This is a genomic window from Chryseobacterium sp. CBSDS_008, from assembly GCF_049959325.1.
Classification (GTDB): Bacteria; Bacteroidota; Bacteroidia; order Flavobacteriales; family Weeksellaceae; genus Chryseobacterium.
This window is the reverse complement of sequence record NZ_CP188202.1, coordinates 3,517,712-3,633,054: the sequence shown is the minus strand read 5'-3', so window position 1 is coordinate 3,633,054 and position 115,343 is coordinate 3,517,712. Positions and strand designations below refer to the sequence as shown.

The following is a 115,343-nucleotide window of genomic DNA, read 5'->3' as shown; positions in this document are numbered from 1 at the left end:
TACTAAAGGGTTTCCATAAGCAAAACCTAATCCAAGAGCGTTACCATATCCTGTAGGAGAAGTATATAAGTCTCTTACAATCTGGCTAGCTGTTAATAAAGGGTTTGAACCCGGAGTAGCTGCAAGAATATTCTGGTTACCGTTTGTTCCATAAGAAGCTCTCAGCTTAAGACTATTGAATGTAGATCCTTCCATGAAGCTCTCTTTGTCAATATTCCATCTACCTGCTACAGACCAATATGTTGCCCATCTATTTTCTCCAACAAATCGGTAAGATGCATCTCTTCTTAATGTACCACTGAAACCAAATCTTCCAGCATAGTCATAGTTAACAGTTCCGAAAACAGCTACTGTTCCTGCTGTAACTCTTGAAGCACTTACAGAAGGGATATAAGGAGATGTTGCAGTGTTATCAAATGGTACGTATCCTGTACCCGAACCTGGCACATAAGTTCTTGGATCCAATCCGTTTTGTCTTCTTGTTGTAGATCTATAATTTACTTTATTATATTCCATGTTCACGGAAGCATCCACAGAGTGTTCACCCAATTTCCCACTATACAATGCAGATATTACATTGTTAATAGTTAAGTCTCTTGTTGTTGTTTGATCCTCATTACCCGTATATTTAGCTGTTCCTTGTGTTGCTAAAGCCAGGTATGCCCAAGGAGCTCTACCAGAGATTCTATCACCTTGCCTGTAATCAATACCTAGTTTATTACTAATAGTAAAGTTCTTAGTAATATTATAAGAAGCACCCAAGTTTGCACCGATTGATATCTGATCTACCATGTTTGGAAGGTTTCCTCTTGTTAGTAGATTTTGCAGTACATAGATGTTGTTACCATTATTGAAATTAGTACCAATACTATTAAACAACTCTTGCCCGTTAGCATATTTAGTTGGAGATAAATATGGCAACCCTTGAAGAACCCCTAAAAGTGGGTTTTGTACAGAGTTATTTCTGATACCAGTATTTGTTTCTTCTAATAATTCGTTTCTTCTTGAGAAAGCAAGAGCAATTTGTGAGTTAACGTTTAACTTATTATCTTTTGATTTAGCCTGAATGTTTGACCTAACAGTAAACCTCTTGAAATCAGTAGTCGGCACCGCTCCTCCTTGCTCCATATAACCAAATGAGTTATAAGAAGATACGTTTGCCCCCCCTGTAGAAAGTGCAACATCATGGGACTGGAACATCTCTGGCTTAAAGAAATAGTCTTTCCAATTTGTATTAATTCCTTTAGCTAAAGCATCCTTAGCCTTTAGGTATTCCGAGTTAGTATCCGATAATCCGTATAATTTCATAATCCCCATATACTGTTCAGTATTGGCAAGATTATATTTATCAAGTGGTCTTAGTGACATACCTGTCATTCCTGTATAGGAAAGCTTAAAACCACTGTTATATTTACCTCTTTTTGTTCTGATAACCACAACCCCGTTAGCACCACGGTTACCGTATACGGCAGTTGCTGCAGCATCCTTCAAAATAGTAGTTGACTCGATGTCATTAGGATTCAAGTTTCTATATTCTGAAGCATTTGATGGAATATCATCAATAACGATTAAGGCATCTGTATTACCATTAATAGAACTCGTACCACGAATCAATAAGCTAAACTTAGCAGAACCCGGGCTACCAGAACCACCGTTCATGATCACCCCTGGTGCTGATCCTTGTAAAGAAGTTAGCATGTTGACATTTGGCCTGTTCTCGAAGAATACCTCCCCAACAGTATTAGAAGCTACAGTTGATTTAGGCTTTGTGATACTTTTTGAGTAACCTAGCAAAACTACTTCATCAATTGATGTTTCTTTTTTTACCGTGTCCTTTTTCTTAGTTGTTGTCTGCTGCTGCGCAATTACCATTCCTCCAAAGAAAAATAGCGCCCCAGCACTCAATACACGTAATTTAACATTCATATTAACAAATTTTAATATATTTAATGGGCAAATATGTTAATAAATATTAACATCTACAAATTAAACCAATGTTTAAACTACGCTTTTTTTTGATATTTAATTTAAATTTTGCATAAATTAAATAAGATTCCTTAATGACAGATAGTTTTTATTATGTAAATAATATTTTTTTTACACTTTCAATTCGCTTTAACAAATTATTAATAATTAAAAAAATATTATTTAGAATTATTATAAATTGCACAAGTGTAGAAAATAAAAAAACCACTTTATAAAAAAGTGGTTTTCACATATTTAGGATATATTTATTTCAATTTCTTCTTCACAGCAACTTCTTCATAAACTTCAAGAATATCTCCGGTTTCGATATCGTTATAACCTTTCAGGTTCAGACCACATTCGTAGCCTTTTGTGACTTCTTTAACATCATCCTTGAAACGCTTCAAGCTTTCAAGTTCTCCGTCAAACTTCACAATACCGTCTCTTAACAAACGTACTTTAGACTGTCTTGTTACTTTTCCGGTAAGAACCATACAACCTGCAATTGTTCCGACTTTAGAAATCTTGAATACCTCACGGATTTCAACATTACCAATCACCTGCTCCTGAATTTCCGGAGAAAGCATGCCTTCCATTGCTTCTTTTACCTCATCAATTGCTTTATAGATGACAGAATATGTTCTGATTTCAATTTCCTCACGGTCTGCAAGTTCTTTTGCATTAGCACCTGCTCTCACATTGAATCCAATGATAATTGCATCTGATGCTGCGGCTAAGTTGATATCAGATTCAGTGATCTGTCCAACACCTGAGTGAAGAATTTTAACACTGATTTCTTCTGTTGATAATCGTTGTAACTGATCAGAAAGAGCTTCTACAGAACCATCCACGTCCCCTTTCAGGATAATGTTTAATTCTTTAAATTCCCCTAAAGCAATACGTCTACCCAGTTCTTCAAGCGTCGTATGTTTCTTAGTTCTGATTGACAATTCTCTCTGTAATTGTTCTCTTTTGTTTGCAATAGCCTTACCTTCACTTTCATCGGCATAAACACGGAATTTATCTCCTGCGGTAGGAGCTCCGTCTAATCCTAAGATCGTTGCAGGAATTGATGGACCTGCTTCGTTAAGATTTTTACCTCTTTCATCAAGCAAAGCTTTTACTTTACCATGATTTTTACCTGCTACCACATAATCTCCGACTTTTAAAGTTCCGGATTGTACCAGCATTGTTGCCACATACCCTCTACCTTTATCTAAAGATGCTTCAATAACAACTCCGTTTGCCGAACGTTCAGGGTTTGCTTTTAATTCAAGCATTTCTGCCTGTAATAAAACCTTCTCCAATAATACATCTACATTATTACCGAATTTAGCTGAAATCTCCTGTGCCTGAACATTTCCACCCCATTCTTCTACTAAAACCGGGGGGTTCAAGCCTGAAAGCTGTTGACGGATGTTATCAGGATTTGCATTAGGCTTATCAACCTTATTGATTGCAATAATCATTGGAACCTGAGCAGCCTGAGCGTGAGCAATAGCTTCTTTCGTCTGCGGCATCACATCATCATCGGCAGCAATTACAATAATTGCAATATCCGTGATCTGTGCACCTCTTGCTCTCATCGCTGTAAAGGCTTCGTGACCAGGTGTATCTAAGAATGTAATTCTCTGACCATTTTCCAGTTTCACGTTATAAGCACCGATGTGCTGGGTAATTCCTCCTGATTCACCAGCAATTACGTTCGTTTTTCTGATGTAATCCAATAATGAAGTCTTACCGTGGTCAACGTGTCCCATTACCGTAACTACAGGCGCTCTTTGCAATAAGCTCTCCTCAGTATCAACTTCTTCTTCAGAATCTGTATCTTCAAGATCTGCATCCGAGAATTCAATTTTATAACCAAATTCATCTGCTACTAATAATAAAGTATCCGCTTCAAGTCTTTGGTTCATGGTAACCATTACCCCAAGTGAGAAACAAGCTGAGATTACTTCAGTTGGAGAAACATTCATCAAACTTGCCAATTCACCTACTGTGATGAATTCTGTTACTTTAAGAGTTCTGTCTTGTGCTTCAAGCTCCTGCTGGCGCTCATCCTGCTCTCTACGGAAAGTTCGTTTGTCTTTTCTGTGTTTTGCAGATTTAGATTTACCTCCTTTATTAGTAAGTTTTTCTAATGTTTCTTTAATTTGGTTTTTAACTTGTTCGTCAGTTAATTCAACCGGCATAACTCTTTGCCCGGGTCTGTTATTCTGACCGCCTTTTTTGAAGCCACCACCCTGACCGCCTGGACGGTTTTGGTTGTTGTTTCCAAAACGGTTTCCACCTTGACCACCCTGGCCCGGAGGTCTGTTTCCCTGACCACCTTGCCCCTGGCGGTTACCACCTTGTCCACCGTTATTATTCTGACGGTTTCCTTGGCCCTGGCCTCCCTGGTTATTGTTATTATTTCCTGAGTTTTGATTATTCCCCTGACCTTGTTGGTTATTCTGGCCACCAGGTTTTTCAATTCTCTTTCTTTTCTTTTTTGCTCCGGCACCTGGTTTTGGTGCAAACTGAGTCAAGTCAATCTTTTCACCAACGATCTTGGGACCGTCAAGCTTCTGATAAACAGTCTCAATTTTCTGTGGTTCCTGAGATTCAGGCTCAGCCTCTACTTTTGGAGTTTCCACTTTTTTCTCTTCTGCAACAACTGGTTTTGGAGTTTCTTTTACCGGTTCCACAGGTTTAACTTCTTCTTTTTTCTCCTCCATTTTTGGCTTGTCTTTTTTCACAGGTCTGTTTCTAGATTCTATTTGAGACAAATCAATTTTATCCAAAACTTTAAATTCCTGCTTTTCAGGCGCTGCTTTAACTTCCGGTTGTTGTTCTTCTTTCACGATTTCTTCTTTCTTTTCTTCAACCGGTGTCGCAACAGGAGCCACAGGAGCTGCAGGAGCTTCTTCAACTTCAGGCTTCTTAGGTTCTAAGTCTATTTTACCTAAAATTCTCGTTTCTGGTTTATTTGCTTTAGCTCTTATCACTTCAGGGGTTTTCTTTTCTTCAATTTCCAGCTTTTCTTCCGGAACTTTAGTGATCACCACCTCATGGGAAGCTTTTCTTTGTTCGCCGTCTTTAGCAAACTCAGCCTCCAATGCAGAATATGCCGCTTCTTCCAATTGAGCGTTAGGATTGCTTTCAACCTCGAAACCCCTTGATTGTAAAAATTCTACTAATCTGGACATCGAAATGTTGAATTCCTTAACCGCTTTATTTAATCTAATTTTTGGCATTTATATTATTTACTGTTTTTTAATTTTTAAAATTAAAGTATTTCCTTTTTACTGTTTATTAAAATTTATTTAAATCTTAATCTTCAAATTCTTCTCTCAGAATACGTTTAACCTCTTCGATTGTTTCTTCTTCAAGGTCTACCATATTTAAAAGACTTTCAGTTTCTTTATCCAATACTGATTTTGCAGTTGTAAGTCCTACTTTCTTAAACTCATCCAAAATCCACTGCTCGATATCATCGTTAAATTCTCTCAATTCAACATCATCATCCTCGCTGGACTCTCTGTATACATCAATTTCATATCCTGACAACCAAGAAGCCAGTCTGATATTCTGTCCTTGTTTTCCAATTACTTTAGAAATCTCTTCAACAGGAGTATATACTAATGCATAGTTTTGATCCTCATTGATGTCAATTTTATTGACAGTAACATTTCCTAAAGCTCTCTTCACCAAAATTTCAGGGTTTTTAGACCACTGAATAACATCGATGTTCTCATTTCTCAACTCTCTTACAACGCCATGAATTCTTGATCCCTTAACACCTACACAGGCACCTACCGGATCAATTCTGTCATCATAAGCATCTACTGCAATCTTCGCCTTTTCACCAGGAATTCTCACTACTTTTTTCAGCATAATTGTTCCGTCCTGGATCTCAGGAATTTCCAGCTCTAATAATTTCTCAAGGAATTTAGGTGCAGTTCTGGAAATAATAATCTGCGGTTTAGAACCTTTAAAGTCTACTGTTTCAACAATAGCTCTGATATTCTCACCCTTTTTAAAGAAATCGGATGGGATCTGGTTTTCTTTTGGTAAAATAAATTCATTTCCTTCATCATCCAACAAAATCACGTGCTTATGACGGATGTGGTGGATTTCCCCTACAACTATTTCTCCAATTTTATCTCTAAACTGCTCGTACAGCATTGCATTATTGTGTTCCTGAAGTTTTGTAGCCAGAATCTGCTTAAGGGTAAGAATATTTCGTCTTCCCAATTGTGCAACAGGAATTTCCATTGTAAAGTCCTCACCTACTTCGAAGGTAGGGTCAATCTTCTTTGCTTCAGAAATTTCAATTTCCAAATCATCATCTTCAGACATTTCGTCCTCTACAATTGTTTTATTTAAAAATATCTGAAAATCTCCTTTATCCGGGTTTACAATCACATCAAAATGATCATCTGAGTCAAATCTTTTTCTCAAAAGAGTTTTCAGTGAATCTTCAATAATTGCCATAAGATCAATCTTACTGATCCCCTTTTCGTCTTTAAAATCACCAAAGGATTCAATCAACGCTATATTATCCATCTATTCTTTTTTCTTTTTAAAATTTAATTACTACTAATGCTTTTTTGATCTCAGAGTAAGAAATCTCTTTCTCCTCCTCTACATCTACTTTTCCTTTCCCGATATCTTTCGGTTTGCGGTAACGCAAAGTAAGTGTGATCTTCTCTTCATCTACTTTCGATAATTCTCCTTCAATTTTAGAAGAATCCTCCAGCATTACCTCAATTTCTCTTCCAATATTTTTACCGAACTGTCGTGGTGTGGATAATGGCTCGCTTAGTCCGGCAGACATCACCTGAAGGCTGAAGTCATGCTCTTCACGATCCATATTAAATTCAATGGCACGGCTTGCATCAAGACAATCCTGCAAAGAAACTCCGTTATCACCATCTAAAATCACTGTAATATCATCCCCTGCAGAAATTTTAAGATCAATAAGAAACAGATCTTTTCTGGTCTCAAGGAATTCATTTAATAATTCTTCAATTCTTTTTCTAAACTCCATAAATATTTATCTTGATTTACAGTACGAAAAAAGGCTTTCTTCCGAAGCCTTCCCATTTTTTCCGTAAATCCATTGCAAATATAAGCTTTTTTTCTAAAAATACAAAATTATCTTAAGTATCAAGCAAATAGCGCCAGATTCATTTACAATAAATTAAAAGAGTATGTCACAGGATTTTTATTACTTTTGTCTTAGAATTTTAAAACAAACATTTTGAATATAACGATTGTAGGAACAGGTTATGTAGGATTAGTTACAGGAACTACCCTTGCAGAGCTTGGCAATTCAGTATACTGTGTTGATATTGATGAAAAAAAAGTAGAAGGTATGAAAAACGGCATTGTTCCCATCTATGAGCCGAACCTTGAAGAAATGTTTTTGAGAAACATCCAATCTGAAAGATTATTTTTCACTACCAACCTTAAAGAAGCTTTAGACAAAAGCGAAGTGATATATCTGGCACTGCCTACGCCACCTGGTGAAGATGGTTCTGCTGATTTATCTTATGTACTTCAGGTAGCTCATAATATTGGCGAGCTGATGACTGAGTACAAAGTTATTGTGAATAAAAGCACCGTTCCTGTAGGCACTGCGGACAGGGTAAGAGAAACAATCTCTGCCCAAACAGCTATTGCTTTTGATGTGGTTTCAAATCCGGAATTTTTAAGAGAAGGGTTTGCGGTTGAAGACTCTATGAATCCCTCAAGAGTAGTCGTAGGGGCCAGCTCTGAAAGGGCAAAAGACATCATGTCTAAAATCTACCAGCCTTTTACCAATATTGGGATCCCTATCATTTTTATGGATGAGAAGTCTTCAGAACTTACCAAATATGCAGCAAATTCATTTTTAGCGGTAAAAATCACTTTTATGAATGAAATTGCCAACTATTGTGAAAAAGTGGGCGCAGATGTAGATAAGGTAAGACTTGGAATGGGTAGTGATGACAGAATAGGACACAGATTCCTATTTCCGGGAATCGGATATGGCGGAAGCTGTTTTCCTAAAGATGTAAAAGCACTTATAAACTCCGGGAAACAGGAAGATTTTAATTTCCAGATCCTTGAAGCTACCGAAAAGGTAAATACAACTCAAAAAGTAATTTTAGTATCTGAAATTGAAAAATATTTCGGAGGAAGCATTGCAGGGAAGAAAATTGCCATGTGGGGACTTGCCTTTAAAGCCAATACAGATGACATCAGAGAAGCTTCATCCTTGGACAACATCGCTCTTCTGCTGGAAAAAGGCGCAGAAATTGTAGCATATGATGCTGTCGCAGAAAAAAATGTGCAAAAACTTCTGGGCAATAGAATACAATATGCCAAAGGAATGTATGACGCACTGGAAGATGCAGACGCATTATTCATTGCCACAGAATGGCCGGAATTCAAAAATCCGAATTTTGAACTTATGGCTAAAAAAATGAAAAATAAAGTCATTTTTGACGGTAGAAATATGTACCCGTTGGAAATCCCTGAGCAAAACGGATTTTATTATAAAAGCATAGGAAGAAAGACCATCTCAAAATAAATAAATGAAAAACATCATCATTACAGGAGGCGCCGGATTTATTGGCTCCCACGTTGTAAGAGAATTTGTAAAAAACAATCCGGATACTACCATCATCAATCTTGATGCCCTTACGTACGCCGGAAATCTGGAAAACCTAAAGGACATTGAAAATGAACCTAATTATGTTTTCGAAAAAGCAGACATCACAAAACCTGAAGAACTTAGAAAGGTTTTTGAAAAATACAATCCGGATGCCGTTGTACATTTAGCCGCAGAAAGCCATGTAGACAGAAGTATTACCGATCCTATGGCATTTATTAACACCAATGTAAACGGAACAGCTAATCTTCTGAATCTTTGTAAAGAGTTCTGGACATTAAATCCTGATCATACCCACGGCAGATTCCCTGATGAAAAAAGAACAAACCTCTTTTATCACATTTCAACGGATGAAGTATATGGAAGTTTAGGAGAAACAGGATTCTTTTTAGAAACAACGCCATACGACCCCCAATCTCCTTATTCTGCTTCAAAAGCAGCTTCTGACCATTTGGTTAGAGCCTATGGAAATACATATGGAATGCCTTTCATCGTATCCAACTGTTCCAATAACTACGGACCGAATCATTTCCCTGAAAAATTGATTCCTCTTTGTATTTCAAATATTATCAATGAAAGACCTCTTCCTATTTATGGTGATGGGAAATATACCAGAGACTGGTTATTTGTCATTGATCACGCCAAAGCAATTCATCAGATCTTTAAGGAAGCAAAAACCGGTGAGACTTATAATATCGGAGGATTCAATGAATGGCAGAATATTGACCTTGTAAAAGAACTGATCAAACAAATGGATGCTAAACTGGAAAGACCGGAAGGCTATTCTGAAAAACTGATCACTTTTGTAAAAGACAGGCCAGGCCATGATAAACGTTACGCTATTGACGCAACGAAGCTAAATAAAGATTTAGGCTGGAAACCATCAGTAACCTTTGAAGAAGGGCTGGGGAAAACCATCGACTGGTATCTTGAAAATAAGGAATGGCTGGAAAATGTAACTTCAGGAAACTATCAGGATTACTACAGCAAACAATACAGCTAAAGGTCCTGCTATGGAAGGAATATACAACAGACTAAATAAATATATTTTTCTCTAGTATAACAATCCGGAAATAGCGAAATAAAATCAACTTATAACACAAAAGAAATCCGCGTAATACGCACAACAAATGAAAGGAATAATATTAGCCGGAGGATCCGGAACAAGACTTTACCCTCTAACGATCGCAGTAAGCAAGCAGCTGATGCCTGTTTATGATAAACCGATGATCTACTACCCGCTTTCTACACTACTATTGGCAGGAATCAAGGATATTCTGATCATAACAACTCCACACGACCAGGAAGGTTTCATCAAACTTTTAGGTGACGGTTCCCAGATCGGCTGTAATATAGAATATGTTGTACAGCCAAGCCCTGATGGTTTAGCACAAGCTTTCATCCTGGGCGACCAGTTTATTGGTAACGATCCCGCAGCACTGGTACTGGGAGATAATATTTTCTACGGTTCCGAAATGGGAACTTTACTGAAAAATAAAACCAATCCGGACGGAGGCGTTGTTTTTGCCTATCACGTTGCCGACCCTGAGAGATATGGTGTTGTGGAATTTGACAAAAACCTGAAAGCTGTTTCTATTGAAGAAAAACCGCTGGACCCCAAGTCAAACTATGCTGTACCCGGTCTTTATTTTTATGATAATAATGTGGTGGAGATTGCTAAAAATATCAAGCCTTCTGCAAGGGGAGAACTCGAAATCACTGATATCAATAATGTTTACTTAAACAATGGAAAGCTCGAAGTAGCTGTTCTCAACAGAGGTACCGCATGGCTGGATACAGGAACTTTTGATTCCCTTCACGACGCTTCAGAATTTGTGAGCGTTATTGAAAAAAGACAGGGATTTAAAATAGGCTGTATCGAAGAAATTGCATTCAGAAATAAATTCATTAATGAGGAGAAACTTCTTGAAACAGCTGCCAAATACGGTAAAAGCGGATACGGTCAATATCTTAAACAACTTATCGGAAAATAATAAATACGATTTATAAAAATCACAGACTATTGGTTTTATAGCCAATAGTTTTTGTTCATACCGACAAATATCAATATATTAGTTGTTGATTTTTAGTTTTATTGCTAATGAAAATTCATAAACTAAGAGATATGGTAAGAATTAATTATTATAAATTTGCAAAAACTTACACAGATGAATGAACCACAACAGAAGTGGACTGAAATAATTGAAGCTGATCATTCCCTATTTGACATACAGCTTAAGGAAGTATGGCGATATAAAGATCTGATTTATATGTTTGTAAAGAGAGATTTTATCTCAAGTTTTAAACAAACTATACTAGGTCCCATTTGGTTTTTTATCAATCCTATTTTAACAACAATAGTCTATATGGTTGTTTTTGGCGCTATTGCCAGACTGCCTACCGATGGTGCGCCGCCGATTCTGTTTTATCTGGCCGGTGTTACCCTTTGGAACTATTTTTCAGCATCTCTGCTGGCTACTTCAAGTACATTTTTAGGAAACTCGGCTATCTTCGGAAAAGTGTATTTCCCCAGACTGGTCACCCCTATTTCTATAGTAATATCCAATCTGATGCGCTTTTCCGTACAGTTTGTATTATTCATCCTGGTATGGGCATATTATTTGAGTCAGGGTAAAGTACAGCCTAATATTTGGGTTCTGGCAACTCCTTTTCTGATTGTATTGATGGCATTTTTTGCTTTGGGAGTAGGAATGATATTTTCAGCACTTACCACCAAATATAAAGACCTCAGTATGCTTCTGGGATTCGGAATCAGTTTATATATGTATGCTACACCTGTAATCTACCCGGTATCTTCACTTCCGGCAGGTTTCAAAAATCTGGCCTACTATAATCCCCTGACAGGAATTTTCGAATGTTTTAAATACGCATGGCTGGGTGTAGGTGATTTTTCACCATTGATGCTTGGAATCAGTACAATTCTTATTCTTATTCTTTTGATGATAGGAATACTGATATTCAATAAAGTTGAAAAAACTTTCATGGATACCGTATAATTATAGGTAATTATCGTTTATTAACTTAAAATCAAATCTAAACATGCTGGCTTTAAAAGCAGAAAATATATCAAAACAATACCGTCTCGGACAAGTGGGAACGGGAACTTTATCACATGACCTGAACAGGTTCTGGCATAAAGTGCGAGGCAAGGAAGATCCTTATCTTAAAATCGGGGAAGCCAACGACAGAACAACGAAAGGCGATTCTGAATATGTATGGTCTTTACGGGACATCAATTTTGAAATTGAGCAGGGAGATGCTGTAGGAATTATAGGAAGAAATGGTGCCGGTAAATCAACGCTGCTAAAACTTTTAAGTAAAGTAACCAAGCCTACTACCGGGAAAATTTACACTCAGGGAAGAATTGCTTCTTTACTGGAAGTGGGAACAGGATTCCATCCGGAAATGACCGGACGTGAAAATGTTTACCTTAACGGAGCTATTCTCGGCATGACCAGAAGAGAAATTACCCGGAAATTTGATGAGATCGTAGATTTTTCAGGAGTAGAAAGATATATCGACACTCCTGTAAAAAGATATTCTTCCGGTATGTACGTACGTCTGGCATTTGCAGTAGCTGCACACCTTGAATCTGAAATTCTGATTGTAGATGAAGTGCTTGCTGTAGGGGATGCAGAATTCCAGAAAAAATGTCTCGGAAAAATGGGCGATGTTACAAAAGGGGAAGGAAGAACCATTCTTTTTGTAAGCCATAATATGACTGCAATTAAAGAACTTTGCAATACTGGAATATTACTTAACCAGGGACAGCTGGTATATAATGGAAACATTCTTGATACTATTGTAGAATACCAAAAAAACTCTGAAACCCAAAATAAATATATCCACGAAGGTCCTGTAGAGACCGCATTAGGGAATGAAAACATAAGAATTCTTGAATTTTCAGCACAGCCGTTACAAGGCGAATTGATAGACATAGAATCCGGAATTCTGATCAAATTAAGATTTTTTAATTTTAAAGCTGGTATAAATTTGGATGCTACATTTGAGTTAAGAACCTACGAAGAAGTTCCGGTTTTTCATACTGCAGCTTTAATCTCCACTGATAATAACTCAGAAAGAAGAGAATACAATGTTGAATTTATATTACCAAAAAATCTTCTTAATGCAGGCAATTACTATTTTAAACTAATTTTTGGAGAAGATCAGAGAATTCCTCTATTTATAGCTCATAATACTATTGGCTTTGAAGTTGAAAATGTGAAATTTGGTAAAAACATGAGTCTTCTCCCGGGAGTTATAAGACCTGAACTAGATTTTAAAATTAATAACCAATGATTAATCCTGACTATTTTAATTTAGATAAAATTGGCAATTCATCTCTCGGTTTTATTACAGTTGCTGAGAGCCTAAAAAATGTACCATTCGAAATCAAGCGCGTATACTGGACTTATTATACTCCTCAGGATGTAATGCGAGGAGGTCATGCTCATAAAAAACTCCAGCAGATTATATTTGCTGTTTCCGGAACAATAGAATTTACTACGATCGATCTGCAAGGAAATAAAAAAACCTTTATACTAGATTCACCTTCACAAGGATTATTTTTACCCAAATTGATCTGGAGAGATATTAAATTCAGCCATAATGCTGTTTTGTTATGCCTGGCCTCAGAACATTATGAAGAGGATGATTATTTCAGGGATTTTGAAGAATTTAAAAATTTTCAGCAATGATACATCCACTCGCTGACGTACAGTCTTCAAATATAGGGACAGGCACTTTAATATGGCAGTTCTGTGTTATTTTAAAAGGCGCAAAAATTGGAGAAAACTGCAATATCAATTGCCAGGTATTCATAGAAAATGATGTTTACATAGGCAACAATGTTACTATTAAACCAGGTGTTCAAATTTGGGATGGTGTTACTCTTGAAGATGATGTTTTCGTTGGCCCAAACGTAACCTTCACTAATGATATTTTCCCTAAATCTAAAAATAAAGATTTCACTCTCAGAAAGACACTTATAAAAAAAGGGGCTTCTATTGGGGCAAATGCCACTATTCTCGCAGGAATTACTATCGGTAAAAATGCTCTTGTAGGAGCAGGAAGTGTGGTAACAAAAAATATATCTGAAAATGAAATATGGGTGGGTAACCCCGCAAAATTTTTAAAGAAAAAACAATAATGATAAAATTCCTTGATTTACAAAAAATCAATTTACAGCATCAAGATGAAATAGAAGCTCAGCTTCTAGAAGTTTTTCGTTCAGGATGGTATTTACTGGGGGAAAAGACTCAGACTTTTGAAAACAATCTTGCTTCTTATATAGGAGTTTCACACGCTATAGGCGTTGCTAATGGTCTGGATGCGTTACGCCTGATATTACGAGCCTATATAGAACTGGGAGTAATGAATGCTGGAGATGAAATTATTGTCCCGTCTAATACTTATATTGCTTCCATCCTTGCTATTTCAGATAATGGGCTTGTTCCCATTTTGGTTGAGCCGGAAATAAACACCTATAATATTGACATTTCAAAAATTGAGGAAAAGATTACGGTAAAAACAAAAGCAGTCCTTGTTGTTCACCTTCAGGGAAGAATTGTTTTTTCTGACGAATTAAAGCAGATTGCAGAGAAAAACCATTTAAAAATAATTGAAGACAATGCGCAGGCAATAGGAGCAGAATGGAATGGCATAAAATCAGGAAGTCTCGGTGATGCGGCAGGATTCAGCTTTTATCCCGGTAAAAATTTAGGAGCTTTAGGGGATGCAGGTGCAGTTACTACCAATGATGAAACTTTGGCAAAAACCATCAGAGCCTTGGCCAATTATGGTTCCAATCAAAAATATATCAATATTTATAAAGGTTTAAACTCCAGGCTTGATGAGATTCAGGCATCCGTGCTGGATATTAAGCTTAAATATATTGATAATGAAAATAAGATAAGGAGAGAAATTGCAAAACGGTTTATTAATGAAATAAAGAATCCTACAATCATTCTTCCTGAATATCCTGAAAATGAAGATGAGCACGTATGGCATGTCTTTGTGATTCGGTCTGAAAGAAGAGATAAACTTCAGGCTTATCTTACAGAAAACGGCATTCAGACCCTCATCCACTATCCTATTCCACCGCATCAGCAAAAAGCTTACAAAGAGTGGAGCCTTTTATCTTTTCCTATCAGCGAAAAAATCCATAAAGAGGTTTTGAGCCTTCCTATAAGTCCTGTAATGAATGAAGAAGAGATAAACATGATTATTAATTGTTTAAATCAGTTTTAAGATCAATATATCTAAGTTCCAACACTACTTTAATGCAGACAGATACACTTTCTAACAGAGAAAAATTACTATATTCAAATAGACAGTATTTTGAATCATGTATTCAGATTGCACAAAAATTATTTGAAGAAAAGCTATATGAAGACTGCATAAATTATATTGAAAAGATAGCTTCTTTTGGCTGGTTTAATTTTTCGGGATACTATAAAAGCAAACCCCTGGAAATACTTTTATACAATATCCAACAAAAGATTTTATCACCTTCTTTACAACACAGGCAGCAAAGCAAATCCAATAAAATTCTGCATATCTGCTCTGAGGTTTATACTTCAGGAGGTCACTCAAAACTGCTTTACAATTGGATAAAGAATGATCCTGCTAAAAAGCATACCATCCTAAGCACCCGGCTTTCTCTAGAAGAGCTACTGGAGGTTAGTAATTTTTATCTGCAAAACAAAAATGATGTAAAGCATATCAGCGTACTATCGTCATCAAAAATAGAATCGGTAAAACTCTTAAATCAGCAGGCTTTAAATGAATATGATGCTATATTACTTCATATCCATCCCGATGAAGCCGTCGCCCATATTGTTTTATCCCAAAAAGACATTACAACGCCTGTTTGTTTGATCAATCATGCTGACCACGTTTTTTGGCTGGGAACATCAATTGCTGATATGGTTCTTCAAATCAGGGAATCCAGTATATCTTTTGATGTGGAAAGAAGAGGAATTCCGCTGGAAAGACAGTTTTTCCTGCCTATTCCTGTAGAAAACTCATGTGACGTACATGAAAAAAAGGATACAGAAACAAAAAACATTAAACTTTTAAGTACAGGAACTTCCTATAAATACAATCCAAATGAACAGTATAATTTCCTTAGGGAGGCCTATCGGATTGTAGAGGAAAATCCGGAGGTAATTTTTAATATCGTTGGGATAAGCCCGGATTCAGTCTATGCAAAGGAGTACCAGCATGACAGAATTGTTTTGCATGGTATTGTTTCTACATCTGAGCTGAGTGATATTGAAAGCATCACCGATATTTATGTAGAAGGCTTTCCATTGCCATCATTTACAGCCCTTTTGCAGCCCGCTTTATGTAAAATTCCTTTTGTACTTCACTATAATCCGTTACCTTTATTTAAACTTTTTAGCGAAAATAAAGATCACGGAACTCTCTATCCAAAAAATGCAGAAGAATGGCACAACAATATCAAGCGCATGATCCGTGATAAAAAATACAGGGAAGAAACAGCGCAAAAACAATATGAATATGTCTTAAGTAACTTCAGCATTGAGGTCTGGAAATCCAGTATAGAAAAACTTTATAACATAATCAGCCAAAAGAATCATTCATTCTGGAAGTCTTCCCCTGATAAGTTTTATGATAGCGAAAATGAAAAAATTCTTGTAACTATCGATAAGAAAAGATTCATGCATTACAGCTTCACAGAAAAACTATCTTTACGCGGAAAGTATATGGTATATCAGATGTCAAAAATCAGAAATGCTAATATAATATACATCAGGAAAAGAGAATTAATAAAGTATTTTACCCAGAGACAATGAATTCCACCACAAATATTAACCGCAGTAATAATTTTGATTTTCTTCGTCTGCTTTTCGCCAGTTTGGTAATAGTATCACATTCTTATCCCCTTACAGGTAAGCCCGAAATAATTGGCATATTAACAAAGGAACAGCTTAGTCTGGGTTCATTATCTGTAGACTGTTTTTTTATCTTGAGCGGTTATCTTATCATGACAAGTCTTGAGCGGAGTAAAAGTCCACAGGAGTATATGTGGAAACGTATGTTAAGACTTTATCCTGCTTATATCCTGCTTTTATTACTTACAATGCTTTTCTTGCCTATTCTATACCAGGGTGACAATATTTTTCAGGAAAAAACATATTGGAGCTATTTCCCTAATGCACTCTCTTTATATAAAATTCAATATGAAGTAAAAGGTGTTTTTGAAAATAATCCATATCCAAAAGCAATTAACGGAAGTCTCTGGTCTTTATCCTATGAGTTTACCATGTATATTGCTTTATTATTTTTATTCCCGGTTCGTAAACATAAGTACCTCATCATTATAGTTGGTGCTATTTTTCTCATATCATATTATTTAACCATTACTGAAAGTCATTTTTTAGAAAATACAATGCAAAAACTATTTTTGCAGCCTAATGAGTTTTATAAGCTTTGCACATATTTCATGGCAGGAAGTTTATTAAAGCTCATTAATTTTGAAAAAATCAATTTATTTTGGGTACGATGTTTGCTTTTTTTAACATTGATAGCATCTTTATATTTTGTATTTTACAAGTATGTAAGCCCTGTTATTTTACCGTTATTAATCTTATTTATCGGCGTTAACAAAAACCGATATATCAGCAGTATAGGCTCAAAAATAGGAGACATTTCCTATGGAGTTTACATTTATGCATTTTTAATACAGCAGATACTAATGTATTATTGGGGACTGGGAACTATCAAGCTTATGATAGCAAGCATTATTATCTCCTATATTTTTGCATATGCTTCGTGGCATCTTATCGAAAAGAAAATGTTAACGTATAAAAATTGGGTAAAATGACATCCCAGAATTATAAAAATAAGCTTGCTATAGTTATTCCTTATTATAAGATCGATTTTTTTGAGGAAACTATAAGATCTGTTGCATCACAAAGCAACAAGAACTTCACTTTATATATAGGAAATGATGCGAGTCCTACCGATCCTTTACCCATCATTCAGAAATATTTTGGCCCAGATGAATATGCATATTTTAATTATAAGCAAAATGTTGGAGGCAAAAACTTAGCCCTTCAATGGGAACGAGTATTGGAAAATGTTCAAGAAGAATGGTTTCAGATATTAGGCGATGACGATATGATTTCTGAAAATTTGGTAGAAGTATTTTATCAAAACTTACCTTTGGCAGAAACAAAGGAAATTTCAGTCATAAAATTTGCACACCAGTGGATTGATGAAGAAAATAACGTAATAGAAAATTTCGATTATAATTTTTCAGAATTAAAACCTTCAGAATTCTTTATCAAAAAATATAATCATGAAATACAAAGCAGTCTTTCTGAAAATATTTTTAAACTGGATATCTACAAAGAAATTAAATTTGAAAAAATAACACTAGCTTGGGGAAGTGATGATTTAGCAATACTTTTGTTTGCTGACAAAAATAATATTCTTTATAACAAAAATACCAAAGTTAAAGTACGAATTTCGGGATCCAGCATTTCCGGATCAGATCATTTAGATGATCAAAAGCAAAAGGCCGGTTTTGAATTAAAAGAAACTCTGGTAACTAAATATTCTTCATTATTCAGTTATGAATTTATCTCCGGAGTAGTAGAAGAATATTTAAATTCCAGTCACTACAGAAGATATAATGCTCATTATTCCGTTATTTTCTTTTATCTTAAACATTTTAGAATTAAAGCTTTTTTAAAAGCCCTCAAAAAAATATATTACATCAAAAAAAATGTCATCTAAAGTTTCCATCATAGTGCCGTGCTATAATCAAGAAAATTATCTTGATGAATGTTTACAGTCCTTACTGAATCAGTCTTTCACAGATTGGGAATGCATTATAGTGAATGACGGATCCACAGATCATACCGCAGATATAGCAGAAAAATGGGTAAAAAAGGACCGTCGGTTTATTTATATTGATAAAGAGAACGGAGGTATTTCTTCTGCCAGAAACGCAGGTCTTGAAAAAGCCAGCGGAGATTATATCCAGTTTTTAGATTCAGATGATACTCTGGATTCTGAAAAATTTTCCAAAAGCCTTTCAGAAAGTACAGAATATGAATTGATAGTAAGCCAATTTACAATTTACAGAAATGGCCAGCATTTACCCGGCTATAATAAAATTAAGAAAGACTATCTAACATTTGACAGTATCGTTTTTGGATGGAATTTAAAATTTACCATACCTATACATTGTGCTCTTATTTCCAAAAGACTTCTGGAAGGATTTCGTTTTGATCTTACTTTACAGCATAACGAAGATTGGCTGATGTGGATATATATTATGAAAGATCATCCTAAGGCTATGCTTGTTGATGAACCTCTTGCTCATTACCGGAAGGAAAATAATACACAAAGCTTATCTTCTGATTATAATAATATTCTTTTGAGAAGAGTTCAGATCCTCCCTGTATTAAAAAAATTATATGGTGAAGAGCTTCACGATAAACTGTCATATCATATGATCAATGTCTATACAACCCAACTGATACAATTAAAATCTGAATTCAATAAAATAACAGGGGGCAAAGTGATCTCCTGCTACCTGGCGTTCAAAAAGTATTATTATAAACTTTTTCAGAAAAAAAATTGAAACACTAAACACAATGACCTCATCTGTAGCCCTCTGCACTTATAACGGTGAACATTATATTGCCGAACAGCTGGAAAGTATTCTCCGACAGAAAAAAGCGGTGTCTGAGATTATAATATGTGATGATGGTTCCACAGACGGCACTTTAAATATTCTTTCCGGATATGCGGCACAATTCCCAGATATCATAAAAATATACGAAAACCCTGAAAACCTGGGATATATCGCCAATTTTGAAAAAGCAATGAGCCTATGTTCCGGAGATCTTGTATTTCTCTGTGATCAGGATGACAGATGGCTTACAAACAAAGCAGAAGTTATAACCAATATTTTTGAAAAAAATCCAGCAGTAAATATTGTAGCTCATAATATTGATTTATTCGGAGAAACAATCAGCAACACTAAGAAAATCACCTATTGGGATATAGAATCTGTGAATCCTGATCAATTTACAGATACCCGTAATATTATAAAACGGATTTTATTTCAGGGAAACATATTCCCCGGTATGAGTATGGCTGTACGAAATACATTCCTTAAAAAGCATCTCCCTTTAAAGAAAATCAACCCTGTGATTATCCATGATTATGAATTGCTATTACTTGCCGCTGACAAAGATACAGTATGGGTAGAAAAAAGCATTCTGGGTGAGTACAGAATACATCCTCAACAGAACATCGGATATAAAGCATTCTCTCAATTCAGTCTTTCCGAAAAAGAGACTATATCCAGGGAATCCCTTTTCACCACTTTCAAAAGGTTTCCTTTTGTTAAAAAAACAATCACTGCCCTCCAGCTTAATCCCGAGCTGGAAAACGGATACAAAACCTATTGCATGCAGCGGTATGAAGAATACCTAAAAAATCTGCCGTTTTTGGAACGCTGGATAACTTCAATTAAAATGAAATACTATTTTCATATATTTGATTATCTGAAATAACCAACACATCACACAATATGAAATATTGTTCCCTACCCACTTACACATCTAATGAAAATAACTAGCGCATGATTATTGGCAATGGTATTATAGCAAAAGCTGTAAAATCTTATGATAGAGAGAATATACTCTTTTTTGCATCTGGAGTTTCCAATTCATTGGAAACCCGCCCATCGGAATTTGAAAGGGAATTTTCTCTTTTAAAGAGGATACATAGTGAGAATAAGGAGAAAAAACTTATTTATTTTTCTACCTTAAGCATTCTTGATCAATCCAAACAGAAAAGTCCTTATGTTATTCATAAAAAAGAAATTGAAAATTATATAAAAACCTACTCAGAAAATTACCTGATCTTAAGAATAGGAAATATTGTAGGAAAGGGAGGAAATCCCAATACACTTTTTAATTTTCTGAAAACCCAGATTACTTCCAGCCGTGCATTTGCCCTTCACACCAAAGCCAGAAGACTTCTTTTGGACATTGATGATATTTGCTGCTTCATGGAAGCCAATTGTCTTGAAGGCTCTAATAAGATCATTAACCTGGCCTTTCCATACTACTATGATTTAAAGGAAATTGTTCATGCTATTGAAAAAAGAACAAATCAAAAGGCCTGTTACTCTGAAGTAAATGAAGGTGATTTTTATAAGGTGGATTTCGGTGAAGAAATCGGTAACTTTTTTTCTGGCATCAATCCTGAAAATTACCTGGAAACTTTAACCCAAAAGTATATTTGATATGACCGTCATACATATTATTATTGTTACCTACAATGCTATGAAATGGGTTGACAGATGTTTTACCAGCTTAAGAAACTCGTCGGTTCCTGTAAAATGTATAGTCATAGATAATGGCTCCACAGACGGTACCCAGGAATACATACAAAATAATTTCCCGGAAGTGCACTTCACTCAGTTACCGAAAAACTTAGGTTTCGGAAAAGCAAATAATATAGGAATCGAAAAGGCCTATCAGGATGGAGCTCAATTCTTTTATCTGATGAATCAGGATGCATGGATATATCCGGACAGTTTTGCTAAAATGCTGGAGGTTTACCAGAATCATCCGTACCAAGATGAAATCGGGATTATAAGCCCAATGCATATTGACGGTTCAGAAAAGCACCTCGACATTTTCCTCGACCAGTATATTGCTAAGGGTTATGAAAAAACCAGAATGATCTCTGACCTTTATTTTCAATCACTCAAACCCTACTACGAAATTGATTTTGTAAATGCGGCCCATTGGCTGCTCCCGAAAAAAACCATTGAAACCATTGGAGGATTCAACCCTTATTTCTTCCATTATGGAGAAGATAATGAATATGTCAACCGTATCCATTTTCACCATAAAAAAATACTGCTTGTTCCCGGCAGTAAGGTAGTACATGATGGTGTTCAGTCACTCTACAAAATAGATTACACAAAATACGAAAATGTCAGGATTGAGATCAATATTCTGAATCCAGCTTTACCGAACGCTCTTCAACAGGAGAAAAAAGCCTTGAAACAAAGCATGTTCAAAAATATAGTGACCGGTAATATAAACAAGTATAAGCAACTGACTGCGAAGTATAAAAAAATCTCCTCCGACGGAGAGATACTAAGCAATTTGCGAAATCAACTGATTAAGACAGGCCCTACTTTTCTTAATCTGTCGTAAATTAGCTGTACAAAATAGAATATTAATGATGAAAAATAAAACAATATGTGTGGAATAGCAGGAATTATAAGCAATAATGCCAGAAATTATCAGCAGGAAATCCTGAATATGACAGATGCCCTGATCCATCGGGGACCGGACTCTTCACATTATGAGTTCTATGAAAACGCTGCACTGGGACACCGCAGACTTTCCATTATCGATCTTTCTGACAATGGAAAACAACCCATGTTTTCCAATACTAAAAATGAATGCATCGTCTTAAACGGCGAAATCTACGGATATCAGGATATCAAAAGACAATATGCCGAATACCCTTACCATGGGGAATCAGATACAGAAGTCATTCTCGCCATGTATCAGAGAAAACAGGAAAACCTCATCTATGATCTTCCGGGAATGTTCGCCTTTGCAATATGGGACGACCAGAAACAGCAGCTCTTCTGTGCAAGAGACCGTTTCGGAGAAAAGCCTTTCTATTACGCTGTCGGAAAAAACAATGAATTTATTTTCGCCTCAGAGATCAAAGCCATTCTTGCTTCCGGACTTATTAAGCCTGAAGTAAGCCAGGAAGCTCTCTCCCACTATCTTCAGTACGGATATGTAAGCAGCCAGCAAAGCATTTATAGTAATATATATACCCTTCCCCCGGCTCACCAGCTGATCTGGAGAGATGGAAAAATTACCGTATCACGATACTACAGCCTTCCCGCAAAAAACAGGACAATCAGCCTGTCAGATGCTAAAGAAGAGTTTTTATATCTTCTGAAAAATGCGGTTAAAAAACAGCTTATTGCCGATGTGGAAGTTGGGAGTTTTCTAAGCGGCGGGCTGGATTCTTCATCTGTTGTGGCTCTCGTAGATGAGTTTTTACCACATCAGACCACCATCAGTTTCGGATATGATCATAAAAACAATGAACTGAAATATGCCAGAGAAATTGCCGACAAGTACAAAACCAACCATATTGAAGTTCACGAAAAAAAAGAAGACCTGGTCACTTCGCTTTTAAAGATCACTCCTTTTTTCGATGAACCTTTTGCAGATGCTTCATTTATTCCCCATTATGAAATCTGTAAAGCAGCCAGAAAAAATCTGACAGTAGTATTATCAGGAGATGTCGGAGATGAGCTGTTTGGCGGTTATCATTTTTATACAGTTGAAAATAAAATGAAGCAGCATTTCAGCTATAAAAATATTGTGGCTCAATTTGGCTTAAAACTCTATCAGAAATTAAGAACAACTTCTTTCATTACCCGGAAGAATATCCAGTATTCTTCCATTATGGATTTTCACCTGAATGCGGTAAGAAATAATTTTAACGAAACTGAACGCATTCGCCTGGGGGTTCCTTCACAATATGTACAAACCTATAGCTTTACTCCGGATACCGATTCCCTCAATGACATCATGAGAGTGGATCTCGAAAATTATGTTCCGGCCAATATGATGGTAAAATCGGATAGAATGGCAATGGCCAATTCTCTGGAAGTACGAACACCTTTTCTTGATCTTGACTTTGCAGAATTCTGTATCCAGCTGCCCGATCAGCTGAAATTAGATAATAACAATGATAAAATCATTCTCCGGGAAGCAATGGGATCTTACTGGACGGAGACCATCAGGAAGCGCCATAAACAGGGATTCGGGCTGGGTGTAAAAAACTGGTTTGAAGAAGAAAACCTCATGAACTTCTCCAATGATCTTCTGAAAAATCCTGACCATAAAGTTTTCAATTTTATTGATTTTAAAGCCACCCAAACATTTCTGAACAAAGATGAAAGACATTGGAATCTCTTACAGCTTGCACTTTGGGCAGATCATAACAATTCTATATTATAATGCTTGATATCTCTGTCATAACACCGGTTTATAACGCTGCTGAATTTCTGGAAAAATCAGTAAGATCTGCAGTACAGTTTGAAGAAGTAAAAGAAGTCATTTTAGTTGAAGATCAATCTACCGACCATTCACTGGAAATCTGCAGACAGCTGGCGGATGAAATTCCCAAGGTAAGGTTATTCCAACATGCCGATAAAGGAAATCATGGTGCCGGAGCTTCAAGAAACCTTGGCATTGAAAAGGCAACGGGCTCCTTTATTGCATTTCTTGATGCAGATGATTATTATCTTCCCAACAGATTTGATGCGGAAAGAGAACGATTTAAGGACCCTAAAATAGAAGGTGTATTTAATGCAATCGGTACCGAATATCTTACTGAAAAAGGAAAACGGGAATTTGAGGCTAAGTTTAAAGAACTTACTCTCACCACTGTCAATTATCCTGCTGAAGGAAAAGAAGTTTTCCGTGGACTTCTGGGCCTTACTCCTGAAAAATTCGGCACATTTTTTACGCTGAATGCATTAACCATAAGAAAGTCTTCATTAGATTCTCCTCAATTAAGATTCAATGCAGCTCTTCGTGTGCATCAGGACTCAGATTTTATTATCAGGCTGGCTTACCATTGCCACCTGAAAACAGGTATTATTGATCAGGCAGTAGCCATGAGAGGAGTACATGATAATAACAGGATAACCAAAATTACCAGATATACCCCGGAATACAACCAAAGGCAGATACTTCTGTGGAAGTCCCTGCATCAGTGGGCAGAATATAACCAAATCTCTGCTGAGGAGAAAAAAAGAATCTATCTGATGTATAAATCCTTTGATCTCGCATCGAAAAAAGGAATTGTAAAATATTTTGGTATTTTGCTGGAGTTCATCAAAAACCCTGAAATACTAAAAACAAGATACCGTTTCACCTACTATTCCAGATGAAAATGAAGATATCGGTTATTATACCTGTTTACAATGCAGAACTCTATATAACCAAGGCCGTGGAATCTGCCCTGCAGTTTTCCGAAGTCTGTGAGGTACTCCTGATTGAAGACCAGTCACCGGACAATGCACTTGAAATATGCAGAGAATTAACAGAAAAACATACAAGAATACAGCTTTTTCAACACCCGGACAAAGGAAACCATGGTGCCGGTGCCAGCAGGAATCTTGGCATTGAAAACGCAACAGGTGATTTTATTGCTTTCCTTGACGCTGACGATTATTTTCTTCCCAACAGATTCGACGGGGAAAAGGAACTTTTTAAAGATCCAAAGATCGAAGGTGTATTTAATGCAATCGGTACTGAATATCTTACGGAAAAAGGAAAACAGGAGCTCCATGCTCACCATCAAAACAATGATTTACTGACCGTTAACTATCCCGCAGAAGGGGAAGAAGTTTTCCAGGGGTTACTTGGTCTTACTTCTAAATTTTTCGGATCATTTTTCACGCTGGATGCATTAACGGTAAGGAAATCTTCTCTGGATACACATCATCTGCGCTTCAATCCGGCTCTCCGTCTGCATCAGGATTCTGATTTTATCTTTAAGCTCGCCTACCACTGCTACCTAAAATCAGGAATACTGGATCAGCCTGTAGCCATGAGGGGAATTCATGATGATAACAGAATTACCAAGATTAAAAGATATTCTCCGGAATATAAGCGGAGGCAATATCTTTTTTGGAACTCTTTATACGAATGGTCACAGTCCCTGCCGTTAGAAACAAGTGCTTCCAGACATATTTCCCTCCAGAAAAAAGCATTTGAATTGTCTCTGAAGAAAGGATTTTCAAAATCCTTAAGTGTATTGGCAGCTATCCTTAAAAACCCGAATATATTGAAAACAAAATACCGATTTATTTTTACCCATCATGAAGCTTAATAATCTGCAAATATTAAGGGGAATTTCCGCATTGCTGGTATGTTGCTTCCATTTCTCCGAATACATCAATTTTCAGAATTTTGCTCTTGGAGACATTCTATTTAAAAGAGGAAGCATAGGGGTTAGCATATTTTTTGTGATCAGTGGGTTTATTATGGCTTTTACAACACTGAGCAAGAATTTCAGAGAAGATATTTTCAAAGAAATAACTTTATTTTATAAAAGAAGAATTATCAGGATTGTTCCTTTATACTTTTTGCTTACACTGGCATGGATGGTCATAGGCAGAAATCTCATGTCCTATTTTCATGGAGAGGGTTTAGAAAGGCTTATTCATTCTATATTATTTCTTCCACAGAAGGACATTTTCCCGGTACTTTATCTGGGGTGGTCTCTCAATTGCGAAATGTTTTTTTATCTGATATTCGGGATTTCCCTTTTATTTTATGCCAAGAGATATATTTTTATCATTCTTTTTTTTATAGTTACCTATTTTATAGGAGTGCTGTTTCCGTTTGACACAGCCTATTACCAGATGATCACCAGCCCTCTGAACCTTTATTTTGTAACCGGAGTATCATTTGCCATTCTATTAAGCAAGATCCACATCAGTAAACTTTGGGCTATTATTATTTGTACGATAGGGATCATATCGTTCATTGCTTATTTATTGGGCCTTATTATTATAACGGATATGTTAATAACCTTAGTGGTGGTTTCTTTATTTGTATTTTCTTTTTTACTTTTTGATGTCACTTTTCACCTTAAAGGAAATCGTTTTTTTGTATTTCTGGGTGATATTTCTTATTCTATGTACCTCTCTCATCCTTTTGTAGAGATATTTTTCAGAAGATTTAAAGTGGAAGGATACTTTAATATTCCCTACTTTATGTTTAGGATAGCTATAGTAATTGCACTGGCTGCTTTCCTGCATCATTTTGTAGAAAAAAAGATCACTGAATACTTAAAAATAAAATTAAAAGCTTAATTTCGGTACTTAAAAGGTACTAAAGAAACACAATATAATTCTTCAATTGATTGAAAAAGATGAAATGAAAATGAAAATATCAGTAATTATTCCTGTTTATAATGCGGAAAGATATGTTTCACAGGCGGTGGAATCTGCGCTTCAGTTTGATGAGGTACTTGAAGTTATTCTGGTGGAGGATCAATCTCCGGATAACGCATTGCAGGTGTGCCAGAAGCTTGCTGAAAAATATGACAGGGTAAAATGTTTTCAGCATCCGGATAAAAAGAACCATGGTGCAAGTCCCAGCAGGAACCTTGGCATAGAAAAATCAACCGGCGATTTTATTGCCTTTCTTGATGCTGATGACTATTTCCTTTCCAATAGATTTGATGCAGAAAAAGAACTTTTTAAAAATCCTGAGGTAGGTGGTGTATATGGGGCACTGGGTGTTGATTATTACTCAGATGCTGCAAAAGAACAATATTATAAGTTATTTCAGGACAGGCTCAGTACTGTTTACAAAAAACATCCTCCTAAAGAGGTCTTTTTGGGTCAAATTCATATGTTGGGAAGTTTTGGGCTGTTTAGTATTGATACTTTAACTATACGAAGACTGGCTTTACATAAAATCAAGCCATTATTCAAGCCCCATCTGAAACTTCATGAAGACACAGAATTTCTGATCCGGCTGTCTTACTATATTGATCTTTATCCCGGAATTATAGACCAGGCTGTTGCGATGAGAGGGGTACATGAAGACAACCGTATCACAAAAGTGGATGCTCATATCATAGATCCTTCGGTTTCACGTGCCCTACTCTGGAAAGAGGTTGAACAATGGGCCCTTACGGAGCAGCATATTGCGGATGAAATTAAAATTCATATTAAAAGAATGCGCAGAAGTTTTGAAATTGCCAAAGCTCCTTTATTGAAGAAGTGGAGCATGATTATAAAATACCTGTTTACTGATTATAAAAGTATAAGATCCGGATTATATAATATCAATTTCAGGTATTCGTTAATGAGATAACCACCCGGACAAATGAAATCATTAACTCAATGAGAACTTTACAGCTTTAGTTTAGCCACATAATTTATAGAAACACCAATGACCATGGATTAAAATCCAAAGCATCACATTAGATTATTTCGCAATAAATAGTTAAGAAAATGAAAATATCAGTAATCATTCCTGTTTATAATGCAGAAAAATATGTCTCCCAGGCAGTAGAATCTGCGCTTCAGTTTAATGAAGTGCATGAAGTTATTCTGATAGAAGATCAATCTCCTGACAATGCCTTGCAGGTTTGTCATCAGCTTGCACAAAAATACAGCAAAGTTCATGTTTACCAACACCCTGATAAAGGCAACCATGGCGCAGGACCAACCAGAAATCTTGGAATAGAAAAGTCTACCGGTGATTTTATTGCCTTTCTGGATGCGGATGATTATTACCTTCCAAACAGATTTGATGCTGAAAGAGAACTGTTTAAAAACCCCGAAGTAGAAGGTATTTATGGAGCGCTTGGTGTGCATTACTATTCTGAAAAGGCAAAGGAACAATATTATCCGCTATTTAAAGACAAACTTACTACTGTATATCAAAGATGTAATCCTAAGGATGTTTTTCCCGGCCAGCTTTATATGCTTGGCTCCTTTGGTTTATTTAGTATTGATGCACTGACAATTCGCAAAAGCGCTTTGGTAAATAAAGTAAAAACATTATTTAAATCAAGTCTGAGACTCCATCAGGATACGGAATTTTTATTTCGTCTTTCCTTTTATCTGGATCTTTTTCCGGGGATCTTAGATAAGGCAGTTGCAATGAGGGGCGTACATGAAAATAACAGGATAACGCAGATTGATTCTAAAAAAATAAAGCCGGCCACTTCACGTGTCCTTTTATGGAAAGAAGTAGATGACTGGGCAACCACCGAAGCAACAATGCCTGACCATATAAAACTGCATATTAAAAGAATGTACCGAAGTTTCCAGATTGCGAACGCCTCATTCCTGAAAAAATGGAAAATGATTATTACCTACCTGGTATCAGATTATGCCAGTATACGCAAGGGGATTTATAATATCAACTTCAGAAAAGAATTATTTTAGCCTAAACTACAGGTAAAAAAATAAAGTGATTATGATCTCTAAGAATGAGATAACAAATAACATTTAAATTTATATTTATATTTAATCTGTTTATTTACCGGCCTTAATGGAGTCCGCAATACAGGAAGTTAATTTTTTACCGGATTCCTTATACAGGTGGTTTCCGTCCGTATACAGGTAATCGTTATACTTTTGCGAGAAATCCAGAAATTTTATATTCTGTTTACGGGAAATATTATGCAGTAAGCTGCTGAAATGAGGAAACTTTTTGTTTTCAATCATCATAATCTTTTCAGAGCCGGGAATCCGTACCAGATAAACAGTTCCTTTTGTCCTCAGGTAATTGATTATTTCCTCCAATGCCCGGAGACGTTCCTGAGACAGGTCAGCCTGCTGGGCCAGACCTTCATAAAAAGCTACTTTTTTCTTAGTTCTTATCGCCACGGAATCTTTATGCATATTAACATTAATTTCCATCCAGCCATCCTCGTGAAGAAATGAATTGGACTTTCCTATGGCAGCTCTTTCCGTATAAATTTTAAACCAGCTTCGGGTATAATGTTTTAAAAGATATTCATAATTCGGAGATCTGTCATATACATGCATATCATTGAGCGGCGAGCGTTCTTCGGGAAAATCCTGAGCCTTTTTAACACTTTTATTCAGAGAAAGTGCCCAGGGGTCAGCCGTTACAATAAAAATACCTTTTTTGGTTTCCGGATCCAATTTCCTTTTTAAAGCCTTTAAATAGATCTGCCCATAGGGAGATTCTACTACATTCAGAGAGAAATTATCAAATTTTCTGGACAGTTTATCTTTAAGAATCCCAGGGATCACTCCCTGAGATCCCCTTGAATCTCCTAAAATAATATTCTGCGGCTTTTCAACAGCAAAATGCATATAATTATCATCCGTATTCCCATCTGCATAGCTTCCCAATACAGCCAATATCGTTGTTACAGCCAGAAAATAAGGTGCTACTTTTATTAGAAACTTTTTCATGCTAAAATTGAAAATAAATGAACTCGTTATTGCCAAAGTTGGCATAACGGAGAATGATATAAATGATGATTCCATAAACGGTACGGCGTACCCATGGATTGAATCTTCTGATCTGCAGCCCGTGAAACTGCTCCCGGTTAATCCATTCAATGATCAGCATACAGCCAGCCAATGCAAACGCTTTTACCGGTATATGGGCTGGAAAGGAGAACAGCTCCCAGCTGCAGATACGCCTGAGGTAGGCCCATGCCTGAGAGACAGATTCCGACCTGAAAAAAATCCAGGCTATACAGGTAGCAAAGAAGGTAATCAGTATCTGCAGAATTTCCTTAAGAGACGGAAACCATTTTCCCTGTGCTGCTACCTCTATATTCGTTCTGTTTTTCTCCATGATCAGCAGGGGCATAAAAAATAAAGCATTAAGCCCGCCCCAGATTATAAACGTCCAGTTTGCACCGTGCCAGAATCCTGATACAAGAAAAATGATAAATGTATTTCTTATTTTCATGGCCAGACCACCTTTACTCCCCCCTAAAGGAATATAAAGATAATCCCGGAACCAGGAAGAAAGTGAAATATGCCATCTTCTCCAGAATTCTGCTATATCTCTTGAAAAATAAGGAAATGCGAAGTTCTTGAGCAGTTCAACCCCAAAAAGCCTCGATACTCCCAGCGCAATATCAGAATATCCTGAAAAATCACCGTAAATCTGAAAAGCAAATAGTAATGCTCCGATCACAAGATTGGCAGGACTTTCTGTTTGATAATTATTAAAAATTTCATTCACCAAAGGGGCACAATTATCTGCAATAACCATTTTTTTGAAGAATCCCCAAAGAATCTGGCGCATCCCGTCTGCAGCCTGCTCATAGCTGAATGTTCTTTTTTTCTGAATCTGGGGTAAAAGATGGGTTGCCCTTTCTATAGGCCCGGCCACCAGCAAAGGAAAATAACTTACAAAAACCGCATAGTCAATAAAACTGCGTTCAGCACGAATTCTTTTTTTATAAACATCAATTACATAGGAGAGCCCGTGGAAAGTATAAAATGATATTCCGACCGGCAAAACCACATTCAGCAGCCAGATATTCACCTTGAATCCCATGCCGCCCAGGAGATCGGCAAAGCTTTCAACAAAAAAATTATAGTATTTAAAAAAACCTAAGAATCCGAGGTTGATCACAATGCTTACAGTGAGCCAGAATTTTGCTTCACGGTTATTCCTGCTATTTTCAATCTTTATTCCGGAAAGGTAATCCAGACCAATAGAAAACATCAGTAAAAACAGGAACCTCCAATCCCAGCATGCATAAAAATAGAAGCTTGCCAACAGCAGGAGCCTATTCTGATTCTGATATTTCTTATTAAAAACAAACCAGTATAAACAGAATACTACAGGTAAAAAAATAAGAAATCCTATTGAATTGAATAACATAACGTGTTTTTAAAAGTTATGATATACTGACATTTTTTGGCACATCTTCCTTGAAGCATGAAGCCTCTATCTGTTTTATATTGTTGGGGAACATTTTTCATTTCAATCAGTTTAAACAGTTGATTACATTATATATAATATACGTGGATATCTTCCGGAAATAAATATACATTTCTTTTCCTTATATAAACCTCTGAGATTTTTAGAAAAATACACCTGTTTCTGGTAGTCCGGAAAATACTGTCAGTGGTAGTTTTAAATTCATAATTGTGTTTATGTATGTATTACTGTAATTAATGCATTTCTATTTTATTGGCAGCTTTTTCAGATAATCTCTCAAAGGTTTTTCAATACACTGATAAAACAAAACGGAAGTACAGATTAAAACAATGATATATATCCCGAATACCTGGTCTATCTTTATACTATAACCGCTCCATTGTATGACTTCCCTGAGTATATACAAAACCGGAATATGGGTAATATAAACAGCATAGCTTGCTTCTCCCAGATATTCCAGTGGTTTCATGGAAAACAGCCTGGTGATCACCCCGTTATTTTTAGATATAAGAACAATAAAGGGAATAAACAATACAGCCATTAAACCATTGTGGTAGAAAAGAGGAATAAAAATAAGTGACAATATGATAAGTATAAAAATGAGTACTAAAGGTATATCATAATTGGTCTTCTGATGATTTTTTACAAAAAATATTCCTGCCAGATTTCCTGCCAAAAACTCATTAATATGCATTAAAGGGAAATAGTAAAGCAGTTCATGACTTTCCGTGTGGGGTCCTTCATAATAAGATGATTCCGCATAAAGTCCTGAAAAAAATTGTGTTATGATCCAGATCATGCCGGTAATCAGCCAAATACTTTTATTCCCTTTGGCATAGAAATAATTATACAGGATAGGGAAAATCAGATAGAATAAAAATTCTACAGAAATAGACCAGCCCGGAAAATTCAGGATCATTGCTTTTCCCGGAATCCAGCTCTGAAGACCAAAAAGGTATAAAAAAATCTTATAAAAACTGAAATTGGAATACCGTGTAACCAGATAAAGCAAAAGCCCCAGTACATAAAGAGGATAAATTCTTGCGAACCTGTTTTTATAATAATCAAAACAGTCTATCCTTTCTTTCTTATGATAGGCCACAACCATGATAAACCCGGAGAGTATAAAAAAATAACTTACTCCTACATTAGCTTTCAGAAAAACATTTGAAATGTAATCTATATTGTAGAGGAACATATCTTTGTTAAAATGGGAAATGACAATAGCCATTGCCGCAATAAACCGGGTAAATGTAATCTGAGGTATTTTCATAGGAACGGTTTAAACAGCCCGTATTATTAGTATATTTAAACTATTCATGATCCAGAATTCATACAATTTTCCAACAAAAGATTTTCCGTCCGGTTTACTTGATAAAAATTCCGATGTATTTTCCCTCGTACTCTACTACTGTTGTTTCTATATGATTCTTTTCACAAAAATCCTGATAGGCAGAATTATCACCGATATCATCACTGATAAAGACCCCGCCTTTTTTTAAATGCATATACAGCTCATTATAAGCCCACATTCTTCCGTTATAGCTTTTATCAGAATCATAGTGAAGAACATCAAATACAGCATTTTCAGCAAAGATTTTGGGAAGTGACTCTTTATCTGCAAAACGGAACAACTTCCAGTTGCTTTTGAGCTTTTCAGGAACTACATATCCCACATATTGATCTCCATCCTGAGCCAGATAAGGCATATCCGAACTATAAAGGGTTCCTCCTCTCTTTGTTAGGGATAAAAGAGACGCCAGTGAAGACCACCCGTAAGCAACACCTGTTTCCACTACATTCTGTGCATGGGTAAATTCACAGGCATAATAAATCAGTTCGAGGGCTCCCGGACCGCCCATTTTCACCGGGCAATTTTTTTCTTTCTGCGCCGCATCGGCTAAAAGCTCCTGATATTCATTACGGAAAGGTTTTATATCAATTCCGAAAAGCTTGTTAACAGCATCCTTCTGTGAAATGCACTTTTCTGCAGCCCAGGAATTTGTTTTATCTTTTCCTTTAAAAGCATTTCCCCTATTGACTGTATTTTTAATAATTTTCCGCCCCAATTCCGGATAAAGGTCGGGTCTTTTCAAATACCCTAAAAAAGTTTTGAGAACTCTAGTTATTTCACTCACCGTGTTGTCTTTATTGAAGCAAAAATAAAGATTTTTTTTTATTCTTGTATAAAGCCTTCCACATTATCACAATATTATAGCATAACTTCTATGGGCCCACAGATAAACTTCTTAATAACTATCCAAACTCTGAAATTTTGCTATGTTTATAACACACACAATGAAAAAATTTAGAACATGTCTGAAAAAATTCTTTTGAACTTATCGGAAGTGGATTGCTATTTGATAAAATGTTATTGATGAAGTAACATTACCACATCAGAATACTCTACTCAATTTAAATTACACAAAATGAAATTTTCAATATTAGTTGCTCATTTCAACAATGCAGTCTACTTCAAAGATTGTTATGAAAGTATTATACAACAGACATACACTGATTGGGAGGTTATTATTGTAGATGACTGCTCAGAAAAACATGAGAAAGAAGCCTTACAGGAGCTTATCCGCAACGATGATCGTTTTTTTTTATATGAAAATGCAACCAACAGAGGGGTAGGATATACCAAGAACAAATGCATAGAACTGGCAACCGGAGAGATATGCGGCTTCTTAGACCCTGACGATGCCCTTACCCCCGATGCCCTTGAAAAAAGTATAAAACCCTATTCTGATCAGAATATCATAGGAACTTATTCAAGATTTTATATTTGTGATGATCATCTGGCTATCCAAAAGCTGTTTCCCCACTCCGGAAGAATAAGGAACGGAAGTCAATATTTTTTTAATATCAATTTTGAGATCGCCCATTTTTTTACTTTTAAAAATGATAAATATACCAATAGGGATATGATTGACGAAACCTTGTCTTCTGCTGTAGATCAGGATCTTTACCTGAAACTTTATGACAAGGGGGAGCTGGCTTTTATTAACAGAAGTCTTTACTTATACAGAATTCATTCACAGGGAGTTTCTCAAAGTAAAAGTAAAAAGGAAAAACTTTACAGGAACTGGCATAAGGTATTGTACAATACCCTTACAAGAAGGGGAATTAAAACATTTTATAAAACAGATATTCAACAGATTTCCAGACTTCCTGATTTTATTTTTAAAAAACAGAATACCTTATCATCTAAGTTCTTTAGAAAAATAATCAAAACAATAGACAATTTTTTACATGGAAGTATAACTGCGGTACCATTGCTATTTCTCATATAAATCTTAAATAAAATCCGGAGTACTGCTGCAAGGGAATGTTTTATAAACAGATACAGAAAATATAGCTTTTAACTTATATAAAAACGAGTTATATTTGTATAACTCAAATGATAAAAGACAGTATATGTTCTATGACTTTTTTGAAAAAATAAACAGGAAGAAACAATTGTTTCTGCTGAAAAAACATCCTAATGTATTTTTTGAAGATCTCAAATTAGGCGTGGGAAACCGCTTTATTTTAGATCATAATCTACAGAAGCTAAGCATCGGCACTGCTGCAGACTTTAGGAATTATACCTGTATCCTGATCAATAAAAATGCTATCCTGGAAATAGGAAGCCACTTTTTTATGAACAATTTCTGTTCTATAAACTGTTTAGAGCATATATCAATCGGCGACAATACTTTGTTCGGCGAAAATGTCAAACTCTATGATCATAATCATGCGTATGAGACCTACCCTGTCATGAAAGTAAATCCTTCTGAATTTTCAAAAGCCCCCATAAAAATAGGAAACAATTGCTGGCTCGGAAGCAATGTAACCGTACTAAAAGGGGTAACTATAGGCGACAACTGTATCATTGGTGCCGGATGCACTATTTACAAAGATATCCCAGCCAACACTCAGGTTATCAACAAACAGGATCTAATTTTCAACGCTCTCTAAATAATGAAGTTTTCCATACTCATCGCTCATTATAACAATGCGGCCTTATTCAAAGATTGTTACCATTCTTTACTTAAGCAAACGTATCGGGATTGGGAAGCTGTAATTCTGGATGATGCGTCCACAGAGCAGGAAAAAGAAGAAATACAATCAATTATTCGGGGAGACAAAAGATTTAAATTCTTTGAAAATGAAAAAAATTCAGGAGTGGGGGTTACCAAAAGTAAACTTATTGAACTTGCTACCGGAGAAATCTGCGGCTTTGTAGATCCGGATGACGCCATTCTCCCCACAGCCATTGAATCCGCAGTCCATCTTTTTAAACAAAAAAAGAATGCCGTTCTTACCTATTCCAGATTTATGATCTGTGACAAAAATCTTAACCCTATTGCTCCGTTCAAATCTTCAAAACAGGTACAGAACAGAAATCCATATTTTTTCAATTATCCTATTCAGATAGCCCATTTTGTAACGTTCAGAAAAGATATTTATGAGCAAACTGAAAAAATGAATCCGGAATTAAAAATTGCAGAAGACCAGGACTTGTATCTGAAAATGTATGAGCAGGGTAATATTTATTTTATTAATGATACAAATTATCTCTACAGGACCCATGATGGAGGAATTTCTCAAAATAACAATAAAGAAAAATCCTACGATTATTTTGCACAGGTAGTTTTTAAAGCTATGAAGCGGAGAAACCTTAAAATGATCAATGGAAAAAAAATTCCTGAGAAGTATTCCAGCGACAAGGAAATCTTTGCCCTTCTGGAATATCAAAACGGAATTTTATATAGGATAAAGAAAAAAATCTCCATTACTTTACAAAAAATTTTCAGATAATGTCAGAAAACAGAAAAATAAAAGTTCTTTTCAGGCATCGGTCTATGGAAATGGGCGGTGTGGAAAAAGTGATATTAAGTATGCTCAACAATCTTAATCCTGATAAATTTGATATCACAGTGTGCCTTAACCTCAACCAGGGAGAGCTGCGTGATGAGTTTCCCAAGCATATCAAAAAAGTTTATCTTACAGAAGGCAAAGAAAGTTTTTCACAGAACCCGCTTCTCCATAAACTACAGCTTATCCGAAGAAGACTGAGGCTATCCAAAGCATTAAAAAATCATGCAATTTCTGACCGTATTTTAGGAAATCAAAAATTTGATATTGAAATTGCTCCTACCTACGGTGCATTTTCATCTGTAATCAATTCCAGTAATAAAGATTCAAAAAAAATAGGATGGTTCCATTCTGAGATCAACGTGCCGGGAATGAAACCCTTAGTTCCGGACATCCTTAAGAATTTTCCACAGTTTGATCATATGATTTACTGTTCCCAGAAGATTAAAGACATTATGCATCAGTCTTATCCGGATCTGAAATATCCAGCTGAAAGTGTGGTGATCAATGCCATTCCTATTGAGGAAATTAAAAAGAAAGCAGAAGAGAAAATAGATAATTTCCCTGAAAGTCCGGTATTTGTTTCTGTGGGACGTCTGCATAGCAGAAAAGGTTATCATAAACTGATAGATGCGCATAAAAAACTTATTGACGAAGGGCTTCATCATCATATTGTAGTGGTAGGAAACGGAGAGGAATTTAAGAACCTGACTGATCAGATCCAGCGCAATAATGTTCAGGAAACTTTTATCCTGACGGGAAACAGAATGAATCCTTATCCCTACATTAAAAATGCAGATTATTTTATCCTGTCCTCAGAATCTGAGGCATGGCCACTCGTCATAGCTGAAGCACTGATCCTTCAAAAGCCTATTATTGCTACTGATACCGGAGATGTAGGCCTTATGATCAAAGACCGTGAAACAGGATATCTCATCAATTATGAGGTAGATGAAATGTATTCAGCCATGAAAACGTTCCTTACCGATCCCGACCTTGTTCTCCACATCAGAGAGAATCTTAAAACTATTGAAAATCAGTTTGATAACAAGAAAATATTTGACAGCGTAGAAAACATTATAGAAACACTGAGCAAACAATAAGTTATTGGGCAGAATACCCTCCGTCAATCACAAGATTGGTACCCGTGACCCATTTTGAGGCATCAGATAATAAAAAAATACAGGCATTCGCTACATCTTTAGGTTCACCTATTCCCAGCGGATGCTTTTTTATGATTTCTGATGAAGCTTCTTCACCGATATTTTCAAACATCTTTTCTAAAATCGGCGTATTCACCATTGCAGGGCTTATGCTGTTGACACGGATATTGCTTCTTGAAAGCTCCATTGCCAGCGAACGGGCTCCGGAAATAACGGCTCCTTTACTGGCAGAATAAGCGGCTTTCCCAGCCTCTCCCACCATTCCTGCAACGGAAGAAATAAATACAAAACTGGAGGTTTCATCTTTATATTTCTTTAAAGATAAAATTTTGGCAATTTCAAGTCCGGCAATGACATTAACAGCAAATATGTCCTGATACAGCTGAGAATTGTGTTTTTTTAACGGCAGTGTTTTTTCAATACCGGCACAGTGTATAAATCCCGATATCTTACCCAGAGCTGATACTTTATCTGCTATAACCGCTTCAAGATTATCAGATTGGGTAATATCTTCAGCAATAACCTCTGCTTTTGTTTCTGGATTCAGCATAGAAACGGTCTTCATCAGTTCTTCCTGGTTTCTTCCTACAAGAATAAGATCAGCGCCACTATTGCTGCATTCTACAGAACAGCTTCTCCCGATCCCGGAAGAAGCGCCTGTAATGAGAATAATTTTATTTTTTAATGAGAAAGCATCCATTAATCTTCAAAATTTTCTTTTCCTATAACATTCATCAGATCCGAAACGGTTTCGACATCTTTAAAATGCTTGGTATCGATTTTTTTGCTGAAATTTTCATCTACAAATGCTATAACAGAAAGTAAGCTGATAGAGTCGTAGCTTTCCAAAGATTTTAAATTCGTTTCAGTTGTTAATGTTTCATCTTCTTCCAGTTCTTCCTGTAATTTTTCTAAAAAAACGGATGTCTTCATATTTTATAATTTTAAATGTTTGTTCTGTTAAATTTCAATAATGGTTGCTCCCCATGAATATCCTACCCCGAAACCTGCCATTAAAACCTTATCTCCTTCTTTCAGCATTCCTTTATCCATCATATTTTTGAGGGCAATAGGAATGGTAGCAGAAACAGTATTACCCGTTTTTTCCATATCAATATAAAACTTTTCTGCCGGTATTTTTGTTTTCTTTCTTAAATAATTCAGCATAAAAGAATTGGCCTGATGAAAAACAAAGTGGTCTATATCATCCATGGTCATTCCGTTAATCTCCAGCGTTTCTCTTACCAGCCCGGGAATATTTTCAATGGTAAAATTAAAAATTTCAGGACCATTCATGTAAATATTTTCAGGACTGAATTCATGCTCAGGATTCAGTTCAAAATCTTTTTTGAAAGCTCCTTTCTTCACGATAAGATTTTCTGCACCGCTTCCATCTGTTCCCAGGCAGAACTGATAATCATTACCGTTCCCCCTTTCAATAATTGCAGAGGCGGACGCATCTCCGAATATGCTTCGGTTGCCTTTATCATCAGGATGAATATGTTTGGTATACGTTTCTGAAGTCACCAAAAGAATACGCTTTGCAATGCCTGCAGAAATCAATCCTTTTGCAAAAGCCAGCCCATAAACAAATCCTGAGCATCCAAGATTAAAATCTATCGCGCCGATATTTTTTCTAAGCCCCAGTCTGTCCTGCAAAATACAGGCCGTTGTAGGCAGAAAGTATTCAGGGCTCTGGGTACAGAACAAAATAAAATCTACGTTATTTCTATCATAGCTTTCGAAAATTTTTTCCGAAGATTGTACAGCCATATCCAGTACGGTTTCATTCTCAGAAGAGATATGGCGCTGGGAAATTCCTACTTTCTCCTGAATACGTTCAGAGCTCCATTCGGGAAACTGTTTTTCAAGATCCTCATTAGTTAACACCTGCTGAGGCAGATAATATTCTATTTTTGAAATTTTCATCATATTAATAAATTCTCTTTCTTTGCAAAAGTAACGAAAACAAATTTACACTTGTGATGATTTTTATATTCAGAATCCTATTAAAAATAGACGCTCTCTATCATACTTTTTTGAATAGAGCCAGCCTTGAAGTGGCAAAATACAGAGGTATGAAAGTAGGAAAAAACTTCAATATGCCTGATAAAGTGTATTTCGGTACTGAACCTTACCTTATCGAAATTGGCGATAATGTAAATATTGCAGGAGATGTGAGGTTTGTGAACCACGGAGGCACCACTACTCTGCTTAGAAAACTTCCCGGATATGAAGATGCCAGAATTCTGGGAAGAATAAAAATCGGAAATAACTGTACTATCGGGCTCAATTGTGTGATTATGCAGGATGTGCAGATTGGAAACAACTGTATTTTAGGGGCCAATTCTGTATTATCACAGTCTATGCCGGACAATACGGTTTTTATAGGAAACCCGGCGCAATTTTTATGCACCATTGAAGATTATGGTGATATTGTTCTTAAAAACAACCCTGAATATCCCCGTGAACTGGAGAAAGACAGAAAAAAACTGGACGCCTATATCAAAGAAAATCTTCCTCACAAGTATAAAAAAGCGAGAAAAATTAAATAAATTTAGTCTTGCAAAATCTTAAAAAAGAAAAAAACAAATTGAAAAAGAAAAAACTCCTCATCCGTATAGGTTCATTACGTCATGGTGGTGCTGAGAAAGTATTGATCAACTTTTTAAAGAATCTTCCTGCTGATAAATATGAAGTTGACCTTTTACTTAATCTTTATTCCGGATTATACATTAAAGAGGTTCCGTCATGGGTGACACTATACTATCTGACAAAGGGAGAAATGATAACGACCAACAGGCCGCAGGATATTCCTGTGAAAGCTTACAGGGTACTTTATCAGAAAATGTTTCTTTGGTTCCCTTCCCTGCTTTATAAATTTGTTTTAAAGAATAAAAAATATGATGTAGAGATTGCTGCCATCCATGCGATGCATCAGGAAATACTATCAAGCCCTCAGAAAGATTCGAAAAAGATCATCTGGGTACAGAATGACATTTTCAACTTAAAGGAATATACGCCGGAAATTATCCGGCAGTTTTTTAAGTTTGACAAAATCCTTGTGATCTCTAATAAGCTGCAGGACGAAATGTACAAGCTGGCTAAAAATGAAACGGAAAAGGCATCAGTAGTAAAAATTTTCAATCCGATTGATAAGAATGACACCCTGAAAAAAGCCGATATTGAAGTTAACGATTATCCTTTCACCAGTGACCTTCCCACTTTTGTAACGGTGGGAACTGTTTATCCCCAGAAGGGCTATGACAGGCTGCTGAACGTTCATAAAAAACTGATTGATGAAGGCCTGAAACATCAGCTTTTAATTATTGGTGATGGTTATGACTTTGATACTATTCAGAATCAGCTCAATACGCTGGGGCTTCAGGATACTGCAAAAATGCTGGGTTTCAGCAGCAACCCATACCCTTACATGAAAAAGGCCGACTTTTATATCATGTCTTCAAGACATGAAGGATTCCCTACCATTATTGCTGAAGCTCTCATCCTCAACAAACCTATTTCTGCAACGGATATTTCCGGGATAAGGGATCTTCTGCAGGATGGAAAGCTGGGAAATATTACCCCGAATTCCGAGGAAGGAATATATGAAGGAATGAAAAAGTTTCTTACTAATAAAAATGCAACTGAAGAATACAAAAAACAGATCTCGGAAACCGAGCTTCCATTTGTTCTGGAAAAATCTGTGGAGCACCTTCAGAAAATAATTGATGAAGTATAAAACATTTACGATGGCCGATTATTCTATCATTCAAAAAGACTTTTACCGGGAGAACGGAAAGTGGCTTTCTACTTTTCAGATCTGGAAAAAATGCATTAATCCCAATCTTCATTTTGTTTATATACTGAGAATGGCTCAGAAGTATCAAAAGAAGCCCGTTCTGAATACTTTCTGGAGAATTGTATTAAGACATTATCAGATCAAATACGGATTTCAGATTTATCCTGAAACTCGGATTGGGGAAGGGTTTTATTTAGGACATTTTGGAAGCCTGGTCATCAATCCGAAAACAATTATCGGGAAAAACTGCAATATCGCCCATGGAGTGACTATAGGCCAGCAAAACCGTGGAAAAAATGAAGGCTGCCCGGTTATAGGTAATGAAGTCTGGATAGGCACTAATGCAGTCATTGTAGGAGGGATCACCATCGGAAATAATGTATTGATTGTTCCTAATTCTTATGTCAACTTTGACGTTCCTTCCGATTCTGTTGTCATAGGAAACCCGGCTAAGATCATTCCTACATCAGATGCAACTAAAGATTATATCAATCGTAAAGTATAGTAATTCAACAGTTATAGTAAAAATCCACTTGAATTCACCAACAATTTCGTGTACACTTGAAAGGGATTGCTGCAAATAAAAACGCAGTCATTAGATTTTACATATTCCTATTATTTTTTTCTATTAATAATATAAGCAATTAATAAATTAGGAACCCAGCATAACCATGCTACTGCAATATAAGAGCTTTCTGCATTTCCCATCACCATTTTCAGTAAAGGATACCATAATCTTAATGTCACCGCAGCAAAGGTACAGGCATAGCTATACGTCATGAATTGCTGATGTTTAATGATATTCCCCCTTCTTATCTGCATAACGGCGGCAAGAGTTGTCACCAGCCAGATTACTCCCAAGCAGATAAATCCTGTTGCTGATATAAATCCCCCATTCGCATAAAACCCCATATACACAGCTGAAACAGAACTTATAATCACCCCAATTACATAAAGTCTGCCTATAAACCTGTGTATTCTGATATCTTTATTACGGAATGAATACTAAACTGGCTCCATCCAATAAAAAGTGCCAGCCCGCCGAAAATAATATGAGAAAAAAAGGCTGACTTCCAGATTACATTATGGAGTACTTCCAGGGGTTTTGAACCCAAAAAGGTATATTGATGTTCTACAAAAGCATAGATAAAAGGATATAATCCGATAAGTAATGCCAACACACACATCCTCACAAACAGTAGCGTTTTCATAATTGCCAATTTAATTTTCTGTAAAAATGAGCATTATAAAAAGCTTCAATTGTTCCAAAATGAAAGGTGGCACCTATTTACAAATCACTAATAATAAGACACTTAAAACAACTATTAAATACCTGTAATAAGTTACTCCATATGAATACTTTGGCTTTTTACAAACTCTGTTGGTGAACAATTCATGTACTTTTTAAAATTTCTATTGAAAGAGGTTTTAGAATTAAACCCACACTCAAAAGCTAATGAAAGAATCGTGTATTTTTGATTTTCCGGGAGTACAACAGTACGTTTAAACGCTTCAATACGCTGCCGGTTGATATAATCATAAAAGTTTTTATGCTCCATAGAATTAATAACCTGAGACAGAAGATTGGGATGAACATCTAATAATTTTGCAATATTGTTAAGATGAAGTTCCGGATCTTTGTACAGTTCTTCATGTACCATTTTATACCTAAGCCTTTTATAATAGTTTGTACAGCCCCATCTCCAGGAGAATTTTTCTGATATTTTACGACTTCATTATCCTCCCTTGTTGCATCTGCGAATACATTAATCGACCTTTAAATTATTCATTTTTTATCTAATGAAATAGTTTTTTAATAATTATTCTCAAACAAATATAAAAATGGTTACATAATTAAGAATATTTTAATTAACAAATCTCAAATTTTAATTTATACTTCGTAATTTTATCCTGCTTTTTAAACGTTTGGATTACCTTATAGATCTCAATAGCTGTAAGGCAAAGCATACCGGAATATTAGATATGATTTTAAGCATATTTTAATATTAAACTTTGTTAAAAGTGATTGATTTTTTAACAAAAAGTATATTTTTGCATAATTATTGATTTGGTCTATTGATTTTGGAAATAATTTAAACGAAATAAATAATTGTAAATTTAAAATTATGTCACAATCGTACGAGGTTATTTTTGAAAACAACAAAAAATGGGTTGAATCCAAACTGGCTGAAGATCCAAGTTTCTTCCATGAACTTGCAAAAACCCAGCATCCTGATTATCTGTACATAGGATGTTCAGATAGCAGAGCTACCGCAGAAGAGTTGATGGGAGCAAAACCCGGAGAAGTATTTGTTTACAGAAATATCGCCAATGTGGTTAACACTTTAGATATGAGCTCCACAGCCGTTATTCAATACGCTGTAGAACATTTAAAAGTAAAACACATTATTGTTTGCGGACATTACAACTGCGGTGGTGTAAAAGCAGCGATGACTCCTCAGGATATGGGATTATTGAATCCGTGGCTGAGAACGATCCGTGATGTTTACAGGCTTCACCAGACAGAGCTGGATTCTATTCAGGACGAAAACAAGCGTTATGACAGACTTGTGGAACTTAATGTTCAGGAGCAGTGCATCAACGTAATCAAAATGGCCTGCGTACAGGAAAGATACATTTTAGAAGAGTATCCTATTGTGCATGGCTGGGTATTTGACCTCAGAACAGGTAAAATCATTGATCTTGAGATTGATTTTGAGAAAATCCTGAAAGACATTCAAAAGATTTACAACTTAACAAGTTCTGATTGGGTAATGAGCAGAAAGACCAAATAGTTTTTCTAAAAAGAAGGTAAAATGAAATTCTGGAGTATTATTGTATTACTGTTTTTTCTGAATTTTACAGCGCTGCCAGGCATTGCTGCGGTTGCGGGGTGGGATATTGCAAGAACGAATGTAATAATCAATGAAGAAGAACCACATTCTCATCCGTCCTCATTTATTGTCTACGAAAAGACTATTCCGAAACCTTTAGATGTTTTTGATTATCTGAAGTTTTCTGAACCTGATGCTCAGGGCGTGTCTTTTGTTCTGATTGATGATTCTTTTCATCTTTCACCCTTACTTACTATATTTTCTCCCCCTCCGGAAGCGTAACTCCTATAGTTAGATTTTTTTGATACCATTTCCATATCATTTTTGATATCGGATACACACGTATTTAAAATTAATTTTTTTCAACTTCTTATAATTGACTTATTTACAATAAATAAGCCGGTTATACCTTACAGCTTCACATTATGAAAAAGACATCTTTAATAGGAGGAATCAAGGAGAATTTTCCTTCAGGACTCGTTGTATTTTTAGTAGCACTTCCGTTGTGTTTAGGAATTGCTTTAGCATCAGGTGCCCCACCTTTATCCGGTATCATTTCCGGTATCGTAGGCGGCCTGGTAGTAGGAACAATCAGTAATTCAAATATTTCAGTATCAGGACCCGCTGCGGGTCTGACAGCTATTGTTTTAACAGCAATTACAGATCTTGGCGCATTCGAACTTTTCTTGTGTGCAGGGATTATTGCAGGACTTATTCAATTGGTTTTAGGGTTTGTAAGAGCCGGAAGTATTTCCAACTATTTCCCGAATAATGTCATTGAAGGAATGCTGGCTGCCATAGGGATCATTATTATTTTAAAACAGATTCCACATGCCTTGGGATTCGATAAAGATTACGAAGGTCATGAATCTATTTTTGATAACGGGCTGAATTTCGGATACTTTACAGAATTATTCGGAGCCGTCCATCCGGGTGCTATTGTTATTACTTTAGTTTCTGTGGCGATCCTTATCGCGTGGGACAAAATTCATGTACTGAAAAGAATGAAAATGCTACCGGGAGCACTGGTTGCCGTGATAGTAAGTATTCTTTTGAATCAGCTCTTTAAGATGTCCGGAAGCGCTCTGGCTATTGAAAGCCAGCATTTGGTTTCCCTACCGGTTCCGCAGTCTTTTGATGATTTTAAAAACCTGATTACAACGCCTGATTTTAATGGTTTTACCAATCCTAAAGTATGGATCGTGGGAGCAACGATTGCCATTGTAGCTTCTATTGAAACATTACTTTGTATTGAGGCGTCAGACCGTTTAGACAGACAGAGAAGAATCACAGATACCAATCTTGAGCTTAAGGCCCAGGGAATCGGGAACCTTGTGAGTTCTTTTATTGGCGGCCTTCCGATGACTTCTGTTGTGGTAAGAAGTTCTGCCAATGCCAATGCGGGAGCAACCTCTAAAATTTCCTCTATCATTCACGGAGTCTTTTTATTAATCTGTGTCCTTTCTATTCCTGTTGTTTTAAATTTAATTCCCTTAGCAACATTGGCTGCGGTATTAATTTTAGTAGGATATAAATTGGCAAAGCCTGCCACATTCAAACATTTCTGGCACTTAGGGAAATTCCAGTTTGTTCCGTTTGTAGCAACAGTGGTAGCGGTAGTGGCAACAGACCTGCTAAAAGGAGTAGGTATTGGTCTTGCGATCTCCGTTTTCTATATTCTGCAGGGAAATATGAAAAGAGCTTATTATCTAAGCAGAGAAAAGCTGGATGATGCGGATGGCATCAATATCAAACTGGCTGAAGAAGTATCATTTTTAAATAAGGCAGCGATCAAAAAAACACTTAAAAATATAAAACCCAACTCTACAGTCATCATTGATGCAAGAAACACTTCCTATATTGCAACCGATGTGCTGGAAATGATCCAGGACTTTGCCAATATCCGTGCAAAGGAACAGGACATCAATGTAGAACTGACAGGTTTTAAAACCTCATACAGAGATTACGAAAGAAGTGAGGATTCCCATATTCTGGTTACCCATAAAAGGGCTATGTAATCTCAACAATTAATTAATTTTTTTAACTTTAAATTTGAAAACAATAAAAATATGAAAGCACATACATACGAAACCCAGTCTACTATTACTCCTGAGAAAGCATTAGAATTCTTAAAAGAAGGAAACCAGAGGTTTGTAAACAACCTTAAAGCAAACCGAGACCTTCTTGAACAGGTGAATGCAACCCGTGAGGGACAGTGGCCTTTTGCAGTAGTGCTAAGCTGCATAGACAGCCGTACTTCTGCGGAGCTTATTTTTGACCAGGGATTAGGAGACGTTTTCAGCATCAGAATTGCCGGAAACTTTGTGAATCAGGACATTCTGGGATCTATGGAATTTGGCTGTAATGTTGCCGGTTCCAAGCTTATTGTAGTGCTGGGACACACCAAGTGCGGGGCTTTGAAAGGAGGTCTTGACGCTGCACAAATTGAAGGTCTGGGAATGGATAACCTGAACCACCTTATCAATCACTTCAACCCTATCATCAATGAAATCATTGAAGAAAACGAAGAACGTTCATCAAAAAACAGCTCGCTGCTGGAAAGGCTTAATCAGCAAAATGTAAAAAGTGCGATTGAAGATATCCGTAAGCAAAGTTCAACACTTAAAAACCTTGAAGCCGAAGGTAAGATTAAGATCGTTGGAGCCAATTATGACGTTGAAACGGGTGCTGTAACCTGGTTATAAAAAGTAAAACTCATTAAATTTCAATTATAATTTGCAGAAAATGCCATCGAAATCCGGTGGCATTTATTTTTTATCATGTTTAGATCCATATAAAAATGTTCAGGCTCCCTGATTACCTACACAGATGGAATCTATTATCTGTTTTCTATTTTCCGTTAAATGCAGACATGGTATTATTCAAACCTGCAAATACAAAAGAAAGACTGGCCTTAGCGAAGGTTTCGATTCTCTCTGTAAGCTTTTCTGATTCTTCCTCATTCCAGGTTCCCAACACATAATCTACCTGTCGGCCGGCAGAAAAATCTGCAGAGATTCCAAAACGCAGTCTTGCATAGTTTTGAGTCTGCAATACTTCATTAATATTTTTAAGTCCATTGTGCCCGGCATCAGAACCCTTTCCTTTCAATCTTAACGTTCCGAAAGGAAGAGCAAGATCATCGGTCACGATCAGTACATTTTCCAAAGGAATATTTTCTTTCTGCATCCAGTATTTTACTGCATTTCCGGAAAGATTCATATAAGTATCCGGCTTAAGGACAAAAACTTTTCTGCCTTTATGCTTTCCCTCCGCCAGCCAGCCAAAATTGGAGGTATTGAATGACACTTCAAGGGTTTCCGCTATTTTTTCAGCTACTTTAAAGCCTATATTATGTCGTGTATTTTCATATTCTGAGCCTTTGTTACCAAGCCCGACGATTAAATATTTCATCAGAAAATTTTTGCAAAATTAAGGGATAAAAAATAAAAAACTCAATCTTCGGAAAGATCGAGTTTAAATATTGTTAAAAAAATTCTTCTATTGTGGTTTGTAGATGTAATTAACGCCATATCCTTTTGTCATATACGTCTGGGGATCATAAACGTAATTGGTACTCTTTACAATCGGAGTTGGAATAGGTGGTGTAAGATCTGTTACCGACCATCTCTTAGGATTGTTTGGAGATAAAATAAGACTTTCTTTATCATTAATTACTGTAGATAATAATCTTGAGATTTTATATACGTGTGGCAACAGTGTGAAAGGGCTCACCTGATCATCATATGCATAATATTCGTAGCTATATTTCCTTGTAACCGCTCCAAATAAACCTCCTGACATTGTTCCGTAGTACCTTACTACTTTTGATACATTATCTCCTACATAGGTATAACTCGTCTTAGAATAATCTGTGAAATTAAGAGGAACTCCCGGAACATCCGGTCCATTTTTCATAATAATAGAATCCAGCTTTCCTGTAGAAGTACTGTACTTGATCTCATAAGCCGTTTTCTCTTTTCTCAATAATGTCTGTGGTCCCGAAGTAGTTGCCGGTGGCACAGGCGGAGGTCTTCTGAAGATCGAACGGCTTTCAGAAATAAGCTGCAGCCTGCTATTATTCGCGTAAGTGAATAATTGAGTGTAGGATACACTGTCTTTATCCAGTTTTCCGTTTCCGTCAAGATCCAGGAAACCATTGAAATTGACCTGGCTGATTTTATCACCACTGTACATAATATCGGTAATTGAAGCACTGTCTGTGATTACTTTAGTCACAAGAAGTCCGCTGTACTGATATTCTGCAATCGTATCTTTATCTGTAATTTCTCTGTATAATGCTCTGGGACCGCTTAATCCTCCTGTATTGTTAAGATCCAGCAATGGATTTCCGTCCTCATCCAGCATGTCCTTGCAGGAATGTACTGAGGAGAACCCTGCGATCAGTAAAATAAAATAGAAAATTTGTTTCATTTCCTTGTAATTGATTATTTTTTTGACAAATATAATTTTTTTTTGCCTAAAAATTGTATTATTATTTATATTCCGGTAAGATTAATAACTATATTTCTCCTATAAATTTTTATAGGTAAAAGTTAAATTCTGATTTTTCTCAATAGTTACATATCCCTGATTGTCATAAGAATAACTCTGAGATGTATTAACAGGAGCAGCTGGTGCCGGTAATTCTATAAACATTGAGGTAGGATTGTTCGGAGATATTTTATAGAACTGAGCCGGATTAATCAGACTTCGCGTGATGAAATAAACTGCCGGAAGTGTTGAATACGGACTTTTCTGAGCGTCATAGTTCTGAAAGCTATACTTGCTTACGACTGCCGTACCCATATTCGGGTTTCCGTTGATATCCAGAATACCTTTGGAACAAACTACCTGAATAACATTTTCTCCGTTATATACAAAGCTATAGTCTATAAACCTGTTATAGGCACTTATTCCTCCTTCTTTTCTCTTCTCAAGAATCTTGGTAAGCTTATTGGTAGTTGCATTATAGGTAAATGCATAATCACTTACAACAGAAACCGATGGAGTTGCTCCGGTTGCTGTAGAAGTAGCATTGTAAATCTTTTTACCTGTAGCATCAGGAACAATATTAAATTCATACACAAGGCTGGATGCGGCAGAACTCACATATTTAATTTTAGTAATATTTTTATTCGTATATGTTACCGTTCCCGTATAATAAGCACTTCCTGCAAAAAATTCATCTTTAGACACTGCAGTCTGTAAATCTCCGGTTACCGCTGTAGTAGTGTATTCTTCCTGGGTAACACTATTGGAACTTACCTTCGCCAAAATCTTTTTAGGAGGTGGTCCGTCATCCGGATTCGGGATGGATTCTGTAGGATCTGAGGTCGTATTACATGCTGTCAGCAGCCCAAGAAAAGCAATACCGGCAAACATTTTAAAAAAATAGTTTTTTACCATATAGAATTTTTTTAGCTTGTTCAAATATAATTCAATTTTTAATAATACACTTTACTTTATCTGAACAAATTCACAATAAATAGAGTTAATAAACAAAAAAAATCTAAAAACATAACGTTTTTAGATTTACGATTATTGTATGATTATGAAAATTAATAAGGCTGCAATATGGATGTTGTCAAAACAGACTGCGACATATCGCTATTGAGGAAGTTGGTATTCACTGCTGTTCCTACTCCAAGTGTAGACCCGGAAATAGCTCTTTTTGTACAGGCCACTTTAACTTTATAATCGTTTTTGGGCTGAAGGTTGGTGAGTGTAGCATTGAGATTAAAAATTTTATAGGCACCGGGATCTCCAAGCAGCACATCTGTTCTTACCGCTTTCAGCACATCATCTACAAATACGCCACAGGCAAAACTGGCAGAATTTGAACCTGTTTTCTGTACAGTGGTCTGAAATGAAAAAGTGGCTTTGTTTGTTTGATTGGTCACGGAGAAACTATCCATGGTTCCCGAAAGTACAATCCAATCAGTACCCAAGCCTATTCCTTCGTTATAAGGATTAGTCGGGCCATTGTTTCCGGAAAAGCTTACTCCTAATTTGTCTGAAACGGTATTAATTGAGAATACAGACATACTTCCCTGTCCATCGGCAATTTTTATTTCTTTCCAGTCGTTTGCATTCAGCACTGAATTATTATGAAATATGTAACCTGCTGTTCCGGCAGAGCCTTTCAGGATATCTGTGCCTCCTGTTCTTAATTCTTTCGCGATATTAAGATCTCCGTTCACATCCAGCATATTGGTAGGAGCAGGAGTATTAATACCCACCTGTGCATGAACAGCACCTGCCAGCAGCAGAGATGTTGTCAATAATATTTTTTTCATAATCAGCCTTAATTTATAATTGTATTAAACGTCTCCGGAACTTCGTATACATCCACCTTAAGAGAGGACTGTGAAATAAAGTCATTAATATTGCTATTGGTATTCGTTCCTATTGTAAGGATATTACCGGACGCTCCATAAGATCCCAGCCTTGTACAGGCGACATCTACATTATGAGTTCCTTTGGCAAGATTATCCACAATTCCAATCTGGGTATGGGTAAGAAAGGGATACGAAGTTGTGATCGCTTTTAAATTCCTCTGTCTCAGGTTGACCAGTTTGCCGTCCACAAAAATACCACAAGCATAGTCTATTGAAGTATCCGTTGAGCCTACTGCTCCAAAGTCAGCCTGAACCACTGTTTCAAACTGGAAGTATGCCTTACTCTGAGTACTGAATACGGTAATTTCTTTTGATAGACCGGTTATTTTTTTAAAGCTGGTAAGGCTGGTAAGTTCTTTTCCTTTGGTAAAAGTAGTTCCTCTTGAGGTAAAACTTACTGCAGAATCATCAGAAGATGTAAATGAAACCCCTACTTTATCTGAAAAAGAGTTATTATAGATCAGATAAAATTTATTGGGTTCATATTCAGGAATACGGAGAGATTTCCAGATAGGAGTAAAACCTTCTCCCCTTGAAACCAGCAGCTGATCATTATTCCCGTGGAATACGGTATTATCAGTACTTAGAATACCTATTTTGTTTCTGAAATTCACGTCTCCGTTTACGTCAAGTGTTGCCTTCGGAGCATTCGTCTTTATTCCTACCTGAGCCGTTACCAAAAGTCCCATGGTAAAAAGCAGTGTTGATAATATTTTTTTCATTATTAGTCGTTTTTATAGCTCACGTATTCAATAACATCCATCTTCATAGTAGACTCCAGAGTAAATGCACTGGATGCTCCGTTTGAAGACTGTACATTACGTCCGATTGCAAATTGTGAGCCTGCATTTGAAGTATCGATCTTTCTGCAAGCCACTTCAATATTATGAACTCCCACAGGAACATTCTGTTCAGTATAATTAAGAGTAAAAATATACTCCTGGAGACCAGCTTTACCGCTGTTATTATTAGAAGCAATTCTGTCAGGACGTACAGCCACTAAGGCGCCGTTTCTGAAAACACCACAGGCAAACCTGACACTTTCTATTGTGGTAGAGGATGGTGCTTTTATTTCAATTCCTGTCTGGAACTGATAGGTAAGCCTATTTTTGCCATTTTTGATCGCAAAAGAATTACTAAGACCGGCAATCTTTTTCCAGTTTCCCTTTGTAAGATCTGTGATATTATCTCCAACACTGTTTTTATAAATACCATCACCGCCAACATTATCACTCAGGGAGATGATACCCACCTGATCTGACGACAGATAAGAATTGATCAGCTTATACTGTCCCTCTTCCATAAAGGAAACATTCAAAGATTTCCATACAGGAGGTAATCCCTCACCCTGAGAAACCAGTACCTGGCCGTTTAACCCGGCATCTCCAGCCTGGGTTGAAGTTCCGCCTACTCTAAGTTCTTTTCTTAAGGTGGTTTTCCCGTTCACATCAAGAACAGATTTCGGTTTAGCGGTACCGATTCCCACCTGTGCGTTGGCGCAGAATGAAAGAAGTCCAGCCGCGCAGCAATATATAATTTTTTTCATAATAAGGACTACAAAGGTACATAATGAAGTCCAAAAAATTCCAGTTATACATCGCTAAACCTATAGAACTAAACACATTAGAGCATAGAATTAATCACACATAAAAGTAGAATTATTTCTACATAACTCTACTTTTAACGTATAATAAAAACAACATAAGGTCTCAAACCCTTACTGTGCGGGAATCTAAAGAATTCTTTTAATCATCGGAAAGTGATTTCAAACCCTTAAAAAAGGGCTTAATTCTCTTACGCAGGAATATTACAAAAGAAAAACATGATAACAATCACAAAAAAGCGTATAAAAATTTAATGTTTTTATACGCTTTTCATGAATTTTATAATTTTGTTTCCAACAAACAAAATATAAAATTTAATTATGTTCAATGATGGCTTTTAACAGGAGATTGACCTCGTCTACATTTTTAACCTTTTCCTTCCTCATCATCAGCTGGTTACCTTCTTTCCCGGGCTTCTCTTTAAGCTGCGCTTCAGCAGGATTGCGGGTCAGATAATTAATGATATGCCTGAATCTGTCTGTCTGATAAAATTTATCCTGAGGATTCCCCGGGAAGTACCCTAAAAACACCCCGTTTTTCATGACAATCTTCTCAAATCCGATATCAGCAGCAAGCCATTTCAGGGAAACACTCTTCAAAAGATTTACAGCTTCTTTAGGCAGCGCCCCAAAACGGTCGATAAGTTCCAGTTCAAACTGATGAAGATCTGCTTCATTATTGATCTCTGCAATTTTCTGATACAATAACAGCCTTTCTTCTGTATTGGAAATATATGAATCCGGCAGCATCAATTCTAAATCTGTATCGATATTGACATCCTTCACAGATTTGAAAAGCTTCTGTCTGTCTTCTTCATTTTCAAAAAGATTTTCAAAATCAGCATCATCTTTCAGCTCTTCCAAGGCTTCCTGCATCAGCTTCTGATAGGTTTCAAACCCCATTTCATTGATAAATCCACTCTGCTCAGCACCTAAAAGATCACCGGAACCACGGATCTCAAGATCTTTCATCGCAATCTGGAAACCGCTTCCCAAATCTGAAAACTGCTCAATGGCTTCCAGACGTTTTCTGGCATCAGAAGTCATCATATCGAAAGGAGGTGTTATCAGATAACAGAATGCTTTTCTATTACTCCGCCCTACTCTTCCCCTCATCTGGTGAAGGTCTGCCATACCAAACCGCTGCGCATCATTGATAAATATCGTATTGGCATTGGGAACATCTACTCCGCTTTCTACAATGGTAGTAGAGACCAGGACATCATATTTACCTTCCATAAAATCCAGGACATTCTTTTCCAGCTGTTTCCCTTCCATCTGTCCATGTCCTGTAATCACTCTTGCATCCGGTACCAGCCTCTGAATAAGTCCTGCAATATCTTTAAGGTTCTCAATTCTGTTATTGATAAAATACACCTGCCCGTCTCTCTGAATTTCGTAGGAAACCGCATCACGAATGATTTCTTCATTAAACCCGATCACCTGTGTATCTACAGGCTGCCTGTTAGGAGGTGGTGTTTTGATAACTGACAAATCCCTTGCAGCCATTAATGAAAACTGCAGAGTTCTCGGAATAGGAGTCGCCGTAAGGGTAAGGGTATCAACATTATTTTTCAGTGTTTTCAGTTTATCTTTTACCGAAACTCCGAATTTATGCTCTTCGTCAATAATCAGCAATCCCAGATCTTTAAATTTGACGGAACTGCTCACCAACTGATGGGTTCCGATGATGATATCTACTTTTCCGTTCTTCAGAGCTTCTAAAGTTTCAGATTTCTGCTTAGCTGTTCTGAATCTGTTAACATAAGAAACATTGACCGGAAAGTCTTTAAGCCTTTCTTTGAAACTTCTGTAATGCTGGAAAGCAAGAATGGTTGTCGGCACCAGCACGGCAACCTGTTTGCCATCTGTAGCGGCTTTAAAGGCAGCCCTGATCGCCACTTCCGTTTTACCGAATCCTACGTCTCCGCAAACAAGCCTGTCCATAACCGTATCTGCTTCCATATCTCTTTTTACATCTACAGTAGCCTTTTCCTGATCCGGAGTATCTTCGTAGATAAAACTGGCTTCCAATTCGTTCTGCAGATAGGAATCCGGCGTGTAAGCAAATCCTTTTGCTGTTTTTCGCTGGGCATATAATTTAATGAGGTCAAAAGCAATCTGCTTAACTTTCGCTTTCGTTTTCTGTTTTAAAGATTTCCAGGTTGGAGATCCCAGTTTGCTCAATACAATTTCTCTTCCGTCGGGGCCATTATACTTGGAAATTTTATGCAGTGAATGAATGCTTACATATAATAAGTCTCCGTTTTTATAGGTTAGCTTAAAACATTCCTGAATCTTACCGTCATTATTTACTTTTACCAATCCCATAAATTTCCCGATTCCATGATCAATATGGGCAATATAATCTCCAACCTTCAGAGACATCAGGTCTTTCAGGGTCAGCTGTTCAGATTTCGCAAAAGTATTTTTAGCTTTATACCTCTGGTAGCGGTCAAAGATCTGGTGATCAGTATACACCATGAGTTTGTGGCCATTGTCTACAAATCCTTCATGAAGCTCAGACTTAAAGCTTTTGAAAGGAAGCTCATGTTCAAGCTCTTCAAAAATAGATTCCAGCCGTTCTTTCTGTTTTTCTGTAGAAAAGGAAATCCATGTATCAAATCCGTCATTCTGCTTTTCTTCAATGTCTTCTATCAGCAGTTCAAAGTTTTTATGAAAAGAAGGTTGTGGAAGCTGTTCCATCCTGACTTCCGCCATTTCCTTCAACCCTTCAATCATGATTCCTCCAAAATCAATGGTTTTGAATTTTTTATAATCAAACAAGAACTCCTGATCAGAAATGAAAAGTTCCTGAGGAGTTCTGTGGGCAATATCTTTATTGAGTGTATCATATTTCTCCAGAGACTTTTCGTAAAATGATCTGATTTTCTGCATTCCCACCATTCCGTTTCTGGAAACTACAAAACTTTCTTCAGGCAGTAACTGCAGCAAAGAAACCCTGGTTGCGGTCACTGAAAAGTTCATATTGGAAACCAATTGAAAATCTTTTACCTTATCTACCGAAAGCTGTGTTTCAATATCAAAGGTTTTAATGCTTTCTACTTCATTCCCAAAGAAGGTAATTCTGTACGGCTTTTCGTGTGAGTAGGAAAAAACATCTACGATCCCTCCCCTTACCGAAAACTCTCCCGGCTCGGAAACGAAATCAGCCTGCTGGAAATGATAACGATTAAGCAGCTCATCTACAAAATCAAAATCCAGCTGATCACCCACTTTAATATGATGAGAAATAGCTTTAAAATCTTCTTTTTTCAAAACCTTTTCAGACAAGGCTCCGGCGTAGGCCACAATAACTTTCGGGGATCTTCCTGAATTGATTTTATTTAAAACCTCAGTTCTTAAAACAAGATTGGCATTTTGGGTCTTTTCCACCTGATAAGGCTCAAGATGGGTAGCAGGAAAATACAGCACCTTATCCTTTCCCAGAAGATCTTCCACCTCAGTATTGGCATACAATGCATCTTCCTTATCATCTACAAGATAAAGAATATTTTTCTTCCGGGCCAAAAAGAGCTCTGCCACGAAAATAGAAACTGAAGATCCGGCACTTCCTTTTACGGCAATATGCTGATTATTTTCTAACTGGGTAAAAATTTCTTTCCCAAACTCTTTCTGCATAAGGTCTGGAAGAAACTTTTCATTGATGGATTTTAACTGCATAGATAGTAATGGTATAAACGACAAAAGCGATTTCGGGAGTTTTCCGAAACCGTTGCTGAAATACAAAGATACGGATATTTTTTTCTTTGCTTAAAAACCTAACGGACTTTTAGATTTAAAACAACCAATCAGCCAATAAATCTTAATTTTTTACAATTTTATTTAATAACCTGTTAAAAAAAATCAACTAATTTCTCCATGGCATAGTGTTTGGCATTTCCAGTTTATCAAACATTAAGAATAATATTATGAAAAAAGCAATTAAAATCTTAGGAGTTATGATGCTGTTGGTATTTACAGCATTATCTTTTTCGTCGTGCAGTAAAGATGACGACCCGGTAAACAATGAATTTTTTGCCGGAACCTATAAAGGAAAGATTACGTATAACGATGGAGGTTCTACCAATATCAGCACGGATAACGGAAGCGTATTTGTAACCAAGATTGCCAGCGGTACCAAGTATAATTTTGCTTTCTCAAACAGTATTCCGGATCTTAACGGAATAGAGTTTAACCAGGAAGGAGATCATACCCTGGTAATGGTTGGTTCTACAGCAACTTCTTATATCAGAATTGACAACAATACTTTAAAAATCTTATTTGCAAAAGACGGCAAGACATGGACAGCTAACTGTACACGCTAGATTTGTCTATTTATATATTATATTATGTAGCCTGTCTTCATCATTGAAGGCAGGCTTTTTCGTTGTAAATGAAGCGTTTTAATTTTTTTTTAAGCTGTAATAAACTTTAGTTAAGTTTAAAAATACAAATTTTATAGCCTGCTTTTTGTATATCTTTATTCAACAAAAAGCAAACAATAATTCTTATGAAAAAATTCTTATCTGCAATGTCTCTGATCCTGGGATTAGGACTTGCCACTGCCCAGCAGACTGCTCCCGCTAAAAGCACTCCTGCTCATCCACCTGTAAAAGCAACGGCTGCACAGGCTGCTAAACCAGCAGAAACAAAAGCGGCTAAACCGGCAATGGATGCAAAAGCAGCGAAGCCTGCACAACTGGCTGCCAAGATGAAAAAAGACGGTACTCCGGATAAGAGATATAAAGAAAACAAACATCTGAAAAAAGACGGTACTCCGGACAAAAGATACAAAGCAAACAAATAAGCACAACATTAACATATAGTTGTTATTTTCATAATCAAATTTCGAAAAGCCGATGGATATTCTATCGGTTTTTTTATATGAAGCTTCGTAAAAAAATGATTCCAGATTCTCTACTTATTTATAAATTTGACCCATGTTAAACTTCTTCAAGAAAAATGCAGCGCTGATCTGGGCAAAGAAACATGTTCAAAAAGCTGAGGATTTCAAAAAAAATGCTGAGAAAAACCAGGAAAATCTGTTAATTTCCCTGGTAAGTACCGCCCAAAAAACACTCTTTGGGCGTGAACATGATTTTGAAAACATCCGTTCTGTAAAAGAATACCAGGACAGAGTCCCTGTAGCAGACTATGAAGATCTGAAGCCTTATATTGAAAGGGTAAAAAAAGGACAAGCCAATATTCTCTGGCCGGAAACTCCAGAGTATTTTGCCAAAACGTCCGGAACTACTTCAGGAGCTAAATATATCCCGATTTCTAAAGAAGGAATGCCGTTTCAGATTGCCGGAGCCCAAAGCGCCCTTTTCCACTATATCAGCAAAAGGAACAACGCAGATTTCGTAAATGGGAAAATGATTTTTCTTCAGGGCAGCCCTGAGCTGGAAGAAGTCTTCGGAATAAAAACAGGAAGACTGTCCGGTATTGTGGCACACCATATTCCCAAATACCTTCAAAAAAACCGTCTGCCAAGCTGGGAAACCAATATTATGGAAGACTGGGAAGCCAAAGTAGATAAAATCATTGAGGAAACAGAACATGAAAACATGACTCTGATCTCAGGAATCCCGCCATGGCTGATCATGTATTTTGAGAAGTTAACGGAAAAACACGGCAAAAAGGTCAAACAGCTTTTCCCTAATCTTCAGCTTATTGTTACCGGAGGTGTCAATTATGAGCCATATCGTGATAAAATGGAAGAATTACTGGGTGGCAGAGTAGATATTGTTCAGACTTTTCCTGCCTCTGAAGGCTTTTTTGCTTTTCAGGATGATTATACCAAAGAGGGACTTCTGTTATTGACTAACCATGGAATTTTCTATGAGTTTATTCCTTTGGAAGAATATGGAAAACCAGAGGCAAGAAGATTAACCTTACAGGAAATTGAACTCCATAAAGATTACGCGCTGATTCTCACCACCAATTCCGGGTTATGGGCTTATTCTATAGGAGATGTTGTGAGATTTATCAGTAAAGATCCATACAGGCTTCTCGTAAGCGGAAGAACAAAGCATTTTACTTCGGCATTCGGGGAACACGTGATTGCTTTTGAGGTAGAAGAAGCAATGAAGGCAGCGCTTGAAAAATATCCGGCACAGATTACCGAATTTCATCTTGCTCCACAGGTAAATCCGGCTGAAGGACTTCCTTATCACGAATGGCTGATTGAATTTGAAAAGGAGCCTGAGCACTTAGAAGCATTCAGAGATGAGCTGGACAGGCAGCTTCGGGCGAGAAATACTTATTATGATGATTTGATTTCGGGAAATATTTTACAGCAATTACAGATTACAAGGCTTCAAAAGAATGCCTTCCATGAATATGCCAAGTCACAGGGAAAACTGGGAGGACAAAACAAGACACCGAGATTGGCAAATGACAGAAAGATTGCAGATCTATTAGAAATTTACAAATTTTAGTTATATTTTTTCAATTCCAAAAACATATATTCAAAAAAAATTATAAATTTGAAAAACTAAAAGAAAATAATGAAAGCATCTGTACTGTTGAAATCATCTTTACTAACGTCTTTATTTGTTATTACGTCTTGTGCAACGACAAAATACAGCGAAGATATTTCAAAAAACAACTACTCCAATCTTGAAGCCGGAAAAATATACAAAGTAACGATGAGAGATGGCTCTCCGAAGCAGACCATTTTATTCCGAAATGTCGTTGGCGATAATATTGTAGGTACAGCGGGTAAAAAAGACAGTACAGAAGTAATTATTCCTAAAGCCAATGTAGCTGCTGTAAAAGACAGAAGAAAGGCAAGAATTGCTGCCGGAGCCACTATTATCGGTGCGGCGGGAGTTGCGGCAATAGTTCTTAGTTCTTCAAGAGCTGACTAAAATAGATTTTATCTTTCGGAAGATATTTACTATATCTTTTAAAAATCAACATATGAATAGCCTTAAATAAATTTTTAGGGCTATTTTTGTTCATGATTTCCTTTACCCCGTTACAAACATTACAAAATGTTGAGTTCAGAAATCTTCTTACCGGGAGATTTTTTATTGTTTTAGCTTTCAGAATGCTTGCCACTTTATTAGGATGGTGGGTATATCAATTAACAAAAGATCCTTTTTCAATAGGTCTTATAGGACTTTCAGAGGTAATTCCTGCTGTAAGCTGTGCGCTGTATGCCGGACATGTTATTGATATGAATGAGAAAAAAAGACTGCTTCTCATCTGTAATTATGCTTATATTTTTCTGATCGGGCTCCTGCTGATTCCGGCCTTTCTGGATGTAGAAATGCATTTCACCGGCCATCAGATTACCTATTATATTTATGGGGTTATCTTTTTTACGGGAATAGCAAGAGCTTTTATTGGTCCTATTGTTCCTTCCATGATCCCTACAATCGTAAAAAAAGAAAATCTTCCCAACGCAGTTACCCTGAACCAGGCAACTTTCCTGATATCTTCTGTTTGCGGGCATGCTGCAGGTGGTGTTCTTATTGGATTTATCGGCGTAAAGTGGACATTGGTTGTTATTATATCATTAATATTTGTTGCCTCATTGTTTTTCTGGCAGCTTCATAAACAGCATTCGGAATACAAAAAGGAAACTGTAAATGTGGTGGAAAGCATGCGTGAGGGTATCTCTTATATTTTTAAAACGAAAGAGATATTAGGGGCTTTATGTCTTGATATGTTTGCGGTGCTTTTTGGCGGTGCAGTAGCTATGATCCCTGTATTTGCCACGGATATTTTAAATTCGGGAGCAGAAGGCTTCGGCTTGCTGAATGCTGCTTCAGATATTGGTTCCATGTGTATCATAACTATTTTATCTGTTGTTCCGCTTCGAAAAAATCAGGGAAAAATCCTTCTTGCGGTTGTTACCGGATTCGGGCTTTGCATTATCGGGTTCGGGTTATCCAAATTGTACTGGCTCTCTTTTATGTTTCTTGTCATGAGCGGAATGCTTGACGGAATTTCTGTGGTTATCCGGGGTACAATTGTACAGCTAAAAACACCCGATCATATAAGAGGAAGGGTTCTGAGTGTCAATTCAATTTTCATTATGTCCAGTAATGAAATGGGACAGTTTGAAAGCGGGCTCATGGCCAAATTACTAGGCGTGGTACGTTCTGTGGTATTCGGGGGCTGCATGACCGTTTTGGTTGCTTTGTTTGTGGGAAGCACCAACCCTAAGCTGAGAAAAATGCAATATTAATTTATTGTTTATCAATCTATTTAAAATCGTATACGAAAAAAATCGTAATTCGAAATACTTAAAATCAGAATAGAACGTTTTCTATTCTGATTTTACTTTTATAGCTGTTTTTTTTAAGTTTATAAAAGAATTAAATCTTAAATATCTATCAAAATCACCAATATGTTTACGATGTTCACAGAATTCAACCGAAAGAATAAAATACAATATTAAAAACCAATACATTAGTTTCATTAAATATATCTCAAAATCTTTAATTTAACGTTAATAATTTTTTATATTTGCCTTTATAATATATCCCTTATGACTAAACTTTTACTAATTTTGGGCTTTCTCATTGTAAATTGCTGGACAAAAGCCCAGTCCTTTACTGACAAAGCGCTAAACCAAGCCGTCTTGCAGCTCAATGCTTCCAAAACCGCCAGTGATTATGACATTGTTTTCAATAAATTTTCAGGAGCAAAAACTTCAGAAACATTACAGGCTAATTATTATGCTGCTGTCGCTTTATACCTTAAAAATGAAACCCTGCTAAAGAAAGCATCAGGAGCAAGCCTGTCAGATGACAATGCTTTAGCCAGAAAAATAGCCACAGGAACATGGACTGCACAAAGAGATCATGCTGAAATCAATATATTATTAGGGTTACTGTATGTTCAGAAAATGCAGATTGATGGTTCTCAAAACAATCAGCCGGACCTGGATGTCATCTCTCAAAGTCTGGCAAAAGCTGAAGCCAACTCTGCGAACAATCCTAGACTAACTGTTCTTCAGGCAAAAATCAAAGAAAAAGCAGGTGATAAATCCAATGCTGACATTTTATATCGTAAGGCTTTAGGCGAATTTTCCAACCAAAGTCCTTCAGACAGCAAATCTCCTACATGGGGAAAGCAACTGATAACTTCTGTACAATAATCTGAAGATAAAAATTAAAATGACCAACATGAAAAAATATCTACTTATTTTTCTATTTTTTGTAGCTCAAATGGCTTTTGCGCAGCAGGACTGTGCTACTGCCATACCGATATGCAGCGATGCAGCCATTTCCCTTAAACCTAACGGATGGGGAAATATTAAAGAAGGCCAGGTAGGCTGTCTGGGTCCTAATGGAGAGAGTAATTCCATATGGCTTACTTTCAGCATAGAGACTGCCGGGACACTGACTTTTGTAGTAACTCCTACAGGTCCCACTGCAGTAGGGATTGATTATGATTTTGCCCTGTATGGACCCAATCATAACTGTGCCAATACAACAGCTACACCATTAAGGTGTTCTTATGCCGGCGTTAATGGAACCATCATCAACCCTACCGGGCTTAACATGACCTCTACCGAGACAACTGAAGGAAGTGGTGGTGATGGTTATGTAAAATATATTGATGTGCTTCCCGGACAAGTGTATCATCTTCTCTTAAATAATTATTCTATAGACATTGCCCCATTTACCTTAACTTTTGGAGGAACGGCTAAGCTTCTTACTCCATTTGACCATAATTCGGCACAGGTTTATCAGCCAAATCCGTTTTTACAGCCGGGTCCTACCCAAAACGGAGAGATCCCGGTATGCGGTAAAATTGTAAACTATGATTTTTCTACACTTTCCTCACAGATCTTAAATGGCAACTCTAATTTCTCAGTAAAATATTACGCTTCACCAACAGATGCACTAGACGATACCAACGCAATTACTACACCTATAAATATTAATGTAGCAACAACTTATACTTATGCAATCAGCTATGTTGATCCGAACAGCTCAACCAGTTTCTTAAACCAGTGTAGAGAATATGGACAGATAAAATTTCTTGATAAATCTTTTACACTGAATCCCGCAACACTTACTTCCTGCAGCAACAACAATTCAGGGACTGCAATGTATGACCTCTCTACAGCAACTGTAGGAGCTGCTCCTAATCACATATTAAAGTATTATCCTTCAATGTATGATCTTAATAACGGAACTAATGAGATCACCAATCCTTACATGTTTGTTTCGGCAGAAGGGTCAGTTTTTGTAAAAGCAATCAACGAATTTGGCTGTACAGCGTCCGCAGAAATTACGCTTAAATTTTATCCTTTGGTTACAGCAGCAGATGCTTCACTCAGATCATGCTTCATAGAGTCAAACCCATCTACAGCTTTATTCAATCTTGCTAATGCTCCGGTAACAAGCCCTACGGGAACTACAACCAAGAGATACTTCCCATCGCTAACCGATGCAATAGATGCAACAAATGAAATTTTAGGATTTACCAATTATATTGCTCCGAATGGATTTGTATACGTTAGAGTATCAGATACCCGAGGATGTTATACCGTTGCAAAAATCACCCTGACAGTGATTGCTCCGGTAACCTCTAATGTTCTGAAGGACAAAGTTATCTGTATAGAAGACACCACAACTTTAGATGCCGGGCCTGGATTCAAAAGCTATGAATGGAGTACGGGAGCTACAACACAATCTATCAAAGATGTGGGAGTAGGCACTTACTGGGTAAAATTAAAGACAGGAGAATGTATTGCCACTCAAAAGGTAACGGTATATCCTTCTGAACAGCCGGTTGTAACAAACATTGATGTTTCCAACACTACATTAACAGTCAATGTTAACGGAGGAACACCGGATTACCAGTATTCTATGGATAAAATCTTATGGCAGACCTCCAATACATTCTCTAATGTAGCAAGAGGAACATACAAAGTGTATGTAAAAGATGCTTATGACTGTGAGCCTATTGAAGTTACAGTAGTGGTTCCTAATCTTATTAATATGATTACGCCAAACGGAGATGGTGTGAATGATGTGGTAGATTACTCTGCTATGGCAGGCAAACAAAATCTTGTATTGAGCATTTTTGACAGATATGGAACAAAGATCCACCAGGGAGACAAGTCAAACGGATACAAATGGGATGGAACAATTGCCGGCAAGAAAATTCCGACAGGTACATACTGGTATTCTGTAACATGGAATGAGAATGACAAAAAGAACACCCCTTTCAAGTTCTCGGGTTGGATTGTTGTAAAAAACAGAGAATAAACCTTTCGATATAAAAGCCGCTTTGGCGGCTTTTTCTTTTGCAAATAATGATAAAAATTTATTGAATTTCTAGTTTGTTTAACAAAAATAGTTTTAACAATGAAAAAAATATTACTTCTTTTTATTTTATTGATAACACAAATGGCCTTTGCACAGTCAGACTGTATCACAGCAATTCCTATCTGTGGTAACTCTGACATTTCTTATACCCCTTCAGGGCCGGGAAATATCATAGAAGTTCTTAATCAAAACGGGGGATGCCTCAGCACCAATGAAAGATATACCGTATGGTACACTTTCACGGTATCTACACCAGGTACGCTTGCGTTTAAAATAAAGCCTAACGACCAGAGCGATGATTATGATTTCGCAGTGTATGGCCCCACAACAAACGGCTGTGCTTCTTTACAGAATGCTGATCATGTTTTCATCCAGCCAATAAGATGTAACTATAGCGGTACTCCGGGAGACACAGGTCTGGATCTTGCTCTTGCTCCACCTGCAGTATTCCCTACCAACCCTCCTGGTACTACAGCCAGTATGAACAATGGTAAATGGAGCCCTTATATGAATGTGCTGGTAGGTCAAACATATTATTTGGTCATTGACAACTACAGTAGATCAGTGAATGGTTTCTCTTTAGAATGGTCAGGTACGGCAAGCTTAAGCTCTGCATTTAATGATCCGGTTTTGTCCCCTAACCCATTCATCACTCCGGGTATTCCGGGAGCCGGCCCCAATGATCCAAGCCAGGTAATGGTTTGTGCGCTGCCTACTCAGTTTGATTTTTCAACACTTTCAGCAGCTATTATTAACGGTAACAGTTCTAACTTTGCAGTTAGTTATCACAAAACAACCAACGATGCCCTTACAGGACAAAACCCACTTACTATAACCACTGTAGACGGGACAACTACATACTATTACCGAATTGTTTACCACGATCCTACAAACCCAAACAATCCTATCAACGGATGTTTCATTACCGGGAAATTTAAGTTTGTCAATGCAGGTATCACAGCCAATTCTGCTACCCTATATTCCTGTAACAATAATGGCGCCGGTACTGCCAACTATAATTTAACAACAGCCAATGTATTTGGAGGCTTGGGAGCAACGATTAAGTATTACGCTACCGTTGCTGATATGAATGCAGACATCAATGAAATTACCGATCCTACGAATTACGTTTCTGCTGAAACAACAATATATGTAAAAGTTGTTTCTACCTTCGGATGTATTGCAACCACTACAATCAGACTCCTATTCCATCCAACGGTAGTATTGAAAGATGCTGTACTTCAAAACTGTTATATTGACAATGATGTTACCCGTTCAACATTCGATCTTTCTAAAGCTGATATCGGAGTAGCCGTTCCAACCCCTACCGGAACCATCATTAAATATTATACATCAGTAGCTGATGCCAAAGCGCAGACCAATCCTATTACAGCAGCATTAAATTATCTTTCCGAAAGCAAAACGGTATATGTAAGAGTAGACAATAACAAACAATGTTATTCCATTGCCAAGATAGAACTGATCGTATTACCTCCTGTAAAATCTGCCGTACTAAAAGATAAAACAATTTGTGCAGAAGCCAAAACCACTCTGGATGCAGGACCTGGATTTGTAAGCTACGAATGGAGCACAGGTGAAACTACACAATCTATCAGCAATGTAGGGGTAGGTGCTTATTGGGTAAAACTTCAGACCGGAAAATGTTTCACACTTCAGGAAGTACGTGTACATCCGAGTCTTCAGCCGGTAATCTCAGGAATAGAAATCACCAATAACAACATCACGGTAACCGCTACAGGCGGAGTTCCTCCTTACAAATATTCTGTTGATGGTGTTACATGGCAGGATTCCAATATATTCACAGGACTTCCAAGAGGAGAGAATACGATATATGTAAAAGATACCTACAACTGTACTCCTGTTCAGGTGACTGTGACTGTTCCTAACCTTATTAACGCAATTACACCGAACGGAGACAACGTAAATGATGCTATCGACTATTCAGCCTTAGCATATAAGAAGAACCTTATCTTCATTGTATATGACAGATATGGAAACAAACTTCATGAAGCTAACAGAATGAGCAACTTCACATGGGACGGAACAGCTTTCGGTAAGAAAATTCCAACCGGAACTTACTGGTACACCATCTCCTGGAATGAAAATGATAAAAACAATACCGAAACCAAATATTCCGGATGGGTATTGGTAAAAAACAAAGAATAAGCTTGGCGACCTCTTTATTGCAAAATCACCTCAGACCGGGGTGATTTTTTTATCAACAACTGCAACCTCCTGTTTACAGTATTTTCCGAAAGACTGCTAATAATTTGTTGAATACTATTTTTATATTATTTTTTAAATAAACTATCTTTGCACCATGGCGCAGAAAGAAACATTATCATCCCTGACACACGGAAACTTTGCAAAAGAATTGTCTATTGCGGATGGAAAAATGCCTCCCAATGCAGTGGATTTTGAAAGACTTGTTATCGGAACTTTTTTGATCGACAAAAAAGGTCTTGACCATTCCATTGACCTCCTTACCCCGGAGGTATTTTATGATCCGAGACATCAGGTCATCTTTTCTACTATCCTGAAGCTTTATGAAGGCAACCAACCGGTGGACTTAATGACCATTATTCAGAATTTAAAAAAAGAAGATAAACTAAGCCAGGCAGGCGGTGATCACTATATCATTGATCTGACGATGGGAGTAAGCTCATCTGCCCATATTGAATATCATGTACGTGTTATTCTTGAAAAATATATTTTAAGAAGCCTTATTAATGTTTCCGCCAACGTTATTGATTCTTCCTACAAAGAATCAACCGATGTTTTTGAACTTTTGGATAAAGCTGAACAGTCTTTCTTTGAAATCACCAACGGAACGATTAAAAAAGGATTTGATACTGCCAATTCATTAGTAAAACAGGCTATTGATACAATTAAATCTTTAAAAGATAAGGAGGGCCTTTCAGGGGTACCTTCAGGATTCCGGGATGTAGATAAAGAAACCGGTGGATGGCAGAATTCTGACCTCATCATTATTGCAGCCCGTCCGGCGATGGGTAAAACAGCATTCCTTCTTTCCATGGCAAGAAATATCGCTGTAGGTCACAAAATCCCTATGGCACTGTTCTCGCTCGAGATGGCATCTGTACAGTTGATCACCAGAATGATTGCTTCTGAAACAAGAATCTCTTCAGAGAAGCTAAGAAAAGGAACACTGGATGATGAAGAATGGCAAAGGCTGTTCTCCAATGTATCTGAGCTGGAGAATGCTCCTTTATATATTGACGAAACTCCTTCCCTTTCCATATTCGATTTCCGTGCAAAATGCCGAAGACTGGTAATGCAGCATGGCGTAAGACTTATCATGGTTGACTACCTTCAGCTGATGACTGCAGGGAGCGGTGGAAAAGGAGTTGGGAACCGTGAACAGGAAATCTCTATGATTTCACGATCATTAAAAGCGATTGCCAAAGAACTTAACGTACCGGTAATTGCTCTTTCCCAGCTTTCAAGAAGTGTGGAAGCCCGTCCGGGGAAAAGACCTCAGCTTTCAGATCTGAGGGAATCCGGAGCGATTGAGCAGGATGCAGATATTGTATCTTTCATCTTCAGACCGGAATATTATAAAATTACCGTTTGGGATAATGATGAAGAAGGACAGGAAACCTCTACTGAAAACCAGGCTGAGTTAATTATTGCAAAACACAGAAATGGTGCCACAGCAGATGTCAGATTATCGTTCTTAAAACATTTTGCAAAATTCGGGGATATTGAGGCTGCTTTTGACAGCGGTGCAGGAGGAGGATATCCTTCCGGCTTTGGAGAACCGAGCGGCTTTGACAAAATCAAAACAACGATTCAGCCAGGAGCAGCATTTGACCTTCCGGACAGCTCAAAACTTTCCGGATCTTCAATGAACGACTTCGATGATGATGATGACTTCCCGTTTTAAGACCAAGACTAAAGTTCAGATCAATTCAGTTTAATTTTACTGTCAATACATCAATTTTAAAAAACAGATTTGAGAATCGAAATTTATACCGACGGCGCTTGCAGCGGAAATCCGGGAAAAGGCGGATATGGAATTCTCATGCGTGTTCCTGAAAAAAATTACCAGAAAACATTTTCCAAAGGTTTTCGAAAAACCACCAACAACAGAATGGAACTTCTGGCTGTCATCACGGCATTGGAAAAGCTGAAATCAACGGAAAATGACATTCATATATATACCGACAGCAAATATGTATCTGATGCGATCAATCAAAACTGGATTGCCGGATGGATTAAAAGAGGGTGGAAAAATGTAAAAAATCCTGATCTCTGGAAAAAATTTGTTGAGCTTTACAATAAGCATACCCCTAAAATGCATTGGGTAAAAGGCCATGCGGGACACTTTGAAAATGAGCTTTGCGATAAATTAGCAGTTGCCGCAGCCAGCTCTCCTGATCTCGAAATTGACACCTATTTTGAGAATCTGGATAACAATTCCTTATTTTAATTCAATTAACACAAATACGCAACCGCTCCTGGAATATTCAGCATTATATCATAATAAGCGTTATATTTTTAAAATATTATTAAAATTTTAGCAAAATTAACATTAAATACATACTAATTGATTGGGATTTAATATCTTTACATATTAATCTAAGTCCCATTATAAATGAATAAAAATCTATTATTGTATTTATCTGTTTTTTTACTCTGTATAGCCGGGAAGTCCTTTGCCCAGACTTATCAGCTTGTCGGAAACCCGGTGGCCACTACCGGATGGACCATGGTTTCTCCCACCCAGGTAAACACAGATTTTATTCAGCTTACTCCGGATACCAACAACCAGTCCGGTTCAATCAGGCTGAATGACCCTATCAATCTAAAATATTGTGACAAATGGAGAGTGGAATTTGATTTCAGAATGGATTCCAACCAAACCTCCAACGGGGATGGAATTGCCTTCTGGTATCTTGCCAATCCGCCCGTTGCCAGTGTACTGGGTTCCGGTCTTGGAGTTTCTCAAAACGCTGTTGGTCTTATCGTAGGGCTTGACACTTACAACAATACCACGACTGCAACAATGAGCAAGGTCCACGTTGCCTACGGACAGGTTCAAAATACAACCGACAATAATAACGTCGAATTCTTCAATGTTCCGGGAAGCTCTTTCCACTCACCAGACCTGAATACGACACAGCCTTTTCAGGGAACAACCTTTAAACATGTTGAGGTAACTGCACAGATAGATCCTGCTGCCCCTACCAGCTGGATCATCAAAATAACAATAGACGGTAATGTCATCTGCAATCAGTCTTTTGCCCCTTCGGGCACGGCCGCCGCAATGACTGTGGGCTATTTCGGGTTTTCAGCATCTACAGGAGGTGCAAGATCAAGACATTCCATTAAAAACGTAAAAATTTACACTGATAAAGTTCCTATTTTACAGAATTCGGCAACTCAGTCTTTCTGCCCAAACCCTACTTCAGGATATGGATCTGTAAACCTGACGTCTTTTAATTCACAGTTCGTAAGCAATCCTTCAAACTATACATTTACCTATTATCCGTTCGGAAGCTCAACGCCTATTGCCAATCCTGCCAATTATCAGTTCAATGCAAACACAACCGTTACAGTTGTTATTAAAGATAATGCAGGACTGCTTTGTGACAACCCGGATGGTAAAATCTTGTTGGTTCTCGCTCCTTTTAAGGCTGATGATAAAACCATTACGGTATGCAATAACAACAAAGCCGGAACTGCAGCTTTCAACCTCAATACAGCGAATGTTACTGATGTTCCCGGAGTTACTAAAAAATATTATAAAACGTTGGCTGATCTCAATGCTGATGTTAATGAGATTCAGAATCCCAACAACTATATATCTGCTCCCGGAGTTGTTTATGTAAAAGTTACAACGCCTCAGGGATGTACAGGATCCGCAAAGATCACACTCGCTTTCTATCCTGACACGCCTGTGAAAGAAGCTGCCTTAAGATCATGCTTTATCGAAAATGACATTACCCGTGCAATTTTCAATTTAACTACAGCAGATGTTACTCCTTTAGGCGCAGGTGCTGCCAAAAAATACTACACATCAGTAGCTGATGCTTTAGATGGCACCAATGAGATCATGAATTCTCTTCAGTACTTATCAGCAAGTAAGGCCGTATATGCAAAAGTAACCGATCCCAACGGATGTTTTAATATTGCTAAAATCAATCTTGTAGTACTGCCCCCTGTGACATCATCTGTTCTGAAAGACAAAACCATTTGTATTGGTGAAAAAACAGATCTGGATGCAGGTCCTGGGTTTGATGGCTACCAATGGAGCACCGGGGAAACCACCTCATCGATTAAAGATGTAGGAGTAGGTTCTTATTGGGTACAACTTAAAACCGGTAACTGTATCACAACGCAGATTGTCCATGTAAAAGCATCCGCAAATCCTGTGATCTCCGGCATTGATATTGACAACAATACAATCACCGTAAATACTGCAGGAGGAACTCCTCCATACCAATATTCTTTGGATGGAGTCAATTGGCAGGCCAGCAATATATTCACAGGCCTGGCAAGAGGAGAAGTAAGAGTATATGTAAAAGATCTTTACAACTGCACACCTGTTGAGGTTCAGATTACCGTACCTAATCTAATTAACGCGATTACTCCAAACGGCGACAATGTAAATGACTTCATTGATTATTCAGCTCTCGCTTACAAAAAGAATCTCACCTTCATCGTCTATGACAGATATGGGAATAAACTTTACGAGGCCGGGAAAATGAGAAATTTCACCTGGGACGGAACAGCTTCCGGTAAAAAAGTGCTCACAGGAACATATTGGTACACCATCTCATGGAACGAAAACAACAAAGACAACACGGAAACCAAATACTCAGGCTGGGTATTGGTTAAAAACAGAGAATAAATTGCACTATCTGAAACTACCTCCTTTGAGGTAGTTTCGGTATTAAAAAGAGCACCCGCACAACCAGATATCGGGGCCAAATAGCGCTTTTTATGATCAGTATAAACACAAAAAAAGAACAATTTTATATCTAAGAATAAACATAACATCATAATCCATCCACTATGAAAAAAGATATACTCATTTTATTTTTGACTATCTTATTATGCCTTCCGGGAAGATTATTTTCACAAACCTACCAACTTGCCGGGAACCCCGTCAATACAACCGGCTGGGATCTTGTCTCTGATGCCGTGGTAAGCGGAGACTTTGTAAGACTTACAAGCGATCAGACCAGCAGATACGGGGCCATAAAGTTATCCACTCCTATCACCCTGAGTTACTGTGATAAATGGAAAGTGGAATTTGATTTCAGAATTGACGGAAACGGAACCACACAGTTTGGAAAAGGAGACGGCTTTACTTTCTGGTATCTTGCCAACCCACCTACAGGATTCGTATCGGGAGGAGGATTGGGTATTCCTGCCAATGCTTCCGGGCTGATGGTTGGCTTTGATATTTTCAACAATACTACCGAGGGTCAGATGAGTAAGGTTCATATTCTTTATGGCACCAATAATACGGCAGGCAACAATATTGAATACAATACCACTCCGGGAAGCACATTTCACTCCCCGGACCTTATTACCACCCAACCGTTCGTGGGAGATACCTACAGACACGTTGAAGTAAATGGAGAAACAGATCTTACCAACCCCACAAACTGGATTATCAAGGTAAGAATAAACGGCGTCCTTATTGTAGATCAGTCTTTTGCCCCGTCAGGAGGTGCGGTAGGAATGTCACAGGGGTATTTTGGGTTCTCAGCAGCTACAGGTGGTGCCAGCGCAAGACACTCTATTAAAAACGTTAAAGTATTTGTAGATAAAGTTCCTATTTTAAGTAATACTATTACTCCGTTCGTATGTACAAATCCCGCTACCGGAAATGGTACCGTAGACCTTACTTCCTATAACTCTCAATTTGTAAATAATCCTGGGAATTATATTTTCACCTATTATGTATTGGGAAGCTCTACTCCTATTGCCAATCCTTCGAGCTTTCAGTATTCGGGAAATACTACCATTAAAGTAGTTGTCAAAGATCCCACCTCTACACTTTGTGATAATGGTGACGGGGTCATACAGCTTAATCCCACTCCATTTGCCGCAACGGATGCCAGCCTTACCGGATGTAATAACAATAATGCCGGTACAGCAACCTTTGATCTCAACACTGCTGCCGTAACAACTGTTGCCGGAGTTACCAAGGAATTCTACCCTACCTTATACGATCTGAATAACGGTACAAACCAGATTACAAATCCTTCAGCCTACGCGTCTGCAGCCGCTACTCTATATGTAAAGGTAACAACTCCCCAGGGCTGTGTAAGCACATCAAAAATTACACTGAATATTTACCCTGTTGTGGTTGTTAATGATATCGAAATAAAATCCTGCTTTATTGAAACCAATCCATCTATGGCTTCCTTTAATCTTACAGGGGCTGTAGTTTCCCAAGGTGGACTTACAAAAGAATATTACCCATCATTAACTGATGCAATCAGTGGAACTAATGCAATCTCTACTCCGGCAGCATACATTGCACCTAATGGAGTAGCCTATATTAAAGTATTCAGTGCAGACGGATGCTATTCTATTGCTAAAGTTACATTAACGGTAATACCTCCTGTTTACTCAAGAACTTTACTTGATCAGACGATCTGTATAGAAAACACTACAACTTTAGATGCAGGAGCGGGTTTCAAAAGCTACGAATGGAGCACAGGGGCTACTACACAATCTATCAAAAACGTAGGGGTAGGTACTTATTGGGTAAAGCTTAAAACCGGAGATTGTATTGCTACACAAAAAGTAACAGTCTATCCTTCTGACAATCCGGTTATTACCACTGTTGACATTTCAGGAAGCACAGTAACGATATATGCCAATGGCGGAACCCCTCCTTACCAGTATTCTATGGATAATATCAACTGGCAGGATTCCAATATCTTTACCAATATTGCCAGAGGGGAAGCTAAAGTATATGTAAGAGACGGTTACAACTGTCTTCCTGTTGAAGTTAATATCACCGTACCTAATCTGATCAATGTGATCACTCCTAATGATGATGGTATCAATGATTTTGTTGATTATTCAGCGCTTGCCAATAAGCAGAATCTGGAAATAGCCATCTTCGACAGATATGGCTATAAAATGTTCCAGGCAGACAAAACCAACGGGTACAAATGGGCAGGAACCACTAACGGAAGCAAAAAAGTTCCTACCGGAAATTACTGGTATTCCGTTTCCTGGAATGAAAATAATAAAAACAGCACTCCGATAAAATTCTCAGGCTGGATTGTGGTAAAAAACAGAGAATAATTACACTTTCCATCACACCAAAAGAAATCACCCTGCATGTCGGGGTGATTTTTTGTATAAACAGGCGGGAGATATTTCATTTTAAAGACATTTTATTCATATTCAATTCTTAAATTTGTCCTATGAATTATTTGGAAGCTTTAAGCAGAAGATATTCTGTAAAAAAATTCAATCATCAGATTATTCCTCAGGAAATTCTTCACAACATTCTTGAGTCGGGAAAGCTGTCTGCCAGTTCGCTGGGACTTCAGCCTTATAAAATTGTGGTTGTTGAAAGTGAAGAGATGAAACAGAAATTGATTCCGGCTTTCTATAATCCATCACAGATTTCCACCTGTTCCCATCTTATTGTGATTATCTCAAAGAAAATTATTGAAGAGAACTATATCCGGGGTTATTTTAATCATATTTCTGAAGTAAGAGATACGCCTATGGAAACACTGGATCCTTTCAGAAACAGTATTAATCAGCATATCAACCAGAAAACACACGATGAAATTTTCAACTGGGCAGAAAAACAGTCTTATATCGTATTGGCCAATCTTATGTATGCCGCTGCTATTGAAAATATAGACTCTTGCCCTATGGAAGGCTTCCGCCAGGATCTTATAGAAGAAATTCTGAATACCGATCCTGAAACAGAAAAAGTAACCGTTACCCTCGCTTTAGGCTACCGTTCCGAAGAAGACCATTTCCAGCACATGAAAAAAGTAAGAAAACCAAACGAAAAATTGTTTAAATTTATTTAATATTTTAAACGATTGTACCTAAAGCCAGCATATGATAAAAGCGGATGTATTAGTAATCGGTTCCGGCATTTCCGGACTTTCCTATGCCATTAAAGTTTCTGAACAGCTCCCTGATGCCAAAATTATTATTGTAACAAAGTCTGATGAAGACGAAAGCAACACCAAATATGCACAAGGCGGCCTTGCTGTTGTTACAGATTTTCAGAATGATAATTTTCAAAAACACATTGATGATACGATGCGTGCCGGTGACGGAGAAAATAAACGCGATGTTGTAGAAATGGTGGTCAGAGAAGCTCCCGCGAGATTCAATGAAATTGTAGAATGGGGCGCCCAGTTTGATATGAAGAACGGCAAATTTGCTTTGGGAAGAGAAGGAGGCCATACCGAAAACAGAATCGTCCATCATAAAGATATCACTGGTTTTGAAATTGAAAGAGCTTTATTGGAAACCGCCAAAAACAGCCCGAATATTGAAATCCTTGACCATCATTATGTTATTGATATCATTACACAGCACCACGTTCCGGGAAAAGAACTTAATGAAGGAGATATTCACTGCTACGGGGCTTACATTCTGGATGAAAAATCCAAAAAAATCAAAAAAATCACTTCTAAAATAACGCTGGTTGCCACAGGAGGCGCCGGACATGTTTATAAAAACACCACCAATCCTACAATTGCCACAGGAGATGGAATTGCCTTTGTAGCCCGCGCCAAAGGAAAGGTTTCCAATATGCAGTATTACCAGTTCCACCCAACAGCTTTGTACAGCAAAATGGATGGAATGCTATTTTTAATTTCAGAAGCAGTTCGTGGAGACGGCGCAAAATTAAGAACCAAAAGGGGCGAAAAATTCATGCATAAATACGATGACCGTGAAGAATTAGCATCCAGAGATATCGTTGCAAGAGCCATCGACGCCGAAATGAAAATTACCGGAGACGAATTTGTTGGCTTAGATTGCAAGGAAATGAACCATGAAAAATTCCTGGAACATTTTCCCAATATTTATAAAAAATGTAAAGACGAAGGAATTGATCCCTTCACCCAGCTCATCCCTGTTGTACCTGCCTGCCACTATTTAATGGGAGGCATTGAAGTAGACAGAGATGGACAGTCTTCCATCAGAAATCTTTTCGCAGTAGGAGAATGTACCAACTCCGGACTTCACGGTGCCAACAGACTTGCCTCAAACTCACTCCTTGAAGGATTAGTATTCGGGCACAACGCCGCTATGAAAACTGTTGCCCTCTTAAATGAAAACAGCTTCAACTTCGATGATCTTAAGGCTGTTCCGGAATGGAATGAAGAAGGAATGAAAATCATGGATGAAATGGTCATCATCAGCTACCTCAGAAAACAGCTTCAGGAAATGATGAGCGATCTGGTAGGTATTGTAAGAAGCAACAGACGTCTGAATATGGCATTACAAAAACATCAGGAAATTGCAGCTGCTGTAAATGAAATCTATCACTACTCTATTCTTTCCCCACAATTGTCAGAACTTAGAAACCTAACAACCGTTGCACACCTCATCATTACCCAGTCTATGGAAATGACGGAGAATAAAGGAGCATTTTATAATAAAGATCTATCGTAGAAGCTCTAATGAAGATTGTAAATTTAAAAATAACAACGATAGTAAACCTATTATTCTATTCAGGAAAGGTTATTATTGCTTTTTTCTTATTAATTTCGATATTAATTTGTTCAATTTTTAGAAAAAGTCTAGATGGGTCAGTATTCATTATCGCACCTGTTTTAGCTATTATCTTAGGTTATTTAGGGAATATAGTATTGAGAAATTATTGTATTTCTAAATCTAAACATCCTTTAATTTTAAGCATAATATGCAATGTTTTAAGAATTTCTAGGAGAAAAATTTCAACTAAACCAATCCAAATAAATATTAAGCAATTTATTAAAGACAATGATTTATCCTTAATTTATTATTATATCAATAAACCTACATATCCTGTTTTAGTTTTTAATAAAAATAAAATCCGTTATTTTAGACTGGAATAATTTCAAGTGGGATTTCTACATAAAAAAAGAAGGAAGATGTAGTATAGAAGTATTAGAATTCATGGGAATGAATCAAAACAACACATCTATAAAGGATCGTATTGAATTTGAAAAAATAGAAGCAAAGAATCATGAGATTGTTATCTTGTTTATTATTCATGATTTATTATTCGGGAAAGGCTTATCCAGATATTATTAAAAAAGCATAACAAATGAAAAGACCAAGCTACGTAACAGATAAAGCATTAAAAATTTTTATAAATAATGCCTTAGAAGAGGATATTCAGGATGGTGATCATTCTACACTTTCAACAATTCCAAAAGAGCTGGAACAAAGTGCAAAACTCCTGGTAAAACATGACTGTATCCTGGCTGGAGTAGAATTGGCTGAGATTATTTTCAAAACTTTTGACAAAAATCTAAAGGTTGAAACGTTCATTAAAGATGGTGAAGCAGCAAAAGCTGGAGACATCGCTTTTATTGTAACCGGAAGCGCCAGATCTATCCTTTCTACAGAAAGGCTTGTTCTTAACTGTATGCAAAGGATGAGCGGTATTGCAACCCTTACCCATGATTGGGATTCCAGATTGGTAGGTACGAAGACAAAACTTTTAGATACGAGAAAAACCACTCCGAACTTCAGAATATGTGAGAAATGGGCGGTGGCCATTGGCGGCGGAACCAATCACAGATACGGTCTTTACGATATGATTATGCTTAAAGACAACCATATTGATTACAACGGAAGTATTACCAATGCTGTAAAAATGGCAAAGGAATATGTTAAAAAGACCAAGAAAAAGTTAAAAATAGAGGTTGAAACAAGAAACCTTGAAGAAGTGCAGGAAGCTATCAAGGCAAAGGTTGACAGGATTATGCTTGACAATATGGATGTGAAGACTATGAAAGAGGCTGTAAAAATGATCAACGGTTCATGTGAGTCTGAAGCCTCAGGTGGAATTACCCGCGATATGCTGAAAGAAATTGCATCAACAGGCGTTACATATATATCCGTGGGAGCCCTTACACACTCAGCTGATAATATAGATTTGAGTCTCAAAGCAGTGAAATAGCGTTGTATTTTTAACAAAAACACCCCAGCTTTGTTAAAAATTCAATAACATGACTTTTTTCATACAAAAATTCAATTTTTACTCATATCATTGATATTTAACACCTTAACATTATTAAGACTGATTAAAAATTAACATTGAGTTAATAATAGTTAAATTTTATTTTGCGAATTTTGCAGAAAATTAAATCTAATTATTACTAACGATTATGAAATTAATCAACAAATCAATACTGACTGCGGTAATTACATTATCTACAGCTAGTGTTTATTACGCTCAACAAGTTCAGGACACAGCTCAGGCTAAGTCTAAAGATATTGAAGAGGTAATTTTAAGAGGTGTTACGGATATCGCTAAAGATAGAAAAACACCGGTTGCTGCATCTACAATTAAAGCAGCACAACTTGCAGAAAGATTAGGTAACCAGGAGTTACCTGAGATTTTGAACACTACTCCATCTGTTTATGCAACAAAATCCGGAGGTGGTTTTGGTGATGGAGGTCTTACAATCAGAGGTTTCGAATCAAGAAACATCGCTGTAATGGTAAACGGTATGCCAGTTAATGATATGGAAGGTGGTACTGTTTATTTCTCAAACTGGACAGGATTATCTGATGTAACAAGTACATTACAGGTTCAGAGAGGTTTAGGTTCTTCTAAATTGGCTATTGCTTCTGTAGGGGGAACAGTAAACTTCCTTACCCGCTCTGCTGATATGAAAAAAGGAGGGGTAATCAGGTTAGGTGTTGGTAACAATGATTATTTAAAAACATCCTTCTCTTACAATACTGGTAAATCTAAAGATGGCGTTTCTGCATCATTCTTAATGAGCAGACAAGCCGGAGGTACTTATATTGAAAATACAGATTATGAATCTTATGCATATTTCTTTGCATTAGGTTATGAAATCAACAAAAAACATAACTTACAGTTTACAATAACTTCTGCTCCTCAGTGGCATGATCAAAGAACTTTTGCTCCAACCATTCAAAATTATATCAACTATAATCCTGAATATGATGGAAAGAGTCCTTACAGAAGATACAATTCTGATTTCGGATATTATACTGATGCTTCAGGAAACAAAGTTGCTTTAGCGAACAGATCTAACTATTACTCTAAACCAGTAATGATGTTAAACTGGGACTGGACAATGAGTGAAAAGTCCAAGTTAAGTACCGTTTTATATATGTCTAATGGTAGAGGGGGTGGAACAGGTGACCTAGGTAAAGTAGGAGGAAAAGGAATGACTGATTTCTATGATGCGGCTGGTCACTTTAATTATGATGCTATTTTTGCAGCTAACGCAGCGGTTAACTTAAATACCGCAGGAGCAGGAAGTACTTTGATTCGTAGATCAAGTATCAACTCTCACAACTGGTATGGTATCTTGGCTAACTTCCAACATAAAATCAATGACAACTGGAATTTCTCGATAGGTACAGATGACAGATATTACTATGGATACCATTATCAGGTTGTTAGTGACCTTTATGGAGCTGCAGGATATAAAGACAAAGCAAATCAAAATTTAGCTCCAAGAATCGTAAGCAATACTTATGATTATAAAAAACTTAGCTGGAATCCTTTTGGAGGTAAATTAGCTCCATCTGAAGACCAGATTGGATATAGCAATGACGGAGAAGTACTTTGGTACAGTGGATTTGCACAAGTAGAATATACGAAAGATAACTTATCTGCATTCTTACAAGGTTCCGTATCTAACCAGGGTTACCAGAGAATTGATAACTTTGTAGTAGACGGAAGTACAGTAAAAGGTCAGACCATAAACACGAAAACAGGATTTAAAAACATTTTCGGATATAATATTAAAGGGGGTGCTAACTATAACATCAATGAGCAACACAACGTTTTTGCTAACTTAGGTTATTATAGCAAGCAGCCATTCCTTAACACGGTTTACCCAAGTAATCAGCAGCTTATTAACCCTTATCTGACTAATGAGAAGATTTCTTCTGCTGAAATCGGTTATGGATTCAGATCTGCAAAATTTACTGCAAACGTTAACGTATACAGAACACAGTGGAAAGACAGATGGTTGAGAAAAACAGGTCAGACTTTCACTTTAGCAGACGGTTCAACTACTACAGGTTATTCTGAAATCAATGGTATTACTGAAGTTCACCAGGGAGTAGAGTTTGATGGAGTATACAGACCTAATCGTTTCTTAGAAGTTCAGGGTATGTTCTCTTGGGGAGATTACTATTACAAAGGAAATGCTAGTGTAGCTTCTTTCGATGATAACAACAATCCTGTTACTTTAGCTGGCTCAGCAGGAAACGAGCTGTACTTAGATAAAGTAAAAGTAGGAGGTTCAAGCAATAACAGTATTCCTCAGATGACTGCATCATTAGGACTTACTGTAAAACCTGTAAAAGATCTTAATATCTTTGGAACCTGGAGATATGTAGGTAAACTTTATTCTACTATTGACACTGGAACATTCACTAACGTTTCTGCACAGGAAAGAGGAGTATTGAAATTACCTGACTTCAACTTATTCGATGTTGGTTTCTCTTACAAAATCAGATTACAAAACGAAGCTCAATACTTCACTATTGGAGCTAACGTTTACAACTTGTTTGATAAAGTTTACATCTCTGACTCTGCTACAAGTGTATTTGCTGACGATAAGCCAAAATATCTGGCTGATGGGAAAACACTTAATTCTCAAAATCAGACCTATGAGCAGTTGGGCATGATGTACAAAGGCCTTGCAACGGGTAACCGTGCTTATTTCGGATTCGGAACTACTTGGGCAGCAACATTATCATTCAACTTCTAATAATATCACAATATTAGATTTTATAAATATCAATCCCGGCTTTGAGCCGGGATTTTTGTTATCTTTGTGTACAAAAAAATAGGATTATGGATTTTTACAACATTTTACTTAATGCCCACAAAGGTTTCGGGTATCTTGAAATTCTTTTGGTAACATTATTTATCATTGCACTGTTAGCGACCATGTTTGGTTTCAGTGGAAAAGTGAACAAATTTTTGAAGAAAACAACGCTATTCACAATGATTTTCTTCCACGTTCAGTTTTTATTGGGAATCATTATGTTGATCACCACTTTTAGCAAAGGATTAAACATGGGAGAAGTAATGAAAAATGCAGCATTGAGATTCCAATATGTTGAACATCCATTCTCTATGCTTATTGCAGCAGTTTTGATGACTATTGTCAACAAAAAAGTAAAATCCAATGATACTATTTCTCTAGGAGTAGTGATTATGGGACTGATTGCTGCAGGTTTATTTGCATTCGCGTTCCCTTGGACAAGAGTCTTTGGAGCTTAAAAAAGATAAAGAAATTATATGCGTTATAATTTATAAATAGTTTAATCTTAAATTTTTAATTAAATCAATGAAAGTAGCTGTAGTAGGTTCAACAGGAATGGTTGGACAAGTTATGCTTAAAGTTTTGGAGGAGAGAAACTTCCCTGTAACAGAATTAATCCCGGTTGCATCCGAAAGATCTGTAGGCAAGAAGGTGAAGTATAAACAGAAGGAATTTACCATTGTAAGCATGAAGGACGCTATAGCTGCCAAACCGGATATTGCCATCTTCTCTGCAGGAGGTTCTACTTCTCTTGAATTCGCTCCACTATTTGCAGAAGCAGGAACAACAGTAATTGATAATTCTTCTGCATGGAGAATGGATCCTGATAAAAAATTAGTCGTTCCAGAGATCAATGCTGATGTTTTAACTAAAGAAGATAAAATCATTGCAAATCCGAATTGTTCTACCATTCAATTGGTAATGGTTTTAGGACCTTTGAACAAAAAATATGATTTAAAAAGAGTAATTGTTTCTACTTACCAGTCTGTAACAGGAACTGGGAAAGCTGCAGTGGACCAGTTAAATGGTGAAATTGAAAATTCGGTGAACAAAGAGAGCCAAATCAGCGGAGATGATTCTATCGCAAAAGTATATCCTTATCAGATCTTCAAAAATGCGTTGCCACACTGTGATGTATTTGCTGATGATGATTATACCAAAGAAGAGATCAAACTGATGAAGGAGCCTAAGAAAATATTAGGAGACGATACCTTTAACTTAACAGCAACTGCTGTAAGAGTTCCGGTTCAGGGAGGACATTCTGAAAGTGTGAATATCGAGTTCGAAAATGAATTCGAACTGGATGAAGTGAGAAAAATATTGGCTGAAACTCCCGGTGTTATTGTAATGGATGATGTGAAAAACAACCACTACCCGATGCCGCTGTACTCAGAAGGGAAAGACGAAGTTTTCGTAGGAAGAATCAGAAGAGATCTGTCACAGCCCAAAACGCTTAACCTCTGGATCGTTGCAGACAATCTGAGGAAAGGAGCAGCAACAAACGCTGTACAAATCGCTGAATACCTTGTAGCAAACAACTTAGTATAAACTAACAAAATAAAAAAGAGTCTCAAAATTGAGATTCTTTTTTTTATCAAACTTACTATGAATAGCCAGAAAAATACCCACCAAGAGAAAATAGGATTCCAGAAACTAATAGCAGCGTTTGGAATAATCCTTTTTATCGGAAAGATTATTGCCTGGAAACTTACCAATTCTGATGCTGTGTTTTCTGATGCTATGGAAAGCATCGTCAATGTCATCAGTGCGTTTATGGGGCTTTATGCACTCCATCTTGCGGCCAAACCTAAAGATGAAGATCATCCGTACGGCCATGGAAAAGTAGAATTCGTAACCTCCGGTATTGAAGGAGCCCTTATTGCTATTGCCGGTGTTATGATTATCTATGAAGGAATTCATAGCCTTATTATAGGAAAAACATTAAGTAAAATTGATCTTGGGATATGGATTATTGCAGCCACTGCAGTCATTAATTACCTGCTGGGATATATCTCTATAAAAAAAGGGAAAAGAGAGAATTCGCTGGTTCTCATTTCATCCGGCAAACATCTTCAGTCCGATACGATTACGACTCTTGGGGTGGTTGCCAGCTTAATAATTGCTTATTTCACCAAAATTTACTGGCTGGATTCCGTAGTGGCATTAAGTTTTGGGCTTTACATCATATTTATAGGCTATAAAATCGTCCGGAAATCTTTAAGAGGGATTATGGATGAACAGGATCCTGAAATTTTAAATCAGGTCATTAGAATCCTTGAAGAAAACAGACATGTAGAATGGATTGATGTACACAATATGAAAATTCAGCAATTCGGATCTTCCCTGCATATTGATGCCCACATTACTCTTCCCTGGTATTACGATCTTCGCGATGCCCATAATGAAATGGAAAAAGTAATTATACTTCTTGCTAAAAATATGAAACGCAGTATTGAGTTCAATTTCCATATGGATGACTGTAAACCGGTTTCATGCCCGGTATGCCAGATCAAAGACTGCCCTGTCCGCGAAAAAGATTTTATCAGACGGGTAGAATGGACTCCGGAAAATGTAACCAGTGTGGAGAAACATACAGTCGCTGAAGGAGAATATAAAAATTAAATTTGCTTTTTCAGCTTTCTTTGCTGATCACCTGCTTTCTGTAATAAAACATCGGAACAATCAGCAGTATGATCAACGGCTGAATGACAAACCTTCTCATATAAAAAGAAAAAAGATAGCCTGTTTCAAATCTGTCATGAATACAATACAGGTAAATGGGAAGAGAAATCATAAACACAATGATCATCATCACAGCACCCTGCAATGTCCATTCTTTATTTTTAAATAAGCCATAAATAACCAGGCAGGAAAAGAAAAGGTTCAGCGTAAATCTGAATACATGTCCGGCAATAAGCTTCCCCCATTCAAACACAGGGAATTCAATATTTTTATTCGCTTCATGAAAGTAGTCTAAAAAAGGATCATAAAATAAAGTTCCCTCCATAACTCTTACACCAATAAGCCCGCAGATTCCTGCGATAATCAGAAGCCAGCTAAGAATTTTCATGTTTTAAAGCAAAAAATTTAATCCAGATCAGCCAAAGTACAACAACACTTCCATAAATTATAGCAGGGAAAATAAAATCATGAAATATCTTTCCATATTCCTTATGATCTGACATGACGATATTCAGCCCTACAATTCTCAAAAGATTTATAATGTATAATATTGCTAATCCTGCTCCCACAAAAACAAAAGTCTTTACCCCCTTATAAAAAGCAAAAACAAAAGACACAAATAAAATAATAACAGAAACAGCATTACATCCTTCCACCATTCTTGTCACATAATTCTGTTTTACATAAAACCATACCTGCTCGTTCTTTACATCATTATAAAGCTCCGTAGGATAACCTATCATGTTCTGCAGAGAAGCTACCTGATTAGCAATCATTCTTGAAAAAGAATCCAGCCCGGAATCTTTACCACTATTCAGGTAGAACTGATAAGCGAAAAGCAACACCAGATACATAATAATAAAGCGCAATAAAATACCTAAAACAGGTTTAAAGTCTTTCAGCATACTGCAAAGATAGAAATTAGCATGTAATATCCGGAATTTGAATAAAGAAACTTAAACCAGGTGTAAAATCCAACATTGCCTTCGTATAAAACTTAAGAATTTTCATAAAAATATTCAATTAAACAAATAATATACATTTTAAGCATAATACCTTTTTATCTTCAGCCATTACTTCTTTACACTATAATTTACAACTCATGTTAATTTAGTATATTTGTTTCCATATTATGACTTCTGAAAACGCAAAACGATTTTTTGAAAACCATGTAGGCAAAAAATCTTCCGAATTCGTCACATTAGCTCAAAGCGGCTCTGCGAGAGTCAATTTTCTGGCCACTACAGGTGCTGAAAAATACATTATCACCTATAATGAAAATATCCCGGAAAATGAAAGTTTCCTGTATTACTCTGAGGTTTTTTCAAATTTAAAACTCAATACTCCTTACATTCTTGCTGTTTCTGACGACAGAAAAATGTATATCCAGGAGTTTTTGGGAGAACATACCCTTTCCGAGGTGATTGCAAAAGAGCCATTATCCCCAGCGATAAAATCTTTGGTACGGCAGACTTTAGAAAAGCTTTTCCAATTGCAGATACGCACACAGGGGAAAATTGATTTTTCAAAAACCTTTGAGTATGAAAGCTATGACGAACTTCCCGTGATTCATGATCTTTATTATTTCAAAAACTTTGTGGCCGATTTTCTGGAGCTTGAATACAACAAGTCTGCTCTTCTGAAGGAATTCAAAAAAATCGCCGTTCTTATTGAGAACCTTGAGCCTAAAGGAATTATGATCCGTGATTTCCAGGCAAGAAATATTATGGTGAATGAAAAGAACGAGGTCTCTTTCATCGATTACCAATCCGCAATGAAAGGTCCATTAATGTATGATGTCATCTCTTTTCTTTTTCAGGCTAAAGCCAATTTCCCTGAAGATTTCAAACAGGAAATGCTCGACTTTTATATTCAGCAGTTTGAAGATCCTGAAACAAGGATTCAATTGAAAAATGCGGTGATGCCCATTCAGATGATGAGATTTTTACAGGTTTTAGGAGCTTATGGATTCCGAGGACTGATTCAGCGTAAACAGCATTTTACAGCCAGCCTTGAAAAAGGAATTCATAATATAACACAGTTTGCAGACTCCTGGGAGCAGATGAACAATTATCCGGAACTGAAAAAAGTAATTCATCAGCTGACATCAGAGAAGGCAAAGCAAAAAATTGAAGAAATAATAAATAAATAAGTCTTCGGCTCCGCTCAGACTGACAAGATTGAAAATATTGAGCAAAACACAAAATGATTTCAACATAACAAAATAAGCCTGAATGGTTTAAAAAAGATAAAAAGAATATGCTACACATCGATATACACAGCTTTTCATACAAGAAAGGGGGAATTCCTAAAGACCACTCAGGAAACGGCGGAGGCTTTGCTTTTGACTGCCGTGGAATATTAAATCCGGGAAGAATTGAAGAATATAAAATCCAGACCGGAAATGACATCGGAGTTCAGGAATACCTGGAAACAAAAACGGAAATGCCAAAATTTTTGGAACTGGTAAAATCTCTTGTTTCCATCAATATTGACAATTATTTAGACAGGGGCTTTGAACATCTCCAGATTAATTTCGGATGTACCGGCGGGCAGCACAGATCGGTATATTGTGCCATAAAAATTGCTGAATTTATCAGAGAAAAATATCCTGAAGGAACAGCAATAACCCTTCATCACGATGAACAACCGCAACTGAATTCATAAAAGATAAGCGATGATTGATAAATGATTATTTTCCAATGTTATTTTAATGATCATTTATTAATTATAAAAGTTTTATCATTCATCAACTATCATTTATCAATTATAAAAAAATGAAAGCTCTAATTTTTGCAGCAGGAAAAGGTACACGGCTTAAACCATTTACGGATTACCATCCTAAAGCTTTGGCCAAAGTAAACGAAGTTCCGCTTCTGGAAAGAAATATCAAATATCTGAAAAGTTTCGGAATAACAGATTTTGTGATCAACATCCATCATTTTGGGAATCAGATAGTTGATTTTTTACATAAAAACAACAATTTTGGTTGCCAAATTGAAATTTCTGATGAAACCAACGAGCTTCTGGAAACAGGTGGCGGCTTGATTTTTGCAAGAAAATTTCTTGATCACGGAGAAGATTTTTTAATCATGAACGCAGATATCCTTACCGATCTGAACATCAATGCATTGGTAGAATATCACAAAAAGATAAAAGATTTTGCTACTTTAGCGGTTTCGGACAGGGAAAGTTCGAGAAAGCTCCTTTTCAATGATGATATGGTTTTGAGAGGCTGGCTGAATGTACAAACCGGAGAACAAAGGCTGGCTGAATTCAATAAAGGCTTTAAAGCGCTTGCATTCAGTGGAATTCATTGTATCAATCCTCTTATCTTCGAAAAAATAAAAAGAACAGGCAAATTCTCTGTTATGGAAGAATATCTGGACCTCATGCAAACCGAACATATACATGGTTTTGTGCATGACAGTATTCTTATTGATGTTGGAAGACCATCATCCATAATAGAAGCCGAAAAACATTTTAAATAAATTTTGCAATGGAAATTGATGGAACTAGGGATGAAAGTTTAGTAAATCCGGAACTTGACATTAACGAAACAAAACTACACAATAGCTTCAGACAAAAAACATGGGATGAAACAATCACCAAAGACAGCTGGATGGTCTTTAAGGTCATGGCTGAATTTGTGGACGGCTATGAAAAGCTCGCTAAGATTGGACCCTGCGTTTCTATATTTGGTTCTGCCCGGCTGAAACCGGAGAACAAATATTATGAAATGGCTGTTGATATCGCTGAGAAGATCACCAAATTAGGTTTCGGAATTATCACCGGAGGCGGACCCGGGATCATGGAAGCGGGAAATAAAGGCGCTTTTAATGCGAAAGGAAAATCTATCGGACTTAATATTGATCTTCCTTTTGAACAGCATTTTAATCCTTATATCAATAAATCCTATTCCATGAATTTTGATTACTTCTTCGTAAGAAAAGTAATGTTTGTAAAATATTCTCAGGGATTCGTAGTAATGCCCGGAGGCTTTGGTACCCTGGATGAACTTACGGAAGCGGTGACGCTGATTCAGACTAATAAAATTGGAAAATTCCCAATCGTTTTAGTTGGAAGTGAATTCTGGGGTGGATTACTGGATTGGTTTAAGGCAACGCTGTTAAAAGAAGGAATGATTGCTGAAGATGATCTTGAACTTTATCGTGTGGTAGACACTGCTGATGAGGCTGTAGCGCATATTAAGGCATTTTATGACAAATATTCTGTGAATGTAAATTTTTAATTGGCATATTATTTGTGACTTGTAACTAACAACTATGATTGTAAATCTATTAATTAAGATGAAAAAACTTTTATATATATCAGGAATTTTAACATTTTTTGTGTTAATGAGTTTTATGTATGTAGACTTTTTCTCTTCAATGACCAAAGTGGACTATATTGATGGAAGCAAGACATTGAAGTTTACCACAAAAATGAATACAAGCCATATCTCTGACGCTATTAAGATCAACCCTAATACGGCGGGATTTGAAGCAGAGGTAAAAAAATATGTGAACAATAATTTTGATGTATTTGTCAATGGAGCTCCTAAAACGATAACCTTCACGGGAAGTCAGGTCAGCGGAGAAACTGTATGGGTGTATTTTGAAACCGGCGGCGTTTCGGATATCAACACCTTAAAGATTAAAAATACGATCCTTTTAAGCGCTTTTCCTAAGCAGATTAATCTGGTCAATATCGCCTACAAAGGCAGCCAGAAAACAATGAACTTCCAAAGAGGAAAAGAAGTGAACGAGGTCTCTTTTTAACGTGAATCAGATATAACCATTATAAATGGAACCCTGGAAAGATGAACTTTTCAGGGTATTTTTTTGGACTAATAAAAAATCACCACAAGGAGATTAATTAAGTACAAATACCTAATCGTAAATTTCAGCATTTACACTCTAATATTTTCATTTTCACCCATGTACATTTGTATTGTAATTACAACCAACAGTGTGAAGCCGGAATCACTTAAATAACGGGGCGGAATCTGAAAAGCCAGATGAGTAAGAAAACACCAAACAAAAACTAAATATCATGGAAGATATAGAACTAAAATCATCCAGCCAGGAAATAGATGTCCTGATTGTTATTGACACAGATTATGTAAGATCTACTTACCAAAATCCAAGTAAAGATCCTAATAATCCTACCGGAATTGATCATAACAGCCAGCATATGATCGTTTCGAATGCCAACGCTATTTCCGGACAAGGTTCCGCTGACCTGAACTTCAGCGCAAGAGCCGGAGATATAGTTTCTTTCAGAGGAACATCAATCTATCAGAATTCCGATGATGCTGTAATTATTTACAATATTAAATACTGGTCCGGAGATCAGGTTTTCAACAGTTTTATATACAATTCCGTTGAAAGAAGACAGGCGGCTGTACCTAATTTAAATTCTCAAAATGGTCTTCCTGCTGCCAGCGCCGACATCACTTTTGCCAGTATCGACTCTAAAGTAAAAGCAACAGGCAAAGAGAACTTTTATGTACAGTTCGGACTTTACATTTTAGATCCGAATGACAGTAATAAACAGATTCTGTATGGTTACTTTTACTGGGATCCGACAATTACAGTTAAATAAAAGGAAATAAAACCCTCGTATAATAAAATCGGGCAGCTTGACAGCTGCCCGATTTTATAAGGTATATTAGAATATTGTATCCTAATATATTACTCAATTTTAATATTATCGATCTGAAGATCATACACTCCATCTTTTCCTGTTTTAAGGGCAAACATTGGTTTTCCAGCGGTAATATTAAGATCGGTAAGGCCTGTAAGGGTAAGCTCAATCAGTCTCCATTGTCCGTTCGTGTTGATAGATCCGTTATATGAATTCGTACTTTCAGGGCTTAAAGTAGCACCTGTAGAGAATGTTGCTAAATTGAATGTATAGAAAGCAGACGTATTAGGAGCCAATGGTGTTGCTCTATATACATTGAAAGAAAGTGATTTTCCTGATGCAGTACCTTTGATATACATTGTAATTCTCTTCGGAGTTGCTGGTATTCCAGACGCCGCATTCGCTGTAAATACATAGTCATTATTAGCAGGTGTACCTTTAATCTGAAGGGAATTTGTGCCGTTGTACCCCAAGCCAATACCTTGAGATGCATAAGGCATAAGCCCAAAGCTATTTAAACTTGAAAGGAAAGATGCCCAGTTTTCAAAGTCAGAGCTCGGGAAAAGATTGACAGCAGAAGCAGAAGGAAGTTCCGGCTCACCTGGGGTGAATCTGGCGTTCGGGAAGTTAATATCATCAAGATTTCTGATATAAGCCTGATCTGTGAAAATCGTTGCATTACTTGAGCTTGTAAAACGGCTCAGAAGAAGAATGATATCACCGCTTTTTTCATATTTAGGAGAGATCGGAGATTTCGCAAATGTTGCATAGTTGCTGAAACGAAGATCTAATCTTCCTGCTTTTTTATCCGTAATATAACGGTCACCTGTTGCTGATTCGTCAGCAAAAGTTTTTGTCAGTTCAGGCTCTTCAAACTGAACGTTTTTAATTTTCACAAGCTGGTTGATGTGAGCACCGTTTTTAAGTGCGTCAGCGATAGAGTTGAATTCTAATGGCTTCATTACAGCAACTACAGGTTTTTGCCCGTCACAAACTCTTGCTATATAATTTGAAACTTTATTGGGGTTGATTCTACCAATAGGATAGTTAGGGTCATAAGAACCTACTTTAATATTCCCATTAACACCCTGAACGATTAATCCTTTTAAATTGATTCTTACTAAAGCTCCTGTTGGAAAATCAAGGTACTGGTTTCCCCCGTCGATATCAATTTCTATCCCTTGTACCGGGTTTTCAGGCTTATCCTGAAGGAACATCATTTTATAAATATTTCCAGATTCATCGCTTGAAGAAACATAAGCTTCCACGATATAATCTTCTTTAATAATATCAGCTTCACCTGGCTTTGCTTTTGCAATGGCTGCAAGGTCAGATAACGGGTGGTTAGCTGCCGCAAACTTGTTGGTACATTTAATTTCAGGCACCTCATAATCATCGGTTTTTACACAAGACGAGAATGACAACATTGTGATAGCACTGAAGACCGCTGCTTTAAAATATATATTTTTCATTGTTTTCGATTTTTAATTTTAGTTTTTTAGAATCTGAATTGAAGGTTAACAAAATAAGATCTACCCTGGTTATACCAATATTTAGGAGCGAATACCATGTTTCCGCTGTCATAATCATTAGCATAGTCAGTATAGTTAACATTTCTCGTCTGCTCAAATCCACCTGTAATAAAGTTTCTGTTATTCAGGATATTATTTACCGATGCGGACACCAATACATAATAGTTACCGATCATCCAGGATTTCCCTGCATTCACATTGAAGAAGAATGCTGAAGGTAATTTTGTAGGTGCAAGAACTCTTGCCAGTTCTTCCTCAGTTACGTTGTCATAAGGCACTCCCGGTGTATTGGGATTGGTATAGAATCTTTCTGTTCTGGTTACAGGAGACGGATCCAGGAATGAATGCCCGAAATAGTTCCATGTTGCTCCCAGCCACCAGTATTTAGGGCTGCTGTAACGAAGACCTAAAGTATATGCCTCCTGAGGAGTTCCACCCTGTCTGTAGTTTTTAAGTGTTGCTTCCCCCATGTTGGTATAAGATCTTGATACGATATTTCCGTTCCCGTCAAGTTCTCTGAACGTTCCAACAGCATCAGATGCGAAATAAACCGTAGGATTATTCGTATATGTATACTGTCCTAGGCTTAATAAACCGCTAGCCGTTAAAGTAGGAGTCATTTTTACCTGTGCACCAAGCTCAATACCCATGTTTCTCTTGTTTGCTCCTGCCAGTACCTGTGTAATGAAAGCACCGTCCTGAATAGGAGCCTGGTCTCCGCTTTCGGTAAGCGTTGTCAGCTTAACACCTTGTGCGAAATATCTTTGTACACTTGTCTCGTTTTGTGTATTAACAAGGTAACCTGTCAGTCTAAGTTTAACGATCGGCGTAGAGATTACATAACTCAAGTCGTTTGCATCAACAACAACGTTCTTGATCCCCGGAGTGGTAACACCACTTACTCTTGTATTAAAATAAATATCATTCAAGAAAGGAGACTGTGAAAAATACGCTCCGTTATAAACAAGGAAGTTTCTACCATTGATTTTATATGTAACCTGTCCTTTGATGCCTGCATTCCAGAAGTTTTGGTCTGTACCTTTTCCGTAAGAAGACTCATACAGATAATGTTGGAACAATCCTTCTCTGCTGTTTGTCGTATACCCGAATAATCCGGAAATAAATACATCAAATTTCCCTGTTGCGAATTTGAAAGCAGGGTTTATTTTAAATTCCTGTCTTCTGAAAATATAGTTGTACCCGATTTTGTCACCTTCTCTTTTGGCAACATCAGTATCGCTTTCTTTCGTATTAAATTTTCCCCAGACACTTCCTGCAGTAGTATTGGATGCAAACGGGTCCATATTCAGGGCAAAATCAGCACCTAAAAGGTCATTTACTTCTCTGTACTGCTCAGATCTGTAATTCTGGTAAGATAAGTTTAAAATAAAACGGGATGTATCATTAAAGTTATAAGTATAGTGAGTAGCTACATTCCATACTTTATCATCTTTTACATCATCCACAAGATAATAAGCAGCTCTTCTACCACCAAGCGTAGCATTATATTCTACATTTCTGTTGGCATTGTAAAGATTATCCCAGTTGATCTGTGTATGTGACTGGTCATCATTGGTCCACCAGTCTCTTGTGATTCCGATGTTGGCAGCCTGTTCAGGCGCTGGGTTTGTATAATTTAACCAATAGCTTGGTAAATTACGGTAATAGGTTGGAGATGGGTTATTGGCTCTGTACCAATCTAATCTTGAGCTGTACTCTTTACCGAACTGGTAAGAAACAGACGTCCATAACTGAGAATTTTTATTGATTTTCCAGAAATCCTGCAACTGGATCATCGGCTGGAAGCCTCTTTTGACTCTTTCATTTCTCTTATCCCCGTTTTGCCATCCCCAGTAAGAGTTGTAATGAACACCTCTGAAGTCATACACTTCCTGAGTACTTGGGCTTGAAGAGCTTCTCGTGTATTTGGAACCGATAGCATTCAAAGTCATGGTATGGCTGTCACTGAATTTCTTCTCAATACCAAGATATCCACTGTATGCATCATAAGCGGTACCATCCTGGATCCCTTCCTGTGCCCATCTTCTGGCGATCATTCCTGTAAATGCCCATCCGTTCTTATTCATTCCGGAAGAGAATCTGTAAGACAATCTGTTGGTATAGTTTCTGTTGGTCAGAGAGTAGGTCAGCTGGCTGCCTTTTCTGTACTCGCTGGCTTTTGTATTCTTGTAAAAAACTCCGGTAGTTCCTCCGAAAGCATATTCTGAAGGCGCATTGTTAGCTGCAATTTCCGGGTAACGGGTAATTTCGTTCAATCCACCCCAGGTGCTGAAGTCTACATCTCCATTATCTGCAGCGGCCATAGAAACCCCATTGATCATATTCTCACCTGTTCTGCTATCAATTCCTCTCGGGCGGAACCAGTAGGGTCCTAAATCGAAACTTGCAATTCTGTTGAATACATCCTGAGAAGACTGCAGTAATCCTACAGTGGCCGTTTGCTGTGCACCACCACTATCACTTTCTCCCGAGTCTTCTATGATAGCAAGTCCCTGGTCTGCCCCGTTCAAAGCAGAATAGAGCGTAATTACTCCAAGATCTTTTCTTTTCTCATCACTGGTTACATCAAATTCGAAAACCTTTGTTTCAAAATTGGGTTTTGTAACCATAATCTGATAATGTCCGGGCATCAAATCCGTAAATTGGAAATATCCGATTTTGTCTGCCTTTGCATCATTTCCTGCTCCTTTTAAATCTACACTTGCTTGCTCAACAGGCTTTCCTTCCGCATCCTTAAGATACGCAAACACTGTTGTCTGCGCATAATAATATGAAGCAGGCAGCAAAGTAAATAAAGAGATCAATGATAGTTTTTTAATCATGAGTATATTTATTTTTTTAATACTTTTCTTGTTAATTTTCAACAATTTAAAAGTTGGGGGGCACAAATTTAGTCAAATTTTGTAATTCGCCACTTTTTTAACGTAATTTTTTCTTAACATTGCAATCTTTTAAGAATCATTATATAATTGACACTAAGGCAATTGCTTTTAAATTTACAAATATTTAAAACGCAGTGAATTAAAAAAAGTAAATTTGTAAATTAAATAGTATTAATAATAACTCAAAGAGATGAAGAGATTTTCGAGTCTGTTTGCCATCATTATTTCGATCATGGCATTCTCACAGCAACAGGGAAAACTGAGAAAAGTAGCTACCGTAGGTTTTTTAAACGTAGAAAACCTTTGGGATACTATCCGTTCAGCAGATTATATCGATGGGACCAAAGACATTAAAAATCCTGCTTTTCACAGAAGTATTCCTATAGATTCTATCAAATTTCTGGAAGCTGAAAAATATGACGGACCCTGGAGCGACGGTGCTCTGATTGGCAAAAAAGTAGTTAGAGAACAAGGTGGTTCTGAAGAATTTACCCCAAAAAGTCCAAAGAATTACGGAAGTAAAATTTATAAGGCAAAACTGGCGAACGAAGCTAAAGTAATTTCTGAAATGGGGGCACAATATACCAAAACTGCTCCGGCAGTAGTTGGATTAATTGAGGTTGAAAACAGACAGGTTATCCAGGATCTTGTGAATGAACCCGCTTTAAAGAAATATGATTACGGAATCATTCATTACAATTCCTATGACTACAGAGGGATTGACGTTGCATTGATCTATCAGAAAAGAAGATTCACCCCTACCAATTCTTTAAAAAAAGAACTGGTAATCTACGGTGACAACGGAAAAAGAGAATATACAAGAGATATCCTTGTGGTAACAGGGTTTTTAGACAATGAAAAGGTAGCATTTTTTATGAACCACTGGCCTTCAAGAAGAGGGGGTGAAGCCATTTATTTACCTAAAAGAAATGCCGCAGCAACATTGTTAAAACAGCAAATGGACAGTGTAAGAGCAGCTGACCCAACAACAAAGCTTTTTGCCATGGGTGACTTTAACGATGATCCTGTAAGCCCAAGTTTAAAAAACCACCTGAAAGCACAGGCAAGCCCGAAAGATTTAAACGAAGAAACACCATATCTTAATCTGATGTATCCTTTATATAAGAAAGGAGTTGCCTCTCTTGCGTATCAGGATGCACCTAACCTGTTTGACCAGATTATTGTTTCTAAAAACGTAATTTCTGACCAGGTAACAAAAGAATACGCTGTATATAAAACAGAAATCTTTGCACCACCCTATCTTGTCAATAAAGAAGGAAACTATAAAGGATATCCTTTCAGATCATGGAATGGAGACCAGTTCACAGGAGGCTACAGTGATCACTTCCCGGCATTTGTAGTTCTTCAGAAAGAACCATAAAAAGTTAGGCACCCTTATTGGAGTACTTTTTTTATGTAAATACCTACATCATGAAAAATATTATTTTATTAGTAATGATTGCATGGGTACCTTTCAGCTGTTTTTCTCAGGAAAACACAAAGAAAGACAAAGAGCAATATGAGATGAAGCCTTCCAAAAATGAAGACGGAGAATGGGATCTTACGGTCATTGATACGCAATTCGATTATTTTATGAGTGCTGTGGCTAGACCTATCAGCCAGTACACAGAATCTTATCTGAAGACAAAAAATACATTTTTAGTTAATGAATGGAACAGTTACTATAATTCCGGGAGATATAGAAATATTATTGAATCCGGGATAGATTATGATCCCCAGGAAAATTACGGGATCAGGTTTGAATATAAATTATACCAGGTTTTCGTATATGTGAACTGGAAGTATAAATTAAAATGAACGGATTATCCGGAAGTGATGCGATAAGGTAAATTTAAAACATAGTCAATAAAAAAGGTTCAGAGTAATGCTGAACCTTTTTTATAAATGTTGTTGAAATTCCATTGAAATACTCAATAAATAGCATTTCTTAATAGCATTTCGAATTTCCGTAGTAAAAATACAACTCTTTGATTTAACGATGCAAAAGTAATTAAAACAGAGACTTAACATAAAAAAATAATTCACAACAAATTGATTTTATTTTATATTTTAGTAATGAATTTAAAAAAACTCATTATGAAAAAAATTATTTTATTAGCAGCTTTCGGAGTTGCTGGATTAGTAAATGCTAAAAGCACAGTGGTATCAAATCTTTATTCCAAGGTTACAGAAACCAAAGAAGAGGAAAAGGAAAACAAAGTAAAAGCATTTGGATGTATGCAGGTTTTTGTTCAAACATCTTGCGGACTTAATTCATAACAACATGGTGTAGCGAATGGGGGACCGAGTGTTTAATGAGCGATGCAGAAGCCGTTGAACAAATTAACTGCCATCAGTAATAAAAAATAACTCAGATAGTAAATAAACTATCTGAGTTTATAATTATGTAAAAATGAAAAAAATATTATTACTACTTATTATTAACATACTTCAAGCACAAGAGGTGAAATCAAATACCGCATTTTATTATACATACACATATATGCGTGATTCCTTAGATAAAGACCGGAAATTTGACGAGACGATGGTACTACTTTCAGATGGTAAAGAGTCCATCTATAAAAGTTTCTCCAAAATGCGAAGAGATTCAATCGTACAAAGCAATTTTGCGAAAGGAAATTACTCTATAAACTTTGCCGCCATGCCACAAGCAAGGGTAAATCATGAAGTATTTTACAGTGTAAATAAAAAAATTAAAATACTTGATAAAATCGTCAATAAATTTTACGGATATCCCACAGAAATAATAAACTGGAAAATAGAAAATGAGAAAAAGAAAATAGGTGAATTTAATTGTCAAAAAGCAATTTGTATGCTCAACAACAGAAAGTTTATTGCTTGGTTTACTTCTGATATTCCATCTAATGATGGTCCATTTCTATTTAAAGGCCTTCCGGGGCTGATTGTTGAAGTGTATGATTTAAACTACTATTTTACATTTAGTTTGGTTGGCATTAAGAAACAAAACCTGATTATAACTTTACCAAAAAACTTTATTGAAACAACAAAAGCAAATTTCATTAAAGAAAGAACCGATTTTTATGCAGATCCTGCTGGAAAAGCTAAAATGTATATGGGTAGTAGTGTTCAATTAGCAGACCCAAAGGTTATTAACGAAAAATTTAAAAAAGACAATCTATTCATAGATTAAAGAATAAAAGGAGACTGTCTAAAAAGCATCCCTCTCTCGGACTTCTTGTCTGACAAATTTTGTCATTTAAGAAATTCTCAGAGTTGTTGGTTTACCTTTTGAGACGGTCTCCTTTTCATTTTTATAATAGCTGAAAATTATTTATTGAATAATTCCTCTACTTTATCCCAGTTTACTACATCGAAGAATGCAGAAACATAGTCAGGTCTTCTGTTTTGGTAGTTTAAATAATAAGCATGTTCCCAAACATCTAATCCTAAAACCGGAGTTCCTTTAACGTCTGCTACAGGCATTAATGGGTTGTCCTGATTTGGTGTAGAAGAAACAGATACAGAACCGTCAGCATTTTTTACCAACCAAGCCCATCCTGAACCGAATCTTGTCTTAGCCGCTTCAGAAAAATCAGTTTTGAATTTCTCAAGACCTCCGTAGTTTTCGATGGCAGCTTTTACGTTTCCTACAGGCTCTTTGCTTCCTCCTGGCGTTAAAATTTCCCAGAATAAAGAGTGGTTGAAGTGTCCTCCTCCATTATTTCTTACTGCTGGTTTATCAGTACCTGTCTGGCAGATTTCTTCGATCGTTTTTCCTGCCAGCTCAGTTCCTTCAATTGCTTTATTTAAATTGTCAATATATGCCTGATGGTGTTTTGTATGGTGGATTTCCATAGTTTTTGCATCAATAGTCGGCTCTAATGCATCATATGCATATCCTAGTTTTGGTAATTCAAATGACATAATCTTTATTTTTAATGTTATACCCAAAAATAGCCATTATTTAAGGTATTATCAAGGATTGTATATTACTTTAATAAATCTTTAACATTGATACATTGATTTAGAATGAATTAAGATTTATTTTTATTTAACATTAAAAATAATCATTACATTTATATCATAAAAAATACAATTGATGAATACAAAAATAGCAACTGCCTTATTGGTTGGAGGCTCATTATTTCTTTCAGCTCAAACCAAAGAAGAACTGAAAAAGAAATACGAGAACAGTAATCTCCACAAAGAAACAGATAAGATGATGCAATCCCATCATTCTTATCAGGACAGCATTATACTTCCTCCTCTTCACTATACCAATACATTTTACAGATTAAAAGATAATATTAAAGATTTTAATTCTTTATCCATTGATATAGAAGTCTGCAATACAGTTCCTAAAAATTATTATTTCTATATCTCGCCCTTCAATATGGCATTTAATAATATCCCTATTTACGGAGGTATACAGTCAAAAGGCGACGGTACCAATTCAAAAACCGGAAAAGATGAAGACTACATTCCTTTCAACGGAATTTTTTCCAGGTGGTATGAGCGCGATAAAAATGCTTTGAAAACGAATGGTTATTTCATCAGCTCAGACACAGAAGGCGATTTCATTAGTGTAAGAAAGCCAATCGGCTGGAACAGGGGCTCCTATCGTATTACAATTAAAAAAGACGGTTATATTCCGGGAAAACCTCTTCCTGAAAATATTAAAGATAAAGAAACTTATTTTACCTGGGGAGAATATGAGCATACTTGGCTTACAATGACTGTTGAAGACCTGAGATCTCATAAAACTACAGTTATAGGTTCTCTGGCATTTCCGGGAAAAACAATCAAAATGGATAAAAACCTCTGCTTGTTTCTGGAACAGTACAGATACATTATTGATTTTGCATCTAAACCCCGCTTCAAAAACCTCGAAAATCACATATATTACAAAGATATTCCTTACATAAAAATTATTCAAAAGAATATAATGATCAACGGAAGACCTGCGGATATTGAGCAAGTAAAAACACTTCATAATCATACCCATCATCCAGATCAGGATTCGATCAAAGGAAAAATGCCTGTATTATCAACAGATAGCTTTGACTCTAAGAAAAATGAACTTATTCTGGAAACAGGAATATTGAATTCAAATAGAAAATAAAAAAAAGCACGGAGACCATAATCTTCGTGCTTTCTATTTAACAATATTAAATTAAATTTATTTATTCATAGACATCAGGAATTCTTCATTATTAAGAGTTCCTTTGATGTTCTTATTTACAAATTCCATAGCTTCTACAGGATTCATTTCAGAAAGATATTTTCTGAAGATCCACATTCTCTGAGAAGTCACTTCATCCAGAAGCAGATCATCTCTACGGGTGCTGGAAGAAATTAAATCAATGGCAGGATAAATTCTTCTGTTAGCAATTTTTCTGTCTAGCTGAAGCTCCATGTTACCTGTACCTTTGAATTCTTCAAAGATGACTTCATCCATTTTAGATCCTGTATCAATCAATGCCGTTGCAATAATTGTTAGCGATCCTCCACCTTCAATTTTTCTTGCAGCTCCGAAAAATCTTTTCGGTTTGTGCAGCGCATTCGCATCTACCCCACCGGAAAGAACTTTACCTGATGCAGGAGTCACCGTGTTGTACGCTCTTGCTAATCTTGTAATAGAATCCAGTAAGATCACGACATCATGCCCGCATTCTACCATTCTTTGTGCTTTTGCAAGAACAAGGTTGGCTACTTTCACGTGTTTTTCTGCTGCCTCATCAAATGTAGAAGCAATTACTTCTGCATTTACGCTTCTTTCCATATCAGTAACCTCTTCCGGACGTTCATCGATCAAAAGAACCATCATATATACTTCCGGGTGATTGGCAGCAATAGAGTTAGCAATATCTTTAAGCAACATCGTCTTACCTGTTTTTGGCTGTGCTACGATCATTGCTCTCTGACCTTTTCCGATAGGTGCAAATAAATCTACAATTCTGGTTGATACGGTAGATTCGCTTCCTGCAAGATTGAATTTTTCTTCCGGGAAAAGCGGGGTCAAATATTCAAAAGCTACACGGTCTTTGATGAATGCAAGGTCACGTCCGTTAACTTCTGTAGGTTTTAATAATGAAAAGTATTTTTCACCTTCTTTCGGAAGTCTTACAATTCCTTTCACTGTATCTCCGGTTTTCAACCCAAAATTTCTGATCTGTGCTGTAGAAACATACACATCATCAGGAGAAGAGATATAGCTGAAATCGGAAGAACGTAAAAATCCGTAGTTATCTGGTAAGATTTCCAGAACACCTTCAATACTCACCAATCCATCGAAATTGAATTCTTTTTTATGGTCGTGCTGCTCCTCTGCCTTTTCAGAATGTCTGTTTTGATTCTGATTTTGGTTTTGATGCTGCTGGTGCTGGTTTTGGTTTTGATTTTTATGTTGGTTTCCACTGTTCTGTGGGTGGTTGTGTCCTTTTTGAGGTCTGTTAGCCTGTTGCTGTTGAGGATTATTAGGCTTTTCTTCAGCCTGAACCGGCTCTTGAGATTCTGTGTTTTTTGGAGCTTCTGTTTTTTCCTGAGATACTTCTGCGTTACCTGTATTGGTAGAAACTCTTTTTCTTTTCCTTTTTGCCTGAACTGCGGCTTCTTCTGTTGTTACAGCGGCTTCAGCTTTTGGCTCTTCCGGTTTTATTTCTTCAGAAGCGGGTATTTTTTCTTCTGTTTTTTCCTCTGCTTTAGGTTCTACCGGATCTTTAATAATTGTTTTTGGCTTGGCTGCCGTTTTTTTCGGGGCAGCTTTTTTTGCTGGGGCTTTAGCAGGTTTTTCTGCTGGAGCCTCTTCAGTATTTATACTGGTGGTTTCTGTGGCGCTGAAATAATCTTTTGCAACTTTAGGGTTAGAAGCCTGAAAGTCAAGAATAGCAAAGATTTTGTCATTTTCATTGCTGGTTCTTGCAACTTTAACGCCCAAATCTTTTAAGATTTTAGTCAGTTCCGTTACGGATTTTGACCTTAACGTTTCTATGTTAAACATATTTAATGTAAAAATGTAATTAATTGTGAGTAAGAAAAGTAAGTCCGGTGACTTTTGTTTTCAAGTACATTGTATAATGCAAATCTACACTTATTTTTGAATTGTGCAAAATTTATGTTATTTTTGCCAAGAATTTAATATTCAATGCTACAGAGAATACAAACTATATGGACGTTATTGGCAGTTTTAGCTGCAGCTTTCCTTTTTATAACAGGACAGGATGTTGTCATTACAGACAGTATTCCTTTACTTAATATCGGCTGTATAGTGCTTGTTATTATCGGAGCATTAAGTATTTTCAGTTTCAAAAACAGAAAAAGACAAATTTTGCTGAATACCATCAGCATCATTATAAACGCTTTGTTGATTGGTATATTGGCGTACTGGTTACTAAACTTATCCGGAGGAATTCAATTTCCTGAGAAGGGTATTGAGCCGATTTTCCCATTGATTGCGGTAATCTGTCTGCTTATTGCAAACATATACATCCGTAAAGATGAGAGGCTCGTAAAATCTGTAGACAGACTTCGATAGCCTTACAACGATTTTTTGAGTGAGAACAGCTTCTTTTAAGGAGCTGTTTTTTATTTCACCTTATATTCCTATTTAATTATGTAAATTCATTGCAACTTTTTGATCAAAAATGACAGATCATATAACTTTTAATAAAAGACAATGAAAAAGCTAACGTATCTTACTTTATCCCTGTTCTCTGTATTTACTTTTGCTCAGGAGGTTTCCCGGGAAAAAGTAAAAACAGTTCTTTCCACCCTCGCTTCAGATGAAATGAAAGGCCGTGAAATCGGAACTCAGGAAAATGAAAATGCGGCAAACTATATTGCTGCACTTTTTAAAGAAAATAACCTGGAATACTGTACAGGTAACTCTTATCTCATACCATTCGACTATAAAGGAAAAACAGCATACAATGTTTGCGGAGTCAAAAAGGGCAAAACGGATCAGTACCTTGGATTTTCAGGGCATTTTGACCACATCGGAACCAGTGATAAAAGTGGCGATAACATTTACAACGGAGCAGACGATGATGCCAGCGGAATTACCACACTTGTAGGTATTGCCGATTATTTTAAAAACAAGAAGCCTGAATTCTCCATGGTTTTTATGGCTTTTAATGGAGAGGAGAAGGGAATGCTGGGATCAAAGGCTATTTCAACTGATAAAAATCTGGATCCTATTTATAACAAGATGACGGCTCTTTTCAATTTTGAAATGGTAGCTACAGAATCCCAATGGGGTAAAAATGCACTGTACATGACAGGAGACGGATTCTCAGATCTTGATGAGCTATTTAATAAAAATGCGGTAAACGGATTAAAAATCAATGCAGACCCGTATGCAAAACAGCATCTGTTCTACCGTTCGGACAATGTCAGCTTTGTAAAAAAGAAAATTATTGCCCACTCATTTTCTACCGTTGACATGACGAAAGCTTCTCATTACCACCACGAAAATGATGATATTAACATTGTTGATTTTGATAATATGACACAGATCATCAATAATTTCGGAAAAACACTGGATACATTAAATCCCAAAAATTTTGCCCCAAAATATAATGATCAGGTACAATTTTAATTAAACCATTATAAAAAAGAACCGCTGAATAAGCGGTTTTTCCTATTAAACAACTCTTTCTATTACCTTCTGTTCCTATATAAAATTATGTTTATTTTGTTCCAAAAATAATTCATAAAAATCCTGTGTTTGTAACAAAAAGGCAATTTCTTAAACATATCCATTAAAGTAAAACGGGATTAAGAACGTCTTATCTTTTAATTTTACGTAATTTTGCTATCCAATTTTCTCCATTGAATGAACGAATATAAAAAAATCTTAAAGTTCGCGAGACCGCATCAAAAATATATCTATGGAAGTTTGTTTTTCAACATTCTGTATTCTGTATTTCAGATTGCTTCCTTAGGGACCATTTTACCGGTTTTAGGAATGCTTTTTGGCACTATAAAACCCGAGAAATACGAAAAGCCACCGGTTTATTCAGGTGAGATTATTGACTTTTTCTCTTATCTGAAGGAATATTCCAACTATTATGTACAAACTCTGGTAGACCAATACGGAGCACTAACGGTTCTTGCATGGCTGTGTATCATTACGGCCTTTATGTTCTTACTGAGAAATGCATTCAGATATTTTGGATCATTTTTGCTGATCAACTACCGTGTGGGGGTTACCAAAGACCTTCGCGGAGCGATGTACAGAAAAATTCTTTCTTTACCGGTTTCATTCTTTACGGAAAGCCGAAAAGGAGATCTGATGTCCCGTATGTCTAATGATGTAGGAGAAGTGGAAGGAAATATTTTAGGAAGTTTGATCGAGCTGATCAATGCTCCTTTTATGCTGATCAGTACCCTGGTTACCCTCTTCTTCCTGAGCCCGGAAATGACCCTTTTTTCACTATTGGTATTGCCTGTTATGGGTACCATGATTGCCTTGGTAGGAAAAAGCCTGAAAAAAGATTCCCACGAAGCACAACATGAAATGGGAACCATTTTTTCTATTGTAGATGAAACCTTGAAATCTTCAAAAGTAATCAAGATCTTCAATGCTGAAAAAATCATGGATAACCGATTCATGAGATCAATGAACAAATGGATCTCAAGTTCTATCAGCCTGGGAAGAAAAAAAGAACTTGCCTCGCCGATGAGCGAATTTTTAGGTTCTATTACCTTCCTGATTATCGCATGGTATGGGGGAAAACAAATTATTGTTGAGCAGAGCATCTCTCCTGCTGATTTCCTTGTATTTTTAGGAATGTTCTTCCAGATCTTACCTCCCGCCAAAAGTTTATCTACAGCCATTTCCAATGTACAGAAAGGTGAAGCTTCTCTGAAAAGAGTATTGGAAATTCTTGATGCAGACGTAAAAATTGAAGAAATAGCAGAGCCTGTTTCTATTACCACCCTTCAAAATAATATTGAGTTCAAAAACATTGGTTTCTACTATGATAAAGCGAATCTGATCCTTAAAAATTTCAATTTAACGATTCCAAAAGGAAAAACAGTGGCTTTAGTAGGTCAGAGCGGAAGCGGTAAAACAACTATTGCCAACCTTTTGGCAAGGTTCTATGATGTTTCGGAAGGAGAAATTCTGATTGACGGAACTGATATCAAGCATTTAAAATTACAGGAATACCGTCAGCTGTTGGGAATGGTAACACAGGAATCTGTACTATTCAACGATTCTGTTTACAATAACATCCTGATGGGTAAACCTGATGCCACTAAAGAAGAAGTGATTGCAGCAGCTAAAATTGCCAATGCAGATTCTTTTATCACCAATCTTTCCGAAGGATATGATACCAATATCGGAGACGATGGAAATAAGCTTTCCGGAGGCCAGAAACAAAGGGTTTCCATTGCAAGGGCAGTATTGAAAAACCCTCCTATCATGATTCTTGATGAAGCAACTTCTGCACTGGATACGGAATCTGAAAGATTTGTACAGGATGCCCTTGAGAAAATGATGGAAAACAGAACCTCTCTGGTAATTGCCCACCGTCTGTCAACCATTCAGAAAGCAGACTGGATTGTGGTCATGGAAAAAGGTGATATTGTAGAGCAGGGAACACATCATGACCTGATTGCAAAAAGAGGAATGTATCACAAGCTTGTTGAACTTCAAAATTTTGACTGATATTTTAATTTGATTTAAAATGAACCCTATACAAGAGTATTTCTACAGAATCGAAGAGCCTGAAAGAAGTACTCTTTTATTTTTGCGTGACACTATTTTATCCTCAGATCCGGAAAACATTACAGAAACATTCAGCTTCGGTCTTCCCTTTATCAAATACAGAAAGAAAATGCTGTGCTACTTTTATTACAGCAAAAAATACAGGAAACATTACATCAGCTTTTACCACGGGGACAGGCTGGATTATCCTGAACTGATTCAGGAAGGCAGAAAGAAGTTTAAAATCCTTCTCATTGACATGGAAGAAGATCTCCCTGTAGAATTTATATTAAATCTGACAGAAGAGATTAAGAGCTATATAAAATAATCGTACCGGAACCATCTTTAAAAACTTTATCATTGTGGATTTTCCAGCTACAATCTACTTAAATTTAATATTATAAGATGGAATTCAATTTTTGAGAGAGTTAATAGACCCTTTACCTTGCATCAGTACCAGCTTGTGTTTTTTAAGCATGCAAATTATTGATCCAAACCGAAAAGGTTTAATCTCCCGATATGCAATATTACTCATGTGTATTTAAACTCAAACGCTCAAAATGGACTTACCTCTCATCAAATAAAAAAAGAGAGCTTAAAGGCTCTCTTTTACTTTCTCTTTATAATAAGAATTTTAATTTTCTTTCATTCTGGCAATTACATCCAGACCTCCTTTGGTAATATCACCGATCTTACAGATAATCTCGGTATCCAAAGGCAGGAATACATCCATTCTGGAACCGAACTTGATAAATCCGAATTCGTGTCCGGCTTTTGCCTTATCACCTTCATTACAGTAGAAAACAATTCTCCTTGCCACATAGCCGGCAATCTGTCTGAACACTACTTTATGGTTGGTTAAAGTCTGTATGGCTACAGTTGTTCTTTCATTCTCTGTAGAAGACTTTTCGTGCCATGCTACCAGGTATTTTCCGGGGTGATATTTTTTGTAAATCACCTCTCCTGAAACCGGATATCTGCAGATGTGAACATTCAGCGGAGACATGAAGATAGAAACCTGGATAGCTTTCCCTTTTATAAATTCATTTTCTTCCACTTCTTTGATCATTACCACTTTCCCGTCCACCGGAGCAATTACGTTTTCTCTGTGGTCAAGAATATCACGGTTTGGAACTCTGAAAAACCAGAATATTAAACTGTAAATAACCAACAAAGGCATAATGATCAGCAGGGACCATATTTTAAGGAAATAAATCGCTAAAACGCCCAGAATGATAAAAAGTATGGTCGCAACGGTAATCGTTCCTTTTGATTCTCTATGTAATTTCATGAGACTAAATAAATTTTTCTAAAATAAAGTACAAATATACGACAGGAACGCAGATAATAAAACTATCCAGTCTGTCTAATACTCCTCCATGTCCGGGAATGATGTTTCCACTGTCCTTCACACCGAAGTTTCTCTTCAGCTGACTCTCTACCAAATCTCCTAATGGAGCAAAGGCTGCAATCAAAAATCCTACGATCATCCAGTTTCCTCTTAATTCAGGCTGGTAATGTTCAATGAAGTAAGATAAAACCAATGTTAGAACAACACCTCCTGCATATCCTTCCCATGTTTTTTTAGGAGAAATTTTGGGAGCCATTTTATGCTTACCGAAGAATTTTCCTACCAGATAGGCAAAGGTATCACTGCTCCAGATCAGAATAAACAGAAACAGCACCTCCAGAGAGAAACTTTCATTATAGCTGGAGAACTTGGGCAGCCCCAATGCAAAACTAAACGGGAGCGCCACGTAGATAACGGTAAAAATAAGTTTCCCGCTGTCGAAATATAATTCGTTAGGATATTTGAATAGAGTCACCACAGCAATTCCAATCAGGGCCAGCGCCAATATTTCACTGAGCCTGAAATCAAAAAAGAAATCGTGGTTAAAATATCTTTTGGAAAACATGTAGAATATAAAAATAACCAATGGATAGACCACCCATTTTTCATATCCGTTTCCAAACTTCATGATTTTGACACATTCCCATGTTCCTACAACCAGCAGCAAGCTCATTAAGCCGTGATAAAGATATTGTTGTTTGATAAGGCCGGGCGCAATGCTGTTCAGCAGCTGTGCTCCCAGCGGAGTTGAACAAAGAATAATGATGGCTACATAAATGATACCTGATAGGGTTCTTTGAATGAGATTTTTGTCCAAAATTTATAATTTAGAGGTGGTTGCTTAATCTTCAAGCAGCAATAAAAACAGTTTTGTATTGGAATTCGAAGAACTGTCCATTTTCGACTGGCTGCCGCTGATGGAGGTAAGGTTCTTGATATTTCCGTTTCTTTTTATTTTCCCCATGGCATCATTCAGGTTGTTTACAATCTGAGAAACATTGGCAATGATGATAATTTTATCGGGAAGCCTTGAAGAGTGATAATGGAGAATATTATTATGTGAAAGCATGATCCTGCCGTCATAGGCGATCAGGTATTCACAGGTAATGAATGCGGCATCATTAGACTGCTGCAGTTCTGAAGTATACGGTGTCTTCACAACGTTCAAAAAGTTCTGAAGTTCTTTATCCCAGCAGAAAAGGTTGTGGATACCTTCTATTTTGATAATTTGATTCAAAGTTTGTAGAGCCTCCGCTTCATCTGCACAATAATTAAAAAATCCCCCTGAATGCGTAAATAATTGCGCAAACTTATAGTCAAGATCCGCATTTTTCAGCGAATCCCCAAGTTTTTCCAGGCTCTGTTTGTCCTCTTCTTCAGGCTGGTTGGTAAGTTTGCTTACAATCCTCTTGAATAAATTCAACTTAATCTATTTTTAGTCAACTTTATACAAAAATAGAAAATAAATTACAATAGTGTCCAAAATATCTCCTTAAATATGAAAAAACCTGACAATTTGAGGTTGTCAGGTTTTTAATAATTCTATTTTTAAGAGTCTTAAAGCTGTGTCGGGCTTTCTGGAGCCTGAATTTCACTTTCTTCTTCTTTTTCTTTAATCTGCGGTGCTTCTACTGCTACCGGCTGATCTTTTTCAGGAATCGTATTGGTAACCGGCTTTTCTGTCAATTCAGGATCCCATGCTCTTTTCCCGAAAATTTCTTCCAGGTCTTCACGGAAGATCACTTCTTTTTCCAGTAATTTATTGGCCAAAGCATCAAGTTTATCTTTATTCTCTTCAAGAATCCTTACTGCTCTGTCATATTGATTTTCAATGATCAATTTGATCTCTGCATCAATTTTAGTAGCAGTTTCTTCAGAATAAGGTTTTCCGAAATTATATTCAGACTGGCCTGAGCTGTCATAATAAGAAATATTACCAATGTTTGGACTTAATCCATAGATTGTCACCATTGCCTGAGCTCTCTTCGTTACTGTTTCAAGGTCAGAAAGTGCTCCTGTAGAGATGTTATTGAATATCACCTGCTCTGCGGCTCTACCTCCCAATGTTGCACACATTTCGTCCAGCATCTGCTCAGTAGTGGTAAGCTGTCTTTCTTCCGGAAGATACCATGCTGCCCCCAGAGAACGTCCTCTTGGAACAATCGTTACTTTTAAAAGTGGTGATGCATGTTCTACCAGCCAAGAGATTGTAGCGTGTCCTGCTTCATGATAAGCAACTCTTCTCTTTTCAGATGGCTTGATGGCCATATTTTTCTTTTCAAGTCCACCGATAATTCTGTCTACCGCATCCAGGAAGTCCTGTTTTGTAACAGAAGTATGGTTATATCTCGCTGCTATCAATGCTGCTTCGTTACAAACATTCGCAATATCTGCCCCACTGAATCCGGGAGTTTGTTTTGCTAAGAAATCTCTGTCTACATTATCATCAAGCTTGATTTTTTTCAAGTGAACATCAAAGATCTGTCTTCTTTCATGAAGTTCCGGAAGGTCTACATAGATAGAACGGTCAAAACGTCCTGCTCTCATCAAAGCTTTATCAAGGATATCTGCTCTGTTGGTGGCCGCCATTACAATGACATTGACATCGGTTCCGAAACCATCCATTTCGGTAAGAAGCTGGTTCAATGTATTTTCTCTTTCATCGTTTCCTCCGGAGAAGTTATTTTTCCCTCTTGCACGACCGATAGCATCAATCTCGTCAATAAAGATGATCGCCGGAGATTTTGCCTTAGCCTGAGCAAAAAGGTCTCTTACTCTGGAAGCTCCTACTCCTACAAACATTTCAACAAAATCAGACCCTGAAAGTGAGAAGAACGGAACTTTGGCTTCACCTGCAACGGCTTTTGCCAATAATGTTTTACCGGTTCCCGGAGGGCCTACTAAAAGGACTCCTTTAGGAATTTTACCTCCCAGTTTTGTATATTTTTCAGAGTTCTTCAAGAAATCTACAACTTCCTGAACTTCTTCTTTAGCTCCTTCCAATCCGGCAACATCTTTAAATGTCACCTGAATTCTTTCTTTCTCGTCGAAAAGCTTCGCTTTGGATTTTCCGATGGAGAAGATTTGTCCGCCAGGACCTCCGCCGCCACCCATCTTTCTGAAAAGAAGGAAGTAGAATAATCCAAGAATAGAAATCCAAACCAGCGCAGGAATTAAGATATCCATCAACGCATTTTTTCCTGTACCGTAATCTTTGGTTGTTTTAATGACCGGGCTGGTAGCTTTGATCTGTTCAAATTTCTGAAGGAAAAGCTGAAGATCTCCATATTTTACAGAGAAATCTGCTTTAGGTGCCATTTCGAAAGCAGAAAGAGGGTTGTTTTCTTTCCCGGCCTTGGAGACCATTGCCGATTTTGCTTCTTTTGTCAGGAAAACATCAGCTTTCTCTATGTCTTTGTATATAATTATATTCTGAACTTTCCCCGCCTGCATTTCTCTAAAGAAACCATCTTCATCAATAGATTTTGCGGCATCACCTCCAAGGAAATTGGAGCCAAAGAATAGCAAAAGAGCTATGATTGCAATAGGAAAGAACCAGTTGAATCCTTTATTATTCATTTAGACTTTTTAAAATTTTTATTATTCATTTTCAATTCTGGTAATGACTGCGTCACCCCAAAGCTCTTCTATGTCGTAGTACTCACGTACCTGTTTTTGAAATATATGAACCACCACTGAAACGTAATCTACCAGTACCCACATTGCATTTTCAGTACCTTCTACGTGCCAAGGTCTGTCCTGCAGTTCGTTTCTTACTTTTTTCTCTACACTTCCTGCCAATGCAGCAACCTGTGTATTTGAGTTTCCACTACATATCACGAACGTTTCTGCTACGGAGTTTTCGATGTTGGAAAGATCAAAGATCATAATGTCTTCCCCTTTTACATCCTGGATAGCTTCAACGATTTTATCTATTAACGCTTGTTTTTCTGCTGTTTTATTCATTAAAAAAATACTATAATCTGCAAATTTATTGTTTTTTCTTTACTTTAACCTTACTTTTACCCTCTTAATGTCTTAAAGTTTTCTTAAATGAGCCAACTCTTCTACCTGAAGGAATGTTCTTCTACTAATGACGAAATATCAAAGTTTTTACTTTACGGAAATTCAAATTTTGTAGGACTGCATACTTTTAATCAAACAAAAGGCCGTGGTCAGTATGGAAATACCTGGACTCAGACTGCCGGAAAAAACATCGCTTATACGCTGGCAGTGAATACTCAGAACATCTTGTGCTCCGACTTTATATTCAATTACTATACCGCAATGATAATCCGGGATTTCCTTGCCAAATTGTCTGACTCAGAGGTAAAAATCAAGTGGCCGAATGATATTATCCTTAAAGGTAAAAAAATCGTTGGAATTTTAATAGAAAAGAAAAAGATTAATCAAAATAATTATTTTATCATCGGAGCCGGACTCAACGTCCTTCAGGAAAATTTTGATGAAATATCCAATGCGGGATCGCTTCTGACACAGACAGGAACCCGATTTGACCTGGAAGACCTTGCTTTAAATCTTCATGAATTTCTGTCTGGAAAACTTAAAAACATTCCTTCCGACCAGGAAATTCTGGATGGATTTAATCAAAACCTTTTCAGAAAGGATCAGGTATCTGTTTTTGAAATTGAAAAAGAGCGACAAAATGGCATCATCCGAAATGCAGACGAAAAGGGTGAGCTCTGGATTGAGCTGGAAGACGGAATGCGTTCTTTTTATCACAAAGAAGTAAAATTGCTTTACTGATTGGCTCTTTTGATATACAGATAAAGAGTAAGCGGCAGAAACACCATATTAGGCAGCCACATGGCTACAGCCGGAGACAAACTTTTATTTTCTGAAACTACTTTTAAGGCTTCAAATGAAAACACGAAGATAAAGGCCAGCGAGATCCCTATTGCCAGATTGATTCCCAATCCTCCTCTTTTCTTCTGAGATGACAGGGAAAGCGCCAGGAATGTCAGAATAATGATCGAAACAGGCATTGAGGTTCTTTGGTGGAGCTCATTCAGGTAAGAATTCAGATTACTGTTTCCTCTTGCTTTTTCTCTTTCAATAAATTTCAGAAGTTCAGGAGTGGTTTTATTCTGCCCCAAAAGCTCGTTAGGAAACAGCTCTTCCGGAGAGTGCCCGTAGTTTTTTCTTAATTCTATTCCGTTACCGAGTTTTTCGGTATTGTCTTTATTAATTGTTTTTTCCAGATAGTTATTGAGAACAAACTGTTTTTTAGCCTTGTCCCAATATACCTCACTTGCTTTCAGCTCGTAGATCATTTTTCTGTCTTTATCATATTTCTGATAGACAAAACTGGAGCCTCGTTTTTCTCTCTTGTTCCAGGAGTCAACGAAGATATATTCTGTTTTACTCAACTGTGAAGAAGCCGGAGCTGTTCCTAAAATCTTTTCTTTATTGGCCGCGTTATAGGTATATGCTTCCAGTTCATTTTTCTTGATATTGGCCCATGGCAGAACCATATGGTATACCACAAGGGCAATCAATCCGATAAAAATAGAGGTTACCAGATAAGGTTTGGAAAACCTGTGAAAACTGGCTCCGCTACTGATAATAGCAACAATTTCCGTATTATTTGCCATTCTGGAAGTAAAATAAATTACTGAAATAAATACCAGAATGGAAAGGAAAGTCACCACAAGGTTGATGATCCAGAAGGGATAAAAATGGATAAGGAAATAGGTCAGATCCAGTTTCGGATCAATGGCCTTGGCATTTTCTATCCTAGGAATTTTTTGCTGAACGTCAATTACCAATACGACTATAGACAATAATACCAGCATGAAACTGAAAGTTCCAAGGTATTTTTTAATGATATATCTGTCTACAATTTTAAGCATATTCTTTTACAGTCTTTGTCTAAGAACCGGTACTACAGAGTTTTTCCATTCGTAGAAATCTCCGGCAATAATATGTTCTCTGGCTACTTTTACCAAATCAAGATAGAATGCCAGATTATGAATCGAAGCAATCTGTTTTGCCAGATATTCTTTAGATACAAACAGGTGGCGAAGATACGCTTTTGAATATTCACGATCTACGAAACTGGTTCCAAATTCATCCAAAGGCGAAAAGTCACGCTTCCATTTTTCATTTTTAAGGTTCATTACCCCCTGCCATGTGAAAAGCATTGCATTTCTTGCATTTCTTGTCGGCATCACACAATCCATCATATCAATTCCCAGTCCGATAGACTCAAGGATATTCCATGGAGTTCCTACTCCCATCAGGTATCTTGGCTTTTCTTTTGGAAGGATGTCTGTTACTTCATCAGTGATTCTGTACATTTCTTCTTCAGGTTCTCCCACGGAAAGTCCTCCGATGGCATTTCCTTCGGCTCCTGCTTCAGAAATTACTTCTGCAGAAATTTTTCTAAGGTCAGAATAGGTAGAGCCCTGAACAATAGGGAAGAGCCTTTGCTTGTGTCCGTATAATTCAGGATTATCATTAGTCCATTCAATACATCTTTTCAGCCAACGGTGGGTAAGCTCCATGGATGATTTTGCCTGGTTATACTCACACGGATAAGGAGTACATTCGTCAAAAGCCATGAAAATATCGGCTCCGATCTGTCTTTGAATCTCCATTGATCTTTCCGGGGAGAACATGTGATAACTTCCATCGATATGAGATTTGAATCTCGCACCTTCTTCCGTCATTTTTCTGCTTCCCGCCAGTGAAAATACCTGAAAACCTCCTGAATCGGTAAGGATAGGAAGGTCCCAGTTCATGAATTTATGTAAACCACCGGCATCCTGCATCGTTTCCATGCCCGGACGAAGGTATAGGTGGTAAGTATTTCCCAGAATAATCTGGGCTTTAATGTCTTCTTTTAATTCTCTCTGATGAACTGTTTTCACACTGGCTACAGTTCCCACAGGCATAAAAATAGGAGTTTGAATCTTCCCGTGATCTGTGGTAATCTCCCCTGCTCTTGCTTTTCCTTCAGAGGTTTTTTCTATATTAAAAAATTTCATCTCTATACTTTTTTAATGCACTGTTTTATCAGTGATTTCCTGTAGGATTAAACTCTCCAGTGCCATTTATCTTACCAAAGGTAACACAGCTCCGTTTTGTTTCAGTTTATCCTTTACATATTTATCTGCTTTGGGATCTTTCTTCAGCAGGAGTTCCTGTGCATCATTGGCAATCCCATCCATTTCTTCTTTAATCACATAGTATTTGAAACTGTCTACAAAATCATCTGGTTTCACCTTGTATGACTTCAGCACAGCTCTTGTACCTGCTTCCATATTTTTGTCAGGATATACATAAATAGCCTGATCATTGACCGCAAGATCGGCAATAATTTCTGCCATCATATCTTTATCGATCAGATTTTTAGGCTTATCAATATAATCACTGCACGAAAACAGCAACAGCAAAACGAAAATAAAGATTAGCTTTTTCATCAGTTTCATAATCTGTTGATGATTGATTTCCATTTTAAGTTCAGTACTCCGAAAACAGCTTCATGGATAATTCCGCCATTCATTTTGCTTTCTCCTAAAATTCTGTTGGTAAATATAATAGGAACTTCTACAATGCTGAAACCTTTTTTAAATGCTCTGAATTTCATCTCTATCTGAAATCCGTATCCTTTCAATTTTACATTATCCAGGCCTATTTCTTCCAAAACTTTCCTTGAAAAGCAGACAAATCCGGCTGTGGTATCATGAATTGGAAGTCCCAGTACAAACCTTACATATTTGGATGCAAAGTAAGATAGCAATACCCTACCCATAGGCCAGTTCACTACATTTACTCCTTTTGAGTAACGGGATCCAATTGCCATATCAGCATTGATGCACGCTTCAAACAATTTTGGCAGATCATTCGGATTATGTGAAAAATCGGCATCCATCTCAAAAATATAGTCATAATTATTTTCGATGGCCCATTTAAATCCATGAATATATGCCTTTCCAAGCCCATCTTTCACGTGTCTTACCGACAAGTGGAGATAATGGGGATGTTTCTTCTGCAACTCCTTCACAACCTCTGCTGTACCATCCGGAGAAGTATCATCCACTACTAAGATATGAAAGTCATCCTCCAACGCAAAAACCGCGGAAATAATATTTTCAATATTTTCCTTTTCGTTATAGGTCGGGATGATGACGAGTTTTTTCATTTCAGTTTGCAAAGATAGTTTATTTAACCTTTTTATTTTATACAAAATAATCTATAATTTTGCAAAAATATTTCTCGGGGATTAAGCGCATGAAACAGAAACTTTTATTCAACAGATCTGAACAATACGTAAAATCGATGGGAGCAAATATTTTAACTGCAGAGTTATGGATGGGGTATCAGGAAAATCTGTGCCGGCTGTATTCTGAAGTTAGATAATAAATAAAAAAATTAAATTTTGCCATCATCACAACACTTCATCAATCACGTAAGAATACCTGAAAATAATGATTGGGTAATCTTCATTCTTGTGGGCTGTATATTTCTATATGTTTTTATGATGAACGTCATAGAAAGGGATGCCAGCCTCAAGGATTTTCTGCTTCAGAAATATTTTGATGCAAGCAATAACCTTCCCAGCTGGATTACCACTTCCTGTGTCACAACACTTACCTTGTCTGTATTAATTTCACAGTACATTCCTGTTGTACCGAAATATATTGCCGTTCTTCAGCTTTTTGGGTATCAGCTCAATAAATTCGGGTATACCTTGTTGGCTGTACTGTTTTTTTATGTCATAAAATCAGCATTAGGTTTTTTATTTTACCAAAGTATAGGGGACGGGAAAAAATGGACAATTTTCTATTTTACCTCCACAAAATTCTATTTCATTCTTTCATTTTTGCTGATAATTCTTTGTGTAACCCACTATTACTTCCCTATAGACAGAAATAAAATGTTTTTATATTATGTCTGCTTCTTTTCTTTTGTATTCATTTTCAAAGTCTTTTTCTATTTATTTCACAAGAACAAGATCCTTCCGGAGAAATGGTATTATAAATTTTTGTATATTTGCACCCTCCAAATCGCACCATTATTATTGCTTTGGAAGTTGTTATTTTTTTAATAAAAGTCAATGATGAGAATAAAGTCTATATTGGTTTCTCAACCAGCGCCTAGTGAGTCTTCTCCATATTTGGATATAGCGAAGAAGGAAAAAATAAAGATTGATTTCCGTCCATTTATCCACGTCGAAGGGGTTGACAATAAAGAGCTCAGAACACAGAAAATAGATCTGACGCAGTATACCGGTATTATTTTTACCAGTAAAAATGCGATTGACCATTACTTCAGATTAGCAGAGGAACTGCGTTTTGCCGTTCCGGATACGATGAGATACATCTGCCAGTCGGAAGCAATTGCCAACTACCTTCAAAAACATATTGTGTACAGAAAAAGAAAAATCAGCTTTGGGGAGAAAAACTTCTCAGATCTGCTTCCTCTTTTCAAAAAATTCCCAACTGAAAAGTATCTGCTTCCATCTTCAGATGTTTTAAGTCCGGATATTGTAAAAACCATGGCTGCATCTAATGTAGAATGGACAAGAGCGATTATGTACCGTACCGTATGCAGCGACCTTACAGATATCAATGTCAAAGATTACGACATGCTGATCTTCTTCAGCCCGCAGGGAATCAAATCGCTACAACAGAACTTCCCTGACTTCAAACAGGATGAAACCAAGATCGGAGTTTTCGGAAACACGACTTTGGCCGCCGCAGAAGAAGCAGGATTAAAAGTAGATTTAATGGCGCCAACGAAGGAAACTCCTTCCATGACAATGGCCCTGGAAAAGTATATTAAAGCACTACACAAATAGTCTTTACAGTAAAAAATACCATCAACCATCTTTTCAATAAAGGGAAGATGGTTTTTTTTTACCTAAATTTGAACAAAAATTAACATTGAATGATATCTGCGTAAATCACATACTTTCAAAAGAAAAGTATATGACAGATTTTACTCAATAAAAAATCAAAATATCCGGATGAAAGCTCCACAAGCGAAAAAAATAGAAAAAGTATTAGAAACCCACGGCGATAAAAGGATCGATAATTATTTCTGGCTGAATGAAAGGGAAAACCCTGAAGTTATCCAATATATTGAAGAAGAAAATGCTTATGAGGAATTCATCATGAAAGATACAGAAGCTCTTCAGGAAGAGCTTTTCGAAGAGATGAAGGCACGTTATAAAAAGGATGACGAGTCCCTGCCTTATTTCTTTAATAGATACTGGTATATTGTGCGTTATGAAGAAGGCAAAGAATACCCTATTTTCTGCAGAAAGCACAAGAGTCTTGATAATGAAGAGGAAATTTTACTTGACGTTAATATTCTGGCTGAAGGCAAAGAGTTTTTTGAAGTAGGCAGTGTAGCGGTAAGCCCTGGTAATGAATTGGCTTCTTTTTCTTCAGATGATGTAGGAAGAAGAATTTATACGCTTAATTTTAAGAACCTGAAAACCGGAGAAATCCTTCCTGATACGATTCCTAATACAACAGGAAAAGCAGTTTGGGCGAATGACAATCTGCATGTTTTTTACATCAGAAAAGACAAAAACCTGCGCGCATTTCAGGTGTACAGGCATCAACTGGGAACAGATTCAGCGGACGATGTTCTGATCTTTCACGAAGAGGATGAAACTTTTGATGTAAACGTATTTAAAACAAAATCTTTACAATACATTTTCATTGCCAGCTCCAGCACTATTTCTGATGAGCACCGCTTTATCCCTTCTGATGATGTATTTGCAGAATGGACGGTGATCCAGCCAAGAATAGACGACCTTGAATACTCGGTAGAACACTATGAGGATGAATTTTATATCATTACCAACGCTGATGACGCGATCAATTTCAAGATTGTAAAAACAAAAATTGATAACTGTGGTATGAAAAACTGGGTAGATGTCATTCCACACCGTCCCGAAGTTTTATTGGAAGGGTTTGAGATCTTTAAAGATTATCTGGTCCTTGAGGAAAGAGAAAAAGGCCTGCTTCAGATCAAAATCATTGATGAGAAAACTCAGGAGTCTTATTATTTACCTTTTTCTGATCCAACGTATACAGCTTATATTGGAATCAACCTGGAGTTTGATACAGAGATTTTACGTTACGGCTATACTTCTCTTACACAGCCAAGTTCTACATATGAGTACAACATGAAGGAAAAAACGACAAAACTGCTGAAGCAGCAGGAAGTCCTGGGCGGAAAATTTGTCCCTGAAAATTATATTTCAGAAAGAATCTGGGCAGATTCAAGAGATGGAAAGACGAAAGTTCCTATTTCTTTGGTATACCATAAAGATACCAAAAAATCGGCAGATACTCCGCTTCTTTTGTATGGGTACGGAAGTTATGGCCATACTG

106 protein-coding genes (2 of these 106 running past the window's edge) are annotated in these 115,343 nt (G+C 36.9%); 70 read left to right on the top strand and 36 right to left on the bottom strand.

From position 1 onward, the window contains the following. The 4 genes from ACP3T3_RS16445 to rimP form a co-directional block, all read right to left on the bottom strand. Positions 1–1,905, bottom strand: partial view of a SusC/RagA family TonB-linked outer membrane protein gene (locus ACP3T3_RS16445; RefSeq protein WP_426476895.1) — the 5' portion only. It extends 966 nt beyond the left edge of the window; only the first 1,905 of its 2,871 coding nucleotides appear in the window; the start codon lies at positions 1,903–1,905; the stop codon falls past the left edge of the window. A 326-nt stretch (positions 1,906–2,231) separates the two neighbouring features. Next, on the bottom strand, positions 2,232–5,201 hold the full coding sequence (infB, locus tag ACP3T3_RS16440; RefSeq protein ID WP_426476894.1) for a translation initiation factor IF-2: 2,970 nt from the start codon (positions 5,199–5,201) through the stop codon (positions 2,232–2,234). Between the two features lie 76 nt (positions 5,202–5,277). Beyond that, on the bottom strand, positions 5,278–6,513 hold the full coding sequence (nusA, locus tag ACP3T3_RS16435; protein ID WP_047097519.1) for a transcription termination factor NusA: 1,236 nt from the start codon (positions 6,511–6,513) through the stop codon (positions 5,278–5,280). Between the two features lie 16 nt (positions 6,514–6,529). After that, a complete protein-coding gene (gene rimP / locus ACP3T3_RS16430; protein WP_426476893.1) occupies positions 6,530–6,997 on the bottom strand; it encodes a ribosome assembly cofactor RimP in 468 nt (155 codons plus the stop codon). 213 nt (positions 6,998–7,210) lie between these two features. Between rimP and ACP3T3_RS16425 the strand changes: the two genes are divergently transcribed. The 21 genes from ACP3T3_RS16425 to ACP3T3_RS16325 all read left to right on the top strand — a co-directional run bounded on the left by ACP3T3_RS16425 (position 7,211) and on the right by ACP3T3_RS16325 (position 28,655). Further along, positions 7,211–8,524: a UDP-glucose dehydrogenase family protein gene (locus ACP3T3_RS16425; protein ID WP_426476892.1), complete on the top strand. Its 1,314-nt coding sequence runs from the start codon at positions 7,211–7,213 to the stop codon at positions 8,522–8,524. A gap of 4 nt (positions 8,525–8,528) precedes the next feature. After that, on the top strand, positions 8,529–9,608 hold the full coding sequence (gene rfbB / locus ACP3T3_RS16420) for a dTDP-glucose 4,6-dehydratase (protein ID WP_426476891.1): 1,080 nt from the start codon (positions 8,529–8,531) through the stop codon (positions 9,606–9,608). 127 nt (positions 9,609–9,735) lie between these two features. After that, positions 9,736–10,599 carry a glucose-1-phosphate thymidylyltransferase RfbA gene (gene rfbA / locus ACP3T3_RS16415; RefSeq protein ID WP_426476890.1) on the top strand — a complete coding sequence of 288 codons (864 nt, stop codon included), beginning with the start codon at positions 9,736–9,738 and terminating at the stop codon, positions 10,597–10,599. A gap of 174 nt (positions 10,600–10,773) precedes the next feature. Further along, positions 10,774–11,622: an ABC transporter permease gene (locus ACP3T3_RS16410; RefSeq protein ID WP_426476889.1), complete on the top strand. Its 849-nt coding sequence runs from the start codon at positions 10,774–10,776 to the stop codon at positions 11,620–11,622. 43 nt (positions 11,623–11,665) lie between these two features. Then, entirely contained in the window at positions 11,666–12,925 is a 1,260-nt protein-coding gene (locus ACP3T3_RS16405) for an ABC transporter ATP-binding protein (protein ID WP_426476888.1), read from the top strand. Then, positions 12,922–13,323 carry a sugar 3,4-ketoisomerase gene (locus ACP3T3_RS16400; RefSeq protein WP_426476887.1) on the top strand — a complete coding sequence of 134 codons (402 nt, stop codon included), beginning with the start codon at positions 12,922–12,924 and terminating at the stop codon, positions 13,321–13,323. The genes ACP3T3_RS16405 and ACP3T3_RS16400 overlap by 4 nt, the downstream gene beginning before the upstream one ends. Next, the gene (locus ACP3T3_RS16395; RefSeq protein ID WP_426476886.1) at positions 13,320–13,775 is read left to right on the top strand and encodes an acyltransferase; all 456 of its coding nucleotides are present in this window, start codon (positions 13,320–13,322) and stop codon (positions 13,773–13,775) included. Before ACP3T3_RS16400 ends, ACP3T3_RS16395 begins: the two co-directional genes overlap by 4 nt. Further along, positions 13,775–14,875 (top strand): DegT/DnrJ/EryC1/StrS family aminotransferase, encoded by a 1,101-nt coding sequence (locus tag ACP3T3_RS16390; RefSeq protein WP_426476885.1) that lies wholly within the window; start codon positions 13,775–13,777, stop codon positions 14,873–14,875. The genes ACP3T3_RS16395 and ACP3T3_RS16390 overlap by 1 nt, the downstream gene beginning before the upstream one ends. A gap of 32 nt (positions 14,876–14,907) precedes the next feature. Continuing rightward, positions 14,908–16,446, top strand: a complete 1,539-nt coding sequence (locus ACP3T3_RS16385) for a hypothetical protein (RefSeq protein ID WP_426476884.1) — start codon at positions 14,908–14,910, stop codon at positions 16,444–16,446. Further along, positions 16,443–17,477: an acyltransferase family protein gene (locus ACP3T3_RS16380; RefSeq protein ID WP_426476883.1), complete on the top strand. Its 1,035-nt coding sequence runs from the start codon at positions 16,443–16,445 to the stop codon at positions 17,475–17,477. Before ACP3T3_RS16385 ends, ACP3T3_RS16380 begins: the two co-directional genes overlap by 4 nt. Next, positions 17,474–18,394, top strand: a complete 921-nt coding sequence (locus tag ACP3T3_RS16375; RefSeq protein ID WP_426476882.1) for a glycosyltransferase family A protein — start codon at positions 17,474–17,476, stop codon at positions 18,392–18,394. Before ACP3T3_RS16380 ends, ACP3T3_RS16375 begins: the two co-directional genes overlap by 4 nt. Further along, the gene (locus ACP3T3_RS16370; RefSeq protein ID WP_426476881.1) at positions 18,384–19,247 is read left to right on the top strand and encodes a glycosyltransferase family 2 protein; all 864 of its coding nucleotides are present in this window, start codon (positions 18,384–18,386) and stop codon (positions 19,245–19,247) included. The genes ACP3T3_RS16375 and ACP3T3_RS16370 overlap by 11 nt, the downstream gene beginning before the upstream one ends. Positions 19,248–19,260: 13 nt before the next feature. Next, on the top strand, positions 19,261–20,187 hold the full coding sequence (locus tag ACP3T3_RS16365; protein ID WP_426476880.1) for a glycosyltransferase: 927 nt from the start codon (positions 19,261–19,263) through the stop codon (positions 20,185–20,187). Positions 20,188–20,255: 68 nt separating this feature from the next. Next, on the top strand, positions 20,256–20,924 hold the full coding sequence (locus ACP3T3_RS16360) for a hypothetical protein (RefSeq protein ID WP_426476879.1): 669 nt from the start codon (positions 20,256–20,258) through the stop codon (positions 20,922–20,924). A gap of 1 nt (position 20,925) precedes the next feature. Continuing rightward, positions 20,926–21,849, top strand: coding sequence for a glycosyltransferase family 2 protein (locus ACP3T3_RS16355; RefSeq protein ID WP_426476878.1), 924 nt, complete (start codon positions 20,926–20,928; stop codon positions 21,847–21,849). A 45-nt stretch (positions 21,850–21,894) separates the two neighbouring features. Then, positions 21,895–23,691 carry an asparagine synthase (glutamine-hydrolyzing) gene (asnB, locus tag ACP3T3_RS16350; protein WP_426476877.1) on the top strand — a complete coding sequence of 599 codons (1,797 nt, stop codon included), beginning with the start codon at positions 21,895–21,897 and terminating at the stop codon, positions 23,689–23,691. Further along, entirely contained in the window at positions 23,691–24,629 is a 939-nt protein-coding gene (locus ACP3T3_RS16345) for a glycosyltransferase family 2 protein (protein WP_426476876.1), read from the top strand. The genes asnB and ACP3T3_RS16345 overlap by 1 nt, the downstream gene beginning before the upstream one ends. A gap of 2 nt (positions 24,630–24,631) precedes the next feature. Continuing rightward, positions 24,632–25,573, top strand: coding sequence for a glycosyltransferase family 2 protein (locus ACP3T3_RS16340; protein WP_426476875.1), 942 nt, complete (start codon positions 24,632–24,634; stop codon positions 25,571–25,573). After that, entirely contained in the window at positions 25,563–26,561 is a 999-nt protein-coding gene (locus tag ACP3T3_RS16335) for an acyltransferase family protein (RefSeq protein WP_426476874.1), read from the top strand. The genes ACP3T3_RS16340 and ACP3T3_RS16335 overlap by 11 nt, the downstream gene beginning before the upstream one ends. Before the next feature lie 64 nt (positions 26,562–26,625). Further along, positions 26,626–27,573, top strand: a complete 948-nt coding sequence (locus ACP3T3_RS16330) for a glycosyltransferase family 2 protein (protein WP_426476873.1) — start codon at positions 26,626–26,628, stop codon at positions 27,571–27,573. Positions 27,574–27,713: 140 nt separating this feature from the next. Continuing rightward, a complete protein-coding gene (locus ACP3T3_RS16325; protein WP_426476872.1) occupies positions 27,714–28,655 on the top strand; it encodes a glycosyltransferase family 2 protein in 942 nt (313 codons plus the stop codon). 90 nt (positions 28,656–28,745) lie between these two features. Here ACP3T3_RS16325 and ACP3T3_RS16320 read toward each other — a convergent pair whose 3' ends face one another. The 4 genes from ACP3T3_RS16320 to ACP3T3_RS16305 all read right to left on the bottom strand — a co-directional run bounded on the left by ACP3T3_RS16320 (position 28,746) and on the right by ACP3T3_RS16305 (position 33,290). After that, on the bottom strand, positions 28,746–29,657 hold the full coding sequence (locus ACP3T3_RS16320; protein WP_426476871.1) for a hypothetical protein: 912 nt from the start codon (positions 29,655–29,657) through the stop codon (positions 28,746–28,748). Between the two features lies 1 nt (position 29,658). Further along, positions 29,659–31,092, bottom strand: coding sequence for an MBOAT family O-acyltransferase (locus tag ACP3T3_RS16315; RefSeq protein ID WP_426476870.1), 1,434 nt, complete (start codon positions 31,090–31,092; stop codon positions 29,659–29,661). Positions 31,093–31,396: 304 nt separating this feature from the next. Next, positions 31,397–32,425 (bottom strand): acyltransferase family protein, encoded by a 1,029-nt coding sequence (locus ACP3T3_RS16310; protein WP_426476869.1) that lies wholly within the window; start codon positions 32,423–32,425, stop codon positions 31,397–31,399. A gap of 94 nt (positions 32,426–32,519) precedes the next feature. Further along, complete coding sequence (locus ACP3T3_RS16305) at positions 32,520–33,290, bottom strand: class I SAM-dependent methyltransferase (protein ID WP_426476868.1); 771 nt, start codon at positions 33,288–33,290, stop codon at positions 32,520–32,522. A gap of 291 nt (positions 33,291–33,581) precedes the next feature. On the opposite strand from ACP3T3_RS16305, the gene ACP3T3_RS16300 reads away from it, so the two are divergent. The 4 genes from ACP3T3_RS16300 to ACP3T3_RS16285 all read left to right on the top strand — a co-directional run bounded on the left by ACP3T3_RS16300 (position 33,582) and on the right by ACP3T3_RS16285 (position 37,118). Further along, a complete protein-coding gene (locus ACP3T3_RS16300; RefSeq protein ID WP_426476867.1) occupies positions 33,582–34,448 on the top strand; it encodes a glycosyltransferase family 2 protein in 867 nt (288 codons plus the stop codon). A gap of 94 nt (positions 34,449–34,542) precedes the next feature. After that, positions 34,543–35,115, top strand: coding sequence for an acyltransferase (locus ACP3T3_RS16295; protein ID WP_426476866.1), 573 nt, complete (start codon positions 34,543–34,545; stop codon positions 35,113–35,115). Between the two features lie 3 nt (positions 35,116–35,118). Continuing rightward, on the top strand, positions 35,119–35,958 hold the full coding sequence (locus ACP3T3_RS16290) for a glycosyltransferase family 2 protein (protein ID WP_426476865.1): 840 nt from the start codon (positions 35,119–35,121) through the stop codon (positions 35,956–35,958). Beyond that, positions 35,958–37,118, top strand: a complete 1,161-nt coding sequence (locus tag ACP3T3_RS16285) for a glycosyltransferase (protein ID WP_426476864.1) — start codon at positions 35,958–35,960, stop codon at positions 37,116–37,118. Before ACP3T3_RS16290 ends, ACP3T3_RS16285 begins: the two co-directional genes overlap by 1 nt. Position 37,119: 1 nt before the next feature. Here the strand turns inward: ACP3T3_RS16285 and ACP3T3_RS16280 are convergent, their stop codons facing one another. The 3 genes from ACP3T3_RS16280 to ACP3T3_RS16270 are packed head-to-tail and all read right to left on the bottom strand — an operon-like array spanning position 37,120 to position 39,110. Continuing rightward, positions 37,120–37,878: an SDR family NAD(P)-dependent oxidoreductase gene (locus ACP3T3_RS16280; RefSeq protein WP_426476863.1), complete on the bottom strand. Its 759-nt coding sequence runs from the start codon at positions 37,876–37,878 to the stop codon at positions 37,120–37,122. Then, a complete protein-coding gene (locus ACP3T3_RS16275) occupies positions 37,878–38,111 on the bottom strand; it encodes a hypothetical protein (RefSeq protein ID WP_426476862.1) in 234 nt (77 codons plus the stop codon). The genes ACP3T3_RS16280 and ACP3T3_RS16275 overlap by 1 nt, the downstream gene beginning before the upstream one ends. A 27-nt stretch (positions 38,112–38,138) precedes the next feature. Next, on the bottom strand, positions 38,139–39,110 hold the full coding sequence (locus ACP3T3_RS16270; protein WP_426476861.1) for a 3-oxoacyl-ACP synthase III family protein: 972 nt from the start codon (positions 39,108–39,110) through the stop codon (positions 38,139–38,141). A gap of 53 nt (positions 39,111–39,163) precedes the next feature. Between ACP3T3_RS16270 and ACP3T3_RS16265 the strand changes: the two genes are divergently transcribed. Genes ACP3T3_RS16265 through ACP3T3_RS16255 form a run of 3 tightly spaced genes read left to right on the top strand, consistent with a single transcriptional unit; the run spans position 39,164 to position 41,485 of the window. Further along, a complete protein-coding gene (locus ACP3T3_RS16265; protein WP_426476860.1) occupies positions 39,164–39,733 on the top strand; it encodes an acyltransferase in 570 nt (189 codons plus the stop codon). A 38-nt stretch (positions 39,734–39,771) separates the two neighbouring features. Continuing rightward, positions 39,772–40,920, top strand: coding sequence for a glycosyltransferase (locus ACP3T3_RS16260; protein ID WP_426476859.1), 1,149 nt, complete (start codon positions 39,772–39,774; stop codon positions 40,918–40,920). After that, the gene (locus tag ACP3T3_RS16255) at positions 40,910–41,485 is read left to right on the top strand and encodes a serine O-acetyltransferase (protein ID WP_426476858.1); all 576 of its coding nucleotides are present in this window, start codon (positions 40,910–40,912) and stop codon (positions 41,483–41,485) included. Before ACP3T3_RS16260 ends, ACP3T3_RS16255 begins: the two co-directional genes overlap by 11 nt. Positions 41,486–41,595: 110 nt before the next feature. Here ACP3T3_RS16255 and ACP3T3_RS16250 read toward each other — a convergent pair whose 3' ends face one another. From ACP3T3_RS16250 to ACP3T3_RS16240, 3 genes are all read right to left on the bottom strand, one after another. Continuing rightward, positions 41,596–41,922: a DUF2306 domain-containing protein gene (locus ACP3T3_RS16250; RefSeq protein WP_426476857.1), complete on the bottom strand. Its 327-nt coding sequence runs from the start codon at positions 41,920–41,922 to the stop codon at positions 41,596–41,598. A gap of 20 nt (positions 41,923–41,942) precedes the next feature. Further along, a complete protein-coding gene (locus ACP3T3_RS16245) occupies positions 41,943–42,191 on the bottom strand; it encodes a hypothetical protein (RefSeq protein ID WP_426476856.1) in 249 nt (82 codons plus the stop codon). 132 nt (positions 42,192–42,323) lie between these two features. Further along, on the bottom strand, positions 42,324–42,641 hold the full coding sequence (locus tag ACP3T3_RS16240) for a helix-turn-helix domain-containing protein (RefSeq protein ID WP_426476855.1): 318 nt from the start codon (positions 42,639–42,641) through the stop codon (positions 42,324–42,326). A 465-nt stretch (positions 42,642–43,106) separates the two neighbouring features. Between ACP3T3_RS16240 and ACP3T3_RS16235 the strand changes: the two genes are divergently transcribed. The 4 genes from ACP3T3_RS16235 to ACP3T3_RS16220 all read left to right on the top strand — a co-directional run bounded on the left by ACP3T3_RS16235 (position 43,107) and on the right by ACP3T3_RS16220 (position 46,519). Further along, the gene (locus tag ACP3T3_RS16235; protein ID WP_426476854.1) at positions 43,107–43,775 is read left to right on the top strand and encodes a carbonic anhydrase; all 669 of its coding nucleotides are present in this window, start codon (positions 43,107–43,109) and stop codon (positions 43,773–43,775) included. Positions 43,776–43,796: 21 nt separating this feature from the next. Beyond that, positions 43,797–44,096 (top strand): hypothetical protein, encoded by a 300-nt coding sequence (locus ACP3T3_RS16230; protein ID WP_426476853.1) that lies wholly within the window; start codon positions 43,797–43,799, stop codon positions 44,094–44,096. Positions 44,097–44,239: 143 nt separating this feature from the next. Continuing rightward, a complete protein-coding gene (locus tag ACP3T3_RS16225; RefSeq protein WP_426476852.1) occupies positions 44,240–45,832 on the top strand; it encodes a SulP family inorganic anion transporter in 1,593 nt (530 codons plus the stop codon). A gap of 51 nt (positions 45,833–45,883) precedes the next feature. After that, on the top strand, positions 45,884–46,519 hold the full coding sequence (locus tag ACP3T3_RS16220; protein WP_426476851.1) for a carbonic anhydrase: 636 nt from the start codon (positions 45,884–45,886) through the stop codon (positions 46,517–46,519). 145 nt (positions 46,520–46,664) lie between these two features. On the opposite strand, the gene pth is transcribed toward ACP3T3_RS16220, so the two are convergent. From pth to mfd, 7 genes are all read right to left on the bottom strand, one after another. After that, entirely contained in the window at positions 46,665–47,228 is a 564-nt protein-coding gene (gene pth, locus ACP3T3_RS16215; protein ID WP_414846032.1) for an aminoacyl-tRNA hydrolase, read from the bottom strand. 87 nt (positions 47,229–47,315) lie between these two features. Further along, positions 47,316–48,248, bottom strand: a complete 933-nt coding sequence (locus ACP3T3_RS16210) for a hypothetical protein (protein WP_426476850.1) — start codon at positions 48,246–48,248, stop codon at positions 47,316–47,318. A gap of 99 nt (positions 48,249–48,347) precedes the next feature. Then, on the bottom strand, positions 48,348–49,223 hold the full coding sequence (locus ACP3T3_RS16205) for a hypothetical protein (protein WP_426476849.1): 876 nt from the start codon (positions 49,221–49,223) through the stop codon (positions 48,348–48,350). 152 nt (positions 49,224–49,375) lie between these two features. Continuing rightward, positions 49,376–50,113 carry a hypothetical protein gene (locus ACP3T3_RS16200; protein WP_426476848.1) on the bottom strand — a complete coding sequence of 246 codons (738 nt, stop codon included), beginning with the start codon at positions 50,111–50,113 and terminating at the stop codon, positions 49,376–49,378. A gap of 8 nt (positions 50,114–50,121) precedes the next feature. Next, a complete protein-coding gene (locus ACP3T3_RS16195; RefSeq protein WP_426476847.1) occupies positions 50,122–50,937 on the bottom strand; it encodes a hypothetical protein in 816 nt (271 codons plus the stop codon). A 2-nt stretch (positions 50,938–50,939) separates the two neighbouring features. Next, the gene (locus ACP3T3_RS16190; RefSeq protein WP_426476846.1) at positions 50,940–51,761 is read right to left on the bottom strand and encodes a hypothetical protein; all 822 of its coding nucleotides are present in this window, start codon (positions 51,759–51,761) and stop codon (positions 50,940–50,942) included. 372 nt (positions 51,762–52,133) lie between these two features. After that, on the bottom strand, positions 52,134–55,502 hold the full coding sequence (mfd, locus tag ACP3T3_RS16185) for a transcription-repair coupling factor (protein ID WP_426479981.1): 3,369 nt from the start codon (positions 55,500–55,502) through the stop codon (positions 52,134–52,136). A 248-nt stretch (positions 55,503–55,750) separates the two neighbouring features. On the opposite strand from mfd, the gene ACP3T3_RS16180 reads away from it, so the two are divergent. The 19 genes from ACP3T3_RS16180 to ACP3T3_RS16090 all read left to right on the top strand — a co-directional run bounded on the left by ACP3T3_RS16180 (position 55,751) and on the right by ACP3T3_RS16090 (position 81,780). Then, positions 55,751–56,146, top strand: a complete 396-nt coding sequence (locus ACP3T3_RS16180; protein WP_426476845.1) for a hypothetical protein — start codon at positions 55,751–55,753, stop codon at positions 56,144–56,146. 185 nt (positions 56,147–56,331) lie between these two features. Then, positions 56,332–56,628, top strand: a complete 297-nt coding sequence (locus ACP3T3_RS16175) for a hypothetical protein (RefSeq protein ID WP_426476844.1) — start codon at positions 56,332–56,334, stop codon at positions 56,626–56,628. 133 nt (positions 56,629–56,761) lie between these two features. After that, complete coding sequence (locus tag ACP3T3_RS16170) at positions 56,762–58,261, top strand: GH3 auxin-responsive promoter family protein (RefSeq protein ID WP_426476843.1); 1,500 nt, start codon at positions 56,762–56,764, stop codon at positions 58,259–58,261. A 69-nt stretch (positions 58,262–58,330) separates the two neighbouring features. Beyond that, the gene (locus tag ACP3T3_RS16165) at positions 58,331–58,693 is read left to right on the top strand and encodes a hypothetical protein (RefSeq protein WP_426476842.1); all 363 of its coding nucleotides are present in this window, start codon (positions 58,331–58,333) and stop codon (positions 58,691–58,693) included. Positions 58,694–58,785: 92 nt separating this feature from the next. Continuing rightward, complete coding sequence (locus ACP3T3_RS16160) at positions 58,786–60,021, top strand: MFS transporter (protein WP_426476841.1); 1,236 nt, start codon at positions 58,786–58,788, stop codon at positions 60,019–60,021. A 303-nt stretch (positions 60,022–60,324) separates the two neighbouring features. Further along, positions 60,325–60,936, top strand: coding sequence for a hypothetical protein (locus ACP3T3_RS16155; RefSeq protein ID WP_426476840.1), 612 nt, complete (start codon positions 60,325–60,327; stop codon positions 60,934–60,936). Positions 60,937–60,964: 28 nt separating this feature from the next. Further along, positions 60,965–63,061: a T9SS type B sorting domain-containing protein gene (locus ACP3T3_RS16150; protein ID WP_426476839.1), complete on the top strand. Its 2,097-nt coding sequence runs from the start codon at positions 60,965–60,967 to the stop codon at positions 63,059–63,061. Positions 63,062–63,160: 99 nt separating this feature from the next. Then, positions 63,161–65,308 carry a T9SS type B sorting domain-containing protein gene (locus tag ACP3T3_RS16145; protein WP_426476838.1) on the top strand — a complete coding sequence of 716 codons (2,148 nt, stop codon included), beginning with the start codon at positions 63,161–63,163 and terminating at the stop codon, positions 65,306–65,308. Positions 65,309–65,462: 154 nt separating this feature from the next. Next, the gene (gene dnaB / locus ACP3T3_RS16140; protein WP_426476837.1) at positions 65,463–67,049 is read left to right on the top strand and encodes a replicative DNA helicase; all 1,587 of its coding nucleotides are present in this window, start codon (positions 65,463–65,465) and stop codon (positions 67,047–67,049) included. A gap of 69 nt (positions 67,050–67,118) precedes the next feature. Continuing rightward, positions 67,119–67,595: a ribonuclease HI gene (gene rnhA / locus ACP3T3_RS16135; protein WP_426476836.1), complete on the top strand. Its 477-nt coding sequence runs from the start codon at positions 67,119–67,121 to the stop codon at positions 67,593–67,595. Between the two features lie 165 nt (positions 67,596–67,760). Further along, positions 67,761–70,019, top strand: a complete 2,259-nt coding sequence (locus tag ACP3T3_RS16130; RefSeq protein WP_426476835.1) for a lectin-like domain-containing protein — start codon at positions 67,761–67,763, stop codon at positions 70,017–70,019. 164 nt (positions 70,020–70,183) lie between these two features. Then, a complete protein-coding gene (locus ACP3T3_RS16125; RefSeq protein ID WP_426476834.1) occupies positions 70,184–72,442 on the top strand; it encodes a T9SS type B sorting domain-containing protein in 2,259 nt (752 codons plus the stop codon). 122 nt (positions 72,443–72,564) lie between these two features. Next, entirely contained in the window at positions 72,565–73,191 is a 627-nt protein-coding gene (locus tag ACP3T3_RS16120; RefSeq protein WP_426476833.1) for an NAD(P)H-dependent oxidoreductase, read from the top strand. Between the two features lie 31 nt (positions 73,192–73,222). Continuing rightward, positions 73,223–74,794 (top strand): L-aspartate oxidase, encoded by a 1,572-nt coding sequence (nadB, locus tag ACP3T3_RS16115; RefSeq protein WP_426476832.1) that lies wholly within the window; start codon positions 73,223–73,225, stop codon positions 74,792–74,794. A gap of 637 nt (positions 74,795–75,431) precedes the next feature. After that, positions 75,432–76,292, top strand: a complete 861-nt coding sequence (gene nadC / locus ACP3T3_RS16110) for a carboxylating nicotinate-nucleotide diphosphorylase (protein ID WP_426476831.1) — start codon at positions 75,432–75,434, stop codon at positions 76,290–76,292. A 208-nt stretch (positions 76,293–76,500) separates the two neighbouring features. Further along, positions 76,501–79,098, top strand: coding sequence for a TonB-dependent receptor (locus tag ACP3T3_RS16105; RefSeq protein ID WP_426476830.1), 2,598 nt, complete (start codon positions 76,501–76,503; stop codon positions 79,096–79,098). Between the two features lie 86 nt (positions 79,099–79,184). Further along, positions 79,185–79,616 carry a hypothetical protein gene (locus tag ACP3T3_RS16100; protein ID WP_426476829.1) on the top strand — a complete coding sequence of 144 codons (432 nt, stop codon included), beginning with the start codon at positions 79,185–79,187 and terminating at the stop codon, positions 79,614–79,616. Between the two features lie 67 nt (positions 79,617–79,683). Continuing rightward, positions 79,684–80,706 (top strand): aspartate-semialdehyde dehydrogenase, encoded by a 1,023-nt coding sequence (locus ACP3T3_RS16095; protein ID WP_426476828.1) that lies wholly within the window; start codon positions 79,684–79,686, stop codon positions 80,704–80,706. Positions 80,707–80,763: 57 nt separating this feature from the next. Then, a complete protein-coding gene (locus ACP3T3_RS16090; protein WP_426476827.1) occupies positions 80,764–81,780 on the top strand; it encodes a cation diffusion facilitator family transporter in 1,017 nt (338 codons plus the stop codon). Between the two features lie 10 nt (positions 81,781–81,790). Here ACP3T3_RS16090 and ACP3T3_RS16085 read toward each other — a convergent pair whose 3' ends face one another. Together ACP3T3_RS16085 and xrtF are read right to left on the bottom strand one after the other, a co-directional pair. Further along, positions 81,791–82,228 carry an exosortase F system-associated membrane protein gene (locus ACP3T3_RS16085; RefSeq protein WP_426476826.1) on the bottom strand — a complete coding sequence of 146 codons (438 nt, stop codon included), beginning with the start codon at positions 82,226–82,228 and terminating at the stop codon, positions 81,791–81,793. Then, positions 82,215–82,745 (bottom strand): exosortase family protein XrtF, encoded by a 531-nt coding sequence (xrtF, locus tag ACP3T3_RS16080; RefSeq protein WP_426476825.1) that lies wholly within the window; start codon positions 82,743–82,745, stop codon positions 82,215–82,217. The genes ACP3T3_RS16085 and xrtF overlap by 14 nt, the downstream gene beginning before the upstream one ends. A gap of 227 nt (positions 82,746–82,972) precedes the next feature. Here xrtF and ACP3T3_RS16075 point away from each other — a divergent pair, with 227 nt between their 5' ends. The 6 genes from ACP3T3_RS16075 to ACP3T3_RS16050 all read left to right on the top strand — a co-directional run bounded on the left by ACP3T3_RS16075 (position 82,973) and on the right by ACP3T3_RS16050 (position 87,447). Then, positions 82,973–83,992 (top strand): aminoglycoside phosphotransferase family protein, encoded by a 1,020-nt coding sequence (locus ACP3T3_RS16075; RefSeq protein ID WP_426476824.1) that lies wholly within the window; start codon positions 82,973–82,975, stop codon positions 83,990–83,992. A 107-nt stretch (positions 83,993–84,099) separates the two neighbouring features. Then, positions 84,100–84,507, top strand: a complete 408-nt coding sequence (locus ACP3T3_RS16070) for a RapZ C-terminal domain-containing protein (protein ID WP_426476823.1) — start codon at positions 84,100–84,102, stop codon at positions 84,505–84,507. 110 nt (positions 84,508–84,617) lie between these two features. Next, on the top strand, positions 84,618–85,331 hold the full coding sequence (locus tag ACP3T3_RS16065) for a nucleotidyltransferase family protein (protein ID WP_426476822.1): 714 nt from the start codon (positions 84,618–84,620) through the stop codon (positions 85,329–85,331). An 8-nt stretch (positions 85,332–85,339) separates the two neighbouring features. After that, a complete protein-coding gene (locus ACP3T3_RS16060; protein ID WP_426476821.1) occupies positions 85,340–86,092 on the top strand; it encodes a TIGR00730 family Rossman fold protein in 753 nt (250 codons plus the stop codon). Between the two features lie 58 nt (positions 86,093–86,150). Beyond that, positions 86,151–86,621: a DUF6702 family protein gene (locus ACP3T3_RS16055; RefSeq protein ID WP_228377469.1), complete on the top strand. Its 471-nt coding sequence runs from the start codon at positions 86,151–86,153 to the stop codon at positions 86,619–86,621. A gap of 274 nt (positions 86,622–86,895) precedes the next feature. After that, on the top strand, positions 86,896–87,447 hold the full coding sequence (locus ACP3T3_RS16050) for an inclusion body family protein (protein WP_426476820.1): 552 nt from the start codon (positions 86,896–86,898) through the stop codon (positions 87,445–87,447). Between the two features lie 89 nt (positions 87,448–87,536). Here ACP3T3_RS16050 and ACP3T3_RS16045 read toward each other — a convergent pair whose 3' ends face one another. Then, entirely contained in the window at positions 87,537–88,961 is a 1,425-nt protein-coding gene (locus tag ACP3T3_RS16045) for a DUF5689 domain-containing protein (RefSeq protein WP_426476819.1), read from the bottom strand. A gap of 26 nt (positions 88,962–88,987) precedes the next feature. Further along, complete coding sequence (locus ACP3T3_RS16040) at positions 88,988–91,864, bottom strand: carboxypeptidase regulatory-like domain-containing protein (RefSeq protein ID WP_426476818.1); 2,877 nt, start codon at positions 91,862–91,864, stop codon at positions 88,988–88,990. Between the two features lie 250 nt (positions 91,865–92,114). On the opposite strand from ACP3T3_RS16040, the gene ACP3T3_RS16035 reads away from it, so the two are divergent. From ACP3T3_RS16035 to ACP3T3_RS16020, 4 genes are all read left to right on the top strand, one after another. Further along, a complete protein-coding gene (locus ACP3T3_RS16035) occupies positions 92,115–93,305 on the top strand; it encodes an endonuclease (RefSeq protein WP_426476817.1) in 1,191 nt (396 codons plus the stop codon). 50 nt (positions 93,306–93,355) lie between these two features. Then, a complete protein-coding gene (locus ACP3T3_RS16030; RefSeq protein ID WP_426476816.1) occupies positions 93,356–93,742 on the top strand; it encodes a DUF6146 family protein in 387 nt (128 codons plus the stop codon). 279 nt (positions 93,743–94,021) lie between these two features. Beyond that, positions 94,022–94,204, top strand: a complete 183-nt coding sequence (locus tag ACP3T3_RS16025; RefSeq protein ID WP_426476815.1) for a hypothetical protein — start codon at positions 94,022–94,024, stop codon at positions 94,202–94,204. A gap of 133 nt (positions 94,205–94,337) precedes the next feature. Further along, on the top strand, positions 94,338–95,096 hold the full coding sequence (locus tag ACP3T3_RS16020) for a GLPGLI family protein (protein WP_426476814.1): 759 nt from the start codon (positions 94,338–94,340) through the stop codon (positions 95,094–95,096). Positions 95,097–95,233: 137 nt separating this feature from the next. On the opposite strand, the gene ACP3T3_RS16015 is transcribed toward ACP3T3_RS16020, so the two are convergent. Further along, a complete protein-coding gene (locus ACP3T3_RS16015; protein WP_089692834.1) occupies positions 95,234–95,830 on the bottom strand; it encodes a superoxide dismutase in 597 nt (198 codons plus the stop codon). A 175-nt stretch (positions 95,831–96,005) separates the two neighbouring features. Here ACP3T3_RS16015 and ACP3T3_RS16010 point away from each other — a divergent pair, with 175 nt between their 5' ends. Further along, positions 96,006–97,028: a hypothetical protein gene (locus tag ACP3T3_RS16010; RefSeq protein WP_426476813.1), complete on the top strand. Its 1,023-nt coding sequence runs from the start codon at positions 96,006–96,008 to the stop codon at positions 97,026–97,028. Positions 97,029–97,085: 57 nt separating this feature from the next. Here the strand turns inward: ACP3T3_RS16010 and rho are convergent, their stop codons facing one another. Beyond that, the gene (gene rho / locus ACP3T3_RS16005; protein ID WP_426476812.1) at positions 97,086–98,906 is read right to left on the bottom strand and encodes a transcription termination factor Rho; all 1,821 of its coding nucleotides are present in this window, start codon (positions 98,904–98,906) and stop codon (positions 97,086–97,088) included. A 144-nt stretch (positions 98,907–99,050) separates the two neighbouring features. On the opposite strand from rho, the gene ACP3T3_RS16000 reads away from it, so the two are divergent. The 4 genes from ACP3T3_RS16000 to ACP3T3_RS15985 all read left to right on the top strand — a co-directional run bounded on the left by ACP3T3_RS16000 (position 99,051) and on the right by ACP3T3_RS15985 (position 102,945). Further along, positions 99,051–99,440: a DUF4293 family protein gene (locus tag ACP3T3_RS16000; RefSeq protein WP_426476811.1), complete on the top strand. Its 390-nt coding sequence runs from the start codon at positions 99,051–99,053 to the stop codon at positions 99,438–99,440. A gap of 141 nt (positions 99,441–99,581) precedes the next feature. Next, positions 99,582–100,502, top strand: a complete 921-nt coding sequence (locus ACP3T3_RS15995; protein ID WP_426476810.1) for a M28 family peptidase — start codon at positions 99,582–99,584, stop codon at positions 100,500–100,502. A 237-nt stretch (positions 100,503–100,739) separates the two neighbouring features. Continuing rightward, a complete protein-coding gene (locus ACP3T3_RS15990; protein ID WP_426476809.1) occupies positions 100,740–102,578 on the top strand; it encodes an ABC transporter ATP-binding protein in 1,839 nt (612 codons plus the stop codon). A 19-nt stretch (positions 102,579–102,597) separates the two neighbouring features. Continuing rightward, complete coding sequence (locus tag ACP3T3_RS15985; RefSeq protein ID WP_426476808.1) at positions 102,598–102,945, top strand: DUF1801 domain-containing protein; 348 nt, start codon at positions 102,598–102,600, stop codon at positions 102,943–102,945. A gap of 306 nt (positions 102,946–103,251) precedes the next feature. Here the strand turns inward: ACP3T3_RS15985 and ACP3T3_RS15980 are convergent, their stop codons facing one another. From ACP3T3_RS15980 to rsfS, 5 genes are all read right to left on the bottom strand, one after another. Then, positions 103,252–103,908 (bottom strand): phosphatidylserine decarboxylase family protein, encoded by a 657-nt coding sequence (locus ACP3T3_RS15980; RefSeq protein ID WP_426476807.1) that lies wholly within the window; start codon positions 103,906–103,908, stop codon positions 103,252–103,254. A gap of 4 nt (positions 103,909–103,912) precedes the next feature. After that, positions 103,913–104,785 carry a phosphatidate cytidylyltransferase gene (locus tag ACP3T3_RS15975; protein WP_426476806.1) on the bottom strand — a complete coding sequence of 291 codons (873 nt, stop codon included), beginning with the start codon at positions 104,783–104,785 and terminating at the stop codon, positions 103,913–103,915. 24 nt (positions 104,786–104,809) lie between these two features. Next, a complete protein-coding gene (locus ACP3T3_RS15970; protein WP_426476805.1) occupies positions 104,810–105,391 on the bottom strand; it encodes an LUD domain-containing protein in 582 nt (193 codons plus the stop codon). Positions 105,392–105,525: 134 nt separating this feature from the next. Beyond that, entirely contained in the window at positions 105,526–107,547 is a 2,022-nt protein-coding gene (gene ftsH / locus ACP3T3_RS15965; RefSeq protein ID WP_426476804.1) for an ATP-dependent zinc metalloprotease FtsH, read from the bottom strand. Positions 107,548–107,568: 21 nt separating this feature from the next. Next, the gene (gene rsfS, locus ACP3T3_RS15960) at positions 107,569–107,934 is read right to left on the bottom strand and encodes a ribosome silencing factor (RefSeq protein WP_047097448.1); all 366 of its coding nucleotides are present in this window, start codon (positions 107,932–107,934) and stop codon (positions 107,569–107,571) included. Between the two features lie 87 nt (positions 107,935–108,021). Here rsfS and ACP3T3_RS15955 point away from each other — a divergent pair, with 87 nt between their 5' ends. After that, entirely contained in the window at positions 108,022–108,735 is a 714-nt protein-coding gene (locus ACP3T3_RS15955; RefSeq protein ID WP_426476803.1) for a biotin--[acetyl-CoA-carboxylase] ligase, read from the top strand. On the opposite strand, the gene ACP3T3_RS15950 is transcribed toward ACP3T3_RS15955, so the two are convergent. The 4 genes from ACP3T3_RS15950 to ACP3T3_RS15935 form a co-directional block, all read right to left on the bottom strand. After that, positions 108,729–109,841, bottom strand: a complete 1,113-nt coding sequence (locus ACP3T3_RS15950; protein ID WP_426476802.1) for an LptF/LptG family permease — start codon at positions 109,839–109,841, stop codon at positions 108,729–108,731. The two genes, ACP3T3_RS15955 and ACP3T3_RS15950, sit on opposite strands and share 7 nt — an antisense overlap. A 6-nt stretch (positions 109,842–109,847) precedes the next feature. After that, complete coding sequence (gene tgt, locus ACP3T3_RS15945) at positions 109,848–110,978, bottom strand: tRNA guanosine(34) transglycosylase Tgt (RefSeq protein ID WP_426476801.1); 1,131 nt, start codon at positions 110,976–110,978, stop codon at positions 109,848–109,850. Between the two features lie 66 nt (positions 110,979–111,044). Further along, positions 111,045–111,413 (bottom strand): DUF4296 domain-containing protein, encoded by a 369-nt coding sequence (locus ACP3T3_RS15940; RefSeq protein WP_426476800.1) that lies wholly within the window; start codon positions 111,411–111,413, stop codon positions 111,045–111,047. Between the two features lie 5 nt (positions 111,414–111,418). Further along, on the bottom strand, positions 111,419–112,135 hold the full coding sequence (locus ACP3T3_RS15935) for a polyprenol monophosphomannose synthase (RefSeq protein WP_426476799.1): 717 nt from the start codon (positions 112,133–112,135) through the stop codon (positions 111,419–111,421). Between the two features lie 237 nt (positions 112,136–112,372). Here ACP3T3_RS15935 and ACP3T3_RS15930 point away from each other — a divergent pair, with 237 nt between their 5' ends. The 3 genes from ACP3T3_RS15930 to ACP3T3_RS15920 all read left to right on the top strand — a co-directional run. After that, the gene (locus tag ACP3T3_RS15930) at positions 112,373–113,041 is read left to right on the top strand and encodes a DUF4271 domain-containing protein (protein ID WP_426476798.1); all 669 of its coding nucleotides are present in this window, start codon (positions 112,373–112,375) and stop codon (positions 113,039–113,041) included. A 12-nt stretch (positions 113,042–113,053) separates the two neighbouring features. Further along, on the top strand, positions 113,054–113,794 hold the full coding sequence (locus ACP3T3_RS15925) for a uroporphyrinogen-III synthase (protein ID WP_426479980.1): 741 nt from the start codon (positions 113,054–113,056) through the stop codon (positions 113,792–113,794). Positions 113,795–113,962: 168 nt separating this feature from the next. Then, positions 113,963–115,343, top strand: partial view of a S9 family peptidase gene (locus ACP3T3_RS15920; protein ID WP_426476797.1) — the 5' portion only. It continues 665 nt past the right edge of the window; 1,381 of the gene's 2,046 nt are visible here — the first part of the coding sequence; its start codon is at positions 113,963–113,965; its stop codon lies off the right edge, out of view.

Excerpts from the sequence above, each read along its gene's own strand:
- ACP3T3_RS16065 (WP_426476822.1), top strand. The coding sequence starts at position 84,618 with ATGAAAGCTCTAATTTTTGCAGCAGGAAAAGGTACACGGCTTAAACCA.
- ACP3T3_RS16195 (WP_426476847.1), bottom strand. The coding sequence starts at position 50,937 with ATGAAAAAAATATTATCAACACTGCTTTTTACCATGGGACTTTTGGTA.
- ACP3T3_RS16395 (WP_426476886.1), top strand. The coding sequence starts at position 13,320 with ATGATACATCCACTCGCTGACGTACAGTCTTCAAATATAGGGACAGGC.
- ACP3T3_RS16375 (WP_426476882.1), top strand. The coding sequence starts at position 17,474 with ATGACATCCCAGAATTATAAAAATAAGCTTGCTATAGTTATTCCTTAT.
- ACP3T3_RS16265 (WP_426476860.1), top strand. The coding sequence starts at position 39,164 with ATGATTTTTATATTCAGAATCCTATTAAAAATAGACGCTCTCTATCAT.
- mfd (WP_426479981.1), bottom strand. The coding sequence starts at position 55,502 with ATGCAGTTAAAATCCATCAATGAAAAGTTTCTTCCAGACCTTATGCAG.
- ACP3T3_RS16010 (WP_426476813.1), top strand. The coding sequence starts at position 96,006 with ATGAATACAAAAATAGCAACTGCCTTATTGGTTGGAGGCTCATTATTT.
- ACP3T3_RS16405 (WP_426476888.1), top strand. The coding sequence starts at position 11,666 with ATGCTGGCTTTAAAAGCAGAAAATATATCAAAACAATACCGTCTCGGA.
- ACP3T3_RS16000 (WP_426476811.1), top strand. The coding sequence starts at position 99,051 with ATGCTACAGAGAATACAAACTATATGGACGTTATTGGCAGTTTTAGCT.
- ACP3T3_RS16205 (WP_426476849.1), bottom strand. The coding sequence starts at position 49,223 with ATGGTAAAAAACTATTTTTTTAAAATGTTTGCCGGTATTGCTTTTCTT.
- ACP3T3_RS16175 (WP_426476844.1), top strand. The coding sequence starts at position 56,332 with ATGAAAAAATTCTTATCTGCAATGTCTCTGATCCTGGGATTAGGACTT.
- ACP3T3_RS16090 (WP_426476827.1), top strand. The coding sequence starts at position 80,764 with ATGAATAGCCAGAAAAATACCCACCAAGAGAAAATAGGATTCCAGAAA.
- ACP3T3_RS15980 (WP_426476807.1), bottom strand. The coding sequence starts at position 103,908 with ATGAAATTACATAGAGAATCAAAAGGAACGATTACCGTTGCGACCATA.
- ACP3T3_RS16385 (WP_426476884.1), top strand. The coding sequence starts at position 14,908 with ATGCAGACAGATACACTTTCTAACAGAGAAAAATTACTATATTCAAAT.
- ACP3T3_RS16255 (WP_426476858.1), top strand. The coding sequence starts at position 40,910 with ATGAAGTATAAAACATTTACGATGGCCGATTATTCTATCATTCAAAAA.
- ACP3T3_RS16410 (WP_426476889.1), top strand. The coding sequence starts at position 10,774 with ATGAATGAACCACAACAGAAGTGGACTGAAATAATTGAAGCTGATCAT.
- tgt (WP_426476801.1), bottom strand. The coding sequence starts at position 110,978 with ATGAAATTTTTTAATATAGAAAAAACCTCTGAAGGAAAAGCAAGAGCA.
- ACP3T3_RS16290 (WP_426476865.1), top strand. The coding sequence starts at position 35,119 with ATGAAGTTTTCCATACTCATCGCTCATTATAACAATGCGGCCTTATTC.
- ACP3T3_RS16240 (WP_426476855.1), bottom strand. The coding sequence starts at position 42,641 with ATGGTACATGAAGAACTGTACAAAGATCCGGAACTTCATCTTAACAAT.
- ACP3T3_RS15955 (WP_426476803.1), top strand. The coding sequence starts at position 108,022 with ATGAGCCAACTCTTCTACCTGAAGGAATGTTCTTCTACTAATGACGAA.
- ACP3T3_RS16330 (WP_426476873.1), top strand. The coding sequence starts at position 26,626 with ATGAAAATGAAAATATCAGTAATTATTCCTGTTTATAATGCGGAAAGA.
- ACP3T3_RS16040 (WP_426476818.1), bottom strand. The coding sequence starts at position 91,864 with ATGATTAAAAAACTATCATTGATCTCTTTATTTACTTTGCTGCCTGCT.
- ACP3T3_RS16380 (WP_426476883.1), top strand. The coding sequence starts at position 16,443 with ATGAATTCCACCACAAATATTAACCGCAGTAATAATTTTGATTTTCTT.
- infB (WP_426476894.1), bottom strand. The coding sequence starts at position 5,201 with ATGCCAAAAATTAGATTAAATAAAGCGGTTAAGGAATTCAACATTTCG.
- nadB (WP_426476832.1), top strand. The coding sequence starts at position 73,223 with ATGATAAAAGCGGATGTATTAGTAATCGGTTCCGGCATTTCCGGACTT.
- ACP3T3_RS16300 (WP_426476867.1), top strand. The coding sequence starts at position 33,582 with ATGAAATTTTCAATATTAGTTGCTCATTTCAACAATGCAGTCTACTTC.
- ACP3T3_RS16030 (WP_426476816.1), top strand. The coding sequence starts at position 93,356 with ATGAAAAATATTATTTTATTAGTAATGATTGCATGGGTACCTTTCAGC.
- nusA (WP_047097519.1), bottom strand. The coding sequence starts at position 6,513 with ATGGATAATATAGCGTTGATTGAATCCTTTGGTGATTTTAAAGACGAA.
- ACP3T3_RS16075 (WP_426476824.1), top strand. The coding sequence starts at position 82,973 with ATGACTTCTGAAAACGCAAAACGATTTTTTGAAAACCATGTAGGCAAA.
- ACP3T3_RS16055 (WP_228377469.1), top strand. The coding sequence starts at position 86,151 with ATGAAAAAACTTTTATATATATCAGGAATTTTAACATTTTTTGTGTTA.
- ACP3T3_RS16345 (WP_426476876.1), top strand. The coding sequence starts at position 23,691 with ATGCTTGATATCTCTGTCATAACACCGGTTTATAACGCTGCTGAATTT.
- ACP3T3_RS16015 (WP_089692834.1), bottom strand. The coding sequence starts at position 95,830 with ATGTCATTTGAATTACCAAAACTAGGATATGCATATGATGCATTAGAG.
- ACP3T3_RS16210 (WP_426476850.1), bottom strand. The coding sequence starts at position 48,248 with ATGAAACAAATTTTCTATTTTATTTTACTGATCGCAGGGTTCTCCTCA.
- ACP3T3_RS16225 (WP_426476852.1), top strand. The coding sequence starts at position 44,240 with ATGAAAAAGACATCTTTAATAGGAGGAATCAAGGAGAATTTTCCTTCA.
- ACP3T3_RS16105 (WP_426476830.1), top strand. The coding sequence starts at position 76,501 with ATGAAATTAATCAACAAATCAATACTGACTGCGGTAATTACATTATCT.
- rsfS (WP_047097448.1), bottom strand. The coding sequence starts at position 107,934 with ATGAATAAAACAGCAGAAAAACAAGCGTTAATAGATAAAATCGTTGAA.
- ACP3T3_RS16400 (WP_426476887.1), top strand. The coding sequence starts at position 12,922 with ATGATTAATCCTGACTATTTTAATTTAGATAAAATTGGCAATTCATCT.
- xrtF (WP_426476825.1), bottom strand. The coding sequence starts at position 82,745 with ATGCTGAAAGACTTTAAACCTGTTTTAGGTATTTTATTGCGCTTTATT.
- nadC (WP_426476831.1), top strand. The coding sequence starts at position 75,432 with ATGAAAAGACCAAGCTACGTAACAGATAAAGCATTAAAAATTTTTATA.
- ACP3T3_RS16165 (WP_426476842.1), top strand. The coding sequence starts at position 58,331 with ATGAAAGCATCTGTACTGTTGAAATCATCTTTACTAACGTCTTTATTT.
- rimP (WP_426476893.1), bottom strand. The coding sequence starts at position 6,997 with ATGGAGTTTAGAAAAAGAATTGAAGAATTATTAAATGAATTCCTTGAG.
- pth (WP_414846032.1), bottom strand. The coding sequence starts at position 47,228 with ATGAAATATTTAATCGTCGGGCTTGGTAACAAAGGCTCAGAATATGAA.
- ACP3T3_RS15925 (WP_426479980.1), top strand. The coding sequence starts at position 113,054 with ATGAGAATAAAGTCTATATTGGTTTCTCAACCAGCGCCTAGTGAGTCT.
- asnB (WP_426476877.1), top strand. The coding sequence starts at position 21,895 with ATGTGTGGAATAGCAGGAATTATAAGCAATAATGCCAGAAATTATCAG.
- ACP3T3_RS16220 (WP_426476851.1), top strand. The coding sequence starts at position 45,884 with ATGAAAGCACATACATACGAAACCCAGTCTACTATTACTCCTGAGAAA.
- ACP3T3_RS16190 (WP_426476846.1), bottom strand. The coding sequence starts at position 51,761 with ATGAAAAAAATTATATATTGCTGCGCGGCTGGACTTCTTTCATTCTGC.
- ACP3T3_RS16230 (WP_426476853.1), top strand. The coding sequence starts at position 43,797 with ATGAAATTCTGGAGTATTATTGTATTACTGTTTTTTCTGAATTTTACA.
- ACP3T3_RS16370 (WP_426476881.1), top strand. The coding sequence starts at position 18,384 with ATGTCATCTAAAGTTTCCATCATAGTGCCGTGCTATAATCAAGAAAAT.
- ACP3T3_RS16320 (WP_426476871.1), bottom strand. The coding sequence starts at position 29,657 with ATGAAAAAGTTTCTAATAAAAGTAGCACCTTATTTTCTGGCTGTAACA.
- ACP3T3_RS16365 (WP_426476880.1), top strand. The coding sequence starts at position 19,261 with ATGACCTCATCTGTAGCCCTCTGCACTTATAACGGTGAACATTATATT.
- ACP3T3_RS16280 (WP_426476863.1), bottom strand. The coding sequence starts at position 37,878 with ATGGATGCTTTCTCATTAAAAAATAAAATTATTCTCATTACAGGCGCT.
- ACP3T3_RS16045 (WP_426476819.1), bottom strand. The coding sequence starts at position 88,961 with ATGAAAAATATATATTTTAAAGCAGCGGTCTTCAGTGCTATCACAATG.
- ACP3T3_RS16145 (WP_426476838.1), top strand. The coding sequence starts at position 63,161 with ATGAAAAAAATATTACTTCTTTTTATTTTATTGATAACACAAATGGCC.
- ACP3T3_RS16180 (WP_426476845.1), top strand. The coding sequence starts at position 55,751 with ATGAAAAAAGCAATTAAAATCTTAGGAGTTATGATGCTGTTGGTATTT.
- ACP3T3_RS16235 (WP_426476854.1), top strand. The coding sequence starts at position 43,107 with ATGTCACAATCGTACGAGGTTATTTTTGAAAACAACAAAAAATGGGTT.
- ftsH (WP_426476804.1), bottom strand. The coding sequence starts at position 107,547 with ATGAATAATAAAGGATTCAACTGGTTCTTTCCTATTGCAATCATAGCT.
- dnaB (WP_426476837.1), top strand. The coding sequence starts at position 65,463 with ATGGCGCAGAAAGAAACATTATCATCCCTGACACACGGAAACTTTGCA.
- ACP3T3_RS16245 (WP_426476856.1), bottom strand. The coding sequence starts at position 42,191 with ATGAAAACGCTACTGTTTGTGAGGATGTGTGTGTTGGCATTACTTATC.
- rho (WP_426476812.1), bottom strand. The coding sequence starts at position 98,906 with ATGTTTAACATAGAAACGTTAAGGTCAAAATCCGTAACGGAACTGACT.
- ACP3T3_RS16390 (WP_426476885.1), top strand. The coding sequence starts at position 13,775 with ATGATAAAATTCCTTGATTTACAAAAAATCAATTTACAGCATCAAGAT.
- ACP3T3_RS15995 (WP_426476810.1), top strand. The coding sequence starts at position 99,582 with ATGAAAAAGCTAACGTATCTTACTTTATCCCTGTTCTCTGTATTTACT.
- rfbA (WP_426476890.1), top strand. The coding sequence starts at position 9,736 with ATGAAAGGAATAATATTAGCCGGAGGATCCGGAACAAGACTTTACCCT.
- ACP3T3_RS15940 (WP_426476800.1), bottom strand. The coding sequence starts at position 111,413 with ATGAAAAAGCTAATCTTTATTTTCGTTTTGCTGTTGCTGTTTTCGTGC.
- ACP3T3_RS16100 (WP_426476829.1), top strand. The coding sequence starts at position 79,185 with ATGGATTTTTACAACATTTTACTTAATGCCCACAAAGGTTTCGGGTAT.
- rfbB (WP_426476891.1), top strand. The coding sequence starts at position 8,529 with ATGAAAAACATCATCATTACAGGAGGCGCCGGATTTATTGGCTCCCAC.
- ACP3T3_RS16325 (WP_426476872.1), top strand. The coding sequence starts at position 27,714 with ATGAAAATATCAGTAATCATTCCTGTTTATAATGCAGAAAAATATGTC.
- ACP3T3_RS16025 (WP_426476815.1), top strand. The coding sequence starts at position 94,022 with ATGAAAAAAATTATTTTATTAGCAGCTTTCGGAGTTGCTGGATTAGTA.
- ACP3T3_RS16340 (WP_426476875.1), top strand. The coding sequence starts at position 24,632 with ATGAAGATATCGGTTATTATACCTGTTTACAATGCAGAACTCTATATA.
- ACP3T3_RS16285 (WP_426476864.1), top strand. The coding sequence starts at position 35,958 with ATGTCAGAAAACAGAAAAATAAAAGTTCTTTTCAGGCATCGGTCTATG.
- ACP3T3_RS16200 (WP_426476848.1), bottom strand. The coding sequence starts at position 50,113 with ATGAAAAAAATATTATTGACAACATCTCTGCTGCTGGCAGGTGCTGTT.
- ACP3T3_RS16160 (WP_426476841.1), top strand. The coding sequence starts at position 58,786 with ATGATTTCCTTTACCCCGTTACAAACATTACAAAATGTTGAGTTCAGA.
- ACP3T3_RS16120 (WP_426476833.1), top strand. The coding sequence starts at position 72,565 with ATGAATTATTTGGAAGCTTTAAGCAGAAGATATTCTGTAAAAAAATTC.
- ACP3T3_RS15935 (WP_426476799.1), bottom strand. The coding sequence starts at position 112,135 with ATGAAAAAACTCGTCATCATCCCGACCTATAACGAAAAGGAAAATATT.
- ACP3T3_RS16275 (WP_426476862.1), bottom strand. The coding sequence starts at position 38,111 with ATGAAGACATCCGTTTTTTTAGAAAAATTACAGGAAGAACTGGAAGAA.
- ACP3T3_RS16095 (WP_426476828.1), top strand. The coding sequence starts at position 79,684 with ATGAAAGTAGCTGTAGTAGGTTCAACAGGAATGGTTGGACAAGTTATG.
- ACP3T3_RS16360 (WP_426476879.1), top strand. The coding sequence starts at position 20,256 with ATGATTATTGGCAATGGTATTATAGCAAAAGCTGTAAAATCTTATGAT.
- ACP3T3_RS16270 (WP_426476861.1), bottom strand. The coding sequence starts at position 39,110 with ATGATGAAAATTTCAAAAATAGAATATTATCTGCCTCAGCAGGTGTTA.
- ACP3T3_RS16070 (WP_426476823.1), top strand. The coding sequence starts at position 84,100 with ATGCTACACATCGATATACACAGCTTTTCATACAAGAAAGGGGGAATT.
- ACP3T3_RS16355 (WP_426476878.1), top strand. The coding sequence starts at position 20,926 with ATGACCGTCATACATATTATTATTGTTACCTACAATGCTATGAAATGG.
- ACP3T3_RS16315 (WP_426476870.1), bottom strand. The coding sequence starts at position 31,092 with ATGTTATTCAATTCAATAGGATTTCTTATTTTTTTACCTGTAGTATTC.
- ACP3T3_RS16050 (WP_426476820.1), top strand. The coding sequence starts at position 86,896 with ATGGAAGATATAGAACTAAAATCATCCAGCCAGGAAATAGATGTCCTG.
- ACP3T3_RS16150 (WP_426476839.1), top strand. The coding sequence starts at position 60,965 with ATGAAAAAATATCTACTTATTTTTCTATTTTTTGTAGCTCAAATGGCT.
- ACP3T3_RS16335 (WP_426476874.1), top strand. The coding sequence starts at position 25,563 with ATGAAGCTTAATAATCTGCAAATATTAAGGGGAATTTCCGCATTGCTG.
- ACP3T3_RS16155 (WP_426476840.1), top strand. The coding sequence starts at position 60,325 with ATGACTAAACTTTTACTAATTTTGGGCTTTCTCATTGTAAATTGCTGG.
- ACP3T3_RS16170 (WP_426476843.1), top strand. The coding sequence starts at position 56,762 with ATGTTAAACTTCTTCAAGAAAAATGCAGCGCTGATCTGGGCAAAGAAA.
- ACP3T3_RS15985 (WP_426476808.1), top strand. The coding sequence starts at position 102,598 with ATGAACCCTATACAAGAGTATTTCTACAGAATCGAAGAGCCTGAAAGA.
- ACP3T3_RS16020 (WP_426476814.1), top strand. The coding sequence starts at position 94,338 with ATGAAAAAAATATTATTACTACTTATTATTAACATACTTCAAGCACAA.
- ACP3T3_RS16035 (WP_426476817.1), top strand. The coding sequence starts at position 92,115 with ATGAAGAGATTTTCGAGTCTGTTTGCCATCATTATTTCGATCATGGCA.
- ACP3T3_RS16060 (WP_426476821.1), top strand. The coding sequence starts at position 85,340 with ATGGAAATTGATGGAACTAGGGATGAAAGTTTAGTAAATCCGGAACTT.
- ACP3T3_RS16130 (WP_426476835.1), top strand. The coding sequence starts at position 67,761 with ATGAATAAAAATCTATTATTGTATTTATCTGTTTTTTTACTCTGTATA.
- ACP3T3_RS16125 (WP_426476834.1), top strand. The coding sequence starts at position 70,184 with ATGAAAAAAGATATACTCATTTTATTTTTGACTATCTTATTATGCCTT.
- ACP3T3_RS16310 (WP_426476869.1), bottom strand. The coding sequence starts at position 32,425 with ATGAAAATACCTCAGATTACATTTACCCGGTTTATTGCGGCAATGGCT.
- ACP3T3_RS16085 (WP_426476826.1), bottom strand. The coding sequence starts at position 82,228 with ATGAAAATTCTTAGCTGGCTTCTGATTATCGCAGGAATCTGCGGGCTT.
- ACP3T3_RS15950 (WP_426476802.1), bottom strand. The coding sequence starts at position 109,841 with ATGCTTAAAATTGTAGACAGATATATCATTAAAAAATACCTTGGAACT.
- ACP3T3_RS15990 (WP_426476809.1), top strand. The coding sequence starts at position 100,740 with ATGAACGAATATAAAAAAATCTTAAAGTTCGCGAGACCGCATCAAAAA.